This is a genomic window from Sphingomonas sp. GC_Shp_6 (genome assembly GCF_026540835.1).
Lineage (GTDB): Bacteria > Pseudomonadota > Alphaproteobacteria > Sphingomonadales > Sphingomonadaceae > Sphingomonas.
In genome coordinates, this window is sequence record NZ_JALNUO010000003.1 from 1 (window position 1) to 113,418 (window position 113,418).

Consider the following 113,418-nt stretch of genomic DNA (forward strand, 5'->3'; position numbering starts at 1 on the left):
GAACGACGCTCTGCCGCACTGGCGGAGTGGCAGGTCCTCGCAAGCTAGGCCGATGCGTACAAAGCGCGACGTGCATCGTGTGGAGACCGGTTCGCGTTAGACTGACAGCACCACGATGGCTTGCCGTAGCACGCGAGCGCCGTCTGCAATCATGGTGGGTGTCCGGTGGTTACATCGCTCGCGCATGAAGCTGTCCGCCTGAGTGCCTACACTCAGAAAAGCGCGGTTTTCTGCCGGTGAGGGTGGTGGACGCACTTGGGCTCGAACCAAGGACCCGCTGATTAAGAGTCAGCTGCTCTACCAACTGAGCTATGCGTCCACACCGTCTGCGCTGGCGGCCGTCGGGGCCGGCTGCGTTTCGGAAGCGCGCGGTTAGCATCATGGGGCGCGGATGCAAACCCTTTTTTGCCTACCAGCGGACCTGCTTGCGATTCTGGCGGTCGATCGACATCAGGATGCCCAGGCACAGCAGCACGGTCATCTGCGCCGAGCCGCCGTTGCTCACCAGCGGCAGCGGAATGCCCACCACGGGCGCCAGGCCCATCACCATCGCCAGATTGATCGCGACGTAGAAGAAGATCGTCGTGGCGAGCCCGGCGGCGGTCAGGCGGGCGAAGCGGCTCTGCGCGCGCTGGCCGACGTTGATGCCCCAGCGGATCACGAGCATGAACGCGAGGATCAGCCCGCATCCGCCGACCAGCCCCCATTCCTCGGCCATGGTCGCGAAGACGAAATCGGTGTGGCCCTCGGGCAGATATTGGAGGTGGCTCTGCGTGCCTTGCAGGAAGCCCTTGCCGAAGATGCCGCCCGAGCCGATCGCGATCTTCGACTGGGTGATGTGATAGCCGGTGCGTAGCGGATCGCTTTCCGGATCGAGGAAGATCAGGATGCGGTTGCGCTGATAATCGTGGAGGACGAAATTGACCGCGAGCGGCGCGGCGATCGCCAGCGCCGTCGCGCCGCCGACGAACAGGCGCAGGGGCACGCCGGCCAGGAACATCACCGTGGCGCCGCCGGCGCAGATCATCAGCGCGGTGCCGAGATCGGGCTGGAGCATCACGAGGGCCGCGGGCACGCCGATCAGCGCGGCGGCCGGCCACACGCCCGCGAAGCGCCGCGTCTCGGTGGCGGGCAGGATTTCGTAGAAGCGCGCGCAGGCGAGCACGATCGCTGGCTTCATCAGCTCGGAAGGCTGCAGGTTGACGATGCCGATGTTGATCCAGCGCTGGCTGCCGCCGCTGATCTTGCCGAGCAGCTCGACCCCGACGAGCGCCACGACGAGCAGGCCGTAGGCGGGCAGCGCGCCGTTCCGCCACACATTCTCGGGCACGCGCGACAACAGGATCGCGCCGCCGACGAACACCGCGAAGCGGATGCCCTGCGACAACGCCCAGGGGTGAAGCGATCCGCCCGCTGCGGAATAGAGCACGACCAGCCCGAAGCCGCCGATGGCGAGCACGAGCAGGATGACACCCCAGGGAAGCTGCGCCAGCGGCTCGGGAACGATCCGCGCGCGGCTCATGGTACGCGCTCGGTGCTGCCGTCCTCGGCGACGGTGTTGCCGGCCGGGCCGTCGTGCGCCAGCGCGGCCTGAGTGGCGTTCGCCTGGTCGGTCGCGGCTTCCACCGCGGGCGCGTCGCTCGGCACGACGGCGTCGGTCTTGGTGGCTTCCACCGCGGCGGTGGGCATGCGCGCCGCGCGATAGGCGGCGGCCTCGGCATCCATGCGCGTGCGGATGTCGCCGCCCCAGGTGGGTTCGGCCTCGGCCAGGCTCTTCATCGCGCGGTCGCGGTCGAACAGATAGGTCATGATGTCGCGGCCGATCTCGGGCGTGTCGAGGTTGCGAACGGTGTGCCCGCCATGTTCGAGCACGACCGCAGCGGCATAGCGCGGATTGTCGGCGGGCGCGAAGCAGACGAACAGCGCATGGTCGCGCAGCTTGAAGGGAAGCTGGCCGTTCTTGAGCACGCCGCCCGCGCGCTCCGCCATGGTGATGCGACGCACCTGCGCGGTGCCGGTCTTGGCGGCGATGCTGACGCCCGGCACCAGCAGCCGTGCCGCGCCGCCGGTGCCGCCCTGGTTGACCACGCCGTACATCGCGTCGCGGACGATCGCGAGATGCTCGGGCTGGACGGGAAGGGCGGGCATGCCGTGGTGGACGTGGTCGGCCAGGATGCTCGGCCGCAATGCGCGGCCCGAGGCGAGCCGGGCGGCCATCACCGCGAGTTGCAGCGGGTTGGCGAGCACATAACCCTGGCCGATCGAGGCGTTGAGCGAATCGGCGACCGTCCAGGGCGTCTTGTACTTGCGGCGCTTCCAGGCCGGATCGGGTACGGTGCCGTAACGCTGCGTGGTGAAGGGCAGCTCGAACTTCTCGCCCAGCCCGACCAGCCGGGCCATCGGCGCGATCCGGTCATAGCCCACGCGCCGCGCCATTTCGTAGAAATAGATGTCGCAGCTCTGCATCACCGCGTTCTTCATATCGAGCGCGCCGTGGCCGCTTTTCTTGTGGCAGTGGAAGATGCTGGTGCCGAGCCGCATCGCGCCGGTGCAGTTCACCCGGTCGTGCGGCGACACGCCCGCTTCGAGCAGCGCGAGCGCGTTCATCGGCTTGACGGTCGATCCCGGCGGATAAAGCCCCTGGGTCACCTTGTTCATCAAGGGGACGTGGTCGTTCTCGCTCAGCATCTGCCATTCGAGATGGCTGATCCCGTCCGAAAAGCTGTTCGGATCATAGGCCGGCATCGACACCATCGCGAGCATCTCGCCGGTGCGGCAGTCGAGCACGACCGCCGAGCCCGAATTGGTGCCGAGCCGGCGCGCGGCATAATCCTGCAGCCCGGCATCGATGGTGAGCCGCGCGGTCTTGCCCGGAATGTCGGGCCGGGTGGCGAGTTCGGCGACGAGACGCCCGCGCGCGGTTACCTCGAGCCGCTTGGCGCCCGCGGTGCCGCGCAATTGCGGCTCGAGCGCCTTTTCGAGCCCGTCCTTGCCGAGCTTGAAGCCGGGCGTGACGAGCAGCGGGTCGTGCGTCTTCTTATATTGTTCGGCGGTGGGCGTGCCGACGTAACCGGTCAGATGCGCGACCGCCGCGCCGCCGGGATAATGGCGCGCAAAGCCGCGGCTGGGAGCGACACCGGGCAATTCGGGCTGGCGCACGCTCACCGCGGCGAACCGCTCCCAATCGAGATTTTCAGCCACCTGCACGGGCTGGAATCCCGCGGCATTCTCCAGATCTATGCGGATACGCTCCACCTCGGCGGGGGGCAGCGCCAGCAACGTGCCGAGCAGCGCCAGCACGCGGTCCTTGTCCTCAAGCCGATCGGGGATGATGTCGACGCGGAAATCGGTGCGGTTGTTGGCGATCGGCACGCCGCTGCGATCGACGATCCAGCCGCGCCGGGGCGGCATCAGCGTCATGTTCACGCGGTTCTTCTCGGAGAGCAGGTTGTAGCGCCCGTTCTCCGCGATCGCGAGCCAGCCCATCCGCCCGGCGAGCGCCACGCCGACCGCCCCCTGCGCCGCGCCCAGCAGCCAGGCGCGGCGCGAGAAGCTATAGGCTTGCGACGCCTCGGTGACGACGCGTGGCGGCCGCCTCATGACGCATGGCCCCGCTTGCGGTCGATCCAGGCGACGAACCGTGCGGCGAGGGGGAACATCAGCACCGCCATCGCGATCTGCGCCAGGATCAATAGGTCGACATGCGCGCCGATCGGCACCGCGATCAGCCGCCCCATGACGATGCAGAAGGCCAGCGCGCCGCTCGCGATCAGCCAGTCCTGCCAGAAGTCGCGGAACACCAGCCGTGCCTCGACCAGATCGATGAAGAGGAAACACAGCGACCACAAAAGCACCGAACTGCCCAGCGGCTGGCCGCTGGCCAGATCGTCGAACAGCCCCAACGGTGCTGCGGCCCAGCGCCGCAGCGCGAAGCGGGCGAGCAGCCGCCAGGCGAGCAGCATGAGCAATCCGAGCGGCGGCAGCAGCGGGATCGTCGCGATTACGGGCACGATCGTGACGAGCGATGCCGCCATCACGCTCGCCCAGGGCAGCGCCCGCGCACGGCCCGGCGGCAGGACGGGCGCGAAATCGGCGTGGTCGATGTCGTTCACTTGGGCGCACCGGCGGGCTTGATCGGCGAGACGGGCGGCGGCAACGGCAGGAAGGCGCGTTCGACGATCGCGAAATCGAACGTGTCGGGCGTGGCGAAGGTATGCGCTCGCACGGTGTCGCTGCCGCGTTCGAGGATCCGCGCGACGGGGATGCCGGGCGGATAGATCCCGCCGACGCCCGACGAGACGAACAGGTCGCCCCGCTGGAAATGCACGTTGGTGCTCTCGACCGAACGGATGTCGACCAGGCCGTCGCCGCGCCCCGCCGCGATCGCGGGCAGGCCGTCGCGCGTGCGGCGGACGGGTACGATGCTTTCGGGATCGCTCAGCAGCAGCACGCGGGCGGCATTGGGGCCGGTTTCGAGAACGCGGCCGATCAGCCCGTCGGGTCCACGCACCGGCATGCCGGGCAACACGCCCGACCAGCGCCCGGCGTTCAGCAAGGCGAAGCGGCGGCCGCTTTGCGGCGTGGAGCTGACGAGCCGCGCGGCCACCACCACGTCCTCGGTCCGATCGCGCAGCGTCAGCAGGGCGCGCAACCGGCGGTTGTCATAGGCGATCGTCCGCGCGCGCAGCAGCAGCGCGCGATTGCGGTCCCGCTCGCCGCGAAGCACGCGGTTTTCCTGCTCGACGAAGAAATAATGGCTGACGATGTCGGGCACCGCGCCGATCCCGCGCGTGGCCGTCGCCAGCCCCGTGGACACCGGCGTCGTCAGGCTCGCCAGCGCCATGCGCAGCGCGGAAAATGCGGGGGGATTGAAGGTCGACAGGGCGAGCAAGGCCGCGCCCACCACCGCGCCCGCGACGGCAAGCACATAGCCCAGGAACACACCATATTGCCGCCGCCTGGAAAATCCCGTGCGACGGTCGCGGGTGGGCGCCATGCGCCGTCCCCCCTTCCCGGAATCAGCCGTTCATCAACACGCCGCGGAACATCGGATCCTCGAGCGCGCGCCCCGTGCCGAGCGCGACGCAGATGAGGGGATCCTCGGCCACCGTCACCGGCAGGCCGGTCTCGTCGCGCAGCACCTCGTCCAGCCCCTCGAGCAGCGCACCGCCGCCGGTCAGCACGATGCCCTGATCGACGATGTCCGCCGCCAGTTCGGGCGCGGTGTTCTCGAGCGCCACGCGCACGCCCTCGACGATCGTTGCGACCGGCTCGCTCAACGCCTCGGCGATTTGCGCCTGGCTGATCTGGATCTCCTTGGGCACGCCGTTCACCAGATCGCGACCCTTCACGAAGATGATCTTGCCGACCCCGTCCGCGGGCGGGCGGGCGATGCCGACCTCCTGCTTGATCCGCTCGGCGGTGGCTTCGCCGATCAGCAGATTGTGGTTGCGGCGGACATAGCTGACGATCGCTTCGTCCATCTTGTCGCCGCCGACGCGCACGCTGGTGGTGTAGGCGAGCCCGCGAAGGCTCAGCACCGCGACTTCGGTGGTGCCGCCGCCGATATCGACCACCATGCTGCCGATCGGCTCGGTCACGGGCATGTCGGCGCCGATCGCGGCGGCCATCGGCTCCTCGATCAGCCACACGCTCGACGCGCCGGCGTTCGACGCCGCGTCGCGGATCGCGCGGCGCTCCACCTTGGTGGAGCCCGACGGCACGCAGACCACGATCTCGGGCCAGCGCGCGAACTTGCGGGGGCCGTGCACCTTCATGATGAAGTGCTTGATCATCTGCTCGGCGACGTCGATGTCGGCGATCACGCCGTCACGCAGCGGGCGGATCGCCTCGATGTTGCCCGGCGTCTTGCCCATCATCAGCTTGGCGTCGTCGCCGACCGCCTTCACCCGCTTGACGCCGTTGATCGTCTCGACGGCCACCACCGACGGCTCGTTGAGCACGATGCCGCGGCCGCGCACATAGACGACCGTGTTCGCAGTGCCGAGATCGATCGCCATATCGTGCGACATGAATTTGAAGAAGCGCGAGAAGAAGGACATGCGGCCGGAGTCTCTCGTTTTGCCGCCGGGTTTGCAGGCCCGGATACGGCGCGTCGCCAATCATCTTGCGCGGCCCGCCGCCGGCCCCTCGGGACGACGCCAAGGGTACGACGGCTATATGCGTTTGCGGGTCGCGGGATGCCGTCGCTTGGTCTAGACGTTCACCCATGTCAATACGGCGTCTCCCCGAGCAGTTGGTCAATCGCATCGCCGCCGGTGAAGTGGTGGAAAGGCCCGCCAGCGCGTTGAAGGAGCTGGTCGAGAACGCGATCGATTCCGGCGCCACGCGAATCGCCGTGGTGCTGGCGGAAGGCGGCCTCGCGCGGATCGAGGTGGCCGACGACGGCTGCGGCATGAGCCCGCCCGACATCGCGCTCGCCCTGGAACGCCACGCGACCAGCAAGCTGCCCGAGAGCCTGTTGGTGGAGGGCGCGATCGAAGCGGTTGTCACGCTCGGCTTCCGCGGCGAGGCGCTGCCCTCGATCGCCAGCGTCGCCACGCTGACCATCGAAAGCCGGGTGCGCGGCGCCGAGGGCTGGGCGCGCAGCGTCGACAACGGACAGGTGGTGCGCGAGGGGCCGGCCGCGCTGCCCCCCGGCACGCGCGTCGTGGTCGAGGGGCTGTTCGCGCGGGTGCCCGCGCGGCGCAAGTTCCTGCGCTCGGCGCGCGCCGAATATGCCGCCAGCCTCGACGTGGTGAAGCGGCTCGCGATGGCGCGGCCCGATCTGGGCTTCTCGGTCGAGCATGACGGTCGCCGCGTTCTGTCGGTCGCACCCGCCGAGGATCGCCCGGCGCGCGTGGCGGCGCTCACCGATCGCGAGCTGGCCGACAATGCGGTGACGATCGATCTGGAGCGCGACGGCCATGTGCTGGGTGGCGTGGCCGGGCTGCCGACATTCCACCGCGGCGTTGCGGATCACCAATATCTCTTCGTCAACGGCCGCCCCGTGAAGGACCGGCTGCTGATCGGCGCGATCCGCGGCGCCTATGCCGAGATGATGCCGCGCGACCGGCATGCGGTGGTCGCGCTGTTCCTCGACGTGCCGCCCGACGCGGTGGACGTGAACGTCCACCCCGCCAAGACCGAGGTGCGCTTCCGCGATCCGGCGATGGTGCGCGGGATGATCGTCTCGGGGTTGCGCCGCGCGCTCGACGCGAACGGCTTTCGCAGCGTTCAGCGCACCGATGCGGATGCGCTTGCGATGTGGCGGCCAGAGCCCGTCGTGCCCGGCGGATGGGCGCCGCCGCCGGCGGGCGGCACCGGGCTGCTCGATCGGGTGCACGAACCGCGCGCCACCTTCATGGCGCCGCCGCCGCTGGCGCGCGCCGAGCCCGCCTGGGCGCCGCCGCCGGCCACTGCCAGCTTCCCGCTCGGCGTCGCGCGCGGTCAGGTCGCCAAGACCTATATCGTCGCGGAGGCCGAGGACGGCCTCGTGCTGGTCGACCAGCATGCCGCGCACGAACGGCTGGTGCTCGAACGGATGCGGGCGAGCCTGGCGGGTGGTCGCGTCGCGTCGCAGGCGCTGCTGTTGCCCGAGGTGGTGGAGCTGGACGAACCCGCCTGCGACCGGCTGGAGGCGCGCGCCGGCGAACTCGCCGAATTCGGGCTGGAGATCGAACGCTTCGGCCCGCGCGCGATGCTGGTGCGCGCGACGCCCGCTCTGCTCGGCAACGGCGACCCGCGCGGGCTGGTGGTCGATCTGGCGGACGAACTCGCCGCCTATGACGAGGCGCTGTCGCTGCGCGAACGGCTCGATGCGGTGGCCGGAACGATGGCGTGCCACGGATCAGTGCGCGCGGGGCGCATCCTGTCGGTCGCCGAAATGAACGCGCTGCTCCGCGAGATGGAGGCGACGCCGCATTCGGGCCAGTGCAACCATGGCCGCCCCACCTGGGTGAAACTCGCGCACGGCGATATCGAGCGGCTGTTCGGGCGGCGATGAGGCCGACGACGGATGCTGGACACAAACCGCCCTGGACCGAGGACCGACGGCTGCGATAACGCAGTTCAAGCCGATCGAGCTGACCTGACCGGCTCGACCGCCCCGCCGCCCGCATGGGTCCGCGCGCTCGTGCTGCTTCTGGCGTCGGCCGCACTCGCGGCGGTGCTGGAGCTGGCCGGTCTGCCCGCCGGGCTGTTGCTCGGGCCGATGGTGGTGGGCATCGTGCTGGGGGTGCGGGGGTGGGCCGTCGCGATCCCCGACCTTGCGTTTCGCGCGGCGCAGGCGCTGGTCGGGTGCCTGATCGCGGGCGCGATCGATGCCGGGATCGTGCGGGACGTCGCCGCGCATGGCTGGCTGTTCGCGGGCACGACCTCGGCGACGCTGGCGGCGAGCGTGGCGATCGGGTGGCTGGGCGCGCGCTGGCAGGTCCTCCCGGGCACGGTCGCGATCTGGGGATCGATGCCGGGTGCCGCCACCGCGATGGTGCTGATGGCGCGCAGCTTCGGCGCCGATCCCCGGCTCGTCGCGGTGATGACCTATAGCCGGGTGGTGTGCGTTGCCGCGATCGCCTCGCTGCTGGCGGCCATGGTGAGCGGCCATCATGGCGGCGCCCACGGCGGTGCGGTGCCCTGGTTCCCGGCGATCGATCCGCTGCGCTTCGGCGTGACGCTGGCGGTGGCGGGCGTCGGCGCGGCGCTCGGCACGTGGCTGCGCATCCCCGCAGGCGCACTGCTGGGGCCGATCCTGCTCGGCGCTGGGCTGTCGATCGCGGGGCTGGTACGATTCGAGCTGCCGGGCTGGTTGCTCGCCATCGCCTATGCCGTGGTCGGCTGGCGGATCGGGCTGGGCTTCACGCGCGAGATCGTCGCCGCGGCGGCACGCGCGCTGCCGCGGATCCTGGCCTCCATCGCGGTGCTGATCCTGTTCTGCGGCGGCTTGGCGCTTTTGCTGGCGAAGCTGGCGCATGTCGATCCGGTCACCGCCTATCTGGCGACGAGCCCTGGCGGCATGGACTCGGTGGCGATCATCGCCGCCTCCACGCCCGTCGACGTGCCGTTCGTGATGGCGCTGCAACTGCTCCGCTTCGTTGCGGTGCTGCTGGTGGGGCCGGTCCTCGCCCGGCTTCTCGCGCGGCGCCACGGCGGCGATCGATGAGCGACGATAGGGCAGCAGGTGATCGGCTTCCGTCATTCGCGGAAAATTCACCGTCCCTGAACAATCGTTCATCTTGGAACCCGCCCACGACCACGATCGTAGACGGAATGGCGTTCGCAGCCGCGGACGGTTTCGAGAAGGATGCCGAATGGCCACCACGTTGCCCCCGTCCACCGCGCGGACCGGCCGTCACCCGCTCCATGCGGCGCTGGCGCAATTCCCCTTCGTCTGCTTCACCGCGGCTTTGGTCACCGACATCGCCTATATGAACACCGCGTCGATGCAGTGGGAGACGATGTCCGTGTGGCTCATCACCGGTGGCCTCGTCGTGGCGGCGTTCGCTGTGCTGGCGGGGATCGTGGATGCCTTCGCGAGCCGCGGCATGCGCCGCGCGCGTTCGGGCTGGCTCCACGCGATCGGCACGATCGTCGCGCTGGTGCTCGCGATCGTGAACGCCTTCGTCCACAGCCGCGACGGCTATACCTCGGTGGTGCCGACCGGGCTGACGCTTTCGATCCTCGTCGTCGCGATCCTCGCGATCAGCAACTGGTGGGGCGCCGAATTCAGCGTGCGCCAAACCGTGGGAGACCGGCGTTGAGCATGATCCGCACCCTGCTCGCCACCGCCGGCCTCGCCGCCGCGCTGGCGGCCTGCAGCGACAAGCCGGCCGATCCCTCCACCCAGATCGGCGCGAACCCGCAACTGCCCGCGCCGCACCAGTATCTTGTGCCGCCGATGCACGTGGCGAAGGCCAAGCCCTGGACGAACGGCGACAAACCCGTCGTGTCGGCGGACCTCAAGATCGAGGCGCTCGCCACCGGCTTCGAACATCCGCGAACCGTCTATGCGCTGCCCGATGGCGACGTGCTGGTGGTGGAGAGCAGCGGTCCGCCTGCGCCGATCAACCGCCCCAAGGATCTCATCATGGGGATCGTGCAGAATTACGGTGGCGCGGGCGCGAAGGGCGCACAGCGGATCACGCTGCTGCGCGACACCAATGGCGATGGCAAGCCGGACGTGCGCACCGTTTTCCTCGACCACCTCGTCTCGCCCTTCGGCGTGGCGCTCGTCGGCAACGATCTCTACGTCGCCAACACCGATGCGCTGGTCCGCTACCCCTATCGGACCGGTCAGACGCGGATCACCGCGCCCGGCACGATCCTGACCGAACTGCCCGGCGGCCCGATCGACCATCACTGGACCAAGAGCCTGCGGGCCAGCCCCGATGGCAGCAAACTCTATGTCGGCGTCGGATCGAACAGCAACATCACCGAAAACGGCATGGCGGCCGAACGCGGTCGCGCGGCGGTGTGGGAGATCGACCGCGCGACCGGCGCGCACCGCATCTATGCGAGCGGCATCCGCAACCCGACCGGCCTCGATTTCGAGCCGCAGACCCGGCAGCTCTGGGCGGTGGCGAACGAGCGCGACGAGCTGGGGCCGAACCTCGTGCCCGATTATCTCACCTCGGTGAAGCAGGGTGCGTTCTACGGCTGGCCCTACAGCTATTACGGCCAGCACGTCGATCCGCGCGTGATGCCGCAGCGCCCCGACCTCGTGGCGAAGGCGATCCCGCCCGATTACGCGCTCAGCTCGCACGTCGCGCCGCTCGGCGTCGCCTTCTCGACCGGCACCAGCCTGCCCGCGCGCTACCGCGGCGGCGTGTTCGTCGGCGAACATGGCAGCTGGGATCGCAGCCCGATGAACGGCTACAAGGTCGTCTATGTGCCGTTCGCCAATGGCCGTCCGGCCGGGATGGCGCAGGACGTGGTGACGGGGTTCCTGGCCGCCGATCACAAGACCGCACAGGGCCGCCCGGTGGGGCTCGCGATCGACCGGAGCGGCGCGTTGCTGATCGCGGACGATCTGGGCGACACGGTGTGGCGGGTGAGCGCGGCGCGCTAGCGAAGAGGGGGCTGGTCTTCCGCGTCACGAAACCGCAACGTGCGCGGGCCACCGTCGGGTGGCATTTCAGGAGACCACACCCCCATGCGTTCGATCCGGCTCGCGCTGTCCGCCTTTCTCGCTTGTGCGGCACAGGGCGCCATCGCCGCCCCGCCGCCCGTCCGCCCCAAATTGGTCGTCGTGATCTCGGTCGATCAATATTCGTCCGAACTCTTCGAACGTTATCGTGGCGGTTATGACGGCGGGCTGAAGACGCTGTCGGACGGGATCGCCTTTCCGGTCGGCTATCAGAGCCATGCCGCCACCGAGACATGCCCCGGCCATTCGACGCTGATGACCGGGCGCCATCCCGCCGCGACCGGGATCGTCGCCAACAGCTGGTTCGACGTGAAGACCGGATCGTCGGTTTATTGCGTGTCGGTGCCGGGCGTGGCCGATCCGATTGCGCGCGGCCCGCAGAACATGCACGTCACGACGCTCGGCGATTGGGTGAAGGCCGCCGAGCCCGGTGCGCGCTCCTACGCCGTATCGGGCAAGGACCGCGCCGCGATCACGATGGGCGGCAAACATGCCGATGGCGTGTGGTGGTGGGTCGACGGTGTGGGCTTCGTGACGTCCTCCTATGCCGGGCCCGCGACACCCGCGACGCAGGTGCCGGCCAAGGCGTTCGACACCGCGCGCTTCGCCGCATGGGCGAAGACGCCGCCGCCGCTCTGGCCCGCACCGTCGGCCACCTGCGCCGCGTTCGAAAAGCCGCACCGGTTCGGCCGGATCGACCTGTCGGGCAAGGTGCCGCCCGACGCCGCGGTGCATGTCGAGGACGGCCCCGATTTCCTCCAGACCGACGATTTCCAAGCCAATTTCCGCGCCTCGCCGCTGTTCGATTCGACCGTCGTCGATTTTGCGCAGGCGCTGATCGCGCGCGCGCATCTGGGCCACGGCCCGGCGACCGACGTGCTCGCGGTCAGCCTGTCGGCCAACGACTATATCGGCCATCGCTACGGCAATGGCGGCGCCGAGATGTGCGTCCAGCAGGCGGCGCTCGACGCGACGATCGGGCGGCTGATGGCGACGATCCGCGCGCTCGACGTGCCGGTGATGGTGGTGCTCACCGCCGACCACGGCGCGACCGACGCCGCCGAACGCGAGCATGAGCACGACCCCGCCGCCGCCCGGCTCGACAGCGGCGCGTTCGTCGCCCGCCTCAACGCGGCGGTCGAGAAGCAGACGGGGATCGGCTTCGAGCCGATCGTCGGCGACGATCCGCAACAGCTCTATATCAACACCGGCAACGACGCGGCGTTGCGCGCGCGGGTGAACGACGCCGCGATCGCCTGGCTGAAGCAGCAGCCCGAGGTGAAGGACGTGTTCTCGCGCGCCGAGATCGCGGCCGCCACCGTGCCACCGGGAACCACGCCCGACCGGCTGACGATCGCGCAGCGCTATCACGAAAGCTACGACCCCACGCGGTCGGGCGACATCGCGGTGGCCTATGCGCCGCGCACCAGCTTCGGCGTGCCGCGCGGGCCGGGCGACGTGGTGGCGGGCCATGGCTCGCCCTGGGATCACGATCGCCAGGTGCCGATCCTGTTCTGGTGGAACGGTGCTACGCCCGCCACGCGCGCGACGCCGATCGAGACGGTCGACATCGCGCCGACGCTGGCCGCGATCGTCGGGGTGAAGACGCCCGTGGTCGACGGCCGGTGCATCGATTTGGCGAACGGAATGTGCGGTCGGTAAGCCGTTCCCCGGCGGAGGCCGGGGCCCGGTTAGATAGGCCGTGGTCATCGAGCGCCGCGTTCTATTAAACGCGTTCCGGAACTGGGCCCCGGCCTCCGCCGGGGAACAGAGCTTTACTGATGCGCGCGGAACGTGATGCCATAGGTGCGCGGATCGCCAGGGGTGCCGAGGATCAGGCCCGAATTGCCCGCCTGGATCGTCACGTTCTGCAGATAGTCCTTGTTCGTCAGGTTGCGCACGAAGAACGCGATCTCATAGCCCTGCCGCGCGCGGAAGCCGATGCTGCCGTTCACCAACGTATACCCGTGGATGACGGTATAGGCGGAATCGGACGGGTCGCCGAACTGCTTGGAGCGCCCCACCGCATCGACATGGACGAAGCCATCGCCCGCCGCGGTGATCGGGTGCGCGTAATCGCCGCCCAGGGTCACCGCCCATTTGGGCAGGCTGGATAGCGGCCGGCCGGACAGATCGCAGATCGCCGTCGCGGTGCCGATCCGCTCGATCGGGCAGGGGCCGTTGGGATAGCGGTCGTAGCGGCCATCGCTATAGGCGACGTTCGCGCGCAGCGAGAATTCACGCGTCAGCAGCGCCGTGCTGTCGATCTCGAACCCGCGCACCGTCACCTTGGGGATGTTGGCCAGATAGGTGCGCAGCGCGACCGCGGCGCCGGTGTCGGTGACGTTCGCCTGGAAATCGGTCACCTTGGTGTAGAAGCCGTCGATGTTGAAGATCAGGTGCCGGTCGAACAGCCGCGTCTTCACGCCCACCTCGTAAGCGGTGTTCTCCTCGGGCCGCACGACCGCGGTGTTGAGCGCGGGGTTGTTGGCGTTGTCGAGCGGCAGCCCGGACATGTTGATCCCGCCCGACTTCGCCCCGCGCGCGAAGCTCGCATAGCCGAGCACCGCATCGGTGAAGGCATAGGTGGCGTTGACGCGCCCGGTGAGCGCACCGTCGTTCACCCGCGCCGAATAGGTCTGCGGCCGCAGGATCGAGAGCTTGGCGTTGGCGAGCGCGGTGTTCGTGGTCGCCAGGCCGCCGAAGACGTAGGTCGAATAATAGCCTGTCTTGTGCTCGTAGGTGTAGCGCACGCCACCGGTCAGCGTCAGCCGGTCGATCGGCTTCCAGTTGAGTTCGGTGAAGCCGGCATAGCTGTTCGACTGGAAATCGGTGCGCCCCGCGGTGCCGTATCCGTCGAGCAGGTTCGCGGGAACGGCGGTCGTCCCCGTAATCGGGCCGATCAGCCAATAGGCCGCTTGCGGGCCATAGATGGAGATCGGATTGCCGAGGATCCGCTGGCGGAAGAAATAGAGGCCGCCGACATAGCTGAGCCGGTGGTCGCCGTTGGAGGCGAGGCGCAGCTCCTGGCTATACTGATCCTGGCGCGAAGGGATGTGCTGCGTGATCTGGATCGGGATGCCGGTATAGTCGCGGTCGTTCGCCGCATCCCAGTTCCAGAAGCGCCACGCGGTGACCGAGGTGAGCGTCGCGAAGCCGACATCATAATCGCCGATGCCCGACACGCCGCCCTCGTTGGTCTTCACGCCCAGATCGGCGTCGATATCGGTGACTCGGTCATAGGGATCGGTACTGGGCGGCGCATAGCCGAGCCCGCGGGCAAGCGCTGGATATTGGCGCGCGGCGGATTTCAGCGTCGGCGCCACCGCCAGATACACCTGGGTGCAGCATTCGCTTTCGAAATTGGTGAAGTCGGCCGACAGCTTGTATTGGAACCGGTCGTTCGGCTTGAAGAGCAATTGGCCGCGCACCGCCTGATTGCCGATCTGGTTCTCGTCCTGCCCGGTGCGGACATTGGCGATCGTGCCGTCGCGCCGCGTGCTGACGACGGAGATGCGCGCCGCCAGCGTATCGGTGAGCGGGCCGGACGCCGAACCCTTGGCCTGGACGAACCGGTAATTGCCGAACGAGATCTCCTCAGACGCCTCGGGCTCGAACGTCGGCGCGCGCGTGGTGATGTTGATCGCGCCCGCGGTGGAATTCTTGCCAAACAGCGTGCCCTGGGGCCCGCGCAGCACCTCGATCTGCTGGATGTCGCTGAAATCGAACGCGGCGGTCGCAGGGCGGGCGTGATAGACCTGATCGACATAGAAGCCGACGCCCGGCTCCAATCCGTCGTTCGACTGGCTGACCGCGACCACGCTGGAGCCGAGGCCCCGGATCGTGAACGCGGTGTTGCGCGGGTTCGCCGAGCTGTAGTTGAGGCTCGGCACCAGTTGCGAAAGCTGCTGCGTGTTCACCGTATAGGATCGGTCGAGCAGGGCGCCGCCGACGACGGTCAGCGAGCCAGGAATGGTCTGTGCATCCTCGGCGCGGCGGCGGGCGGTGACGATCACGTCCAGATCGTCATGGCCGGCGGCGGGGACGCTGGCACCGTCCGGCGCACGGCGCGGCTGGTCGGGCTGGTCCTGGGCGGCGGCTGGCGTCGTCATGGCGGCAGCCAGCGCGCAAAGCGCGGCGCCGACGAAAGTCCTGGTCATGATTCCCCCTTTGACGATATCCGTCCGTATATAGTCGGCGCTCATACGCGATCCGGCGTGGCGGGGAAGGGCTTTCCCGCTAAGACCCGGAAAAAGCGCGAGGGAAGCAAGATGCGGATCGGATCGACACTCTTTGCGGTGCTGCTTGCGGGGGCGGGTGCGGCCGCCACGGCCAAGCCGCCCCTGGTGCTGGCGGCTGCCAGCCTGCAGGAATCGCTCACCGCGGCGGGGGATGCCTGGGCGGCGCGGGGCCATGCCAAGCCGGTGATCTCGTTCGCCGCCTCGTCCGCGCTCGCGCGGCAGATCGATGCCGGGGCGCCCGCCGACCTGTTCGTCTCCGCGGACGAGCCGTGGATGGACGATGTGCAACGCCACGGCCTCGTCCGGCCCGACACGCGCGTGTCGTTCCTGGCGAACCGGCTGGTGCTGATCGCGCCGGCGGGGAAGGGCGCGGCGTTGCGGATCGCGCCCGGCTTCCCGCTGGCGCGCGCGCTCGGCAATGGGCGGCTGGCGATGGCAGACCCGGAGTCGGTGCCGGCGGGGCTTTACGGCAAGGCGGCGCTGACCACGCTCGGCATCTGGCCGGCGGTCGCCGCCAAGGTGGCGCGCGGTGACAGCGTGCGCGCGGCGCTCGCGCTGGTGGAACGCGGCGAGGCGCCGTACGGCATCGTCTACGAAACCGATGCGCGTGCGTCGCGCGCGGTGCGGATCGTCGGGGTCTTTCCGCGTGCGTCGCATCCGCCGATCACCTATCCGGTGGCGGTGCTGAAGAATGCGACGAGCGGCGATGCGGAGGGCTTCCGGCGGTTCCTGATCTCGGCGCCGGGCAAGGCGATCTTCGCGCGCTACGGCTTCACGCCGCGTTAGGCCCGGCACGATGCTGACCGCCGAGGATTGGGGCATCGTCGCGCTGTCGCTGAAGGTCAGCCTGGTGGCGATGGCGGTGACGCTGCCGATCGCGTTCGCGCTCGCCTACCTGCTCGCGCGGGGGCGGTTCCGTGGGCGGGCGCTGCTCGACGCGGCGGTGCATCTGCCGCTGGTGCTGCCGCCCGTCGTGATCGGCTGGCTGCTGCTGCTCGCTTTCGGCGTGAATGGGCCGGTGGGCGGCTGGCTGATGCGCGCGTTCGGCGTCAGCGTCATGTTTCGCTGGACGGGCGCCGCGATCGCGGCCGGCGTCATGGCGCTGCCGCTGATCGTGCGCGCCATCCGGCTGTCGATCGAGGGGGTCGACCGGCGGCTGGAGGGCGCCGCCCGCACGCTCGGCGCGGGGCCGTGGCGCACCTTCGCGACGGTCACGCTGCCGCTCAGCATGCCGGGCGTGCTGGCCGGGCTGGTGCTCGGCTTTGCGCGCTCGATCGGCGAATTCGGCGCCACCATCACCTTCGTGTCGAACATCCCGGGCGAGACGCGCACGCTGCCGATCGCGATCTATTCCGCGCTCCAGATGCCGGACGGCGATGCCGCGGTGGTGAAGCTCGCCTGCGTCTCGGTCGCGCTGTCACTGGGCGCGCTGCTGCTGTCGGAATGGCTGGCGCGGCGGCAAGCAGGGGCGCTGTCGCATGGCCTTTGACATCGACGTGGCGCTCGCCCGCGCCGGGCGCACCGTGGGGGTGCGGTTCGTGGTGGGCGAGGGGCTGACGGTGCTGGTCGGCCCGTCGGGTGCCGGCAAAACGAGCGTGCTCGACATGATCGCCGGGCTGGTGCGGCCCGATCGCGGCCATGTCCGCATCGCCGGCACGACGCTGTTCGATGCTGCCGCGGGGATCGACTTGAAGCCCGAGGCGCGGCGGATCGGCTATGTGTTCCAGGACGCGCGGCTGTTCCCGCATCTCCGCGTCCGCGCGAACCTTCTCTACGGGCACCGGCTGGCGCCGGTCGAGGCACGCTGGATCGATCTGCCGACCGTCACCGGCTTTCTCGGCATCGGCGGCCTGCTCGACCGGTTCCCGCGCACGCTGTCGGGCGGCGAGGCGCAGCGCGTGGCGATCGGGCGGGCGCTGCTTTCGGGCGCGCGCTGCCTGCTCATGGACGAGCCGCTCGCCGCGCTCGACGCGAGCCGCCGCGCCGGGATCATGACGGTGATCGAGCGGATTCGCGACGAACTGCGTCTGCCGATCCTCTATGTCACGCACGATGCCGCCGAGGCGGACCGCCTCGCCACGCACCGGATCGCGATCGGCGACGACCGACACGAAACCGTCGTGTTCACGTAACGAAGCCGTCGCACGACGCACCTAGCGGCTGCTCCCGAGGACGCGCGATCGGCGCGACCATGCGGGGACGAAGCAATGACGAAGACGAAGACGGCGCGCGCATTCTGGCTGTGCGGCGCAGGGCTTGCCGGCATGATCGCGAACCCCGCCTGGGCGCAGACCGCACCCGCGACGACGCTTGCCGCCGATCCGGCGGGCGGCGCCGCGCCCCAGGGCGAGCAGCCCGCGCCCGACAGCGACGACATCGTCGTCACCGGCAACACCACGCGCTCGGTCAGCCAGGTGACGGGCGTCGAGATCCAGAAGATCCTGCCCGGCATCAGCCCGCTGAAGGCGCTCCAGACGCTGCCCGGCGTCACCTTCCTGACGGCGGATCCCTGGGGCAACAACGAACAGAATATCTCGCTGTTCATCCACGGCTTCAACGCGCAGCAGCTCGGCTATACGCTCGACGGCGTGCCGCTCGGCGACCAGAATTACGGCAATTTCAACGGCCTCTCGCCACAACGTGCGATCATCTCGGAGGATGTCGGCCGCGTGACGCTGGCCAGCGGCGCGGGCGATCTCGGCACCGCCTCGACCAGCAATCTGGGCGGCACGATCGATACCTTCTCCAGCGACCCGCATGCGACGCGCGGCGTCACGCTGTCGCAGACCTTCGGCAGCTATTCGACGTTTCGCACCTATGCGCGGATCGACAGCGGCGATCTGGGCGACGGCACGCGCTTCTACGTCTCGGGCGTGCGCCAGGACGCGCATGCCTGGGACTTCAACGCGCGGCAGGGTGGCTATCAGGCGGACGGCAAGATCGTGCATGAGGATTCGACCGGCAAGCTCACCGTCTACATGGCCTATTCCGACAAGGCCGAGCCCAACGAGGACGCCACCGTCGTGTCCGCGGCACAGACGTTCCAGCCCTATGTGCGGCCGATGCTCTTCCCCGATTTCGCGACGACGCGCGCCTATTACGGCAACACGACGCCCTATAACGGCTCGACCTATGCCGCCTCGGGCTCCAACTACAGCAACTATTACGGCGATGCGCAGCGCACCGACTATATCGGCTATGCGAAATACGACTGGAAGGTCTCGGATCGCATAACCTGGTCCAACACCGCCTATTTCCATCACGACGACGGCGTCGGCGTCATCGGCGGCCCGATCACCGCGGCGGGGCTGCCGCTGCTGTTCTCCTATTATTTCCCGGGACAGCAGGGCCCCGGCGTCAACACGACCTCGGCGGCGAACATCGCGCGGCTCTCGACGATCTTCGGCGGATCGGGGCTGGCGACGCGCACCACCGAATACCGGATCGACCGCGAGGGCGGCATCTCGACGCTGAAGCTCGAACTGGGCGATCACCAGATCGAACTCGGCGGCTGGTACGAGCATCAGAGCTCGTCGGCGTTTCGCCGCTGGTATGCGTTCGACGTGAACAACCCCTCGACGCCCTATACCCGCCCGCATGATTACGAGCAGCCGCTCATCACCCAATATGGCAGCGAGATCAGCGTCGACGAGGTGCAGACGCATATCCAGGATGCCTGGAAGATCGTGCCCCGCGTCACCGTGCTCGCCGGGTTCAAGAGCACGTTCCAGATGGCGTCGCAGGCGGTGCCGGTGCAGCCGATCCCGGGTTCGTTCACGGGTTCGCTCTCGCTGCCCGTCGGCCATATCAACACGACCAAGCCGTTCCTGCCGCAGGTGGGCGCGCTGTGGGACGCCACCGATCACGAGCAATTCTTCGCCAACGCGCAGAACAATGTCCGCCAGTTCCAGACGAGCGCCGCGGCGGGGCTGTCGCCCTTCGCGCTCGGCAGCCAGACGCTGTTCGACTATTTCAAGGCCAACACCAAGCCCGAGACGAGCTGGACCTATGAGGCGGGCGTGCGCACGCATCATGCGCTCTCGCTGGGGCCGATCACCGGCTTCGAGGGGCAGCTCAGCTATTATCACGTCGATTTCAGCAACCGTCTGCTGGCGATCAGCCCGACGACGACGATCTCGGCCACCGCGAGCGGCGCCACGATCCTGCAGAATGTCGGCAGCGTCCGGACCGACGGGTTCGATGCCGCGGGCACGCTGCGCTTCGGCAGCCATTTCTCGATCTACGACGCGCTGTCCTACAACGATTCGCGCTATGCCGATAACTACACGACGGGCACCACCCTGGTGGCGACCGCGGGCAAGAAGGTGCCGGGCAGCCCCGATTGGCTCAACAAGACGGTCGTCTCCGCCAATGCCGGAATCTTCGACGTCCAGCTCGTCGGGGACTATCTCGGACGGCGCTATGCGACCTATACCAACGATCTGTCGGTATCGCCCTATTTCACGCTCGCCGGGCGGATCGGGGCGGACGTGCCGATCGGCGACGGCCGCATCGTGAGGAGCCTGCATGTGAGCCTGAACGTCACCAACATCACCGACAAACAGGCGACCTCGACGCTCAGCATCGGCGCGGCGTCGGGCACGTACAATTTCTTCCCCGTGGCGCCGCGTCAGGTGTTCGGCACCATCGGCGTGGGGTTCTGATCGTGACACGACGCGAGACGCTGATCGGGGCCGGGGCCGCACTGGTGGCGGGCGCCGCGGCGGGCGTGGGGGCGGGGGCGGGGGCGCCCCCTCCCAAGCCGCCGGTGTTCGGCCATCGCGGCTGTTCGGCGCTCCGGCCCGAACACACGCTCGGCTCCTATGCCAAGGCGATCGCCGACGGCGCCGATTATATCGAGCCCGATCTGGTCGTGACGAAGGACGGCGTGCTGATCGCGCGGCACGAGAACAACATCGCCGAGACGACGGACATCGCCGCGCATCCCGAATTCGCCGCGCGCAAGACGACCAAGACGGTGGACGGGCAAGCGCAGACCGGCTGGTTCGCCGAGGATTTCACGCTGGGCGAACTCAAGACGCTGCGCGCGATCGAGCGGCTGGGCGCGATGCGGCCCGAAAGCCGCCGCTATGACGGCCAGTTCCAGATCCTCACCTGGGACGAGATCATCGATTTCACCGCCGCCGAAAGCGCCGCGCGCGGCCGGATCGTCGGGCTGGTGCCCGAGCTGAAACACTCGACCTATTTCGCCGGAATCGGGCTGCCGCTGGAGGATCGGTTTCTCGCCGTCACCGCCGCGCATGATTACACGCGCCGGCACCCGCTCGAGATCCAGTCGTTCGAGACGGCGAACCTGCGCTATCTGCGCCGCAAGCTCGGGCGCCCCGCGAACGTGCGGCTGATGCAGCTGGTGGTCGAGGAGGCGGTCCGCCCCGCCGACGTGGTCGCCGCCGGCGGCACGCTCACCTATGCCGCGATGACGACGCCCGCCGGCCTGCGCGAGATCGCTACCTATGCCGATGTCGTCGCCCCCTCCACACGGGGGATCATTCCGCTCGGGGCGGACGGCAAGCTCGGGCAGCCGCTGCCGCTGGTGCGCGATGCGCATGCGGTAGGTTTGCTGGTGCGGCCCTGGACGTTCCGCCCCGAGAACCGCTTTCTGGCTGCCGACTTTCGGAACGGCGACGGCGAGAGTGCGCGCAACCCGGCGGGTTCGGTCGCGGAAATACGCCGCTATCTGGCGACAGGGATCGACGGATTCTTCACCGACGATCCCGCGCTCGGCCGGATCGCGGTGGACGGGGGCTGAGCCAATTTTCTTCCGTTGGAAACGGAATTAACGGCTGTCGTCGCGTCGAGCGTCAGCGCTCCGTCAGGCGCGGCATGAGCTCCACGAAGTTGCAGGGCTTGTGCCGGCTGTCGAGCTGGTCCTTCAGGATGCCGTCCCAGCCATCCTTCACCGCGCCCGTCGATCCCGGCAGCGCGAAGACATAGGTGCCGCGCGCCACGCAGGCGCAGGCGCGCGACTGGACGGTGGAGGTGCCGATCGTCCGATAGCTGAGCATTCGGAACAGCTCGCCAAAGCCGGGGATCATCTTTTCCGCCACGCGCTCCACCGCTTCGGGGGTTACGTCGCGGCCGGTGACGCCGGTACCGCCGGTGGTCACGATGCAATCCACCTGGGCGTCGGCGATCCAGCCGTTCAGCCGGGCGACGATCGCGTCGGCATCGTCGCGCTCGATCGCGCGATCGGCGAGCACATGGCCCGCTTCGGTCAGCCGCGCGACCAGCGTGTCGCCCGATCGGTCCTCCGCCAGGCCGCGCGTGTCGGATATGGTGAGCACGGCGATGCGGACGGGCAGGAAGGTCGCGTCGGGATCAATCGGCACGGGAAACCGTGGCCGAGGCGGGGCTGACACTGGCGTTCACCGCGATCGCGCTGGCGGTCGCGCTGCGGCTCGGCGTGGCGTTCAGCCGCACCGCAGTCGCGCCTGACAGGCCGGGGAAGCGCGGCCACATGCCTTGGGCGAGCGCGGTGCGGCTGGTCGACGCGCGCTTGCCCGCCTGGCCCTCGTACATCCAATAGTTGCGCAGCACCGTGGTGACATAGCCGCGCGTCTCCCAATAGGGGATGCTCTCGATATAGAGCAGCGGATCGCCGCCGTCGCGGATTTGCACGTTCCAGTCCGATACGGGCTTCGGCCCCGCATTATACGCCGCGATCACCTTGGGCAGCAGGCCGCCGGTGATCCCGGAATCGCGCAGCCGTTCCAGATGGCGCTGGCCGATATCCATGTTGGTGGACGGTTTCGTGAGCGCCGCCTTGTCGACCGCGAAGCCGCGTTCGCGGGCGTAATCGACCGCGGCGGCTGGCATGATCTGCATGAGGCCATAGGCGCCGGCCTGGCTCAACGCCTTGGTGCGGAAGCGCGATTCCTCGAGCGCGTGAGCATAGACCAGCGCCTTGTCGACGCGCCATCCGCTGTCGGGCGTCCAGTTGGGCGTCGGGTAGCGCGCCTCCGTCGCCGCGGTGACGCCCGCCGGGCAATTGTGCGCGAGCCATACGGAGGTGGCGGGCAGGTCGAGCGATTGCGCCATCCGGACGAGGCCGGCGAATTCGCGCGGGCTGCCGATCCGCGCCTGCTGGCGCATCACCGTGTCGGCCAAGTCGGTCTCGCCGACCTCGACTAGCGCTGCGGCGACGCGCACATTGGGCCGCTTGTCGAGCGTGATCCAGTCGGCGCCGACGAGCCCCGGGATGCGCGGCTTGTCGCTGATGCCCAGCGCCTGGTGCGCGATCTGGCCGTAGAAGCTCTCGCCATATTGCGCCGCCGCCTTCAGCCGCGCCTCGATCCGGTCGGGCCGGCCGCACACCATGTCGGCGCGCGCCGCCCAATAAAGGCCGGCAGCGCGCAGATCGACGTCGTTCGCCCGTGCCGCGACGCCCTCGAAGCCGGTGGTGGCCGCGGCGCAGTCGTTCTGGCGCCATGCCGACAGCGCCGCCACCCAGCGGCCCTGCACCGCCCAGTCGCCGGTGCCGTCCGCCGCCTTCGCGCCCATCGCGCGCGCATTCGCGTCATCGCCGGCGAGGAAATACATCCACGATACCCGCTGCTGCCATTCGGTGGTCGCATCCGACGACAGGCCGGTGGTGGATTCGAGCAGCGCCTGCGCCTCCGCACCCCGGTCCGCCTTCACCAGCGGCTGCATGCGATTGGCGAGATCGGCGGCGATCTGGTCGCTCTTGACGGTCTTGGCGCGCACGCGGCGCGGCGCGCCGTCCTGCCAGACGAGCGTCTGGGCTACGGGCAGGGGCGGCAGCTCGGTCGCGCCGCGCGCCCTGGCGAGGCGGGCGAGCGCCTCGGCCTCGGGCAGTTCGGGTGCTTCGTTCAGCAGCGCGACGATCGGCTCTGCGGCGACCTTGGGCGATCCCTTGGCGGTGTAGAGCTCGGCATGCGCGATCGCGTGGAGGGGGCCCGGCTTCATCGTGTCGAGCTGGATCTGCGCGTCCTGGAAACGGCCTTCGCGGATCGCAAGGAACGCCGCGCGATAACCGTCGCGCTGCGCCGCATCGAGCAGCCCCGGCGCCGGTTCGGCCACCGCCACCAGCCGCGTGTCGGCCGGTGTCCCCGTATCAGCGGGTGCGGCTGCCAGCGCAGGCGCGGCGACGCCGGCCAGCAACACCGCGAAACCCAGGCTGCGGATCATTCCGTCATTCCCCCGATCAGCATCTGCAAATCCTTCCAGGCTTCGGCCTTGGCGGCGGGCTTCTCGATCAGGAAGCGCGGATGGTAGCTCGCCACCACCTGCGTTTCCGGCGAGGCCAACACTCCATCCTTATGGTTAAAGGGGTGTAAACGTCCCTGCGCCTCGCGGACGGTGGTCCCGAGAAGCGCACGGCTCGCCGCATCGCCCAGCAGCAACAGTCTTTTGGGCGCGACCAGCGCGACATGGTGGCGCGCCAGATCGGCCAGCCGCGCCTCGGTATCGCGCGCCGCACGGCCGGTGGCGGGCCGGCGCGCGCAGACCGCGGCGAGGTGGACCGATTCGCGGGCGAGGCCGATCGCCGCCAGCATCCGGTCGAACAACCGCCCCGGCAGCCCGGACAGCAGCGCGCCCGCATCGCCGTCGTCGCGATCGGGGCAATCGACCAGCACCATCACCGCGGGATAAGCCGGTCCGCTCGCGGCAAGGGAAATGCCGCTCCATCCCGCCTCGGGCACGTCCGCGCCCAAACGCCATGTCAGGAACTCGGCGAGCGCCATCGGCATCGCCGGGGCTGGCGCGAGGGCGGCCGCCGTTACGGCAGGCGTGGCTGCGACAGCGGCCGCCGCGAGCGGCACCGGCGTCTCGGCCGCCAGCCAGTCGCGCGGCAGATCGTCGACGAGGCAATCGACGCCCGCGTCGCTCCACCATGCGAGCGCGCTCGCCGCCAGTGCCCGCCAGTCGCTGTTCTGATCTGCCCCCATCGGTTGCTTCTAGCTATGCGGTTGACGCCGCGGTCAATTCGCGGGCACGGCGGAACGGACAGGACGTTGCGGGCATAAGCCCGAACGACGTGAGGCGAGAGGCGCTGCGGAGACGAACATGACGACACGCGAGTCGATGCCCTATGACGTGGTGATCGTGGGAGCGGGGCCGGCCGGCCTGTCCGCCGCGATCCGGCTGAAACAACGCGCCGCCGAGACGGGCGCGGACATCGCCGTCTGCGTGCTGGAAAAGGGCTCCGAAGTGGGCGCGCACATCCTGTCGGGTGCGGTGATCGATCCGCGCAGCCTCGACGAGCTGCTGCCCGATTGGCGCACCGATGGCTGCCCGCTGGCCGAGGTGCCGGTCACCGAGAACCACCATTGGGTCCTGTCCGAGAAGGGCAAGACGGTGCTGCCCGAGTTCCTGACGCCGCCGTTCATGCACAACAAGGGCACCTATACCGGCAGCCTCGGCAATCTGTGCCGCTGGCTGGCGGGCAAGGCCGAGGAACTGGGCGTCGAGATCTTCCCCGGCTTCGCCGCCGCCGAGATCCTGTTCGACGAGGCGGGCCATGTGATGGGCGTCGCCACCGGCGACATGGGCGTGGCGCGCGACGGCACGCACAAGGGCGACTATACGCCGGGCCTCGAACTCCACGCCAAATACACCTTCTTCGCAGAGGGCGTTCGCGGGCATCTCTCCAAGGAGATCATCCGCCAGTTCGATCTGGCGAAAGACAGCCAGCCCCAGGTCTACGGCCTCGGCATCAAGGAATTGTGGGACATCGATCCCGCGCTCCACAGCCCCGGCCGCGTGATCCACACCCAGGGCTGGCCGCTCGGCGACGATGCGAACGGCGGCAGCTGGCTCTATCACCAGGCGAACGGCCAGGTGTCGCTCGGTTTCGTCACGTGGCTCAACTATTCCAACCCGTATCTCTCGCCCTTCCAGGAAATGCAGAAGTGGAAGACGCATCCCGAGATCGCGGCGATCCTGAAGGGCGGCAAGCGCGTGTCCTATGGTGCGCGCGCGATCAATGATGGCGGGTTGCAGTCGATCCCGAAGCTCGTCTTTCCGGGCGGCGCGCTGATCGGCTGTTCGGCGGGCTTCCTCAACGTGCCGCGGCTGAAGGGCACGCATGGCGCGATGAAATCGGGCATGATGGCCGCCGACGCCGCGGTCGACGCGATCCTGTCGCAGCGCAGCCATGACGAGCTGGCCGCCTATCCCGAGGCGTTCGACGCGTCCTGGCTGAAGAAGGAGCTGTCGGTCGTCCGCAACGTCGTGCCGCTGGTCAAGAAGTTCGGTGATTTCGTCGGCTCGGGCCTGTCGGGCGTCACGATGTGGCTCGAGCATTTCGGGCTGAAGATGCCCTTCACGCTGGGCCACAAGCCCGATCACGAAAGCCTGTGGCGCAAGGATCTGGTCAAGCCGCCGGTCTATCCCAAGCCCGACGGCGTCCTGACGTTCGATCGCCTCTCCTCGGTGTTCCTGTCGAACACCAATCACGAGGAGGATCAGCCCGTCCACCTGACGCTGCGCGATCCCGACGTGCCGGTCGACTATAATCTGCCGATGTTCGACGGTCCGTCGCAGCGTTACTGCCCGGCGGGCGTGTACGAGTTCGTCGGCGTCGAGACGGGCGATCCGAAGTTCGTCATCAACGCGCAGAACTGTGTCCACTGCAAGACGTGCGACATCAAGGATCCCACGCAGAACATCAACTGGGTGGTGCCCGAAGGCGGCGGAGGCCCGAACTATCCCAATATGTAGGCGCGTCCTCCTGATGCTGGGCCTGGTCGCCGGCCCCGCGATGGCGGATAGCGGTGGCCTTTCCGCCTATCTGCGCGCGCGTGCCGCGGATGCGGACGGGCATGCGATGCGCGCCGCGGGCGACTATGCGCAGGCGCTGTCCGCCGCCCCCGCCAATCCGCTGGTGGCGATCCGCGCGTTTCGCGAGGCGCTGGTCGCGGGCGACACGCCGCTCGCGCTGCGGGCGCTTGCGGTGCTGGATCGGGCGAAGGTGGCGCCCGCGGACGGTGCGCTGCTGCCCATCGCGGTCGCCGCACGGGCCGACGATGCGGTCGCGGCCGAGGCGGCGATCGCGAAGCTGGCCGGCACGCCGCTCGCCGCGCTCGCGCCCGCGCTCCGGCTGTGGGCGGCGTTCGCGCGCACCGGCGCCGTTCCCCCAGTTCCGCCCGCCAAGGACGCGGTCACCCGCCGGTTCGCCGCCGAAGCGCATGCGCTGCTGACGATCGCGAGCGGGCGCGCGGCCGATGGCGTGGCCGAGATCGCGGCGCTGGGCGGCGCGCAGGCACCGCTCGACCTGCGCATCGCCGCGGCGCAATTGCTCGCCCATGCGGATCACGCCGACATGGCGCAGACGCTGCTGCCCGGGCTTCGGCCGGATCCGGCGGCGCCCACATTGGGCTTCGGGGTGTCGCGGCTGTTCGTGCGGATCGCGTCGGATCTTGCCGCCGCCCCCACGCCGTCGCCGCTGACGATCACGTTGGTGCGCGCGGCGCTCATCGCCGATCCCTCGAGCGACCGCGCACGGCTGTTGCTAGCCGCCGCGCTCGATCAGGCCGGTGCCAAGCCCCGCGCGCTCGCCGCGCTGGACGGGATCGCACCGGGCAGCGCGTTCGCCGTCGATGCGGCGGCCACGCGCGTGGCGATCCTCGCCACCGACCAGCCCGATGCCGCCATCGCCGCCGCACGGACGCTCGCCGAACGCACCGAGGCGGGGCCGGCGGACTGGCAGCGTTATGCCGATCTGCTGATGAACGCCGATCGCCCGGCCGATGCCGCGCCCTTCTATGCGCGCATCGTCGCGAAGGATGCCGGCGGCTGGACGGGGTGGCTGCAATATGGCGCCGCGCTCGACCAGGCCGGCCAGTGGCGCGCGGCCGAGCCGGTGCTGGTGAAGGCGGTGGCGCTGGCGCCCGACCAGCCGCTCGCGCTCAACTATCTCGGCTATGCGCGGATCGAGCATCGCACACAGGTGCCCGCCGCCACCGCGATGCTGGCGCGCGCCGCGCAGTTGAAGCCCGACGACGCCTCGATCACCGATTCGCTCGGCTGGGCCTATTACCGCGGCGGCGATGCCGCGCGCGCGCTGCCGCTGCTGGAACGCGCCGCGGCGGGGCAGCCCGCCAATGCCGAGATCGGCGAGCATCTGGGCGACACCTATTGGACGCTCGGCCGCCGGTTCGAGGCGCGCTATGCGTGGCGCGCCGCGGCGCTCACCGCGCCGGCCGACGTGACCCCGCGGATCGCCGCCAAGATCGCCGACGGCCTGCCGCCCCACCGATGACGACCGAAACCGCCCCGGCGAAGATCAACCTCGCCCTCCACATCCGCCACCGCCGCGCCGATGGCTATCACGAGCTGGAAACGCTGTTCGCCTTTTGCCGCGACGGCGATGAGGTGCGCGTGGAGCCCGCCGCGGCGAACCGCTTCGCGATCACCGGCCCGTTCGCCCAGGGGCTGGCGGGCGAGGGGGACTGGGCCGACAATCTCGTCACCCGCGCCGCGGACGCCTTCGCCGCCACGTTCGGGATTGCGGGGAATCATGCGATCACGCTCGACAAGCGGCTGCCGATCGCGTCGGGGATCGGCGGCGGATCGGCGGATGCCGCCGCTGCGCTGCGCGCGCTCGCGCGGCTGCACGGTCTGGCGTCGGACGATCCCCGGCTGGTGGCGGTCGCGGGCGCGCTCGGTGCCGACGTACCCGCCTGCCTGCTGGGGCGCACCGCCTTCGGCACCGGCAAGGGCGAGGCGCTGGCCGAACTGGAGGGGCTGGCGGGGGTGCCCGTGCTGCTCGTCAATCCCGGCGTCGGCGTATCCACCGCGGCGGTGTTCGCGCGGTGGGACGGGATCGACCGCGGCGCGATCCCCGACGGCCCCGTGATCGCGCGCGCGGTGGCCGGTCGCAACGATCTGGAGCCGCCCGCGCTGGCGCTCGCCCCCATCATCGCCGAGGTGCGCGCGCGGCTCGGCGCGATGCCGGGCGTTCGCCTGGCCCGCATGTCTGGATCGGGTGCGACCTGTTTTGCGCTGTTCGACACCGTCGAGGATCGTGGCGAAGCGGCGCGGGCATTGGCGGGGCAGGGCTGGTGGATGCTCGAATCCACTTTGGCGTGAGGGGTTCGGCCTTCGCGGGATTATTCACGCAAAGACGCAAGACGCAAGACGCAAGACGCAAGACGCGAAGACGTTTCGCCTTCGACGACGATCGCCGTTCCCGGAGCGGAATGGCATCGGCTTGATCCGATCGTGGATCCGTTCGTGCCGAGCTTGTCGAAGCACGCTCTCTACAGTCATGCCTTCAAAGGCGGCACCGGCCCCTTCGGCGGAGCTCAGGACAGGCTTCGCCAAGCTCGCGGCGAACGGATCGAGGGATCGTCGTCAAACTCCAGCAGACATCAGCGCCGCAGGCCTTCCATCACCTCATGATCGCGGGGCGCTCCGCGCCGATCCCGACCTCCGTCGCGTCTTGGGGTCTTGGCGCGAAATTCTACCGTTCCCCACTTGTTCCGTGAGAACGAATGCGGTACATGAGCCTCAGGCGTTGAATGGCGTTCATACCTGCTCTAGCGAGGGAACATCCGATGGCGGCAAATCTCAAGGTGATCGATAGCGGCATGGCAGCGACCGACAAGGCAGCCGGGGATCGGCAAAAGGCACTCGACGCGGCGCTCGCGCAGATCGACCGCGCGTTCGGCAAGGGCTCGGCGATGAAGCTGGGTTCGAAGGAGACGATGCAGGTCGAGGCGATCTCGACGGGCTCGCTCGGGCTCGACATCGCGCTCGGTGTGGGCGGCCTGCCGCGCGGCCGCGTGATCGAGATCTACGGCCCCGAATCCTCGGGCAAGACGACGCTCGCGCTGCACGTCATCGCCGAGGCGCAGAAGGGTGGCGGCACCGCGGCGTTCGTCGATGCCGAACACGCGCTCGATCCGGTCTATGCCAAGAAGCTGGGCGTCGACATCGACGAATTGATCGTGTCGCAGCCCGACACCGGCGAGCAGGCGCTCGAAATCGTCGACACGCTGGTCCGTTCGAACGCGATCGACGTGCTGGTGGTCGATTCGGTCGCGGCGCTCGTCCCTCGCGCGGAAATCGAGGGCGAGATGGGCGACAGCCATGTCGGCCTTCAGGCGCGCCTGATGTCGCAGAGCCTGCGCAAGCTGACCGGCTCGATCAGCCGCTCGCGCTGCATGGTGATCTTCATCAACCAGCTCCGCATGAAGATCGGCGTGATGTACGGCAATCCCGAGACGACGACGGGCGGCAACGCGCTGAAATTCTACGCGTCGGTCCGCCTCGACATCCGTCGCACCGGGCAGATCAAGGATCGCGAGGAGATCATCGGCAACACCACCCGCGTGAAGGTGGTGAAGAACAAGGTGGCGCCGCCGTTCAAGCAGGTCGAATTCGACATCATGTACGGGCAGGGCGTCTCCAAGATCGGCGAGATCCTTGATCTCGGCGTGAAGGCCGGGATCGTCGAGAAGTCGGGCGCGTGGTTCAGCTATGACAGCGTGCGTCTCGGCCAGGGTCGCGAGAATTCGAAGACCTATCTGAAGGACAATCCCGAAACCGCCGATCGCCTGGAAAAGGCGATCCGGGCGCGGACGGACAAGGTGGCCGAGGAGATGATGGCGGGTCCGGAAGCGGACGACGACCTCTGATTTCTTTCGCCGCCGGATGAAGCGACCGAACGGCCCGGCAGCGATGTCGGGCCGTTTCGCGTGGAAGGCGGTCGCGTGAAGGGCAAAGTGGAGAATCGTCGCCACACACCTCCTCTTCCTCCACTTCCTCCACTTCGCCGGCGGGTGGGGAGAAACGATGGTGCCGCCGCTCCCGGACGGGATATGCTGAAACGATCGCAGCGAAGGACTTGCCCATGACCATCATCGTCCATCATCTCGAGAACAGCCGATCGCAGCGCGTGCTGTGGATGCTCGACGAACTCGGCCTGCCGCACGAGATCCAGCGCTACGAACGCGATCCCAAGACGATGCTCGCGCCGCCCGCGCTGAAGCGCGTCCATCCGCTGGGCAAGTCGCCCGTGATCGTCGACACCGACGATCATGACCGGGTGATCGCCGAAACCGGCGCGATCGTCGAATATCTGGTGGACAAGGCCGATGGCCGGCTCGGCGCGCCCGCGAACCGCGAGGACGCGCTGCGCTATCGGTTCTGGCTCCATTATGCCGAGGGTTCGATGATGCCGCCTTTGCTGCTGAAGCTGGTGCTCGCGCGCATCCCGCTGATGGGCAAGCCCGCGATCAAGCGCATCCAGCCGATGATCGACGTCCATCTCGATTATGTCGAATCGGAGCTGGCGACTCGGCCCTGGTTCGCGGGCGATGCGATGACCGCCGCGGACGTGATGATGAGCTTTCCACTCGAGGCCGCGCGCAGCCGCGCCGGTCTCGACGAATCGCGCCCGGCGACGATCGCGTGGCTGGACAAGGTCCATGCGCGGCCGGCCTATCGGTCCGCGCTCGCCAAGGGTGGGCCCTATGCCTATGCCTGAGGGCTCAGATCAGCGCGAAGCCGACCGCTTTGTTCACGATGCCCGACACGGCGGCGATGATCGCGTTGATCGCCTCCTGCACCGCCAGCATCACCAGGCTCGTCATCGCCACGATCACCGCGACCGCGGCATTGACCTGCATGGCCAGCAGGATCTTCGCGCCTTCGGGCGTATAGTCGGGCAGGTGATCGGCGATGGCCTCGATCTGCACCGCGATCTTCTTCAGCTCGGGCGCGGCATAATGGTCCATCGCCGACCATATGCCGCTCGCCAGGCCCTTGCCCGCCGTGACCATCGTATCGGTCAGCGCATCGATATCCATGAACGGTCCTCCCTCTATCTGGCGCGTTTGGCGATCTCGACCGTGATCCCAGCGCGCAACTGCGCGCCCACGCCGCCGTCGATCAGTGGCCCGCGCGCGGAGGGCGGCAGGCCGCGGGCTCCCTGCGCCTCGTGGAAGCGGCGCATCGATTCGAAGCCGCCATGGATCAGCCGGAGCAGCACGACCTCGCAATCGTCCCTAGGCAAGGTGCCGATCGCGCCGCGCACGTCGGCGGGGATCCGCGCGGCGTCGAGCGCATGGGCCACCACCCTGGTGGTAGGGCAGTTCTTCAGCACGCGGTTCGCCTCGGCGCGCACGATCAGCGTCTCGACGCGGGCATCGGCGCCGTCATAGAAGCCGCGATTGTGCGCGTAATCGCCCTCCGGCGTTCCCGCGAGCGCAGTGGTGCGGTCCACGAACGCGATCGTATCGGTGTAGAGCGCGCTCAGCCCGTCGTCGATCTGCGCGTCATAGGCGGGAACGAGCGTCACCGCACAGCCCGCCAGCGCGGCGGCCATCAGCGCGCCCGCCAGCGCGCGTCCCGTCCGCCCGATCCATCCCGTCGCCATGGTGCCCCCCGCTTGTCGACAACCGGTATCGATCGGCAAAGGTCGGCCTGCAACCGGAGATGCCACCATTTCGGGCGCTAGTGGAGCACCCCGTGCGTCGGTGCCGGCGGCAGCGCGGGATCGACGGGTCCCGGCGGCGCGAAGCCGCCCTCCCATTTGGCGATCACGCTCGCCGCCACCGCGTTGCCGATCACGTTGGTGGCGGAACGGCCCATGTCGAGGAAGTGATCGACCGCCAAGATCAGCAGCAGCCCCGCCTCGGGAATGTGGAACATCGACAGTGTCGCCGCGATCACCACCAGCGATGCGCGCGGCACGCCGGCGATCCCCTTGGACGTGACCATCAGCACCAGCAGCATCGTGATCTGTTCGGCCAAACTCAGATGGATGCCGTATGCCTGCGCGATGAACAGCGAGGCGAACGTCATGTAGAGCATCGATCCATCCAGATTGAACGAATAGCCGAGCGGCAGCACGAAGCTCGCGATCCGGTTGGGCACGCCGAACCGCTCCAGCGCCTCCAGCGTGCGCGGATAGGCCGCCTCGGACGAGGCGGTGGTAAAGGCGAGGATCAGCGGATCGCGGATGTAGCGCACCAGCAGCCGGGTGCGCGGCCCGATGATGACGAAGGCGATCGCGATCAGCAGCCCCCAGAGGATCAGCATGCCGAGATAGAAGCTGCCCATGAACCAGGCGAGATCGCCGAGCACGCCGGGCCCCCGCTCGGCCAGCGTCGCGGCGACCGCCGCGAACACCGCGACCGGCGCGAACCGCATCACATAGCCGGTGATCTGCAGCATCACCGCGACGAGCGCCTCGATCGCGCGCACCAGCGGCGCGGCGACGTCGCCGACCGCGGTGATCGCCACGCCGACGAACACCGAGAAGACCACGATCTGGAGGATCTCGTTCTCCGCCATCGCCTGAATCATCGAGGCGGGCACGATATGCGAGACGAAGTCCTTGAGGTTGAACGCCGTCTTCACCACGCCGCTCGCCGCGCTGACGGGCGGCACAGGCAGATGAAGTCCGACACCCGGTTGGAGCAGGTTCACGAGGATCAGGCCGAGCGTAAGCGACAAGAGGCTCGCCGCGACGAACCAGGCGAGGCTGCGCAGCCCCACCCGGCCCAGCGCACCCGTGTCGCCCATATGCGCGATGCCGACGACCAGCGTCGAGAAGACGAGCGGCGCGATGATCATCTTGATGAGCCGCAGGAACACGGTGGTGGCGATCGAGAGATAGCCGGCGATCTCGCCCAGCCGATCGGCCGCGGCGGGCGTGCCGTCGTCGATCGCGGCATGCAGCGCCCAGCCGACCAGCAGTCCCGCGACCAACGCCGCCATGATCCAATAGGTGAGGCGCTTGGCCATCCGATGCTCCCTTGATGCGCGCCCGAGCGAAGGGGATTGCGGGCGCGGGGTCAAGAACCCTATCGTCCGTGACTATGACGAAGACCGCCACGATCGATCGCCGCGCCGTCCTTCTGGGCGCCGCCGCGCTGCCGCTTTTGGCGCGATCCGGCGTGTTGCGCGCGGCTTCGCCCGACCTGACCGGCCTGCGTCCTCTCACCGCCGATGTGGTGCCGATCGCGCCCGCCGAGCGCGCGGCGCGGCTGGCCCGCGCACAGGCGCTGATGCGCGTGAACGGGATCGGCGCGGTGATGATCGAGCCGGGCGCATCGATGGTCTATTTCACCGGCGTCGCGTGGCATCGCAGCGAGCGGCTCACCGCCGCGATCCTGCCGGCCGAAGGCACGCCGTGCATCGTCACCCCATTCTTCGAGGAGCCCTCGGTGCGCCAGACGCTCGACATCCCCGCCGAAGTGCGCGTGTGGCAGGAGGATGAGAGCCCGCTTGCAGTCGTCGCCGGGTTCCTGCGCGACCGCAAGCTCGATCGCCGTCCGGTAGGTATCGAGGAGACGGTGCGCTTCTTCGCCGCCGACGGCATCGCCCGCGCGCTGCCCTCGGCGCGGATCGTGCCCGCCGCCCCCGTGATCCGCGGCTGCCGGATGGTGAAATCGGCGGCCGAAATCGCGCTGATGCGCAAGGCGACCGACGTGACGATCGCGGCCTATCGCTTCGTCCATCCGCGCGTGGAGCGCGGCATGACCAACCATGACGTGGCCGCGCTGATGGATGCGGCGACGCGCGCGCTGGGCGGGGAGCCCGAGTTCAGTCTCGTGCTGATCGGCGAGGCCGCCGCCTATCCGCATGGCAGCCGCGCGCCACAAATCGTCGGCGATGGCCAGGTGGTGCTGATGGATTGCGGCTGCACGGTGCAGGGCTATCAATCCGACGTGTCGCGCACCTTCGTCTTCGGCGCGGCCACGCGCGCGCAGCGTAGCGTGTGGGATCAGGTCGCGCGCGGTCAGCAGGTGGCGTTCGCCGCGGCGCGGATCGGTGCGCCGGCCGGCAGCATCGACGATGCGGTGCGGCGGCTATATGCGGGCTATGGCTATGGCCCGGGCTATGCGCTGCCCGGCCTGTCGCACCGCACGGGGCACGGCATCGGCCTTGACGGGCATGAACCGGTGAACCTCGTTCACGGCGAGACGACGCCGCTCGCGGCCGGCATGTGCTTTTCGAACGAACCCGGCCTCTATCTGCCCGGCCGGTTCGGCGTGCGGCTGGAGGATTGCTTCCACATGACCGATGCGGGCCCGGTCTGGTTCAGCGAGCCGCCCCGGTCGATCGATGCACCGGTCTGACCCGCTTGAGCGCGCCCGCCTCCTCGCCTAAGCCGGGTGGCATGACCTCTACCAACGATATCCGCCGCGGCTTTCTCGATTATTTCGGCCGCAACGGCCACCGCATCGTCGCATCGGCGCCGCTGGTGCCGCAGAACGATCCGACGCTGATGTTCGTGAACGCGGGCATGGTGCCGTTCAAGAACGTGTTCACCGGCCTCGAAAGCCGGCCCTATTCCACCGCGACGTCGAGCCAGAAATGCGTTCGTGCGGGCGGCAAGCATAACGATCTCGACAATGTGGGCTATACCGCGCGGCACCACACCTTCTTCGAAATGCTCGGCAATTTCTCGTTCGGCGATTATTTCAAGGAACAGGCGATCACGCATGCGTGGACGCTGCTGACGAAGGAATGGGGCCTGCCGGCGGACAAGCTGACGGCCACCGTCTACCACACCGACGACGAGGCGTTCGACCTGTGGCGTAAAATCGCCGGCTTGCCCGAACACCGTATCATCCGCATCCCGACCAAGGACAATTTCTGGACGATGGGCGACAACGGGCCCTGCGGCCCGTGTTCCGAGATCTTCTACGACCATGGCGACCATATCGCCGGCGGCCCGCCGGGCAGCCCGGACGAGGATGGCGATCGCTTCGTCGAGATCTGGAACCTCGTCTTCATGCAATATGAGCAGGAAGCGGGCGAGATCGTCGGCGAGCTGCCGCGCAAGTCGATCGACACCGGCATGGGGCTGGAGCGGATCGCCGCGGTGCTGCAGGGCGTCCACGACAATTACGACACCGACACGTTCCGCGCGCTGATCGCGGAAAGCGGCGCGCTCACCCGCACCGCCACCGATGGGGCGAACACCGCCAGCCACCGCGTGATCGCGGACCATCTGCGTACCAGCGGCTTTCTGGTCGCGGACGGCGTGCTGCCCGCGAACGAGGGCCGCGGCTATGTGCTGCGCCGGATCATGCGCCGCGCGATGCGGCATGCGCATCTGCTGGGCGCCAAGGAGCCGCTGATGGCGCGGCTGGTGCCGGCGCTGGTCGCCGAGATGGGCGGCGCCTATCCCGAGCTGCTCCGCGCGCAGCCGCTGATCGAGGCGACGCTGCAGCAGGAGGAGACGCGCTTCCGACAGACGCTCGACAAGGGGCTGAAGCTGCTCGACGAGGCGACCGCGGGCATGGCGCCGGGCGCGACGCTGCCGGGCGAGACCGCGTTCAAGCTCTACGACACGTTCGGCTTTCCCTATGATCTCACCGAGGACGCGCTGCGCGCTCAGGGGCTGGGCGTCGACCGGAGCGGGTTCGAGACGGCGATGGCCGAGCAGAAGCGTGCCGCCCGCGCCGCCTGGAAGGGATCCGGCGCCAAGGCGTCGGACGAGCTGTGGTTCGACATCGCCGAGGAAAGCGGATCGACCGAATTCACCGGCTACACCGGCGAAACCGGCGAAGCGCAGGTCGTCGCGCTGATAAAGGACGGCATGCGCGTCGAGCGGGCGGGAACCGGCGATACGGTCGCGATCGTCGTCAACCAGACGCCCTTTTACGGCGAAAGCGGCGGCCAGGTCGGCGACGCGGGCGCGATCACGGGCGACGCGGGATTGCACGCGATGGTCACCGAGACATCGAAGCAACTCGGCCGCGTCTTCGTCCATCATGCGATCGTGCAGGCGGGGGCGATCGCAGTCGGCGACACGGTGAAGCTCGCGATCGACGCGGACCGCCGCGACCGGATCCGCGCCAACCATTCGGCGACGCATCTGCTGCACGAGGCGCTGCGCCAGCGGCTGGGCGCGCATGTCGCGCAAAAGGGCTCGCTGGTGGCGCCCGAGCGGCTGCGCTTCGATTTTTCGCAGCCGCTCGCGATGAGCGCGGCCGATATCGCCGAGGTGGAAGCGCGGGTGAACGCGCAGGTGCGCGGCAACGGTGCCGTCGTCACCCGGCTGATGACGCCCGAGGACGCGATCGCGACGGGCGCGATGGCGCTGTTCGGCGAAAAATATGGCGACGAGGTCCGCGTCGTTGCGATGGGCGACGATGCGCCCGACAATGGCCGCGGCGGCGCCTATTCGATCGAGCTGTGCGGCGGCACGCATGTGAACGCGCTCGGCGATATCGGGCTGTTCAAGGTGGTGGGCGAGGGCGCGGTGTCGAGCGGCATCCGCCGCGTCGAGGCGCTGACCGGCGAGGCGGCGCGGACGTGGCTCACCGGCCGCGACGACCTGCTGCGCGAGGCGGCGACGACCCTGAAGGCCGCGCCCGACGAGGTGCCGGCTCGCGTGGCGGCGCTGGTCGAGGACCGCCGGCGGCTGGAACGCGAACTGGCCGAGGCGAAGAAGGCGCTGGCGCTCGGCGGCGGGGCCGGCAACGCGCCCGCCGGGCCCGAGCAGGTCGGCGGCGTCGCGTTCCTGGGTCAGGTGCTCGACGGGTTCGAGGCCAAGGGGCTGCGCGGCGCGGTGGACGAGGCCAAGCAGCGTATCGGCTCGGGCGTGGCGGCGATGGTGGCGGTGAACGACGGCCGCGCCTCGATCGCGGTCGGCGTGACCGCCGACCTGGCCGGTACGCACGACGCGGTTGCGCTGCTTCGCACCGCGGTGGCCGTGCTCGGCGGGCAGGGCGGCGGCGGACGCCCCGACATGGCGCAGGGCGGTGGCCCGGACGGCACGAAGGCGGCGGACGCGATCGCCGCGATCCGTGATGTGCTCGCCGCCATGCTATGAACTCGTAAGTCACGGATATCGTGAAGGATCTGGCGAATATCCGAACGCTTCGCTACGCTGATGCCGGGCGTGCCGCGTCGGCCGCGATCGAGGGCGTAGCGTCATGATGAAGCGGATCGGCTGGACGATGGTGGCGATGGCGGTGGCGTCGCCTGCGATCGCGGCCGCCGTGCAGACCCCGCGCGACCTGCTCGTGGAGGCGGCCTTCAACGACCGCGACAAGGCGGTGGCGCTGGCCCGGATCGAGCGCGCCGGCGCGGGCGCGCGGGCGATCCTCGCGCAGAAACCCGACGATCAGGACGCTGCCATCGTCCAAGCGACCGCGACCGGCTATCGCGCGAAGCTGACCGGCGACCGATCCGGCGCGATCGCCTCGCGCAAGCTGTTCGAGGGGCTGACGCAGCGCTATCCGCGCAATCCGGAGGCCTGGATCGGGCTCGGCGCCTGGCATTTCGGGGTCATCAACACCTATGGCCGGATCGCCGGACGGATGGCCGCGGGCGCGCAAAAGAGCGTGGGGCTCGCGGCGCTGACGCGCGCGGCCGCGCTCGGCGGCGATCGCGTGATGTTCCTGGGGCTGGCCGGGCTGCTCCGGATCGAACTCGATCCCGACGATGCCGAAGGCGTGCGTCTCACCGAAGCCGCCACGCACGGCACCACGCCCACCCAGATCGACCGCTATATGCAGCGCGCCGCGGTGGCGGTGCTGGTGCCGCTGCGGGCGGGCGACCGGAAGGCGGCACAGCGGCTGGCCGACCGGCTGCTGCCGTTGGGGCAGGTGTCCTAGGCGGGCGAGACGTTCGATGTGACGGCGGTACGTCGCCGCCATGAGTGTAATGCGCACTAACGGAACGACCTTTGTAGGATCTGGCAACACGCAGGGCTTGTCTGGCCGTCGGGGAATGGCGGCTTAGCGAGGGGCCGATGCTGGCGGCCGGACTAGCATTTGGCGGACGGTGTCCGCTAACGCCCACAAGCGCACATTGCCGATCTGCTCTGGTATGCTCGCACTATGAGCGAACAGGTAGCTTTCGACGCCCTGATGCATGAGGTCTGTGTGGAGAGGGGTTGGTGTGGTTCGGTTGTCGGAGGTGAGCCGAGCCACGTCACCGACTTTCTGCCAGAGAGCGGAGAAGTGACGGCGCATCAGCTCGTCATGTGGCTATTCGCCGCAGATGGCGTCGACCCGAGCGACGATCCGGCGAAGTGGCAGACCCACTATGACGGACTGCGGGAAGCGTTCGTTCGCCACATGGGAGGCGACAGAGCCGAAGTGGAGCGGCTCAAATGGAACGGCAGCTAACCACCCAAGACCGGTCGTTCGGAGTTCACTCCACCTGCACAGGAGCCATCGCGTCGTTTCCCTTTTCTTTCATGCTCCGCCGCAATTAATGGTCCGCGTTGAAGCGCTGAGGCGCTGAGAACAATCCGGCCGCCTTGAGCGCGTTCATCATCCAATATGCCATGATCGCTGCCGCACCCAAGACTTCTCCGCGGCTCCGCGTGAACAACCCCGGTCTAGGATCCCGGAGTCAGTCGTCTGAAGCCGATCACGTTGCGCCACCCCGTCAAACGCTCACTTCCCCCCGGCCACGCACCCGGCGGATGCGCGGATCGCGCTCCAGCTCCGCGTCGCGACGGATCCTCTGGCGCAGCTCGTCGCGTTTTTCGTGGATCGAGGCGATCACCGGCCCCATCGCGACACCCAGATCCACCAGCACCGCTTCCGACAATTGCAGCGAACTCTCCAGCGTCTCGGGCACCGCATCGGTCGCGCCCGCGCGGTAGAGCGCCGTCGCGTGGACGGCATCTCGCGCGCGTGCCACGATCGTCAGCTCGGGCGCCAGCGCGCGCACCTGCCGCACCAGCCGGATGCAGAGCACCGGATCGTCCATCGTCAGGATCAGCGCGCGCCGGGCCGGCAGGTCGAGCCGGTCGAGCATCTCGCCACGCGCGACATCGCCGAAAAGCACCGGATAGCCCGCCTCGCGCGCGGCGTGGACGGCGTCGATATCCGCCTCCACCGCGAGGTGGCGCTGGCCGTGCGCCGCCAGCATGTCGGACACCATGCGCCCGACGCGCCCCAGGCCGATCACTACCGTTCCCGCTTCCGCCGCGGGGGCGGCCTCGTCGTCCGGACGCTGCTCGATCTGCCGCGAGAGACGGCGCCCGATGGTCGCGAGCAGCGGGGTGATCGTCAGGCCGATCGCCGTCGCGGTCTGCCAGAAGGTGGCGGTGGAAGGGAGGATCAGTTGCGCCTGGGTGGCGGTCGCCAGCACGATCAGCGTCGTCTCGGACGGGCTGCCCATCAGCAGCCCGGTTTCCGCTGCGGTGCCGCGCCGGACCTGCCCGACGCGCAGGAACAGGAAGGTGACGATCGCCTTTATCGCCACCACGCCGATGACGGCCGCTGCCAGCGCCGCGCCGTTCGCGAGGATCAGGCGAAGGTCGATGCTCATGCCGACGGTGATGAGGAACACGCCGAGCGCCAGCCCCTTGAACGGCGCGGTCATTACCTCGACCTCGCCATGATATTCGGTTTCCGCGATCAGCAGGCCCGCGAGCAGCGCGCCGACGATCGGCGACAGGCCGGCCGCGCTGGTGGCGACACTGGCGACGATCACCACCAGCAGCGAGGCCGCGAGGAACAGCTCGGGGCTTTTCGTCCGCGCCGCCTGCGCGAACAGACGGGGGAGAAAGACGCGGCCGCCGGCGTAGAGCGCCAGGACCGTCAGGCCACCGCGCAGGATCGTGGTGCCGATCGCGCTCCAGCCACCCGCGGTGCCGGGGGCCATCGCGCCAAGCACGAAGATGATCGGCACCAGCGCCAGATCCTCGAACAGCAGCATCGCGAACGCCGATCGCCCCACCGCACCCGTGGTGCCGACCAGCGGCAGTACCAATGCGGTGGAGGAGAGCGCGAGCGCGAAGCCGAGGCCGAGCGCGCCCGCCCAGGGCTGGCCGAGCAGGTGGAGCGCGGTGCCGATCAGCAAGGCGGAGCCTGCAAGTTCTGCCGCGCCGATGCCGAACACCTGCACCCGCATCGTCCACAACCGCCGGAACGACAGTTCGAGGCCGATCGAGAACAGCAGCAGCACGATGCCGAACTCCGCGAACGGCTCGATCGCGTGCGCGTCGGTAATCGTTACGTAATAGAGCCACGGCGCGCGCGCGGTCAGCGCGCCGAGTCCGGCAGGCCCGACCAGCACGCCGACGAGGATGAAGCCGATGACCGGGCTGATCCGGAACCGTGCGAAGGCGGGGATGACGAGCCCAGCCGCGCCGAGGATGACCAGCGCGTCGCTGAAGCCCGTATTGTCGAGACCGGTCGCCATGCCCGCGATCCTAGTCGCGGGCATGGCGCCTGTCATCGCCGGATCAGGCCCAGGCGGCCATTTCCGTCTCGAGATTCGCGCGCACCTGCTCGAAGAACTGCTCGGTCGTCATCCAGGGCTGGTCCGGGCCAATCAGGATCGCGAGATCCTTGGTCATATGGCCGTTCTCGACCGTCTCGATGCAGACGCGCTCCAGCGTCTCGGCGAACTTGGTCACCTCGGGCGTGTCGTCGAACTTGCCGCGATATTTCAGGCCGCCGGTCCAGGCGAAGATCGACGCGATCGGGTTGGTCGAGGTCGCCTTACCCTGCTCGTGCATGCGATAGTGGCGCGTGACGGTGCCGTGCGCGGCCTCGGCCTCGACGGTCTTGCCGTCGGGCGTCAGCAGAACCGAAGTCATGAGGCCCAGCGAGCCGAAGCCTTGCGCGACCTGATCCGACTGCACGTCGCCGTCGTAATTCTTGCAGGCCCACACGAATTCGCCGTTCCATTTCAGCGCGCTGGCGACCATATCGTCGATCAAGCGATGCTCGTAGACGATGCCGGCCGCCTGGAACTTGTCCTTGAACTCGGCCTCGAACACCTCGGCGAACAGATCCTTGAAGCGGCCGTCATAGGCCTTGAGGATCGTGTTCTTGGTGCTGAGATACACCGGCCATTTCAGGTTGAGGCCGTAATGCATCGAGGCGCGGGCGAAATCGCGGATCGAATCGTCGAGATTGTACATCGCCAGCGCGACGCCCGCGCTTTCGAACTGGAACACCTCGCGGTCGATCGTCTGGCCGTCGTCGCCGTCGAAGACGAGGCGCAGCTTGCCGGGGCCCGGCACGCGGAAGTCGGTCGCGCGATACTGGTCGCCGAATGCATGGCGGCCGACGACGATCGGGTGAGTCCAGCCGGGGATCAGGCGGGGCACGTTCTTGATGACGATCGGCTCACGGAAGATCGTGCCACCCAGGATGTTGCGGATCGTGCCGTTGGGCGATTTCCACATCTTCTTGAGGCCGAATTCGGCGACCCGCGCCTCGTCGGGCGTGATCGTCGCGCACTTCACCGCAACGCCATATTTCTGCGTCGCCTTGGCGGAGTCGATCGTCACCTGGTCGTCCGTGGCGTCGCGATGCTCGATACCGAGATCGTAATAATCGAGCTCGATATCGAGATAGGGCTTGATGAGCCGCTCGCGGATCCACTCCCAGATGATCCGCGTCATCTCGTCGCCGTCGATCTCCACGATCGGTGTCTTGACCTTGATCTTCGCCATGCATCGCATCCTTGGGGCAGGGGTTTGGCCCAGCGTCTAGGCATATGGGCGATGGGGATCAACCACGGGGCGCGGTTGTCATGCGCGCCCGGCACCGATAGACCGAAACCATGCCATCGCTCGAAAAGCCGCCGCTCGCTACCAGCACCATCAAATGGCGTTTCCCCGCCGTCCATCCGGAGGGGCATAAATATGTCCTGATCTCGGCCGGGCTCACGCTGCTGCTGACGATCGCGTCGCACATCCTGTTCTGGCCGATGGTCGGGCTCACGATCTGGGTCGCGGCGTTCTTCCGTGATCCGGTGCGCACCACGCCGCAGGGCGAGGGGCTGGTGGTCGCGCCCGCCGACGGGCTGGTCACCATGATCCAGCGCGTGCCGGTGCCGCGCGAGCTGGTGGGTACGCTCGGCGAGGTATCGCTGGTACGCGTCTCGATCTTCATGTCGGTGTTCGACGTGCACATCAACCGCGCGCCGATTGCGGGCACGATCCGTCAGGTGGTGTATATCTCCGGCAAGTTCCTCAACGCCGATCTCGACAAGGCGAGCGACGAAAACGAGCGCCAGCATTTCGTCGTGGAAGGCCGCGACGGGCAGATGATCGGTTTCACCCAGATCGCCGGGCTGGTCGCGCGGCGCATTCTGGGCTTCGTCAAGATCGGCGACATGGTTGCGGTCGGCCAGCGGATCGGGCTCATCCGGTTCGGCAGCCGCGTCGACGTGTTCCTGCCCGACGACGTAGCGCCGCAGGTGGCGCTCGGCCAGCGCAGCATCGCGGGTGAGACGGTGATCGGGCGGCGTCACGCCACGCCCGCGATCGGCGTCGCGCAGTGAGCGTCGCGCCAGCCCGCGGACCGATGCGCGGCATCGCGCGATGATGGCGCCGCGTCTCGGTCGCGCCCGGCGGATGCGTCGCGCATCGCAGGGGCTGCCGCTGCGTGCGGTCGCGCCCAACGCGGTCACCGCGCTCGCTTTGTGCTCGGGCCTGACCGGCGTGCGCTTCGCGATCGCCGGCGAATGGCAGAGCGCGGTCGCGATGATCATGGTGGCCGGCGTGCTAGACGGCATCGACGGGCGGATCGCGCGGATGCTTCACGGCGAGAGCCGGTTCGGTGCCGAACTCGATTCGCTCTCCGATGCGATCTCGTTTGGCGTGGCGCCGGCGCTGATCCTCTACCTCTGGTCGTTGTCCGAACTGCCGCGCGTCGGTTGGATCTGCTCGCTGATCCTGGCGGTGTTCTGCGCGCTCCGGCTTGCCCGGTTCAATGCCAAGATCGACGAAGCCGAACAGCCGCACAAATCGGCCGGCTTCCTCACCGGGGTTCCCGCGCCGGTGGGCGCGGGGCTCGCGATGCTGCCGATGTTCCTGTGGTTCTGGACCGACCAACCGCTCTTCGCTTCGCCCTGGCTCGTCGCACCATGGACGGCATTCGTGGCGACGCTGATGGTGTCGAGCGTGGCGACCTATTCCTGGTCGTCGATGCGCCTGCGCCGGAATATCCGGTTCGAGGCGCTCGCCGTTGTCGTGCTGCTCGGTGCGGCGCTGGTGTCCGCACCATGGCATACGCTCAGCATCGTGAGCCTATGCTATCTGGCGACGATACCGTTCAGCATCGCCGCCTATCGGCGGTTCAGGCGGCTGCGCGCATCCGGTTCACCGGTGTCGACAGCGGTGCCGTCGCCCAACGCCTGATCGCGATCCGGCGCTCGGCCGCGGCCAGCGTCTGGAGCGGCGCGAAAGCGGGTTCGACCCGGCCGGACGCGAGACGCAGGATACGGCGCCATTGCGGCGCGATGCTCGATGCGATCACCATGACAGCGACCGCGAAGGAACCCGAAAACAACAGCGCACTCAGAACCGAAACCATGTCCGCCTCCCTGGACGTAATTCGAAAACGAACGCGTTAACCAACCGAGATCAAACACCTATTCCAGGATTAAGTTCCCGGCTCCCTAGTGAGGCTATGAAAAAGCCCGAATAACTGGGGATAGGTTGCTGGCGGCGATCGGCAATCACGTTGCGAGCCCTTTATGTTCCTATTACGTTCCAGCTGTCAAGCGGTTGCATCGAGCGACGTAATCGGTTAAGGCGCGCGTCTCAAACCCGCATGGGAGGCATCATAGCCCGGTGCGCATCGGTTCGCCGACGCGTCATCCGCTTCCCAGAGGCACAACCGGAAGGAGTTATCCCTATGGCGGCACCTGTCGTCTCCATGCAGCAGCTCATCGAAACGGGCGCGCATTTCGGCCACCAGACGCATCGGTGGAATCCCAAGATGAAGCCGTACATCTTCGGCGATCGTAACGGCGTCCACATCCTCGACCTGTCGCAGACCGTGCCGCTGTTCGCGCGCGCGCTCGAATTCGTCAGCCAGTCGGTCGCCGGCGGCGGCAAGGTGCTGTTCGTCGGCACCAAGCGCCAGGCCCAGGAGCCCGTCGCCGATGCGGCGCGTCGCGCCGGCCAGCATTTCGTCAACCATCGTTGGCTGGGCGGCATGCTCACCAACTGGAAGACGATCAGCAATTCGATCAAGCGCATGAAGACGCTTGAGGAAATGCTGTCGGGCGACACCGTCGGCCTGACCAAGAAGGAAGTGCTCCAGCTCACGCGCGAGCGCGACAAGCTGGAACTGAGCCTCGGCGGCATCCGCGACATGGGCGGCGTACCCGACGTGATGTTCGTGATCGACGCGAACAAGGAAGAGCTGGCGATCAAGGAAGCCAACACGCTCGGCATCCCGGTCGTCGCGATCCTCGATTCGAACGTCAGCCCGGACGGCATCGCCTTCCCGGTTCCCGCCAACGACGACGCCAGCCGCGCCATCCGTCTGTATTGCGAGGCGATCGCGATCGCCGCGACGCGTGGCGGCCAGGAGCAGCAGCGCCGCAGCGGCGCCGATATCGGTGCGATGGACGCCCCGCCCACCGAGGCGGCGCTGAGCACAGATCCGATCGTGGAGCAGCCGCCTGTCGAGCCGGCGCAGGCCGAGCCGGCCCAGGCCGAGATGGCTGCCGAGGCCGAGCGCCAGATCGACGCCTGAGCCTTCGCATAAACGTCATGCGGGCGGGGTAGGGTAAGCGCCTTGCCTCGCCCGCAACCATATTCAGACCAATGAGGATGACAGACATGGCCGATATCACGGCAGCGATGGTCAAAGACCTGCGCGAGAAGAGCGGCGCGGGCATGATGGATTGCAAGAAGGCGCTGAACGAGGCCGGTGGCGACATGGATGCCGCCATGGACTGGCTGCGCACCAAGGGCCTGGCGGCCGCACAGAAGAAGTCCAGCCGCACCGCGGCCGAGGGGCTCGTCGGCGTCGCGGTGAGCGGCACCAGGGGTGCTGCGGTCGAGGTGAACTCGGAGACCGATTTCGTAGCCAAGAACGACCAGTTCCAGCAGTTCGTCCGCGAGGTCACCCAGATCGCGCTGGCGACCGGGGACAATATCGAGGCGCTTAAGGCCGAGGCGATGCCCTCGGGCACGACGGTCGCCGAGGTGCTGACCAACAACGTCGCCACGATCGGCGAGAACCAGTCGCTGCGCCGGGCCAAGCGCCTCGAAGTGAGCAAGGGCGCGGTCGTTCCTTACGTTCACAACCAGCAGTCGCCCGGCCTCGGCAAGATCGGCGTGCTCGTGGCGCTCGAATCGGATGCCTCGGACGAGGTGCTCCAGGCGCTCGGCAAGCAGCTCGCGATGCACATCGCGGCGGCTTTCCCGAAGGCGCTGAACGAAGCCGATCTGGACGAGGCCGAGATCGAGCGCGAGCGGGCGATCGCGACCGAGAAGGCCAGCGAATCGGGCAAGCCCGCCGACATCATCGCCAAGATGGTCGAGGGCGGCATCGCCAAATACCGCAAGGAGCATGCGCTGGTCAGTCAGCTGTTCGTCATGGACGGCAAGACCAAGATCAGCGACGTGGTGGCCAAGGCGGGCAAGGATGCCGGCACGACGATCGTGTTGAAGGACTATGTCCGCTTCCAGCTCGGCGAAGGCATCGAGAAGGAAGCCTCCGACTTCGCTGCCGAAGTCGCGGCGGTGAGCGGCGTGCCGCAGCCGACCGCCTGAGCCTCGTTCCCTCTTCGCGCGAGCGCGGAGAGGGTCCGTGCCGGCGGATGATCGGAAAGGGCATGGTGCGGACGCCGCGGCGCGCGCCATGTCCCTTTTGCGTCGGCGCGCCCGCCCGTTCGTCGCTCGGGGCGGGAATGCGTCGCGCCCGGTTGCTCCGGTGCATCGCCGCCCCTAAGGTCCGCGCGCGTCCCTGACCGAGTGCCTGCATGCCCCACAAGCGTATCCTGTTGAAACTTTCGGGCGAGGTCCTGATGGGCGAGAACGGTCTCGCGATCGATCCCGCCGTCACCGCGCGCGTCGCGAACGAAATCGCCGATGCCAAGGCCAAGGGCTATGAACTGTGCATCGTGGTCGGCGGGGGCAACATCTTCCGCGGGATCGCCGCCGCGGCCAAGGGCTTCGAGCGCGCCACCGCCGATTATATGGGCATGCTCGCCACCGTCATGAACGCGCTCGCGGTGCAGAACGCGCTGGAGCAGATCGGCGTCGATACCCGCGTCCAGTCCGCCATTCCGATGGCGAGCGTGTGCGAACCCTTCATCCGTCGCCGCGCCGAGCGGCATCTGGAAAAAGGCCGGGTGGTGATCTTCGCCGCCGGCGTCGGCAGCCCCTATTTCACCACCGATTCGGGCGCTGCGCTGCGCGCCGCCGAGATGAAGTGCGACGCGCTCTTCAAGGGCACCAGCGTGGACGGCGTCTATGATGCCGATCCCAAGAAGGTGCCGGGCGCGACCCGCTACGAAACCGTTACCTATGATGCGGTGCTCTCGCAGAACCTGCAGGTGATGGACGCGAGCGCCGTGGCGCTCTGCCGCGACAACCATATTCCGATCGTCGTGTTCAACATCCGCGAAGCCGGCAATCTGGCCGCCGTGCTCGCGGGCGATGGCGTGTCGACGACCGTGCAAAGCCAGGAGATGACCAATGCCCGCCTATGACAAGGCCGATATCGAACGCCGCATGGCCGGGAGCGTCGAGGCGCTGCGCCACGATCTGGGCGGCCTGCGCACCGGGCGTGCGGCGACCAGCCTGCTCGATCCGGTGACGGTCACCGTCTATGGATCGTCGATGCCGCTCAACCAGGTCGCGTCCGTCTCCGCGCCCGAGCCGCGGATGCTGTCGGTGCAGGTGTGGGACAAGACGAATGTCGGCCCGGTGGACAAGGCGATCCGCTCGGCGGGGCTGGGGCTCAACCCGATCGTCGACGGCCAGACGCTGCGCCTCCCGATCCCCGACCTGACCGAGGAGCGCCGCAAGGAGCTGGCGAAGCTGGCCGGCCAATATGCCGAAAAGGCACGGATCGCCGCGCGCAACGTGCGCCGCGACGGCATGGACTCGCTCAAGACCGACGAGAAGAAGGGCGTCTTCGGCGAGGACGAGCGCAAGCGCCACGAGACCGAGGTGCAGAAGATCACCGACGCCACGATCGCCGATATCGACGCGGTGTTCGCCACCAAGGAAAAGGAAATCCTCGGCAAGTGAACGCCGCGGCGCGTTCCGGTCGAACGGCGGGGCGGGGGCTTTGAGCTCCGCCGTCAAGCTGACGCCCGTTCCCGCGGGTGGTACGGTGCCGCGCCATGTCGCGATCATCATGGACGGCAACGGCCGCTGGGCGAAGAAGCGGATGCTGCCGCGGCTGGCCGGGCACCGGGCCGGGGTGGAGGCGGTGCGCCGCGTTACCCGCGCCGCGCGCGAGATGGGGATCGAGGCGCTGACGCTCTACGCCTTTTCCTCGGAGAACTGGCGCCGGCCCGAGGCCGAGGTAAGCGACCTGATGGGGCTGCTGCGGCTGTTCATCCGCAGCGACATCGACGAGATGGTCCGCGAGAATGTCCGGCTGCGGATCATCGGCGACTATCGGCGCTTCTCGCCCGATCTTGTCGCGTTGGTCGATGATGCGGTCGAACGGACGTCGCGCAACAGCGGGCCGATCCTGGCGATCGCGCTCAACTACGGGTCGCAGGCCGAGCTGGCCGGGATCGCCCGGCGCCTGGCCGAACGCGCGCGCGACGGCGAACTCGATCCGGCCGCGATCGATGCGGGCATGATCGAGGCCGCGCTCGACACCCATGCGCTGCCGCCGCTCGATCTCGTGATCCGCACCTCGGGCGAGCAGCGGCTGTCCAATTTCCTGCTGTGGCAGGCGGCCTATGCCGAATTGCTGTTCGTCGATACGCTCTGGCCCGATTTCGATGCCGAAGCGCTGGTCGCCGCGGTGGCCGCGTTCGGGCGGCGGCAACGCCGTTACGGCGGCCTGTGAGCACCGGGCCGTCCGACCTGCCGGTGCGTGCCGCGGCGGGGCTGGCGATGATCGCGGTGGCGATGCTCGCGCTCGTCGCCGGCGGGCTCCTCTTCTGGCTGCTCGCGGTGGTCGCCGGGCTGTTCATGATGGCGGAGTGGTGCGATCTCCACGCCATCCCGGCCAAGACGAAGCGGCTGGCGCTGTTCAGCCTGTCGGTGCCGCTGGCGATCATGGCGCCAATCGCGGCGGGGCCCGATTTCTTCGCGCTGGGGCTGCTCGCGGGGGCCGCGTTCTTCACCGTGATCGTCACGCGCCGCCCGGCGCTGGCGCTCGGCACCATCTATGTCGGGCTGCCGATCCTGGCGCTGCTGCTGCTGCGCCGCCAGCATGAGGGGATCGTCTGGACGCTGTGGGCGCTGGCGCTCGTCTGGGCGACCGATATCGGCGCCTATTTCGCCGGCCGCGCGATCGGCGGGCCGAAGCTCGCGCCGCGGATCAGCCCGGCCAAGACCTGGGCGGGGCTGGGTGGCGGCGTGCTGCTCGCTACACTGCTTGGCGCCGCGCTGCACGTGGCCTATGGCCTGCCGCTGCGCTTCACGCTCGCGACGCCGTTCCTTGCCGTGCTGGCGCAGGGCGGCGATCTCTACGAAAGCTGGCTGAAACGCCGCGCGGGCGTGAAGGACAGCGGCACGCTGATCCCCGGCCATGGCGGCGTGCTCGACCGGCTCGACGGCATCGTCCCGGTGGCGCCGGTTGCCGCCTTTCTGGCCGTCCTTCCCACGATACTCATCTGGCTGACATGAAGACCATCACCATTCTCGGCGCGACCGGCTCGGTCGGCACCTCGACGCTCGACCTGGTGGAGCGCGAGCCCGATGCGTTCCGCGTCGTCGCGCTCACCGCCAATACCGATGTGGCGAAACTCGCCGCCGCCGCGATCCGCACCCGCGCCGAACTGGCTGTGGTCGCCGACGCGGCGTGCCTGCCGGCCTTGCGCGAGGCGCTGGCGGGCACCGGGATCCAAACGGCGGGCGGTGCGGAGGCGGTGTGCGACGCCGCGCGCAGCGGCGCGGACTGGACGATGGGCGCGATCGTCGGCTGTGCGGGGCTGAAGCCCGTCATGGCGGCGATCGAGGGCGGCCGCACCGTGGTGCTGGCCAACAAGGAGCCGCTGGTGTCGGCCGGCGACGTGATCCTCGCCGCCGCCGCGCGATCGGGCGCGACGCTGCTGCCCGCCGACTCCGAGCACAACGCGATCTACCAGTGTTTCGATTTTGCCCGGCCCGAGCGCGTGCGGCGGATCATCCTGACCGCGAGCGGCGGCCCGTTTCGCGACTGGACGCTCGACGCGATGCGCGGCGTGTCGGTCGAACAGGCGGTGGCGCACCCCAATTGGTCGATGGGCGCCAAGATCTCGGTCGATTCGGCCACGATGATGAACAAGGGGCTCGAGCTGATCGAGGCTGCCCGGCTGTTCCCGGTGGATGACGACCGGATCGAGGTGGTGATGCACCGGCAGTCCGTGATCCATTCGATGGTCGATTATGTCGACGGATCGATGCTGGCGCAGCTTGGCCCCTCGGACATGCGCGTGCCGATCGCGCACACGCTCGCCTGGCCCGACCGGATGGCGACCCCGATGGCGCCATTGGACCTGGTGGCGATCGGGCGGCTCGATTTCGAGAGCGTCGATCCGTTGCGCTTTCCCGCGATCCGGCTGGCGCGCGAGGCGCTGGCGACCGGCGGCGCGCGGCCCGCGATCCTGAACGCGGCGAACGAGGTGGCGGTGGCGGCGTTTCTCCGCCGCCGGATCGGCTTCCTCGAAATTGCCGCAATCGTCGAGCATATCCTCGATCGTTACGACCCGGCCGCGCCGGAGACGCTCGACGCGGTGCTCGCGATCGACGCGCACGCGCGGGTCCTGGCGGGCGAGCGTGTCGAGGATGGCGTGATTTGATCCAGACTCCGGGAATTCTGCTGACCATTGTCGCGTTCGTGTGCGTCATCGGGCCGCTCGTGTTTGTCCACGAGATGGGCCATTATCTCGCCGGCCGGATGTTCGGCATCAAGGCGGACGCGTTCGCGATCGGCTTCGGCCGCGAGGTGGCGGGCTTCACCGACCGGCGCGGCACGCGGTGGAAGTTCGGCTGGCTGCCGCTCGGCGGCTATGTGAAGTTCGCGGGCGACATGAACGCGGGCAGCCAGCCCAGCGCCGACTGGCTCGCGCTTCCCGCCCTCGAACGCCAGCGGACGTTCCAGGCCAAATCCGTATGGCAGCGCGCGATCGTCGTGGCGGCGGGGCCGGTCGTCAATTTCATCGTCGCGCTGCTGATTCTCGCCGGCTTCGCGCTCGCTTATGGCGATGTGCGCATGCCGCCGGTCGTAGGCGCGGCAGTCGCCGGCAGCCCCGCCGCGACGGCGGGGCTGATGCCCGGCGACCGGGTCATCGCGATCGGCGGCCGGCCCGTCGACACGTTTGACGACATCGCACGCTATGTCCGCATCCGTGCAGGCGAAACGGTCGCGATCGATCTCGATCGGCGCGGCGCGCGGCTGACGCGCAGCGTCACCGTCGCCATCGATCACGAACGCGACCGGTTCGGCAATGATTACCGGATCGGCCGGTTGGGGATCGAAGGACCGCGCCCGGTGATCGTGCCGGTAAGCGTGGTCGAGGCGCCGATCGTCGCGGTGCGGCGCACCGGGCAGATCGTATCGATGATGGTCGAGACGCTGGGGCAGGTGGTAACCGGCCGCCGATCGGTGAAGGAACTCGGCGGCCCCTTGAGCATCGCCAAGGTGTCGGGCGAACAGTTGAGCCTGGGTGTCGGCGCGTTCGTGTTCCTGATCGCACTCGTCTCGATCAATCTGGGGTTCATCAACCTGCTGCCAATACCCATGCTCGATGGCGGCCATCTGTTCTTCTATGCGATCGAAGCGGTGCGTCGGCGCCCCGTCGAGCCGCATGTTCAGGAATGGGCCTATCGTGGCGGCCTTGCCGCGATCCTTGCGCTGATGCTGCTCGTGACGTTCAACGATCTGGGCAGCTTCGGACTCTGGAAAGGGCTTGCCGGGTTGATTGGTTGACGCTGTTGGGGCAGGGCGGCGAACGCAGGGGTCGGTGCGGCTTATCTTGGGTGGGTTTTCAGTGACAGCGATGAACGGTTCCTCTTTCGGCGTGCGCGCTGTTGCCCTGCTTCTCACGGGAAGCATGCTGGCAGGCCTGTCCGTCCCCGCCGAGGCCCAGCGCGGCGGTGGCGGCGGTCGTGGTCGCGGCGGACCGCCGAGTGCCGGGCGCCCCGCTGCGGGCCCCGTTCGCGCGCTGCCGGCGGCCGGACCTACGGGTCCCGCCATCACCGTCACCGATCCCAACGCGCTCACCATCAAATCGTTGCGCGTCGAAGGATCGCAGCGCATCGAACCGGAAACGGTGTTGTCCTACACCCGCCTTCACGTGGGCGCGAAATACAATGCGGAATCGCTCGATCAGGCGCTGAAGGACCTGCAGGCGAGCGAACTGTTCGCCGATTACTCGATCAGCGGCGTCGAGACCGGCGACATCGTCCTGAAGGTGCGCGAGAACCCGATCATCAACCGGGTGATCCTGGAGGGCAACAAGCGCATCAAGGAAGACAAGATCAAGAAGGAGATCAAGCTCGCGCCGCGGCAGATCTTCACGCGCACCGCCGTCCGCCAGGATATCGCGCGCATCATCGAACTGTATCGCCGTCAGGGCCGTTTCGCTGCCTCGGTCGATCCCAAGATGGTCAATCTCGACCAGAACCGCGTCGACGTGGTGTTCGAGATCACCGAGGGGCCGAAATCCAAGGTCGAGCAGATCAACATCATCGGCAACCATGTGTTTTCCGACGACAAGATCCGCCAGCAGATGGCGACCAAACAGTCGCGCTTCTTCCGCCTCCTGTCCTCGAACACGTCCTACGATCAGGATCGGCTGGCCTATGACCAGCAGAAGCTGCGCCAATTCTACCTGACCGAAGGCTATGCCGATTTCCGCGTGACCTCCGCGGTGGCCGAGCTGACGCCGGACAAGAAGGACTTCATCATCACTTACGTGTTGGAGGAGGGGCCGCGCTACAAGTTCGGCGACGTGACCGTCGACAGCGACATCCGCGATTTCGACAACAAGAAGCTCGCCGCCTCGCTGCCGATGAAGAAGGGCGACTGGTACAACGCCAAGCAAGTCGAGGATTCGGTCGATCAGCTGAACCAGGCGACCGGCTTGTTCGGCTATGCCTTCACCGATACCAATCCCGAGTTCCAGCGTGACAAGGACACGCTGACGATGGGGATCAACTTCCACATCGCGCAGGCGCAGCGTTCGTATATCGAGCGCATCGTCATCAACGGCAACACGCAGACGCAGGACAAGGTGATCCGCCGCGAGATCCGTCTGGCGGAGGGCGATGCGTTCAACAGCTTTCAGGTGAAGCGCTCGCAGGACCGGATCAACTCGCTCGGCTATTTCCAAGACAAGTTTGAGATCAAGCAGAACCCGGGCTCGTCGCCCGACCGCGTTCAACTCGAGGCGAATGTCGAGGAGAAGTCGACGGGCGAGCTGCAGCTTTCGGCGGGCTATTCGAGCCTGGAGCGTTTCATCATCCAGGCGAACATCACCCAGCGCAATTTCCGCGGCAAGGGCGAGGAGCTGCGCGCCGGCGTCAACTATTCGAGCTATTCAAAGTCGATCGAGCTGGGCTTCACCGAGCCCTATCTGTTCGACAAAAACATCGCGGTCGGCGGCGACATCTTCCGCCGGGACTATAACTCGTTCAACTATGCCGGCGACACGCGCCAGACGACCTATAGCCAGGTGTCGACGGGCTTCCAGCTTCGCGCCGGCCTGCCGCTCACCGAATATTGGTCGCTCGCGGGCCGCTATGGCCTGTCCTACGATCAGGTCAGCCTCGACAAGGACACCTATTACACCAATGGCGTCTGCGATCCGGCGATCGCAGGCCGCTATCTCTGCGAAGCGCTCGGCAACCGCATCACCTCGTCGGTCGGCGCGTCGTTGATCTACGACAGCCTCAACAGCCGCCTGCGCCCGACCGCGGGCAAGCGCTTCTCGATCAGCGAGGATCTCGCGGGGCTCGGCGGCGACGTGCATTATGCGCGCACCCGGATCGAGGCGTCCAAGTACAAGAATATCGGCAGCGGCTTCATTCTGTCGGCGGTGGGCGAGGCGGGCTATATCCACTCGTTCGATGGCCCCGATGCGCGGATCACCGATCGTTTCTATCTCGGCGAGCCGCAGTTCCGCGGCTTCGACATCCGCGGCGTCGGACCGCGCGTGCAGCGCGTACAATATACCGGATCGGTGGCGACGGGCGATCAGCTTCTGACCACGTCGAAAGACAGTCGCGTCGACGACGCGCTGGGCGGCAACAAATATTATCTCGGCCGGATCGAACTCGAACTGCCGCTCGGCTCGGGCGCGCGCGAACTCGGGTTGCGGCCGTCGATCTACGTGCAGGCCGGCTCGCTCTGGGGTCTGCGGACGCCCGCAGTGAACGGCACGTTCCCGCAGGCACTCAATCCCGATGGCAGCCTGGCGTACAACAAGGACGGGTCGCCCTCGCTGCTGCCGCTCACGCGCAACGTCACGTCGAACGGGCAACAGGTCTATACCAATTCCGATCCGCTCACCAACGGCACGACCAGCGGGACGATCGTCTACACGACCTGCGCGGTGGGATCGTCCTCGACCTATGGCGGCACCTGCGTCGGGACGATGGCCAACACCCCATATACGACCACCACGACGCCGGTGTACGAACGCTATTACGGCAGCAACGCCACGCCGCGCATCTCGATCGGCATCGGCGTCAACTGGAACTCGCCGTTCGGCCCGCTGCGCATTGATCTCGCCAAGGCGATCCTCACCCAGCCGGGCGACGATCCCAAGCTCATTACCTTCAACGTAGGGACACAGTTCTGATGACCATCAAGACGCTTCTTCTCGCCGCCGCTCTCGCTACGCCCGGCCTCGTCGTCGCCAGCCAGGCGAGCGCGCAGGTCAACGGCGTCGGCGTTGCCGATTTCCAGGCCGCCGTTGCCAACACCAAGGCCTGGGCCGCCGCGCGCACCCAGATCGAGACGACCTACAAGGCGCAGATCGATCAGTCGAATGCACGCCGCGCCGCACTGCAGGCCGAGCTTCAGCCGATGGTGACCAAGTTCCAGGCCGCGCAGGCCGCGCCGGGCGCGACCCAGGCGTCGCTCCAGCCGCAATATCAGGCGATCCAGGCGCGCGAGGCGTCGGCCCAGCAGGAACTGAACCGCATCACCGCGCCGGTCCAGCGTGCGCAGGCCTATGCCATCGAGCAGATCTCGGGCCATATGAACGAGGCCGTTCAGGCCGCTGTGCGCGCCAAGAACGTCAGCCTGCTGCTCCGTCCGGAAGCCGCCTCGTTCGCCCAGCCGGCGGCAGACGTGACCCCGGCGATCACCGCCGAGCTCGACCGCGTCGTGCCGAGCGTCGGCATCACGCCGCCGGCCGGCTGGCAGCCCGGCCAGAACGGTGCCGCCGGTGCGGCGCCCGCCGCCACGGCGCCGGCGGCGCGCGCCACCCCCGCAGGCCGCGCGACGGGCCGGTGAGCGAAGCCGCCGAGGGCCGCGCCGCCATCGGTCCGCTCGATATCGGGCGGGTGATGGCGGCGCTGCCGCACCGTTATCCGATGCTGCTGGTCGATCGGGTCGAGACGCTCGTCCCCGATCGGTCGATCGTCGCGATCAAGGCGGTGACGATCAACGAGGGCTTCTTCCAGGGCCATTTCCCGGGGCGGCCGATCATGCCCGGCGTGCTGATCGTCGAGGCGATGGCGCAAGCCGCGGGGATCCTGGCGGTGGAATCACTCGGGCTCGCCGGCTCGGGCAAGCTCGTCTATTTCATGGCGATCGATGGCGCGAAGTTCCGCAAGCCGGTCGAACCGGGCGTGCTGCTCTCGCTCGAGGTGGCGTTCGTGCAAAAGCGCGCCACGGTCTGCAAGTTCGCCGGCGTTGCGAAGATCGCGGGCCAAGTGGTTGCGGAAGCGAACTTCACCGCCATGATCGCCGATCCGCCGGCCAGCGCCTAGGCGCCAACTTCGCCAACTTTGACTAAGGCGCCGCGCTCGGCTAAGGGCGCGCCTCCTTTCAGGCTGGTCGGAACCAGCCATAGCCGGAGCGTTCCCCATGAAGACCGATACCCATCCCGACTACCACATGATCAAGGTCCAGATGACCGACGGCACCGTGTTCGAGACGCGCTCGACCTGGGGCAAGGAGGGCGACACGATGCAGCTCGACATCGATCCGCTGGCGCATCCGGCCTGGACCGGTGGTCGCGGTACGATGCTCGATGCCGGTGGCCAGGTCGCGCGCTTCAACAAGCGCTTCGGTGGCGGTCTCACGCTCCGCAAGTGACCGACCGCGCGTCGTTAACGGCGCGTTAGGGTGGCGGACGTACACGTCTCTCCTGTCACATGAGAGGACGCGATGTTCGCCGCCGAATTCCAGCCAGTCCAGGATCAAGGCCGCCGCCGCTCCGCCCGCGCCCCGGTCGCGCTGGAGGCCAAGGTGGGCGGCGACGGTCTTGAGCGCACGCTGTGCAAGGTCATCGACGTGTCGATCCATGGCGCGCGGATCCAGACCTATTCGGCTCTCAAGCGCGGCGCGATGATCTGGCTGACCTTGCCCTTGATCGGTGCGGTGGCGGCCGACGTGATGTGGGCCGACGACTTCAACGCCGGCTGCCAGTTCCGCGCGCCGCTGGATCTCGCCGCGTTCGAAACGCTGACCGAGAGGCACCCGGTATCGTGATCCGATCGGCGGAACGGGTGGGATTCGAACCCACGGTGGGCTTGCACCCACGGCGGTTTTCAAGACCGCTGCCTTAAACCACTCGGCCACCGTTCCTCGGCTGCTCCGATAGGCGCCTCGCGCCGGTCTGTGCAAGCGCTGCGACGATGCGGGGTTCCGGCATCCGTGCCACTGTGCCACTCTCGTTCGCATGGGTGGGATGAAACGGATCGATATGGCGTTGCGGGCATTCGGCACGGCCTTGGCGCTGATGCTGGCGGGGCCGGCCTGCGCACAGGAACCGGCTACCAGCCAGGACAACGGCTTCCAGGATTATCTCTCGGTGCTCCGCACCCAGGCGCTTGCGCAAGGCGTGTCGCGCCAGACCGCCGATGCCGTGTTTCCGACGCTGACGCTCAACCAGCGGGTGGTCGATCTCGATCGCCAGCAACCGGGTAGCGACGTGAACGGCCCGGTATCGATGTTCGCGCCCTATCGGACGCAGCATGTCGACGCTGCCCGCATCGCGCGCGGCCAGAGCGTCTATCGCGCGCAGCGATGGCGGCTCCAGACGATCGAGCGCGAGACGGGCGTTCCCGAATCGATCATGGTCGCGATCTGGGGGCATGAGACGAACTACGGCGCCTATACGGGCAATTTCGACCTCCTCCGGTCGCTCGCCAGCCTGGCCTATGACGGACGGCGCCGGCCTTTGTTCGCCGGCGAGTTCATCGCCGCGCTCAAGATGATCGATCGCGGCGTACCGCGCGAACGGCTGAAGGGCAGTTGGGCGGGTGCGACCGGCAATCCGCAGTTCCTGCCTTCGGTGTATTTGCGCGTCGGCCGCGACGGCGATGGCGATGGCCGGGTCGACATCTGGAACAGCGAGGCGGACACGCTGGCATCGATCGGCAATTACTTCGTCGATGCCGGTTGGCGCACGGGGCAGCCCTGGGGCATCGCCGTGACGGTGCCGGGCGGGTTCGATCGGTCTCAGGTCGCCAATCGGCTGGTCTCGCCGCGCTGCCCACGCGTGTTCGCGCGCGCCAGCGGCTGGCGGACGATGGCCGAATGGCGGGCGCTCGGGATCGCGCCTCAATCGGGTATCTGGCCCGGCGACCATGTGATGGCGACCCTATTCGAGCCCGATGGCCCGGGTGCCACGGCCTATCTGCTCACCAGCAACTACCGCGTGATCCTCGATTACAACTGCTCGAATTTCTACGCGCTGTCGGTGGGGCTGCTCGCCGACGCCGTCGCGCGCTAACGCGTGACGGCGGGTTCTTCGAAGGTTATGGCGGCCTTGGCCATTCGCCGCCAATCCCATCGCTTCTCCAAACGCCACGGACCCGACCCCATGAACAAGCTGATCGCCGCCCCCGTTATCGCCGCGTTGCTGGCCGTGCCCACGATGGCGGCGGCACCGCAGTTTCAGACGCCGGCGCCGATCGCCTATCTGCAGGACCTGTCGTCGGGCGCGGTGCTCTACAGCCGCGATGCGGACAAGCGCATGCCGCCCGCCTCGATGGCCAAGATGATGACGGTCTATGTCGCGTTCGACATGATCCGCAAAGGCGAACTGAAGCTCGACCAGACTTTCCCGGTCCGCCCGGAGACATGGGCGAAGTGGCATGGGCCCAAAGCCGGATCGACGATGTTCCTGGCGACCGGCGAGAATGTCAGCGTCGAGAATCTTCTGAAGGGCATCGTCACGCTGTCGGGCAACGACGCCTGCGTCGTGCTCGCCGAGGGGATTTCGGGCACCGAGGAAGGTTTTGTCAGCCGCATGAACGACAGCGCGAAGCAGCTCGGTCTGACGAACAGCCATTTCGGCACCGCCAATGGCTGGCCCGACAATGGCGTGACCTATGTGACGGCGCGCGACCTCGCCAAGCTGGCATCCGCGACGATCACGAACTTTCCCGACCTCTACAAGAAGTTCTACTCCCTTCCCAATTTCACTTGGGGCAAGACGCTCGGCGCCGGCACGGACATCACGCAGGCCAATCGTGATCCGCTGCTCGGCCGCGTCGCCGGGGCCGACGGCCTGAAGACCGGGCATACCGACGAAGCGGGCTATGGCTTCACCGGCTCCGCCCAGCAAAACGGTCGCCGCCTCGTGATGGTGATGGCCGGGCTGTCGAGCTTCAACCAGCGAATCGAGGAGTCGGTTCGCTTCATGGAGTGGGGGTTCCGCGCCTGGCAGGCCAAGCCGCTGGTCGCCAAGGGCCGAAAGGTCGAAACCGCCGAGGTTCAACTCGGCGACTCCGCCACGGTGGGGCTCGTTGCGGCGAACGCCTTGACGGTCACGCTGCCCGCCGGCGCGGTGCCGGTGATGCAGGCCAAGGTCGTGTACGAAGGTCCGATCAAGGCGCCGATCAAGGCCGGGCAGCACATCGCGGATCTGGTCGTGTCGTCGCCAGACGTGCCCGAACAGCGGCTGCCGCTCGTCGCCGACAAGGATGTCGCGGCCGCCGGGTTCTTCGGCCGTGCGTGGGCGGGGCTGAAGTCGTTCCTGTGACGCCGTGACGCCGATCTACGGCAATGCCCCGGCGCACGCGGCCTTTGCGGCGGCGTCACGGGGCGGAACGCTCCATCACGCATGGTTGTTCGCCGGCTCCGAGGGCGTCGGCAAGGCGCGATACGCGCGCGAGGCGGCGATCCGGATGCTCGGCGAGGCGGCGGGCGAGGGGGCGCCGATGCCGCGTACCCGCGCCTTGGTCGATGCAGGATCGCACCCCGATTTCCGCGTCCTTTCCCGGCTTCCCAAAGATGCGGAAAAGCCGGATCAGGATCTCGCGCGGAGCGTCACGATCGCGCAGGTGCGCACGTTGCAGCCGCTGTTCGCGACCGCACCATCGATGAGTTCGCGGCGTGTGGTGTTGATCGATTCGATCGACGATCTCGAACGCGGCGGTGCCAACGCGCTGCTCAAGAATCTGGAGGAGCCGCCCGCCGGAACGATCTTCCTGCTCGTCAGCCATGCGCCCGGTCGCTTGTTGCCGACGATCCGCTCGCGCTGCCGGCTGCTCCGCTTCGAACGGCTGTCGGACGAGGATGTCGCCGCGGCGATTCGTGAGCTCCGCCCCGAGGCGGAGGACGCCGAGGTGGAGGCGCTGGTGCGGGCGGCGGACGGCGCGCCGGGCAAGGCGCTGCGCTATGCTGGGCTGGATATCGCCGGCCTGGACGCCGCGATCGCCGGTCTCGCGGAGGGAGATCCGAACAACGCGCGCCGGGCGGCGCTGGCCAAGGCGCTGGCCGGGAAAGCGGCCGCGCCACGTTATGCCGCCTTCCTCGAACGCGTTCCGAGCTTCATCGCCCGAACCGCAAGGCAGCGCACCGGGCCCGCGCTCGCCGATGCCATCGCCGCGCATGCCAAGGTGCGCGAGATCGCCGGCGCCGCGATCGGGCTGTCGCTCGATCCGCAAGCCACCATATTCGAAATCGGCGGCATCGTCGCCGGGCTTCACCTGAAGGATCCGATTGGTTAGGGCATCGGCATGGCCGAACCCTATTACATCACCACCGCGATCAGCTATCCCAACGGCCGCCCGCATATTGGCCACGCCTATGAGGCGATCGCCGCCGATGCCATCGCCCGCTTCCAGCGCCAGGCCGGGCGCGACGTCCGCTTCCAGACCGGCACCGACGAACACGGCCTCAAGATGGTTCAGGCCGCGCGGGGCGCGGGCGTGGAAGTCCGTGCTTTGGCGGACGAAATGTCTTCGCATTTCAAGGCGATGTGCGACGCGCTGGATATCTCCTATGACCGGTTCCTGCGCACCACCGAGCCCGGCCATCACCGCGCGAGCCAAGCGCTTTGGAGCGCGATGGCGGAGAAGGGCGATCTTTATCCCAGCCGCTACGAAGGCTGGTATTCGGTGCGCGACGAGGCGTTCTACGACGAAAAGGAGCTGATCGGCGAGGGGGACGCGCGCCTGTCGCCACAGGGCACGCCGGTCGAATGGACGAAGGAAGAAAGCTGGTTCTTCCGCCTCTCCGCCTATCAACAGCCGCTGCTCGACCATTTCGCCGCGAACCCCGATTTCATCCGGCCGGAGAGCCGCCGCAACGAGGTGATCCGCTTCGTGGAAGGGGGCCTGTCCGATCTGTCCATCTCGCGCACCAGCTTCGACTGGGGCGTGCCGGTTCCCGGTGCCGACGGCCATGTGATGTATGTGTGGGTCGATGCGCTCACCAATTATCTGTCCGGGCTGGGCTATCCCGATGCGGCTGCGGAATGGCGCTATTGGCCCGCCGACCTCCATCTGATCGGCAAGGACATCGTGCGCTTCCATGCCGTCTATTGGCCGGCATTTCTGATGTCGGCCGGCATCGCCTTGCCCAAGCAGGTCTTCGGCCATGGTTTCCTGCTTCATCGCGGCGAGAAGATGTCGAAGTCGCTCGGCAATGTGGTGGCTCCCGGCGAGCTGGCCGAGGCATTCGGCGTCGATGCGCTGCGATACTTCCTGCTGCGCGATGTGAGCTTCGGGCAGGACGGATCCTATTCGGCCGAGGCGATCGTCACGCGCGTGAATGCCGAGCTGGCCAACAGCTTCGGTAATCTGGCGCAGCGAACGCTGTCGTTCGTCGCCAAGAATCTGGACGGCGCGTTCCCCGCGCCGGGGCGCAGCGATCCGGCCGATGCGATGCTGATCGAGGAGGTCGTCGTGGCATGTGCGGCGCTCCAATCCGCGTTCGAGGATCTCGCGCTCGCGCAAGGCATCGAGGCCTGGATGCGCGGCGTGTTCGCCTGCAACCAATATATCGATGCGCAGGCGCCCTGGGCGTTGCGCAAGACCGATCCCGAGCGGATGCACGCCGTGCTCGGCACGCTGATCCGGGCGATCCGCATGCTCGCGATCGCGATCCTGCCGGTGGTACCCGGATCGGCCGCGCGGATGCTCGATCAGATCGGCGCCGACCAGCGCGACCATGCCGCGATCGACGATGACCGCTGGTACGATCGGGTGGCCGCGACCCACCGGATCGCCCCGCCGAGCCCGATCTTCCCCCGGCTCGAACTTCCGGTGGAGGCCGGCTGATGCTCGCCGACAGCCACTGCCACCTCAATTACGAGGGTGTCTTCGAACAGCAGCAGGCGGTGCTCGAACGCGCGCGCGCGCGCGGCGTGACCGCCATGCTCAACATCGCCACCCGGGAGAGCGAATGGGATGCGGTGCTCGCCACTGCCATGCGCGAGCCGGACGTCTGGGCGACGATCGGCATCCATCCCAATGAGGCCGACGCGCACCCGGATGTGGGCGTCGCACGGTTGATCGAACGCGCACGGCAGCCCCGCGTGGTGGGGCTGGGCGAAACGGGCCTCGACTATCATTACGAACGGTCCGACCGCGTACGCCAGCAGGCGAGCTTTCGCGCGCACATCGCGGCCGCCCGCGAGACGGGGCTGCCGATCGTCGTGCACACCCGCGATGCCGAGGAGGATACCGCCGCGATCCTGACCGAGGAAATGGGGAAGGGGCGCTTCGGCGGGGTGATCCATTGCTTCACCGCGAGCGGCGCATTCGCCGATCACGCCCTGGCGCTGGGCTTCTACATTTCGATCTCGGGGATCGTGACGTTCAAGAACGCGCGCGATATTCAGGACACCGCCGCACGGTTGCCGATCGACCGGCTGCTGATCGAAACCGACGCGCCGTTTCTCGCGCCCGTGCCGCATCGCGGGAAGCCGGGCGAGCCGGGCTTCGTCGCCGATACCGCGGCCTTCCTCGCAAAGCTGCGGGGGGAAGATGCTGAAACGTTAGCCACGCGCACGGCGGAGAATTTCCACACGCTCTTCGCCCGGACGCGCGCATGAAGGTCCGCATCCTCGGCTCGGGCACATCGTCCGGTGTGCCGCGGATCGGCAATGATTGGGGTGAATGCGATCCGGCCGAGCCGCGCAATCGCCGGACGCGGGCGTCGCTGCTGGTGGAGCATGACGGCACGACGATCCTCGTCGACACCGGGCCCGACATGCGCGAGCAGCTGCTGGCGGCCGATGTGGCGCGGATCGACGCGGTGATCTGGACACACGATCACGCCGATCACTGCCATGGCATCGATGATCTGCGGCAGGTCTATCACGCGATGGGCCATCCGGTGCGCGGCTATGCGCGGGCCGAGGTGCTGGATGCGATCACGGCACGCTTCGCCTATGCGTTTGCCGGGCGCGCGGGCTATCCGCCGACGATCGCGGCGGCGATCTTGCCGGACATGCTGACGATCGGCGGGATCACGGTGCGTGTGGTGGATCAGCCACATGGCAATATCCGCTCGGCAGGATTGCGCTTCGAGGCCGGTGGCGCGGCCGTCGGATATGCGACCGATTTCAGCCACGTGACGCCCGAGATGGCGACGCTGTATGAAGGGCTTGACGTCTGGATCGCCGATGCGCTCCGCCGCCGGCCCCATCCGACGCATGCGAACCTCAAAACGGTGCTCGAATGGGTCGAGCGGCTGCGCCCGGATCGAACCGCGCTGATCCATATGGATCAGACGATGGATAATGCGACGCTGGCGGTGGAACTGCCGGGGGGGATCGAACCGGGCTATGACGGACTGACGTTCGACCTCGATCGATAGACCCGTAACTTACATAATGTATATTATCGGTTTTGGAGATGCGACATGATCGAGCGGCTCGTGGATATCATGTCGCGTCTGCGTGACCCCCTGAATGGTTGCGAATGGGATCGCGTGCAGACCTGGGCGACGATCGCGCCTTACACGATCGAGGAAGCCTATGAAGTCGCGGATGCGATCGCGCGTGACGATGCCGCCGATCTGAAGGACGAACTCGGCGACCTCCTGCTCCAGGTGGTGTTCCACAGTCGCATCGCCGAAGAAGCCGAGCTGTTTTCCCTCGCCGACGTCGCCGCTGCGATCAGCGACAAGATGGAGCGCCGCCACCCGCATATCTTCGGCGGCGCGACCACATCGCCCGGTTGGGAGACGATCAAAGCCACCGAACGGGCCGGTAAGGCCGATGCCAGCGCGCTGGCGGGCGTGGCGATCGGCCTGCCTGCCTTGTCTCGCGCCGAAAAGTTGCAAAAGCGTGCCGCACGGGTCGGTTTCGATTGGCCCGAAGCCGACGGCCCGCGCGGCAAGGTGATCGAGGAAATCGCCGAGATCGACGAAGCACCGGCGGAAACGATCGAGGAAGAGTTCGGCGATCTGCTCTTCGCGGTCGTGAACTGGGCGCGGCATCGCGGCATCGATCCCGAAGCGGCACTGCGCGCGGGCAACGCGAAGTTCGAGCGCCGCTTCCGCGCGATCGAGGCCGATGGCGGCAAGGATTTCGCCGCGCTCGACCTCGATGCGAAGGAAGCACTCTGGCAGGCCGTCAAGCGCCGCGGCGGCTGAAGCGATCGAAATCGGCGTCCGACATCCGCACGGTGTACGTCGCCTTCAGGTCATCGGCGCTCTGATCGATCACCTTGCCATGCGCGTGCAGCCACGCCGCCGCGGCACCGTCGCCAGCGTCGAGTTCGATCGTGTAACGTCGGTGCGCACCCGTCAGCTTGGCCGCGACGCGCTCGATCAGCGCGGGCACCCCTTCCCCGCTCAACGCCGAGATCGCGATGAGATCGGGATCGCGGTCGGCCTTGGCGACCGCGGCCTGATGCTCCTCGGGCGGCAGCAGGTCGAGCTTGTTCCACACTTCGAAGCGCGGCGTCTGTTCGTCGACACCGAGTTCGGTCAGCACCGTCTCGACATCGGCCCGCTGCGCCTCCGTGTCGGGATGCGCGATGTCGCGGACATGGATCAGCAGGTCGGCCGACACCACCTCTTCGAGCGTCGCCTTGAACGCGGCGACGAGTTGGGTCGGCAGGTCGGATACGAAGCCCACCGTGTCGGACAGGATCGCCTTGTCGATCCCCGGCAAATGGATCTGGCGCAGCGTCGGGTCGAGCGTGGCGAACAGCAGGTTTTCGGCCATGACGTCGGCGCCCGTCAGCCGGTTGAACAGCGTCGACTTTCCGGCATTGGTATAGCCCACGAGCGCGATCACCGGCCAGGGCGCGCGCTGGCGCCGGTCGCGATGAAGGCCGCGCGTGCGGCTCACCTGATCGAGTTCGCGGCGCAATTTGGCCATGCGATCTCGGATCAGGCGACGATCGGCCTCGATCTGGGTCTCACCGGGGCCGCCGAGGAAGCCGAAGCCGCCGCGCTGGCGCTCGAGATGGGTCCAGCTGCGCACCAGCCGCCCCGCCTGATAATCCAGATGCGCCAGCTCGACCTGCAGTCGCCCCTCGGCCGTGGCCGCGCGTTCGCCGAAGATTTCGAGGATCAACCCGGTTCGGTCGATCACCTTGGTCTTCAGGATGGTCTCGAGATTGCGCTGCTGGATCGGCGACAGGCTGGCATCGAAGACGACGAGCCCCGCTTCTTCCTGCTGGACCTCGACGGCGAGCAGGTCGGCCTGACCGCTGCCGATCAGCGTCGCCGCACGCGGCGCACGGACGCGATAGGCGATCTTTTCGGTGACCTCGACCCCGATCGCGGCCGCCAGCCCCGCGGTTTCCTCAAGCCGTGCGCCCGCGTCGCGCAGTGGATCGCCCTGATCGGGCAACACGACGATGGCGCGCGTACCCCGCGCAAACTCGTCCCGATCGCGTTCGAAACCCGTACTCAATCCTCGTCCGAACCGGTCGCTTCTTCGGCCAGGTTCAACGGCTGCGAAGGCTGGATGGTCGAAACCGCATGCTTGTAGACGAGCTGCGCGAGCCCCTCGCGCTGCAACAGCATACAGAACAGGTCGAAGCCCGCGATATAGCCCTGGAGCATCACGCCGTTGACGAGGAACATCGTCACGCTCGCATCGGACTTTCGCACCGCGTTCAGGAAGATTTCCTGAAGCAGCGGGTTCTTCTTCTGCCCCTCCGCAGCGCTCTCGACGATGGCGGCGATATCCATCGCGCCGGACGGCATGATGGTGGAGATGGCGTGCTTGTAGATGAGTTGCGACTGCCCGTCGCGGCGCAGCAGCACGGAAAAATTATCGAACCAGGTCACGATCCCCTGGAGCTTCACGCCCTTCACGAGGAACATCGTGACGGGGCTCTTGGATCGGCGGAGCGCGTTGAGGAATTGATCCTGAAGCGATCCCGGTTTCTCGGCCATGCTTAGCCCTTTGTTCTTGGCGGGATGTTTCCCGCGATAGCGCCGTTCCTCGGCGTCGGAGTTGCGCCCGTTACGGGCGACGCGCGGTATTTATGGTCGGCGAGGCGCTTCGTCCACCCCGACGCCCTCAATCGTCACGCGTTTCGGTGATGCCGAGCAGCTTCAGTTTGCGGTGAAGCGCGGATCGCTCCATCCCGATGAAGCTCGCAGTTCGGGAGATATTGCCCGAGAAGCGCCGGATCTGCACCCGCAGATATTCGCGTTCGAACGTCTCGCGGGCTTCGCGCAGCGGCGTGCCCATGATCGCGCCCGAGCCGCCGCCGCCGCCACTCGCCTGTTCTCCCAGAACCTCGGCGGGCAGCATGTCGAGGTCGATCCGGCCGACCCGGTCGCCCGGCGCGAGGATGATCGTCCGCTCCACCACGTTGCGCAACTGGCGGACATTGCCCGGCCAATCATAGGATTGCATCGCCACCACCGCATCGGGCGCGATCTCCGGCGTCGGCACGCGACGTTCCGAGGCGTAATGCGCGAGAAAATGCGCGACGAGCGCGGGGATGTCTTCGCGCCGGTCGGCCAGCGGCGGGATGACGACGGGCACGACGTTGAGCCGGTAATAGAGATCTTCGCGAAACCGCCCGGCGGCGATTTCTTCGACCAGATCGCGCGCGGTGGCAGAGACGACGCGCACATCGACCTTCACCGTGCGCGTACCCCCGACCCGGCTGAAGCTCTGGTCGGTCAACACGCGCAGGATCCGCGCCTGCGTCGCGATGGGCATGTCGGCGATCTCGTCGAGGAACAGCGTGCCGCCATGCGCCTGCTCGAAAAGGCCGGGGCGCACGAGATCGCCGCTTTCCTCGACGCCGAACAGCTCCTCGTCGACCCGTTCGGGCGTCATCCGCGCCGCGCTGACGATCACGAACGGCGCGCTCACGCGCTGGCTCCAGCCGTGGAGCAGGCGGGCGGCGACCTCCTTGCCGACGCCGGCGCCGCCCATCAGCAGCACGCGGCTGCCCGTTCCCGCCACCCGCTTCAACGTCGCGCGAACGCCGTTGATGGCGCCCGAACTGCCGGTCAGATCATCCTCGCGGCCCACACTGGCGCGCAACGACGCGACTTCGCGTTTCAGTCGCTCGGTCTCGGTGGCGCGTTCCACCATCAGCAGCAGGCGTTCGGCCTCGAACGGCTTTTCGATGAAATCGACCGCGCCGCGCCGGATCGCGGCCACCGCCGTGTCGATGCTGCCATGGCCCGAGATCACCAGCACCGGGATCGAGGGATCGCGCCGCTTGATCTCCTCCAGCAGTTCGAGCCCGTCGAGCCGCGATCCCTGAAGCCACACATCCAGCAGCACGAGCGAGGGCCGCCGTACGGCGATGGCTTCCAGCGCGGAGTCGCTGTCGCCGGCGGAACGCGTGCCATAGCCCTCGTCCTCCAGCACGCCGGCGACGAGCTCGCGGATGTCGCGTTCGTCATCCACGACGAGAATATCGAGTGCCATCAGCCCATCATCCGGTTTCGAGTAAGTGCAGCGAGCTGGCCCTCCCCTGCCAGCTCGGGCGTCGACGCCCCCTGATCGAGCGCAGCGAGTGCGGCCACGTCGAACATCATCGTGACGACCGTGCCGCCGCCGGGGCGGTCCGAAAACTGGATCGTCCCATGATGTTCCTCGATGATCTTCTTGACGATCGCGAGCCCCAGCCCGGTGCCGCGCGCGCGCGTCGTCATATAGGGTTCGATGATCCGATCCCGCTCGGCAGGAAGGCCGACGCCCGAGTCCGCGACCGCGATCCCGATGCCGTGCCCGGGCTCTTCGGTGAGCGTCATCGTCACCGTGCCGCCGTCGCCGCCTTTCGCTTCGATCGCCTCGACCGCGTTCTTGACGATATTGGTCAGCGCCTGGCCGATCTGGCGCCGATCGCAAACGAGATTGGGACCGGGATCGTCGTGCACCAGCGCGAAACGGATACCGGGGTGCGCGACCTCGTGCAGGAACAGCGCCTGGCGTGCCGCATCGACCAGCGATTCCTCGCGGAATACGGGCTTGGGCATGCGCGCGAACGACGAGAATTCGTCGACCATCCGCCGCAAATCGCCCACCTGCCGAACGATCGTGTCCGTCAACCGCGTGAACGTGCCATCGTCGCCCTCGATCTTGGCGCCATAGCGGCGCTGGAGGCGTTCGGCCGCCAGCTGGATCGGCGTCAGCGGATTCTTGATCTCGTGCGCGATCCGCCGGGCGACGTCGGACCAGGCGGCCCGCCGCTGATCGAGCAATTGCTGCGTGATATCGTCGAAGGTGAGGATCGGCCCGGCGTCCGTCCGGGCGATCCGCACTGCAAGCGTTCGGGCCTCGGCACCCTCCCCCACCTGGACGATTGCTTCGCGCGCACCTTCCACGATCAGCGCGCCGAGTTCGGGTGCGCGTGCCGCCAGCGGCTGTCCGGCAAGCCCGTCATCGCCGGCGTGGAGCAAGGCCGCGGCCGAACTGTTCGCGATCCTCACGATTCCATCGGGCGTCGTGGCGATCACCCCCGCCGACACGCCGCTCATCACGGCTTCGATCAGCGCGCGACGGCTGTCGAGCTGATCATTGGCGGTCACGAGCGCGGTGTTCTGCTCCTGAAGTCGCCCCGTCATCTGGTTGAACGCCTTGGCGAGCGTGCCGACTTCATCACGCGTGCGGGGATCGGGCACGCGCGCGGTAAGGTCCCCGCCTTCCACACGCCGCGCGGCGTCGACCAGTTCGCCGACGGGACGGACGAGTCGATCCGCCACGGTAAGCGCGACCCACACGGCAATCCCTACGATCAGCAGCGATCCCAGCAACAGCGCGCCGTTGAACTGAAGCTGCAGGCTCCGCGACCGTGACTGGAGCGAATCATAATCCGCGAGGATCGCGTTGCCCCGCCGCAATTGCGAGGCGAGCTGCTCGTCGAATACCCGCGCCGCATAGAGATAGGTCCGCGTGCCATAGGCTAGCGGCACCAGCACGCCGATCCGCCCGGAAGGCTGTACTACCAGGAAGGGCGCACCATGATCGACCAGATCCATCATTTCCGGCGTCACGATGTTGCTGAGCGGCCTTCCATACGGGTTGAGCACGGCAAGCGGATTGCGTTCGCCGCGCTTGAGGATCATCGCCTCTGACAGATTGCGCTGGAACGTCTGCAAGAACAGATGCTGCTGAAATTTCAGGCTGTCGATCGGCAGGTCACGCAGATCGAGCGCGACATCGTTGCCCATCGCTCGGGTCTCGCTCGTCACGCGCGCGACCTCTGCGCGGTAATTTTCGCGCACGAGCGTCGAGGCGTTCTGAAGCATACCCCGCGCGCGATCCGACGACCAGAATTCCACCCCATATTGGAAGAGCAGCGACGCAAAGATCGTCACTAGGATCATCGGTACGGCGGCGAGCGTCGAAAACAGCACCACCAGACGAACATGAAGCTGACCGCGCCCCCCCACTTGCGAGGCGATCGCGCGCCGATGAGCGACACGCCGGCCAAACAGCATCAGCAGCGCAACGCCGGGCACCAGATTGGCCACGAGCAACAACGCGACTAAGGGCGGCGCAAGGAGTTTCTGCGAACTGCCCGAGATGACGAAATAGCTCGCCACCGCGATCGCGCCGGCCACGCCCAGCACGATCAGCTCCAAGGCAGGCGTGATCGAGAAGCGTGCGGGCTGCTCGTCGTCGTCGATGTAGGGCGTCGCGTCGGCGATCATCGTTGCTGCGATACAACGTCGACCGTTGCCGCGAAACCACAATCTGTCGCAATCGATGCAGGGATGGGCCCTTTCATCCCGGTTCGGTGCTGATGCCCAGCGTATCCAGCCGCTTGCGCAACGTGTTGCGATTGATCCCGAGCGCGCGCGCCGCACGAAGCTGGTTGCGGCCATGGCGCGCGAGCATCGCCTCGATCAAGGGCCGCTCGACCTCGCCGATCACCCGGTCGTAAAGGCTGCCATCGTCGAGCGCACCGGGGCGCTCGCGCGCGATCCGCTCGATCAGGGCGCGAACCGCGTCGGCGATCCCCGTATCGGCCGTCTCGATCGCCGGCGCGCTGCCGCCGATCATGCCGCGCACCGCTTCCGCATCGATCCGCTCGTCCCGGGCCAGCACGGCCAGGCGCCGCATCAGATTTTCGAGCTCGCGCACATTGCCCGGCCAGTCATACGCCTCGAGCGCCGCGATCGCCTCTGCGGCCAATTGGCGGCGCGGCAGACCTTCGTTCGCGGCGTGATCGAGGAAATGCCGGGCCAGCAGCGCGATGTCGTGATGGCGTTCGCGCAAGGGCGGCAACGCGATCGGCACGACGTTCAGCCGGTAGAACAGGTCCTCGCGAAACTGCCCGTCTGCCACGGCCTGCGCCAGCGCCCGGTTGGTCGCCGCGACGATCCGCACATCGGCGCGGATCGACCGCGCGCCACCGACGCTGGTGAACTCTCCCGATTGCAGCACGCGCAGCAGACGCGTTTGGGCGTCCATCGGCATGTCGCCGATCTCGTCGAGGAACAGCGTGCCCCCGGCGGCTTGCTCGAAGCGGCCCGCGCTGCGCGCTGCGGCGCCGGTGAACGCCCCGCGCTCATGGCCGAACAGCTCCGCCTCGATCAATTCGCGCGGGATCGCGGCCATGTTGATCGCGACGAACGGGCCGCCGCGGCGCTGCCCCAGATCGTGGATGGCGCGCGCCACCAGCTCCTTGCCCGTCCCCGACTCGCCGGACACGAGCACGGTCAGGTCGTTCGACACGACACGCGCGATGGTGCGATACACGTCCTGCATCGCCGGCGACCGGCCGATCAGCGGCAGCGCGCGATCGTCCGCGCCGAGCCCTTCGTCCGCGGCCAGAGCGCCGCGCGCCAGCGCGCCGCGCACGGCACGCGCGAGCACGTCCAGATCGAACGGCTTGGGCAGATAGTCGTACGCGCCGACCTCCGCCGCACGCACCGCGGTGGTCAGCGTGTTCTGGGCCGATAGGATGATGATCGGCAACTGAGGATAGCGGATCGCCACGTCCCGGGCACGTTCGAGGCCGTCGCCGTCGGGCAGAACGACATCGGTGACGAGCACGTCGGGAAGCGCCTGCGACAGTGCCTGCTCCATCCGCGCGAGACTTTCGACGGGCACCACCTCATGGCCCTCGCGGCGCAGCGCCTGCGCCACGACGGTGCGGATCGCCGCGTCGTCGTCCACCACCAGCACGCGCGTCATGCCGCCGCCCTGGGCAGTAGCAGGCGGAACACGGTCATCGGCGTCTCGCCTTCTCGCGCATATTGCACGATGCCTTCCATGTCGTGGGTCAACTTGTCGACCAGAGCCAGCCCGAGACCCCGGCCTTCCGGGCGGCCCGAGATGAACGGATCGAAGAGGTGTTCGGCGATGTCGGCGGGTGCGCCTGGCCCGTTGTCCATCACGCAGATCTCGATCGGCAAGGGGCGGCGCGGCTTGCCGGGTGCGAGACTGAGCGCGAGCCCATGGCGATAGGCGGTGGTCACCACGATCCGGGGATGACGTTCGTTGCGAACGGCTTCGCGCGCGTTCTTCAGAAGGTTGATGAGGATCTGCAAGAGCGCGTCGCGGTTGATCCGTGCGGGCGGCAGCGACGGATCGAATCGTTCCTCCACGCTGATCCCGCGCGCGAACCCCGCCAGTGCCAGCGCGCGGGCGTGGCTGAGCAGCGGATAGATGTTCTCGCCCGCCAGCGGCAGCGGACGCGTGTCGCTGAAATCCTGCATGCGATCGATCAACGCGGCGATCCGATCGACTTCGGTGGTGATGAGCGTGGTGAGTTCGCCGGCGCCCAACAACTGCGCAGCACCGCGGATGCCCGAAAGCGGGTTCTTGATCTCGTGCGCGAGCATGGCGGCTGCGCCGACCGCCGCGCGGGCACCGCCGGCCCGGTCGGCCGAATGGCCGAGCCGGCGCGCGCTGGCCGCATGGTGAAGCACTATGGCGCGCCACCCGGGATGATCGGCGATCTCGGCTTCGGCGAAATCGACGCGCAGCTTCACCCCGCGCACGGTCGCGATCTCCACGTCGAACACGGCCAGCGCTTGGCGATCGAGACCCTGGGCGGCGGGCGGCGACGGCATGATCGCGCTGAGCGGTTGCCCCAGCATCAGCCGTTCGGACAAGTTGAGCAGTTGTTCGGCCTGCGCATTGGCATGGGCGATGCGGTCGTCCGGATCGATCACGATCACGGCCACGGGAAGCGCGGCCATGAGTTCGCCGAACCCCGGGCGCCCCCGCCCCGTCCCCACCCGGGCTGCTTCAGGCGGCAGCAAGCTGGCGCCAGGGCGCGTAGAATTCCGCGAGCATGGCCTTCACCACCTTCGGGTCGGCGATCTGGTTCACGCGGTTGCGGAACTCGGCCGATCCGTGCAGCCCGCGCGTGTACCAGCCGATATGCTTGCGGGCCATGTTGACGCCGGTTTCGTCGCCATAATGATCGAGCATCGCATCATAATGCTCGGCGATGACGCGATATTGTTCGTCGAGCGACGGATCGGGCACGCGCCGGCCGGTCGCCAGATACGCCATCACCTGCCCCAGCAGCCACGGCCGGCCATAGGCGCCGCGGCCGATCATCACACCGTCGGCGCCCGACTGATCGAGGGCCGCTTCGGCATCCTCGACCGTGCAGATGTCGCCGTTGGCGATAACCGGCACGGACACGGCATCCTTGACGCGGCGGATGAACGCCCAGTCCGCGGTGCCCTTGTACATCTGGTTGCGTGTGCGGCCGTGCACGGTGATGAGCTTCACGCCCAGATCCTCGGCGATGCGTGCCAATTCGGGCGCGTTCAGGCTATCGTGGCACCAACCCATCCGCATCTTGAGCGTGACCGGCACGTTCACGGCCCGAACGGTCGCGTCGATGATCGCCGCGGCGAGCGGAATGTCGCGCATCAGCGCCGATCCGGCATCGCCATTGACGATCTTGCGCACGGGGCAGCCCATGTTGATGTCGATGATCGCCGCGCCGCGATCGGCGTTCAGCTTGGCCGCCTCCGCCATCTCGCGCGGAGTGCAGCCTGCGAGCTGCATCGAGACCGGCTCCTCGGTCGCGTGCCACGCCGCCTTTTGCAGCGACTGCCGCGTCTCGCGGATCATCGCCTGGCTCGCGATCATCTCGGTGACGTTCAGCCCCGAGCCATAGCGGCGGACGAGCGTGCGAAACGGCATGTCGGTCACGCCCGTCATCGGCGCGAGCACGACGGGGCTTTCGATCCGGACGGGGCCGATCTGGAGAGGAGCGAGATTGCGCATCGATACTGCCTGAAAAATGGGCAGATACGCGAAGATGGCGGTGCTGGCAAGGCGCCGCCGGGATGGCTAAAGACGGCGCATGACCGACCAACCGCGCACCATCGCGCTGATCGTCGCGGCCGGCTCGGGCAGCCGAGCCGGCGGCGATGTTCCCAAACAATATGCCGCCGTGGCGGGCCGGCCAATGATCGCGCATGCCCATGCCACGTTCGCCGGCCATGCCGGGATCGACGGCGTGCTCGTGGTGATCGCCCGTGGCGACGAACCGCGCCTCCGTGCGGCGCTTGGCAATGTGGATTTCGTCCTGGGTGGCGCCACGCGCCAGGAGTCGGCGGCGAACGGACTGGCGGAGGCGACGCGAATGGGTGCGGATCATGTGCTGATCCATGATGCCGCCCGACCCTTCGTCCCGGCTGCGGTCATCGATGGCGTGCTGGCCGCGCTGGACACGCACGACGGCGCCACGCCGGTGCTGGAGGTGGCCGACACCTTGGCGCGGGGCGATGCGCTGCTCGGCGCGGTGGTGGATCGTACCGGTCTCGTCCGTATACAGACGCCACAGGGTTTCCGTCTGGAGACGCTGCGGCGCGCCCATGCCGCGTGGCCGGCGGACGAAGCCGCGACCGACGACGCGCAGATGGTGCGCCGGCTTGGCGGCAGCGTCGCTTTGGTGCAGGGCGATCCGATGCTCGACAAGGTCACATACCCGCAGGATTTCGCCGCAGCCGAGGCGCGGATCGCCTGGGAATTCCGCACCGCCACCGGCTTCGACGTGCACCGGCTCGAAACCGGCGAAGAGCTTTGGCTCGGCGGCGTGCTGATCCCGCACGACAAGGGGCTGTCCGGCCATAGCGACGCCGACGTCGCGCTTCACGCGATCACCGACGCACTGCTCGGCACGATCGCGGCGGGGGACATCGGCACGCATTTCCCGCCCAGCGACCCGCAGTGGAAGGGCGCCGACTCCGCCCGGTTTCTGCGCCACGCCGCCAAGCTCGTCACGGACAAGGGCGGCCGAATCGATTTCGTGGACCTGACGCTGATGTGCGAGGCGCCGAAGATCGGCCCACACCGTGCCGCGATGGTCTCGCGCATCGCGGCGTTGCTGGAAATCTCGCCCGAACGCGTGAGCGTGAAGGCGACCACTACGGAACGCCTCGGCTTTACGGGCCGCGGCGAGGGCATCGCCGCGCAGGCTGCCGCGTCGGTTCGGCTGCCGGAACAGCCGCGATGAAGCGCCTCGTCGCGTTGATCGCGGCGCTGGCGCTCGCGGCTCCTGCGACCGCGCAGACGAAGTGCCTGACCGAAGGCGATGCGGAGGCAATGGCGCTCGTCGCGCTGCCCGATATCCTGCGCGAGACGGGCCGGGTCTGTGCGGCGCAATTGCCGCCTTCCAGCCTGATCCGCCAGCCTGAGGGCGCGATGATCGGCCGCTATCAGGCCGAGGCCGACCGGGCATGGCCGGCGGCACGCGGTGCGATCGTCAAGCTCAGCGATCCGATGGTCGAGATCCTGCTCCAGTCGGAATATGCCCGGCCGCTGATCGTCACCACGATCGTGCCGCTGATCGTCGGAAGGATCGCGGTGCAGGATTGCGGCACGATCGACCGGCTAGTGACGCTGCTCGATCCGCTCCCGCCGCGCAACACCGCCGGGATCGTCGTCGCGACGCTTCGCTATCTCAAGACGCAGAAGGCGCGCGGCAAGAACGTCGCGGTGCCTGACCTGCCGCTGTGCACGGACGGACGATGACGATGGATACGATCCTGCCACCCGAGCTCGTCGACGCCGCGCGGCGCGTCATCGAGGCCAATCGCGCGCTTGGCCGCACGGTCGCCGTAGCCGAGAGCTGCACCGGCGGGCTCGTCTCGGCGGCGCTTACCGAATTGCCGGGATCGTCCGACGTGTTCGAGGCGGGGATCGTCACCTATTCGAACGACGCCAAAATGGCGCTGCTGGGGGTGAGCGCGGATGTGCTCGACACGTTCGGCGCGGTTTCGATCGCGGTGGCGTGGCGGATGGCGCAGGGCGCGCTGGCGCAATCCGGGGCCGATGTCGCGGTCGCGATCACCGGAGTCGCCGGCCCCGGCGGCGGCAGCGCGAAGAAGCCGGTCGGCACGGTGGTGTTCGCGCGCGCCGAGCGCGGCGGCGATCCGTCCGACGTCCATGCCGATCGCCGCGACTTCGGCGAGATCGGCCGCGGCGGCATCCGCCTTCAAGCGGCGCTGTGCGCGCTCGAACTGCTGTTGCCGACGCCGTAGAGGACGGCGGCCCGTTCTTCGAACGCCCCGATCATCCGCCGCAGGGCGGCACCGAACACCTGGCCGGCCAGCATCTCGAACATGCGGTTCTTGAACGCGAAATCCACGCTGAACTCCACCGCGCAGCCGCCCGGCTCGTTGCGGAACCGCCATTCGTTGCGCAGATATTTGAGCGGCCCGTCGACATAATCCACCATGATCGTGTCGGGACGGACCTTCTCGACGCGTGACGTGAAGGTTTCTCGCAAGCCCTTGAAGCCGACGACCATGTCCGCCAGCGTATCGGTCGGCGTGTCGCTGCGGACGCGCATCGCGATGACCCAGGGCAGGAATTCGGCGTAGCGGCCGACATCGGCGACCAGATCGAACATCTGTTCGGCGGTGTAGGGCAGATGCCGCGTCTCGTGGTGCTTGGGCATCAGGCCGCGCGCGAACGGCCGAGCTTGGCGTCGCGCGCGGCGCGCAGGCGCGCGAAGTCGTCGCCGGCATGATAGCTCGAACGGGTGAGAGGCGACGATGCCACCAGCAGAAAGCCTTTGGCGCGTGCAATTCCGGCATAGGCGTCGAACGCCTTGGGCGTCACGAACTCGGCGACCTTCGCATGGCGCGGGGTGGGTTGCAGATATTGGCCCATCGTCAGGAAGTCGATGTCGGCCGAGCGCATGTCGTCCATCACCTGATGGATCTCCAGCCGTTCCTCGCCCAGCCCCAGCATCACGCCCGATTTGGTGAAGATCGACGGATCATGACGCTTCACGCTCTCCAGCAGGCGCAGCGACGCGTAATAGCGCGCGCCGGGGCGGATGGTGGGATAGAGCCGCGGCACCGTCTCCAGATTGTGGTTATAGACGTCGGGCCGCGCGGCGATGATCGACTCCACCGCGGCCTGCGCCTTGTTGCGGAAATCGGGTGTCAGGATCTCGATCGTGGTGTGGGGCGTCGTGCGGCGCAGCGCGTCGATCACCTTCACGAACTGCGATGCGCCGCCGTCGGGCAGATCGTCGCGATCGACCGAGGTGATGACGATGTGCTGCAGCCCCATCTGCAGCGCGGCATCGGCCACATTCTGCGGCTCCATCGGATCCACCGCGCGCGGCATGCCGGTCTTGACGTTGCAGAAGGCACAGGCGCGGGTGCACGTGTCCCCCAGGATCATCACCGTGGCGTGCTTCTTCGACCAGCATTCGCCGATATTCGGGCAAGCCGCCTCTTCGCATACCGTCGTCAGGCTTTTCGACCGCATCAGCTCGCGCGTCTTGGCGAAACCGGCGGAGGTGGGTGCCTTGACGCGGATCCAGTCGGGCTTGCGTTGCCGGGTGGGAGCCGGAAGAGGGGGCATGGCGTTCATGCATGGGCAGATAGCGCCTGTGACGCGCCGAAACAACGAAGGGCTTTTGTGGGATGAGAAAGTTCAAGGATCTGATCGACGGCTATTATCGCTTTCGCGGTAACGAGTGGATCGACGAGCGTGAACGGTGGAACGAGCTGGCGGGCGGGCAGACGCCGCGGATCATGGTGATCGCCTGTTCCGACAGCCGCGTCGATCCCGCCACCATCTTCGGCACGCGGCCGGGCGAGGTGTTCGTCGTCCGCAACGTCGCCAATCTCGTGCCGCCGTTCGATCCGAGCGGCGGTCTGCACGGCGTTTCCGCCGCGCTCGAATTCGCCGTCACCAGCCTGGAGGTCGAGGAGATCCTCGTTCTCGGTCATGGCCAATGCGGCGGCGTGAAGGCGTCGCTCTCGGGCGCCCTCACCGATGCACGCCCAGGCGAAGGCGGTTTCGTGGCCGCATGGATCAAGCTGCTGGACGAGGCGCGCGAGCGCGTCGTCGCGGAGCATGGCACCGGCGCCGAAGGTCAGGAAGCGCTGGAGCAGGAGGGCGTGAAGGTGTCGATCGCCAACCTCCAGACGTTCCCGTTCGTCAAGGAACGGATCGAGGCCGGCACGCTGACGCTGCACGGCGCGGTGTTCGCGATCGCCGATGGCAAGTTGCGCATCCTGGGCGACGACGGCGCGTTCGAGGCCGCCTGAGGCAGCGCCGCTGCGTCGCATCCAAGGCGACGCAGCGGCGCCGTTCGATCAGTTCGCCGCGTTCGGCGCCACCAGCTTGTCGACCGGCTTGCCCACTTCCGCCGTCGAGCGCAGGTTCAGTTCGCGCAACTGCTTGGCGCTCACGAAGCTCGGCGCGCCCATCATCAGATCCTCGGCGCGCTGGTTGAGCGGGAACAGCGTCACCTCGCGAATATTGGGCTCGTTCGCCAGCAACATCACGATCCGATCGACGCCCGGTGCGGCACCGCCATGCGGCGGGGCGCCATATTTGAACGCGTTGATCATGCCTGCGAAATTGGTGTCGACATCGGTCTGGCTATAGCCGGCGATCGCGAACGCCTTGTACATGATCTCGGGCTTGTGGTTGCGGATCGCGCCCGAGCAGAGTTCCACGCCGTTGCAGACGATGTCATATTGGTAAGCAAGAATGTCGAGCGGATCCTGGCTTTCCAGCGCCGCGATCTCGCCTTGCGGCATCGAGAACGGGTTGTGGCTGAAGTCGACCTTCTTGGCGTCTTCGTCATATTCGAACATCGGAAAATCGACGATCCAGCAGAATTCGAAGCGATTTTCGTCGATCAGTTCCAGTTGCTGACCGATCCGGGTGCGCGCCGCGCCCGCGAGCTTGGCCGCGGCGAGTTCCTTGCCCGCGGCGAAGACGATGCCGTCATCGGGGCCGAGTCCCAGGTCCGCGATCAGCTTGCGCGTCGCCTCCTCGCCATGGTTCTTGGCGATGGGGCCGCCCAGTTCGCCGTTCTTCTGCGTGATGTAGCCGAGGCCGGCATGGCCCTCGCTGCGCGCCCATTCGTTCAGATCGTCGAAGAATTTGCGGCTCTTGCCCGCCGTGCCCGGCGCGGGGATCGCGCGCACCACGTCACCGCCCGAAACGATCCGGTCGAACAGGCCGAAGCCGCTGCCGCGGAAATGCTCCGACACGTCGGTGATGACGATCGGGTTGCGCAGATCGGGCTTGTCGCTGCCATATTTCAGCATCGATTCGCGATAGGGGATGCGAACGAACGGGCTCGGCGACACCGAGCGTTCGCCGGCGAATTCCTCGAACACGCCGTGCAGGACGGGTTCGATCGCCTGGAACACATCCTCCTGCGTCACGAAGCTCATCTCGAAATCGAGCTGGTAGAATTCGCCCGGGCTGCGGTCGGCGCGGCCGTCCTCGTCGCGAAAACAGGGCGCGATCTGGAAATAGCGGTCGAAGCCCGCCACCATCAGCAATTGTTTGAACATCTGGGGCGCCTGGGGCAGCGCGTAGAAGCGGCCGGGATGGACGCGGCTCGGCACCAGATAATCGCGTGCGCCCTCGGGGCTCGACGCGGTGAGAATGGGCGTCTGGAACTCGGTGAAGCCCTGCCCTTCCATCCGCCGGCGCAGCGAGGTGATGACCTTGGAGCGCAGCATGATATTGGCATGGACCCGCTCGCGGCGAAGATCGAGATAGCGGTAGCGGAGCCGGATATCCTCGGGATATTCGGCGTCGCCCGCCACCGGCATCGGCAGTTCCTGCGCGGCGGACTGGACGACGGCCTCGGCGGCGCGCACTTCGATTGCGCCGGTCGGAAGATTGGGGTTCACCACGTCCGCGGCGCGTGCCGTCACCATGCCGGTGATCGTCACGACGCTTTCGTTCTTCAGCTTCTCGATCACGGCGAAGGCGGGGCCGCTCACATCGGTGACGATCTGGGTGATGCCGTAATGATCGCGCAGATCGATGAAGACGAGATCGCCATGATCGCGCTTCTTGTGGACCCAGCCGGAGAGGCGGACCGTCTGGCCGACCTGTTCGGGGCGGAGATCGGCGCAGGTGTGCGTGCGGTAGGCGTGCAGGGTGGTGCTCATGGGCGCCGCGCTTCCTCGCCCGACCCGCCTTTGTCAACCCGAACGACCCTCGCTATGGACGGGCGATGCATATCCATCCGCTCATCACCGACAGCGCGACGCTCGCGAACCTGTGTACCCGCCTGGCCGAAGCCGACTTCGTGTGCGTCGACACCGAATTCATGCGCGAGAGCACTTATTACCCTGAACTCTGCCTGATCCAGATCGCCGATACGAACGAGGCCGCGGCGATCGACCCCATGGCGCCGGGCATCGATCTGAAGCCATTGCTCGACCTGCTGGTCGACAATGAGGACGTGCTGAAGGTCGTGCATGCGGGCGGTCAGGATCTGGAGATCGTCTACAATCTGACCGGCAAGACGCCGCACCCGCTGTTCGACACGCAGGTGGCGGCGATGGCGCTGGGGCAAGGCGAGCAGATCGGCTATTCGAACCTGGTCGACAGTTGGCTGGGCATCGCGGTCGACAAGGGAGCGCGCTTCACGGACTGGTCGCGGCGGCCCCTCGACGCGCGGCAGATCGAATATGCGATCGGCGACGTGACGCATCTGGCCAAGATCTTCCCAAAGATGCTGGAACGCTTGAAGAAGACCGGTCGCGGTGCCTGGCTCGATCAGGAGATGGAGCGGCTGGGCGATCCCGCCAATTACGCGAACGATCCCGAGCTCGCATGGAAGCGCGTGCGCGTCTCGGGGCGGAAGCCCGATCTGCTCGGGCGGCTGCGCGCGATCGCCCGGTGGCGCGAGCTGGAGGCGCAGGGCAAGGATCTGCCGCGCGGCCGCATCGTCAAGGACGAGACGATCGCTGACATCGCCGGCCATCCGCCCAAACGTCAGGCCGATTTGGCGAAGGTGCGCGGGCTTTCGGCGAGTTGGGCGGCCAACGAGATCGGCGCGCGGCTGATGGCGGCCATCGAGGGCGCGGTGCCGATGACGGCGGACGAGATGCCGCCGCGCGACGATCGCAAGCCCGGCATGGGCAAGGAAGGTTCGCTCGTCGCCGATCTGCTGAAGCTGCTGCTGAAGATCCGGTCGCGCGACATCGACGTCGCCTCCAAGCTGCTGGCGCGGACGGAGGAACTGGAGGCGCTGGCGGCGGGCGTGCGCACGGGGCTGCCCATGCTGGAGGGCTGGCGGTTCGATCAGTTCGGCCGCGATGCGCTCGATCTGGTGGAGGGGCGCCTCGCCTTCGCCGTGATCGGCGGCAAGTTGAAGATGACGCGAACCGAAGACGGCTGAGCGGGCGCCTCAGAGATCGCGGACGACGGCCTTGACCTGCCACAAGGCCGCCAGCGCCTGATGGCGTTTTTCGACGGCCTCGCCGTAAAGCGCGCCATCCTTGAGCGCGAGTGTCAGAATGCCGTTTTCCAGCGTGAGGCGCGAGCATTGGAGCGGGCCAGCAAGGCCGCCGCTCAGTCGCTGGCCGAGTCGCATCGCGAGGCCCCAGGCGGACGCCATCCGCAATTCCGCCGCGCTCGCGAGTTGCCCCACCGGGTCGGGCGCGGTCATCCCGCCATCCAGGCTGGTGTAGAGGGCCTGGGCCAGCATCGCGCGACCGCTCGCCTCGATCGCCACCCAATTGCCGTGAAGCGCGACCTCGACGCCGCGTTCGGCGCGGAATTCGGGATTGGCGCGCCAGCCCACATCCGCCAGCAGGCAAGCGGTGTGGCGGAGCCGCGCGACGGCGAGCGGCTGGCCCGCGAATAGGGGCGCGATCCACGCATCCAGCAGATCGCCATGTTCGGGGAAGCGGCCGATGATCCGCCCCTCCTCGCGCGCCGCCACGATCAACGGGTCGAGCCGCTTCGTCTCCTCATCGAGCGCGCCATAGAGCAGCCCCTCGCGCAGGCCGAACGCCGAGGTGATGGTCGTGCTGCTGCCGATCTGGCGGAGCAGCACGCCGAGCAATGCGGTGGCGTCGCCGAGCGTTCCCGCGCGCCCCGACGACAGCCCCGCCACCGATTTCAACCGCGCCTTGCTCAAATGCGCCACGCGCCGGCCGAGCTGTGCGATGGTCGTCGGCGTCATCACATATTGGTGGATCACGGGCAGCGGATAGCCCGAGAGCGTCATGTCGAGTCGCGCCAGCGCGCGCCATGAGCCGCCGACGAGATACAGCGGCAACCCCTTGCCCTTTCCGGTCCATCCCGCCTCGCGCACCATCCGCGCGACGAGCCGTTCGAGCACCTTGCCGCGCTTGGCACGCGCCCCCGCGATACGCAGCACGCCGAGCGGGAAGGACACGCGGTCCTCCACCTTGCCGGCGCGAACGCGGACCAGCTCCAGGCTGCCGCCACCGAGATCGCCGACGATGCCGTCGGCCTGCGGAATGGCGGAGAGCACGCCCTCGCCCGCCGCGCGCGCCTCCTGCTTGCCCGACAGCATCTCGACCGTAAGCCCCAAGGCCTGGGCCGCGGCGATCAGTTCGCCGCCATTCTTCGCGTCGCGCACCGCGGCGGTCGCCACCGTGCGCAGATTCGTGACCTCCATCGCGCGTGCCACCGCAGCGAAGCGCGCGAGCGCCACATGCGCCGCCGCCATCGCCTGCGAATCGATGCTGCCGCTGACCGCGAGGCTGCGCCCGAGCCCCGCCAGCACCTTTTCGTTGAAGAGGATCGCGGGCAGCCGCGCATGGCCCTGATACACGACCAGACGGATCGAGTTGGACCCGATGTCGATGATCGCGGTGCGCGGCTGCACGTCCGAAGGCGGTGCGGCGACGACCGGCTTGCGGAGCGGGAGGATGCTCAACGTTGCCGCCTGAGCGACAGCGTCGGCACCGAGCCGGCCGTCGCGAGCGACGCGCCCCGGCCCGAGAGCGAGGGATTGGTCATGAAATAACGGTGAAGATTGAACGGTTTGTCGCCGGGGACCTCACGCGTATAGCTCCCGTCCGGTTCCAGCTCCCAGCTTTGCTCGTTGTCGATCAGATTGGCCACCATCACTTGGTCCAGGATCTGGTCGTGAACGGTGGGGTTCTCGATCGGCAGCATATATTCGACGCGCCGGTCGAAATTGCGCGGCATCCAGTCGGCCGACGAAATGAAGATCCGCGCGCCGTCGTTCGGCAGCGCCTTGCCGTTGCCGAACACCCAGATGCGGCTGTGTTCGAGGAACCGCCCGACGATCGATTTCACCCGGATATTCTCCGACATGCCCTCGACGCCCGGCCGCAGGCAGCAGATGCCGCGGATGATGAGCTCGATCTCGACGCCGGCGTTGCTGGCTTCGTACAGCTTCTCGATGATCGCGGGGTCGACCAGGCTGTTCATCTTGGCCCACATCGCGGCCGGTCTGCCGGCATGCGCGTTGGCGATCTCGGCGTCGATCAGGCCGACGAGCCGCGGACGCAGGTCGCGCGGCGACAGGCTCATGACGTTCATGTCCACCGGCTCGACATAGCCGGTGATGTAGTTGAACATCTGCGCCGCATCGCGCCCGATCCGCGCATCGGCGGTGAAGAAGCTGAGATCGGTGTAGATCCGCGCGGTGATCGGGTGATAGTTGCCGGTGCCGAAATGGCAGTAGGTGCGAAACGCACCGCCCTCCCGCCGCACGACCATCGACACCTTCGCGTGCGTCTTCCAGTCGATGAAGCCATAGACGACCTGGACGCCCGCCCGCTCCAGCGCCGAGGCCCAGAGCATGTTCTGCTCCTCGTCGAAGCGCGCCTTCAGCTCCACGACAGCAGTGACAGACTTGCCCGCTTCGGCCGCGGCGATCAGCGCGTTGATGACCGCGGATTGCTTGCCCGCGCGGTAGAGCGTCTGCTTGATCGCGACCACGTCGGAATCGTTCGCCGCCTGTTTCAGGAAGGCGAGCACCACCTCGAACGTCTCGTACGGATGATGGACGACGATGTCCTTCGACTGGATCGCTGCGAAACAGTCACCGCCGAATTCCCGGATCCGCTCGGGAAAGCGCGGCGAGAAGGGCGGAAATTTGAGGTCCGGCCGATCCTCGTCCACGATCCCGTCCAGATCGCCGATGCCGAGCAGATCGCCGCTTTCGGTGATGATCGCGTCCGCCCCGCCCAGTTCGTCCTTGAGCACCGCGGCCAGCGCATCGGCGGTGCCCGTCTCCAGCTCCAGCCGGATCACGCGGCCGCGGCGGCGGCGCTTGATGGCATTGGCGAAATAGCGGACGAGATCCTCCGCCTCTTCCTCAATCTCGATATCGCTGTCGCGCAGCACGCGGAACGTCGCGGCGCCGTGGACCTCATAGCCGGGGAACAGCAACGGTGCGAACCGCTTCAGGATCGATTCGATCGCGACATAGCGCGCGACCTCGCCCGGAATGCGGACGAACCGCGCCATCGTCGCGGGCAGCATCACGAGCTCGCGGATCGGCTCCTTGTCCGACCGGCGGACGAGATCGAAGATGACCGACAGTCCCTTGTTCGGGATGAACGGAAACGGGTGCGCCGGGTCGAGCGCCTGCGGCGTCAGGATCGGGAAGATCTGTTCGCGGAAATGCGTCTCGAGCCAGTCCGACGCCTCTTCGTCGATCTCGTCGCGGCGGAGCACGAACAACTGCGCCTCGTCGAGCAGCAGGCGCAGATCGCTCCAGACCTGCTGCTGGCTCAGCATCAACGCATCGGCGGCGGCGGTGATGCCACTGAGCTGCTGCGACGGCGTCAGCCCGTCGGCGGAGCGCTTCTCCACGTCCTGCAACTGCTGCCCCTTCAGCCCCGCGACGCGGACCATGAAGAACTCGTCGAGATTGGAACCCGAGATCGAGAGGAAGCGCAGCCGCTCCAGCAGCGGATGCGCGGCATTGCATGCCTCCTCGAGCACGCGGCGATTGAACGCGAGCCAGGAGAGTTCGCGGTTGAAATAGCGATCGGTGGCGTCGGTGGCGAAGGGTTCGTCATCGTCGGCGATGCGCGCGATGTGAGCGGGACGGGTCATCGTACCTCGACAGGGTTGGGCACGGCGATCAGGCCGGCCTCGGCAAGCGTGCTTCGTGCAAAGGGAATGGACAGACGCTTGCGTCGTTCCATCACCTCCTGATCGAGTATATCCACCGTCCGCATGACGGCGATGTGACTCCGTTCGATCCGGCTGGCCAGCCACTCGATCAGATCGGCACGCGCGTCCAGCCCGCGGCGGTGGAACAGATGCGCGAGCAGCGCGACGACCAGTTCGTCGTCGGGCGCGCCGATTGCGGCGATCGGGCTGGCGGCTAGGCGCGAGCGGAGATCGGGCAGCCTGACCGACCAGGAGGGGGGCGCGGCGTCGGCGACGATCACCAGCGGCCGGTGCGCCTCCTGCGCCCGGTTCCAGGCATGGAAGAGCTGCGCCTCGGGCAGGCGCTCGGCATCGTCGACGATCGTCCCGCCGCTCTTGGCGGCGAAGATTCGCGCGAGCAGGCTGCGGCCGGATTTGCGCGGGCCGGTCAGCACCGCCGTCATCACCGGCCAGGTGGCCCAATGTTCGAGCGTATGCGCCGCGCGCGCGTTGGACGGTGTCACGAGAAAGGCGTCGTCGCGCGGATCCGCTGGCCAGTCCAGCGGAAGCGCCATCTGGGTCCCGGCGGGGCTCATCGCGTGGTCGCGTCGTCCGTCGGGAGGTCCGGCGGCAGCAATTGCGGCGCGCGGCGGATGCGCAGGGTCTGCCCCTCGCCGAAGACCTGATAGCCACGGCCCTCGATCGCGGCCTTCAGCGCGGCGGGATCGCCGTCATAGACGATGCGCAGCAACGACACGCCGCCAAGCGCAAGGCTGGTGGTGGTGGCCGATCGCACCCCCGGCAAGCCACGCAACGCGGCTTCGGTTGCGGAGACCGTGCCCGCATTGGGCGTATCGAACTGTACCACGACCGCGATCCCGGGGCCGGCGGGTGTGGTGCCGTCGATCAGCGCGCCGACGCTGTCTTCGGCTGCCGCGATCGTGGCGGGATCCGGCTCCGTCCGCAGCGGGAGGAGGCTGACGTCGGGGCGGAGCGCACCGCTGCGCAGCGCCTGCTGATACAGATCGTCGAGCCGCTTCACGCCCGTGTCGAGCAGTTGCGCCACCCCGTCCGCGCTGCCGACGCGCAGGGTGAAGCCGCCGATCAGCCGGTTGTCCGGGCCGTAGCGCGCCTGGAACACCCCGATGACCGGGCCGCCGGGCCATTGCCGGTATAGCCGCACGACCGGGATCAGGACGTCGGTCGCGCCATATTGGTCGATGATGGTGCGCCACCAGCCGCGGCCGGGCCGGCCGATCTGCCCGGTGTTCAGCAGCAGCGAATCGGGTCCGGTGCCGGATGGGCGGACATAGTCGATCGTGCTGTTGCCGGTGCGGAACCGGGCCCAAGCCTCTTGCCAGGGGTTGCGCTGTTCGAAGACGGTGCCCACGCCCGCCGACCAGATGACGGGGATGACGAGCATCGGCGGCGAGCGCGTGGCGTAGGTCGAGATGCCGAGGATCGACGCGGCGCGCGTGCGATCGAACAACACGCCGAGCTTCGCGATGTAACGCTGCGGCCCGATCTGCTCGTTCTCGACCACGATGCCCGACACGATCGAATCGAGTGCGCCATCCGAGATCAACCCCCCGCCCCCGCCGAGCCGATTGGAAAGCTGCACCCAGGCCCTGCGCTGTGCGAGGCGCCAGCCGCCCAGCCGCGCGGCATCGGCGGTCTTGGCCGCGACATCCACCGCGACGCCGCTCACCTCGTAGGCGCCGCCGCTGTCCACCGGGGCCACCCCGCGCGTGCCGTCGATCTGGGCGACCGCACCGCCCGCGAGCAGCAGCAGCGTTGCGGCCGCGAACGGCTTTAGGGTCGGTCGGGCGCGCATCCGATGCCTTTTGGCGAAGCAGGCGTGGAAATCCAAGCGCGATATGTCTAGCAGCATGGGGCATGACCGATCCCACGCCCTCCGCCGCATCCTATACCTATGCCGATGCGGGGGTTTCGATCGCCGCCGGCAACGCGCTGGTCCGGGCGATTGCGCCGCTCGCCAAGTCCACCCGCCGTGCCGGCGCCGATGCGGAACTGGGCGGCTTCGGCGGCCTGTTCGACCTGAAGGCGGCGGGCTTTGTCGATCCGCTGCTGGTGGCGGCGAACGACGGTGTCGGCACCAAGCTGAAGCTCGCGATCGAGTGGGACCGGCACGCCGGCGTCGGCATCGATCTCGTCGCGATGTGCGCGAACGACCTGATCGTGCAGGGTGCCGAGCCGTTGTTCTTCCTCGACTATTACGCCACCGGGAAGCTCGATGCCGCCGTCGCCGAGCAGGTAGTGGCTTCGATCACCCAAGGCTGCAAACAGGCTGGGTGCGCGCTGATCGGCGGCGAAACCGCCGAGATGCCCGGCATGTATGCCGCGGGCGATTACGATCTGGCGGGCTTCTGCGTCGGCGCGGTGGAGCGGGACCGCGTGCTCGACGGCCGCGGCATCGCAGCCGGGGACGTGTTGCTGGGGCTCGCCTCGACCGGCGTGCACTCGAACGGCTTTTCGCTGGTGCGCCGTCTGGCAGCCGATCGCGGCTGGAAGCTCGATCGCCCCGCCTTGTTCGACCAGGATCGGTTGCTGATCGACTTGCTGATGGCACCGACGCGAATCTATGTGAAGAGCCTGTTGCCGCTGCTGGCCGAGAAGCGGATCAAGGGGCTGGCGCACATCACCGGTGGCGGCTTGCTCGAAAACATCCCGCGCGTGCTGCCCCAGGGCGTGCATGCGATGGTCGATGCCGATGGCTGGACGCAGACGCGGCTGATGGCGTTCCTTCAGGCGCAGGGCGCGATCGAACCGGGCGAGATGGCGCGCACGTTCAACTGCGGGGTCGGCATGGTCGCCGTCGTCGCGCCGGACGAGGCCGCACCCGTCACCGCCGCGCTGGAAGCCGCTGGCGAAACGGTGGTCACCATCGGCCGGGTCGAGGCGGGGCAGCGCGGCTGCACCGTCCGCGGATCGACCGACACGTGGAGCGCGCGCGAAGACTGGAGCGCGACGCATCATGGCTGAGGCGGACGCCCGCTCGGTCGCCATCCTGATCTCCGGCCGTGGATCGAACATGACGGCGCTGGTCGAGGCAGCGGACGCGCCGGATGCCGCCTACAAGGTCTCCCTCGTCGCCTCCGACAAGCCCGACGCACCGGGTCTGGCCTGGGCGCGTGCGCGCGGCATCGCCATCTTCGCGCTCTCGCCCAAGGGGCTTGGCAAGCCCGCCTATGAGGCGGCGCTCGACGCGGCGCTCCGCGCGGCGGAGGTGGGTACGATCGCGTTGGCCGGCTATATGCGTCTCTTGTCGGACGGCTTCGTCGCGAAGTGGCGGGGCCGGATCGTGAACATCCATCCGTCGCTGCTGCCCCGCTACAAGGGGCTCGATACGCATGCGCGCGCGATCGCCGCGGGCGATGCGGTAGCGGGCTGTTCGGTGCATATCGTCACCGAGGAACTCGATGGCGGCGCGGTGCTCGGCCAAGCGGAGGTGCCGATCCTGCCGGGCGACGATGCCGACCGGCTTGCCGAGCGCGTGCTCGCCGCCGAACACCGCCTCTATCCGGCAACGCTTGCGGAGTTCGTCGCACGATGAGTCCCGATCCCGAGATCCCACTGGCCAGGGTGCGCGCCCTCTGCCTCGCCATGCCGGAGGCCGCCGAGCGTGTCTCGCACGGCGCACCCGGCTTCCACATCGAAGACGGCAAGTTCTTCGCCTATTTCTGGCACGACCATCATGGCGACGGCGAGACGGTCGTGATCGTCAAGACGAGCGGCGCCGACGAGCAGGCGATGCTGATCGAAGCGGATCCCGCCTGCTATTACAGCCCGCCCTATCTCGGGCCGTCGGGATGGGTCGCGATGCGGCTCGATCGGGCCGATGTGGATTGGGACCGGGTGGGCGATCGGATCGCGATCAGCTGGGAACTGGCCGCGCCGCGCCGTTTGCTGGAGGCTGGCGGACGATGAGCGGCGAAACCCCGAACGAACGCCGCGAGGCGGCGGCCACGCGGCGGCGCTGGGTGACGCTGGCGGAGATCGTCGCGCTGGCCGGCGTCGTCATCGCAGCGTTGACGCTATGGAATAGCTGGCAGGAGCGGCGCGCGCAGGAAGCGGAGCACACCGAGGCGGTCGCGTCCGCCACGCAGGCGCACGGGCGCGTCCAGTTTCGCGGCACGGTGAGCGACGGCGGTCGGCGGCTGGTGCTGGCCGATCCCGCGCATGACGTGACGGATCTGACCATCGCCTTCCCCACGTCGCTCGGCCTGTCCGCACAGACGCCGGCGGACAACGCGATCGGAGTCGACATGTTTTCCGGGCCGCTGACCGAAGCGGTGGGCGACGCGCATCAGGGGCGTCTTCCCGTGTTGGTCACCGCGCGCTTTCTCGACGGCGACGCGACGCGCACCACGAGCGGGATTTACGATATCGTGTGGCGCACCGATGCGCGCCTGCTGCGCGGCCGGGTCGCACGGATCATCGGCTTTCGTCTGCGCGAACGCGGCGGCAGCGTCGCCCGTGTGGATGCGCTCTGGAAGCCGGCGCACCAGTAGAATGGGCGGCGGCGCTCCGGAGGACGCCGCCGCCCGCCGGAGTCAGCCGACGATTTCGCTCGGCTGGAAGAAATAGGCGATCTCGATCTCGGCATTCTCGTCCGAGTCCGAACCGTGGACGGTGTTCGCCTCGATCGATTCCGCCAGCTCCTTGCGGATCGTGCCGGGCTCGGCGTTCGCCGGGTTGGTCGCGCCCATGATGTCGCGGTTGCGCTGCATGGCGTTCTCGCCCTCGAGCACCTGAACGACGACCGGGCCGGAGATCATGAATTCGACCAGATCGTTGAAGAAGGGGCGTTCGCGGTGAACGTCGTAAAACCCCTCGGCCTGTTCGCGGGTCATCTGGATACGCTTCGATGCGACGATGCGCAGGCCGGCATCTTCCAGCATCTTGGTGACAGCGCCAGTCAGGTTGCGGCGGGTGGCATCGGGCTTGATGATCGAAAAGGTACGGTTCGCGGCCATGATGGTCACGGGCTCCCAAGTTGGACGGTGGCGGAAAAGTCGCGGTTCCCTAGTCGTGCGCCTTCGGCGATGCAAGCCGAAGCCCCTGCCTCAGGCCGCCTGTTCCCAGCGCCCGGCCTCGTTCTGCTTCCAATAGCGCCGCTCCACGCCGTCGCGATCCGCCAGTGCCTTCCAGGCAAGCCGCGCCTCGCGGATCGCATCGTCGTCGAACATGTGGAACACGCGGTCGAAATCCAGCGCGGCGTCGCGCCAGACGCCATCGACCAGCGCGATGTTGCGGGCATGGTTGGTCCCGACCGCGTCACCCGCGATCAACACCGGCTGCGCCGCATCATCGGCCGCACCCGCCTGGGCATGCGGCAGGAAACTGTCGGGCGCATAGGCCCAGAGCAGGCGGTCTAACGCGGCACGGCGCTCCGCATCGTCGGCGACCACCACCAACCGGCCGCCGCTTCCCAGCACCTTTTCCGCGATCGGCGGCAGGATCCGGTCGATCGGCGTTCCGGTCAGGTGGTAGAAATCGACCTGCATCAGCCCTCGAAATGCTCCGCCACGAACCGGTCGAGCAGCCTGACGCCGTAACCGGTCGCGCCCTTGTCGTACGTGCTGCCGGCCTTGTCCGCCCACACCATGCCGGCGATATCGAGATGCGCCCATTTCACGCCCTCGTCCACGAAACGCTGGATGAACTGCGCCGCGGTGATCGAACCCGCGCCGCGCGGCCCCACATTCTTCATGTCGGCGATCGGGCTGTCGATCAGCTTGTCGTAAGCGGGCGCGAGCGGGAAACGCCACAACAGGTCGCCGGTCGCCTTTCCGGCCGCCAGCAGCGTGTCGGCGAGCGCATCGTCATTGGCGAACAGGCCGCCATGCTCGCTGCCCAACGCGACGATCATCGCGCCGGTCAGCGTGGCGAGATCGACGATCGTGGTCGGCGCGAACGTCTTCTGCACCCAGGTGATGCAGTCGCACAGCACCAGCCGGCCCTCGGCATCGGTGTTGATGACCTCGATCGTCTGGCCCGACATCGACGTGACCACGTCGCCCGGGCGCTGGGCGTTGCCGTCGGGCATGTTCTCCACGAGACCCATGACGCCCACGACATTGGCCTTGGCGCCGCGCAGCGCCAGCGCCTTCATCGCGCCCGCCACGGCGCCCGCACCGCCCATGTCCCACTTCATGTCTTCCATGCCCGCGGCAGGCTTGATCGAGATGCCGCCGGTGTCGAACGTCACGCCTTTGCCCACCAACGCGAGCGTCGGTGCGCCCTCCCCAGCGCCGTTCCACTTCAGCGCGAGGATGCGCGCGTCGCGGCGCGATCCCTGGCTGACGCCGAGCAGCGCGCCCATGCCGTGGGCCGTCATATCGGCTTCGTCGAGCACGGTGATGTCGAGACCCAGCCCTTCCACCTCGGCGCGGACCTTCTCCACGAAGCTTTCGGGATAGAGGATGTTGGGCGGCGTCGCGACGAGCCAGCGGGTGAGGTCCATTCCCTGCGTCGCGGCGTCCGCTTCGGGCCATACCGCATCCGTGCCCGTCGGGGCTCCCACGATCGTCACCCGTGCGAGCGTCGGCTTGGAACGCTCGGCGAGCTTGGTGCGATAGACGTCGTAACGCCAGGCACGCTGGACGATCGCGGCGGCCAGACGGGCCGCGGCGCTCGGCGCGGGAGCGGCTGCCAGCGCGGAGAGATCGACGCTCGCCTCGGTCGCGCCGGACGTGAGCAGCCGTGCCGTCAGCGCCCCGCCCGCCTTTTCGAAATCGGCCTCGGTGCCGGCGCCGGTGCCGAGAAGCATGATGTGGCGGACACGTTCACCATCGGCGACGAACGCATCGACCACGCCGCCCACTTCGCCGGCAAAGCGCGCGGCCGTGGCCGCGGCGGTCGCGATCGTCGAGACGTTCGCGCCGCCGCTGCTCCAGTTCACCGCGCCCAGCCCATCCTTGGCGACGGGCAGTACGAGGATCGCCGCATCGGCGGAAACGGAGGGCGCGAAGTCGATCTTCATGAAAATCCTCGAACAAATTCTATATAGCCTACCTCTTAGGCCGATGCGGTGGCGCTGGCAAAGCGGCGATGCTTCCGAGCGGCGATTGCAGCGGCGTCGGCGGTGCGATAGGCGGTAGGGGCAGCATCGCGGTTCGGGGCCCGATGCGCACCGGTTGGATGGGGTGGTTACGAACATCGTGTTGCGTCTTGCCCTGTTGGCCGGTTGTGCCTTGCCCCTTGCGCTGGCGGCATCGCCGCTGGCCGCCCAGGATCTCCAGAACCGCACGGTCCAGCCACCGCCCCCGTCGGACGCCGCTCCGCCGCCACCCGCGGCGAACGGCGAGGATCAGGTCCAGTTCTCGGCCGGCGGCCTGGAATATGACAGCAAGGCGGACATCGTCACTGCCACGGGCGACGTCCGCATGTTTCGCGCGGGACAAAGGCTGCGCGCGGACAAGGTCGTCTGGAACCGCAAGACCGGCAAGGTGCTCGCCACCGGCAATGTCGCGGTCACCAACCCCCAGGGTGACATCGCCTATGGCGACTCGATCGACCTGACCGATTCGCTGAAGGACGGCGTGGTCGACAACATGCTCGTCGTGCTCGAACAGGGCGGCCGGATCGCAGCGGAGCGCGGTACGCGGCAGGCCGACGGCACGCTCGATCTGCAGCAGGCGGCCTATACCCCCTGCGCGGTGACCAACGCCTCGGGCTGTCCGAAATCGCCGACGTGGAAGATCACCGCGGTTCGCGTGACCTACCGCCCCGATCGGGGCCGCGTGTATTTCGGCGGCCCGCGCATGAACCTGTTCGGTCTGCCGCCGCTCCCGCTGCCCAACTTCTCCGCACCGGTCGCCGGCACGGCCGGCAGCGGGCTGCTCAGCCCCGATATCCGGCTGATGCGCGTCAACGGGCTTCAGGTGGCGATACCCTATTATTGGCGCATGGGGACGGACCGCGGGCTCACGATCACGCCGCGCATCTTCAGCGCGGTCGCGCCGATGCTTCAGATGGATTATCAGGAGCTCGATCCGACGGGCGCGTTCCATCTCACCGGCTATCTCACCTCGAGTCGCCGCAGCGACGACCTGGACACGCAGAACCCCACCGATACGTCGCAGGCGGTGCGCGGCTATATCGACGGCATCGCCCGCTATCAGCTATCGCCCTATTGGAGCATCAGTTCCTCCATCCGCCTGGCGTCCGACCGCACCTTCCTGCGCCGGTACGACATCTCGCGCGATGACCGGCTGCGCAGCACCGCCAGCATCCAGCGGATCGACGACGACAGCTATTTTGCGATCGACGGCTGGTTCGTGCAGACTCTCCGCGTGGGCGACTCGCAGGGGCAGCAGCCGATCGCCCTGCCCGAGATCGATTATCGCCGCCGGATCGCCGACCCGCTGCTGGGTGGCCGTTTCGAACTCCAGCTCAACACGCTCGCGCTGACCCGCACCGGCGGCCAGGATACGCAGCGCGCCTTTGCCAGTCTCGAATGGGATCTGCGCAAGATCACCCGCTGGGGCCAGGAAGTGACCTTCACCGCCTTTGCGCGCGGAGACGTGTACAACACGAGCGACACGCTGGCGACCGACATCGTCGGCTATCGCGGGCTGGAGGGTTTCCACGGCCGCGCGATCGGCGCGCTGGCGGTGGACGTGAAATGGCCGTTCGTCGGCACCTTCCTGAGCGGCACGCAGCGGTTCACGCCGCGCTTTCAGATCGTCGCCTCGCCGCACATCGCGAATTACGAGGTGCCGAACGAGGATTCGCGATCGATCGACCTGGACGATACCAACCTGTTCGCGCTCAACCGCTTTCCCGGCTATGATCGGTTCGAGGATTCGAGCCGCGCCACCTATGGCGTCGAATGGGCGGCCGATCTGCCGGGTCTGAGCATCGACGCGCAGGTGGGGCAAAGCTACCGCCTCGATGACCGGCCGACGATCCTCTATCCCGGAACCGGGCTGTCGGATCGGCTCTCCGATATCGTCGGGCGCACCGAAGTGCGGTTTCGCGACTTCGTATCGCTGGTCCATCGTTACCGGCTGGACAAGGACGATCTCGCCGTCCGGCGCAACGAAGTCGACGCGACAATCGGCAGCCGGGCGACCTATCTGCTGCTGGGTTATCTGCGGCTCAACCGCAACATCGTGCCGGTTACCGAGGATCTCTTGAACAGCGAGGAGGCGCGTGTCGCCGGTCGCGTGCAGATCTCGCGCTTCTGGTCTGCGTTCGGATCCACCGTGATCGATCTGACCGACCGCAAGGAAGATCCCACCTCGCTCGCCGATGGTTTCGAGCCGGTGCGGACCCGCGCGGGCGTGCAATATGAGGATGATTGTCTGCGGCTCGGCTTTACGTGGCGGCGCGACTATCAGGCGACCGGCGATGCCAAGGCCGGCAACAGCTATCTGTTGACGCTGGCCTTCACCAGCCTCGGTCGCTAAGCCGCGGTTCAGGCATGATGCGGCAGCCGCGATCTGGTGCTTCAACCGCGATGGGCCGGGCTGGCGACACGGCGGGGCTATGATGGGATATGAAACGACCGTGAAGAATTTCTTTCGATCGACGGCCGTCCGCCGCGTGGCGCTCGGCAGCGCAATGTTGGCGGTCGTTGCCGGGGGTGCCCTCGCGCAGACCGTCCCCGACGCCAGCGTGCCGTCGACCGGCCTCGACATCCCGGCCAACCTCCAGATTTTCGGCAAGCTCGATCCCAACGTCCGCAAGCCCACAGCGGTGGTGAACGATTCCGTCATCACCGGCACCGATGTCGACCAGCGGGTCGGCCTGATCGCGGCGGCCAATGGCGGCCAGACGCTGTCGCCCGAGGATCGCGAGCGGCTGAAGCTTCAGGTGCTGCGCCAGATCATCGACGAGACGCTCCAGATCCAGGAAGCCAAGTCGAGCGATATCACGATCACGCAGGACGAGATCACCCAGAGCTACAACGCGGTGGCCAAACGCTTCGGCCACACGCCCGCCGAGATGCGGGCGTTTCTCCGCCAGTCGGGATCCTCCGAACGGTCGCTGAAGCGGCAGATCGAGGGCGAGCTGGCATGGCAACGCTATCTGCGTCGGAAGGTGGAGCCGTTCGTCAATGTGGGTGACGAGGAGGTCAAGTCGATCCTCGCCCGGCTGGAGGCTGCCAAGGGCACCGAAGAGTATAACGTCAAGGAAATCTACCTGAGCGCGACGCCCGCCACGGGGCAGCAGGTCTATGCGAATGCGCGTCAGCTCATTCAGGAGATCCGCAAGGGGCAGCAGCCGTTCGATGCGTTCGCCCGCCAATATTCGGAAGCCTCGACGCGCGGCGTCGGCGGCGATCTGGGCTGGGTGCGCGTGGCCGCGCTGCCTGGGCCTCTTGCCGACGCCGTGACGCAGATGCAGGTCGGGCAGGTCGCGGGGCCGATCGAGATCCCCGGTGGCTATTCGATCCTGTATCTGACCGACAAGCGCCAGGTGCTCACCGCCGATCCGCGCGATGCACGGCTGAACCTGAAGCAGCTCACGATCCGCTTCCCGCCGCACACCAGCCAGGCCGATGCGACCGCCCGAGCGGGAGTGTTCGCCAAGGCGACGCAGGCGATCGCCGGCTGCGGCACGGTGGAAAAGGTCGCCGCCTCGATCGGCGCCGAAGTGGTCGACAATGACACGGTCCGGATCCGCGACCTTCCGCCGCAGCTTCAGGAAATCCTGCTGAAGATGCAGATCGGTCAGTCGACGCCGCCCTTCGGCTCGCCCGAGGAAGGCGTCCGCGCGCTGGTGCTGTGCGGTCGCGATGATCCCAAGAGCGGCACCCTGCCCCGCGCCGACCAGGTGCAGGACCAGCTTCAGGAGGCGCGCGTGAACCTGCGCGCGCAACAGAAACTCCGCGATCTGCGGCGTGACGCGGTGATCGAATATCGCTGAGGACCGACCGAAGGTGACCTTGCCGCTCGCCGTATCGATGGGCGATCCCGCCGGGATCGGCCCCGAGATCATCGCCAAGGCCTGGGCGGCGCGGCACGCGCATCGGTTGCCGCCGTTCGTCGCGGTGGGCGACGTTCGCGCGATCACGCGGGTCTGGGCGGGTCCGGTGCGGCCGATCACCGATCTGGCCGAGGTTTCCACGGTGTTCGATCAGGCGCTCCCCGTGCTGACGATCGAGGATGCGGGCGACATCGTGCCCGGCGTTCCCGATGCGGAGGGCGCCCGCTGCGCGCTTCATTCGCTCGAGATGGCGGCGGGGCTCGTGAAGTCGGGCGCCGCGCAGGCGCTGGTCACGGGCCCTGTGTCCAAGGCCCAACTCTACGCAATCGGCTTTACGCATCCCGGCCAGACCGAATTCGTCGCGGAGCGCTGCGGCATTGCGCGCGAGAATGCGGTGATGATGCTGGCAGGGCCGAGCCTGCGCGTCGTGCCGATCACGACGCATGTGCCGCTCGCCGAGGTGTCGGCGCTGCTGGATATCGAATTGATCGTCGCCAAGGCGCGTGCGACCGCGCGGGGGCTCACGCGCAATTTCGGGATCGATGCCCCGCGGCTCGCCTTTGCCGGCTTCAATCCGCACGCGGGCGAGGGCGGCGCGATCGGCCGCGAGGAGATCGATATCCTCGAACCCGCCATCGCCATGCTGCGCGACGAGGGGATCGACGCGACGGGGCCGTTCGCGGCCGACACGATGTTCCATCCGCGAGCACGGGCAGGCTATGATGTGGCGCTGTGCTGCTATCACGACCAGGCGCTGATCCCGATCAAGACGCTGCATTTCGACGAGGGCGTCAACATGACGCTCGGGCTGCCGATCGTGCGCACTTCGCCCGATCATGGCACGGCGTTCGGGATCGCGGGTCGAGATCAGGCCGAACCGGGTGCGATGATCGCGGCGATCGCAATGGCGGGTGAAGCGGCCGAACGCCGGTCACGGGACGCGCAGGCAGGGTGAGCGATCCGGTGCCGTCGGCAAGCGCGCTGCCGCCGCTGCGCGAGGTGATCGCGCGCCATGGCCTCACCGCCAGCAAGGCACTGGGGCAGAATTTTCTGTTCGACGGGCAGTTGCTGGCGCGCATCGCTGCGGTGCCGGGCGATCTCGCCGATGCCGAAGTGCTGGAGGTGGGCCCCGGTCCCGGTGGCCTGACGCGCGCGCTGCTCGGTGCGGGCGCGCGCGTCACCGCGATCGAACGCGATCGCCGCTGCATTCCGGCGCTGGCCGAGCTGGGCGCGCATTTCCCGGGCCGGTTGCGCGTGATCGAGGAAGATGCGCTGAAGGTCGATGCGCCGTCGCTGTTCGCGGGAAAGCCGCACATCGTCTCCAATCTTCCCTACAATGTCGGCACCGCGCTGCTCGTCGGCTGGCTGTCCGCGGCCTGGGCGCCGTGGTGGGCCTCCTGCACGCTGATGTTCCAGAAAGAGGTCGCCGAGCGGATCGTGGCGGCGCCGGGCAGCGACGCCTATGGCCGCCTCGCCGTGCTGGCGCAGTGGCGGTCGACCGCCCGGATCGCGATGCCCGTCCACCGTTCGGCGTTCACCCCGCCGCCCAAGGTGATGTCGGCGGTGGTGCACATCGTGCCGGGCGAGGCCCCGGCGGGCGTCGCGTTTCCGATGCTGGAGCGGATCACCGGGGCAGCGTTCGGACAGCGCCGCAAGATGCTGCGGCAGAGCCTGAAGAGCGTTCCCGGTGCGCTCGACGCGCTGGAGCGGATCGGGATCGACGCCACCCGCCGCGCCGAGACGCTGAGCGTCGCCGACTTCGTCGACCTGGCGCGCGCTATTCGGCCGACTTGACCGCCGGCTTGTCGATCTGCGCGGTCGTCACCGGCGGACCCTTGGCGATCGTCGCGGCCAATTCGGTGGCGGGGGCACAGCCCGTCTTGCAGAGCGTCCGGATGCGCGCGAGGTTCGCCTGGGCGCGAATGATCGCGCCCTTGGCGACCAGCGCATCGCCCTGCCCTTGCAGCGCGGCCACGTCGTTGGGTTCGAGCAGCAGCGCCTCGCGATAGAGGCGGATAGCCTTGCCAGGCAGGCCACGCGCCTGCGCCACCTCGGCGAGCGTCACAAAGGCGCCCCGGTTGCGCGGATCGACCACGGCGGCGGTTTCCAGCAGGTCCGTCGCGCCGTCGAGATTGCCCGCAGCCCGCGCAGCACGGCCCTGCGCCAGCAAGGCCATCGAACGCGGATCGACCCGGTCGTCCGGCTTCTGCCCGCTGAGCGAGGTTCCCATACACACCGCGGCGAGCGCGGCGGCCAGGGCTACGGACGAATAACGCATGATCGGCTCCGCTCGAAACACGGCATAACCGCTAGCATGGTGCCCGCAGCCGCGCGACGAAAAAACCGTCCGTGCCGTCGCGCGCGGGGTCGAGCCGGATGCCCGGCCCATGAGCGCGCCCCGCGCCGAGTGCCAGCGGCTCCGCACGCCAGCCGGGATGGCCGTCGAGGAACATCGCCACCTGCCCCGCCCCCTCGGCATCCAGCAGCGAACAGACGATATAGACGAGCGCGCCGTCCGGCTTCACGAGCGTGGCACCCACGCCGAGGATGTGCCGCTGCGTATCGCGCAACCGCGCGATACGATCGGGCGAGAGCCGCCAGCGCGCCTCGGGGTTGCGTCGCCAGGTGCCCGTGCCGGAACAGGGCGCATCGATCAGCACGCCGTCCGCCCGCGCCTGCCAGTCCGTCAGCGCCTCGCGTTCGCGCTGCGGGTTCAGCAGCCGCGTTTCGACGATGGTCGCCTGCGCCCGCTCGGCGCGCGGCGCGAGCCGTTGCAGGCGGTTGCGGTCGACGTCGCAGGCGAGCAGCTTGCCCCGGTTCGCCATCGCCGCGGCGAGCGCCAGCGTCTTGCCGCCCGCGCCGGCACAGAGATCGACGACGCGCTCACCGGGCTTGGCATCCAGCGCCGCGGTCACGATCTGGCTGCCCTCGTCCTGCACCTCGATCGCGCCCTCGGCGAACAGCGGCAGCGCCTCGACATTGGTGCCCGACGACAGCCGCAGCCCGTCGGGCGCGTGCGGCGTGGCCACCGCGTCGGCCAGTCCGGCCATCACGGCCTCGCGCGTGGTGACGAGCCGGTTGACGCGGATGTCGAGCGGTGCGCGATCGACTAGCGCGGGCATCGCGTCGCGCGGCAGCCCCGATGCGGTCAGCGCCTTCAGCAACCAGAGCGGCGCGACGCCGGCCTTGGCGCGCGGTTCCTCCGCGGCGATCGGCGCGGGGCAATGCGGCGCGCCGTCGAAGGCGGCGGCAAGACCGGGATCGCGATCAGCGAGCGCGACCAAAGCGGCACGGCCGCTCGCCGGCCGTTCGCCGGCATGGCGGACGGCGGCATAGACGAGTTCGCGCACCGCCCTGCGATCCTTCGACCCGGCATAGCGTCGCGTCGCGAAATAGCGCGCGATCAGCGTGTCCGCGGCCGCGCCGCCCTCGCGCGCGGCCGCGACGATGTCTTCGAGCAGGTCGATCGCGGCCTGCGCCCGTGCGCCGGGAGTCATGCGCGCGCGCGGGCGAAGTGGAGGAAGTGGAGGTGCTGGCGCGGTGTCTGGTTCGGCTCGATCATCGGCGCTTCCTCGCACATCGGGCCGGCATAGGACAGCCGTAAGGCGGCAGGCCTAGCGCGTCGGATAGTTCGGCGCCTCGCGCGTGATCGTCACGTCGTGGACATGGCTTTCCTTCAGCCCGGCGCCGGTAATCCGCACGAACTGCGCGCGTTCCTGGAGCGCGGCGATCGTTTGCGATCCAGTATAGCCCATCGCCGCCTTGATCCCGCCGACGAGCTGGTGGATCACGTCGCGCGCCGGGCCCTTGAACGCCACCTGGCCTTCGATCCCCTCCGGCACCAGCTTCATCTGATCCTTGATGTCGCCCTGGAAATAACGGTCGGCCGAGCCCCGGCCCATCGCGCCGACGGAGCCCATGCCGCGATAGGATTTGTACGCGCGGCCCTGATAGAGGAACGTCTCGCCCGGCGCTTCCTCGGTGCCGGCCAGCAGCGAGCCGACCATGCAGGTCGATGCGCCCGCCGCCAGCGCCTTGGCGAGATCGCCCGAGGTGCGAAGGCCGCCATCGGCGATCACCGGAACGCCCGCCTTCTGCCCGGCCTCGGCACAATCCATCACCGCGGTGAGCTGCGGCACGCCCACGCCCGCCACCACGCGCGTGGTGCAGATCGAGCCCGGCCCGATCCCCACCTTGATCCCGTCGGCCCCCGCGCCGATCAGCGCGCGCGTCGCCTCGGCGGTGGCGACGTTGCCGGCGACGACCTGAACCGAGTTGGACAGCTTCTTCACGCGCTCCACCGCGCGCGCGACGTCGCGGTTATGGCCGTGCGCGGTGTCGATCACGATCAGGTCGCATTCGGCATCGACCAATGCCTCGGTGCGCGCAAAGCCCTTGTCGCCCACCGTCGTCGCGGCGGCCACGCGCAGCCGACCCGCGGCATCCTTGGTGGCGTCGGGATAGGTGACCGCCTTTTCCATGTCCTTCACGGTGACGAGCCCGACGCAGCGATAGGCATCGTCCACCACCAGCAGCTTTTCGATCCGGCGCTGGTGGAGCAAGCGCTTGGCCTCGTCCTGCCCGACGCCCACGCCGACCGTGACGAGATTGTCGTGAGTCATCAGCTCGCTGACCGGCTGCTTCGGGTTTTCGGCGAAGCGCACGTCGCGGTTGGTCAGGATGCCGACGAGGCGCCCCCCCGCTTCCACCACGGGAATGCCGCTGATCCGGTGACGCGCCATCAGCGCCTGCGCATCGGCCAAAGTCGCGGTCGGCAGGATGGTGATCGGGTTGACCACCATGCCGCTTTCGAACCGCTTCACCGCGCGCACCGCATCGACCTGTTCGGGAACTTCGAGATTGCGGTGCAACACGCCGATACCGCCCAGCTGCGCCATGACGATCGCCATGTCGGCTTCGGTCACCGTATCCATCGCCGACGACAGCACGGGGATGTTGAGCGCGATCCCGCGCGTCAGCATGGTCCGCGTGTCCGCCTGGCTCGGCAACACCTCGCTTTCCGCGGGCACCAGCAGGACGTCGTCGAAGGTGAGGCCGAGCCGAATGTCCATGGGTGCCGATTCTCTCGCGTGGGGGGAGCAAGTGGCGGGCCATGTAACCAGTGTGGCCGGCCGCGGCTAGTGGCGGGAGGCCGTTCCTGCTCGTGTTCCCCGCCTAAGGCCGGGGCCCAGGTGGGAAGCCACTCATTGGCGGGGGGAGGCGCCCATCGCATGGTCTACCCAACCGGGCCCCGGCCTTCGCCGGGAACGGTGCGCTTAAACAAGCCCAACCGCCGTTGGCCCTCGCTTTCGCCACCTGCTATATCGGCGCGACAATCACGGGGGAGTGCGCGATGACGTTCCTGATCTTCATGGCCGCCTTGGTCGTGCTGGTGCTGTTCTACCTGATGACCAGCATCAAGATCGTCAATCAGGGCTATCAATATACCATCGAGCATTTCGGCCGCTTCACCACGGTCGCGCGCCCCGGCTTCAATTTCTATCCCGCCTTTTTCTACCGCGTGGGGCGGCGGGTGAACATGATGGAGCAGGTGATCGACATTCCGGGGCAGGAGATCATCACCAAGGACAATGCGATGATCTCGACCGACGGCGTCGTGTTCTTCCAAGTGCTTGACGCCGCCAAGGCCGCATACGAGGTGTCGGACCTGTATCTCGCGCTGCTCCAGCTCACCACGACCAATCTGCGCACGGTGATGGGCTCGATGGACCTCGACGAGACGCTCTCGAAACGCGACGAGATCAACGCTCGGCTGCTGAACGTGGTCGACCACGCGACGACGCCCTGGGGCGTGAAGATCACCCGCGTCGAGATCAAGGATATCCGCCCGCCCGCGGACATCGTGAACGCGATGGGCCGGCAGATGAAAGCGGAGCGCGAGAAGCGCGCCAACATCCTCGACGCCGAGGGCACGCGCGCCTCCGAGATCCTGCGCGCCGAGGGCCAGAAACAGGCACGTATCCTGGAGGCGGAGGGCCGCAAGGAATCCGCCTTCCGCGATGCCGAGGCGCGCGAGCGCGCGGCGGAAGCCGAGGCGAGCGCCACGCGTGCCGTTTCCGACGCGATCGAGGGCGGCAACACCCAGGCGATCAACTATTTCATCGCGCAGAAATATGTCGAGGCGATCGGCAAGTTCGCCACCAGCCCCAATGCCAAGACGATCCTCTTCCCCGTCGAGGCAACGCAATTGATGGGCACGCTGGGCGGCATCGGCGAGCTGGCGCGCGACGCGCTGAAGGTGACGCCGCCCGCCCCCGCCCCTGCTCCGTCGGCACCCGCCATTCGCCGGGGGCCGTTCGAGCAGAACCAATGACGCTCTGGGGCGTGGCGATCGGCGCGGCGGGCGTCTGGCTGACCGCCGCCATCCTGCTCGGCATCGCCGAGCTGGCGATACCGGGCGTGTTCCTCGTGTTTCTCGCCATCGCCGCGGCGATCACGGGGTTGGCGCTGCTGGCGCTCCCTGCCCTGCCCATCGCCGCGCAGATCGCCTCGTTCGCGGTGTGGAGCGCGGTGGCGGTGCTGATCGGCAAACGCTGGTATCGCGATTACCCGGTCGATGCGTCCGATCCGCTGCTGAACGATCGCGCGGCGCGGTTGATCGGGCAGGTGGTGAGCGTGGAGCGCGCGATCGCCGCGGATGGCGGGCGCGTGCGGGTCGGCGACGGATCGTGGCCGGCGCGCGGCGCGGCCGCGGCGACGGGCGCGCGGGTGCGGGTCGTGGGCATCGATGGTGGCACGCTGCTGGTCGAGTTGCTGCCCGAGATGGTTGAAGCGCCGCCCGCTTTGCCCTAGTCGCGGCGCACCGGTCCCGAGCAAGGCGCATCCATGACGGCCTCGATCGCGCTCGTCGACGACGATCGCAACATCCTCACCTCGGTATCGATCGCGCTCCAGACCGAGGGGTTCCTGACGCGCGTCTATTCGGACGGCGAGACGGCGCTGAAGGCATTGATCGACAACCCGCCCGATCTCGCCATCTTCGACGTGAAGATGCCGCGGATGGACGGGCTGGAACTGCTACGCCGCTTTCGCGAGAAGAGCCGCGTGCCCGTGATCTTCCTCACCAGCAAGGACGACGAGCTGGACGAGGCACTGGGGCTCGCGATGGGCGCGGACGATTATATCGCCAAGCCGTTTTCGCAGCGCCTGCTGATCGCACGGATCCGCGCCATCCTGCGCCGCGCGGAGCCCGTGCAGGCGGACGGCGCGGAGGGCGGCGGCGAGCCCGCCGGTCCGCTCATCCGTGGCCGACTCACGATGGACCCGGCCCGGCACCGCACCACCTGGGGCGATGTGCCGGTCACGTTGACGGTCACCGAATTCATGATCCTCGAGACGCTCGCGCAGCGGCCGGGCATCGTCAAGACGCGCAACCAGTTGATGGACGCGGCGTATCAGGACGACATCTATGTCGACGATCGCACCATCGACAGCCACATCAAGCGCCTGCGCCGCAAGTTCCGGCAGATCGACGGCGAATTCGACGCTATCGAGACACTCTATGGCGCGGGATACCGATTCTCCGAAGAGTGACGACCCGCTGAGCGAGGCGGCCGACCTCACGCTGCGCTGGTCGGGGCAGATCTCGCTCACCCGGCGCATCCTCGCGGTCAACATCCTGGCACTGCTGCTGCTGGCGGGCGGGTTCTTCTATCTCGATTCCTACCGCAGCCGGATCGTGGACAGCCGGCTCGAACAGAGCGCGCGCGAGGCGCGGCTGATCGGCGAGGCGATCGCCTCGGTCGATCGCGACGAGCGCGACGCGCTGATCCTGCGGCTGGCGCGCGATACGGGCACGCGGATCCGGCTGTTCGATCCGGCCGGCAACGTCGTGGCGGACAGCCGCCTGCTCGGCATCCGCAACTTCGTGCTGCGCGATCCGGACCGTCAGCACTGGAACCAGGTCGCCGCGCGCTTTCTCGATGCGGCGATCGACACGATCGTCATCGCCCCGCGCCCACCCCTCTACCGCGAGCGCGCGGGCGGGCTGGACTGGCCCGACGTGCGAACGGCGCGGCAGCGCGGCAGCGTGGCGGCGACGGTGTGGCGCGCGCCCGATCGCACCCCCGTCATCACCGCCGCCGCGCCGCTGCCGCAGGGCGGCGTGGTGATGACGGCGGTGAACGCGCGCGACATCACCGAAACCGTGCGGATCGAACGCTTCCGCCTCAGCCTCGTGCTCGCGGTGGTGACCGTGCTCTCGATCCTCTTGTCGCTGTTCCTCGCGCGCACGATCGTCCGTCCGCTCCGCCGGCTGGCACGCGCCGCGGTCCGCGTGCGGCTGGGGCGCGCGCGCGAGGTGGTGGTGCCGCGCCTGCCCTCCCGCCGCGACGAACTCGGCATGCTTGCGCGGGCGCTGTCGGACATGAGCCTGGCGCTGCGGGCGCGGATCGATGCGACCGAAGCCTTCGCCGCCGACGTCACGCACGAGATGAAGAACCCGCTCGCCTCGCTCCGCTCCGCGGTCGAGGGGCTGGCGCATGTCAAGGATCCGGCGCTCCAGGAGCAATTGTTCGCCGTGGTCCGCGACGATGTCCGCCGGCTGGACCGGCTCATCACCGACATTTCGGAGGCGTCGCGGCTCGACGCGCAGCTCAGCCGCGCGAAGTTCGAGCCGGTGGATTTGGGCGCGCTGATCGCCGGGCTCGTGGCGCAACGCCATGCCCGCGGGGTGGAGCGCGGCATCCGCCTGCTGTTCGATCATCCCGTCGACGTCCCGCTCGTGACGATGGGCGAAGGCGCGCGGCTCGAACGCGTGTTCGAGAATCTGATCGACAACGCGCTGTCCTTTTCGCCCGACGGTGCGGTCGTCGCGATCCTCGGCACGCGCGAGCGCGGCGAGCTGGTGGTTCGGATCGACGACGAAGGGCCGGGCGTTCCCGAAGACGCGCGCGAGGCGATCTTCCGCCGCTTCCAGTCGATCCGGCCCGAAAGCGAGGCGTTCGGCCAGCATTCGGGCCTGGGCCTCGCCATTGCGCGCACGATCGTCGACGGGCATCAGGGCTCGATCACCGTCGAATCGCGCGAGGATCGGCTGAGTGGCGCCCGCTTCGTCGTCAGGCTGGCGCTCGCGGCCCCACGCTGATCCCGAACGGAGCTTGCCCTTGGCCGCCATCTCCTCCGAAACGCTCCATGTCTCGACGGTCGCGATCGATGGCCGTGCCGTGCTGATCGAAGGACCGTCGGGATCGGGGAAATCCGATCTCGCGCTGCGCCTGATCGATCGGGGTGCGGTGCTCGTCAGCGACGATTATACGCTGCTGCTGCAGAGCGGCGCGCGGCTGGTGGCGCGCCCGCCCGAGACGATCGCGGGCAAACTGGAAATCCGCGGCCTGGGTATCGTCGCCGAGCCCTATGCCTCCGACGTTCCCGTGGCGTTGCTCGTCCGCCTCGAAACTCCGGTGCCGCGCATGCCCGAGCAGCGGGTGCGGCGGATCGCGGGGATCGACGTGCGGCAGATCGCGATCGACCCCCATCCCGCCTCCGCCCCGATCCTCGTCGAGCGTGCGCTGCTGCAGGAGCCCGCCACATGATCGCCGAACGCAAGGACATCCTGCTCGTCACCGGCATGTCGGGCGCGGGCAAATCCACCGTGCTGAAGACGCTGGAGGATATCGGCTGGGAAGTGGTCGACAATCTGCCGCTCGAATTGCTCGACCGGCTGCTCGACGCCCCTCTGCCCGCCACCGCGGCCGACGCCGCGCAGCCGCTGGCGCTGGGGATCGGCGCGCGCACCCGCGATTTCGATCCCGCCCGGATCGTGCAGCGCATCCGCAACCTGCGCGAGCGCCATGGGCTGGAGGTCGGCACGCTGTTCCTCGATTGCGCGGGCAGCGAGCTGGAGCGCCGCTATTCCGAGACTCGCCGCCGCCATCCGCTCGCGCCCGATCGCCCGGCAAGCGACGGGATCGCGCGCGAACGCGAATTGCTGAGCCCGCTGCGCGATTTCGCCAACCGGCTGATCGACACCACCAGCCTGGCCGCCAACGAACTGGCGCAGCAGGTCCGCGCCACCTTCGCCGGCGAGGAACGGGGCGCGCCGACGCTGTCGGTCATGTCGTTCGGCTTCGCCCGCGGCGTGCCGCGCAACGCCGATCTGGTGTTCGACATGCGCTTCCTGCGCAATCCGCATTGGGATCCCGTGCTGCGACCCGGCACCGGGCTCGACGCCGATGTCGCCGCCTATGTCGCGGCCGATCCCGCCTATGAGGCGGCGGTCGGGCGGATCGAGGAGCTGCTGCTGCTGCTGCTCCCGCGCTACCGCGCCGAGGGAAAATCCTATGTGACGGTGGCGTTCGGCTGTACCGGGGGGAGACACCGCTCGGTCCATGTGACCGACCGCGTCGCGCGGCGGTTGCACGACGCGGGATTTTCGCCCACGGTTGCGCATCGCGACCTGGGGGCGGCGCCGCAGGACTCGCTGGAAGGATCGCCGGTCGAGCCAAGATGAGGGATATGCGTTCGCGATGATCGGCCTGGTGCTGGTGACCCATGGGCGGCTCGCCGAGGAATTCGTGACCGCGATGGTGCACGTCGTCGGCCCGCAGGAGCGGATCGCGACGATCGCCATCGGCCCCGATGACGATATGGAGAGCCGCCGTGCGGATATCGCCGCCGCGATCGAGGCGGTGGATATCGGCCGCGGTGTGATCGTGCTGACGGATCTGTTCGGCGGGACGCCGTCCAATCTGGCCATTTCGCTGATGGAGCGCGGCCGGGTCGAGGTGATCGCGGGCATGAACCTGCCGATGCTGATCCGGCTCGGCTCCGCGCGCAAGGCGATGAAGGTGGTCGATGCGGTCGCCGCCGCGCGCGAGGCGGGGCGGAAATATATCTCCGTCGCCTCCGAGGTGCTGGGCGAGGCGGCGGCGTGAGCGACGTCGCGCGTGCGGTCCGCATCACCAACCGCCGCGGCCTGCACGCCCGCGCCAGCGCCAAGTTCGTCACGCTTGCCGCCACCCAGCCCTGCGAGATCACCGTCGTGAAGGACGGCTCGGGCCATGTCACCGGCACGTCGATCATGGGGCTGATGATGCTGGGCGCGGCGATGGGCGACACGATCACGATCAGCGCGAACGGCGATGGCGCCGAGGGCGCGGTGACCGCACTGTGCGATCTGGTGGAAGCCAAGTTCGGCGAGGATTGAGCGCCGATGCCGCGGGAGATCACCGCCTATTCCAACCCGCTCGTCAAGCGCGTGCGGGCGCTGCGCGACAAGAAGGGCCGGCGCGAACAGGGCCAGTTCCTGGCCGAGGGGCTGCGCATCCTGACCGAGGCGCGCGAGGCCGGGCGCGTCCCGCGCGTGCTGTTCTATGCCGCCGCCAGCGCGGGCCATGCGCTGGTGTGGGAATTGGTGAAGGCCGTCGAGGCGAGCGACGGCGAGGCGATCGAGACGACGCCCGCGATCCTCGCCCAGCTCTCGGGCAAGGACAATCCACAGGCGGTGGTCGGCGTGTTCGACGAATTCGCCTGTACGTTGGACGATCTCGACCGGTCGCGCGCGGCGATCTGGCTGGTGGCGGAGCGGCTGCGCGATCCGGGCAATCTCGGCACGATCCTGCGCACCGGCGATGCGGTCGGCGCGGGCGCGCTGATCCTGATCGGCGAATGCGCCGACCCGTTCGGCGTGGAAGCGGTGCGCGCCAGCATGGGCGCACTGTTCACCGTGCCCGTGGTGCGCTGTGGCTGGGAGGACTTCCTCGTGTGGCTGCGCCGTGGCGCGGGGCAGCTCGTCGGGCTGAGCCTGCAGACCAACACCGATTATCGCGCTGCGCGTTACGCCGCCCCCACCTTTCTGCTGACGGGCAACGAGGCCCAGGGCATGCCGGCGGACTATGCCGACGCCTGCGACCTGCTCGTCAAGCTGCCCATGCACGGCAAGGCCGACAGCCTGAACGCCGCCGTCGCGACGGCGGTGATGGCCTATGAGGTGCTGGCGCGGGATCTGGTTTAGGGCGCGATGACATTGGCTTGATCGGAGCACGAATCCGTTCGTGCCGAGCTTGTCGAAGCAGGCTTTTCGCAGTCACGCCGTCGCATTCGGAATAGGCCCTTCGGTAAGCTCAGGGCGAACGGGTCAAAGTAACGTCATCGGACTGCAATTCGACATGGGGCCCCCATCGGCGCGTTGCCCGCTGGCGCCGTCCATGGTCACTCCCGCTAGCTCTCCCCCTCACCCGCCGCGATCAGCGCCGGTGCGTCGCCATAGCGCGCCAGCGCCTCCACCGGGGCGACGTCGTCGATCTCGCGCGCGCCGGTGTCGATGTTGAGGTCGCGGAACTTGCGCGCGGTCACCAGGGTGCGGCTTTCGAAGCTGCTGACGAAGCTGTTGTAATTGTTGACCGCGCTCGTCAGGCCACCGCCCACCTTGCGCAGGTCGCCCGCCGCCTTGGCCAGCCGCTCGTAGAGCTCCTTGCCGAGCGCGCCGATATCCTGCGCCTGTTTCGCCATCTTCTCCTGACGCCATACCGCATCGACGGTGCGCGCGATCGCGATCAGGTTGGTGGGGGTGGCGAGCAGCACGCGCTTTTCGAAGGCGAAATCCCACAGGGTGGGATCATGTTCGAGTGCGGCGGAGAGGAAATGTTCGCCCGGCACGAACATGATGACGTAGTCGGGCGCATCCTTGAACTGGTTCCAATAGGCCTTGTTGCCGAGGCCGTTGACGTGTGCGCGCATCGAGGCGGCGTGCGCGGTCAGGCCGCGTGCGCGCTCCTCCTCGTCGACTGCGCCGAACGCGTCCTGATAGGCGTTGAGCGACACCTTGGCATCGATCACCAGGCTGCGGCCGCCGGGCACGCGGACGATCGCGTCGGGGCGCAGCCGCTGGCCGTCCTCCACCGCGACGCTCACCTCGGTCTGGAAATCAGTATGTTCGGATAGGCCGCAGGTCTCGAGCACGTTCTTCAACTGCTGCTCGCCCCAGCGCCCGCGCGACTTGGGGGCGTTGCGCAGCGAGTTGACGAGCTTGGCGGCCTCGCTCGACACCTTCTCCTGGCCGATACGCATCTGCTCGATCTGGCCCTTCAGATCGCCGAACGCGTCGCGGCGATCCGCCTCGACCTTGCCGACCGCCTCCTCGTAGCGCTGAAGCCGGTCGCTGACCGGCTGGAGCATCGATTTGAGGTTCTGGCCCGACACCTCTTCGGACTGGCGGAAGCGGGCTTCGGCGCGTTCGAGGAACTGCGCCTGCGCGGTTTCGAGCGCGCGGGCGGCGGCGGCGCCGAACTGCGCGGTCATGGCGTCGCGCGCTTCCTTCAGTTCGGCGAGCGTGGCTTGGTGCGCGGCGTGGCGCGCCTCGCCCTGCGCGCGCAGGCTCGCCAGCTCCTGCAAGGCAGCGTTGCGTTCGCGCTCGACGGCGTCGCGGGCGGTGCGCATCAGTTCGGCATCGCCCGCCCGGGCGCGTGCGACGGCGAGTTCGCTCGCGAGCGCGGTGCCGCGGCGCGAGGCCAGCAGCCAGCCGGCGAGCAGGCCGATCGCAAGCGCGAGAAGCGCGACGAGGATCAGTTCCACCGACCGGCTCCGGCGAAGTGGGCGAAGGTGATACGCACGAGGAAAAGCCAGGACATGGGCGGAACATAGATCGAACGATCGGGATAGAACAGCGCCATTTTCATGAGGCCCTGCCGATCGCCCGCCATCACCCCAGGCGGCGGGCCTTCGCCAGCTTTTTCAACAACATGTCGCGTTTCAGCTTCGAGACATGGTCGATGAACAGCACGCCGTCGCAATGATCGATCTCGTGCTGCATGCAGGTGGCGAGCAGCCCGTCCATCTCCTCCTCGCGGGACTCGCCCGTGCCGTCCAGCCAGCGGACGCGGCAGCGCGCCGGGCGCGCCACCTCGGCATATTGTTCGGGGATGGACAGGCAGCCCTCGTTATAGGTCGACAGCTCCTCGCTCACCTCGAGGATCTCGGGGTTCACATAGGCGCGCGGATCGCGGACGGGCTTGCCCTCCTCGTCCTCGCGCTCCTGCAGATCGATGACGACGACGCGCTTGGCGACGCCCACCTGGATCGCGGCGAGGCCGATCCCCTTGGCGTCGTACATCGTGTCGGTCATGTCGGCGATCAGCCGGCGGACATCGTCGTCCACCGTCTCGACGGGGAGGGAGAGCGCACGCAAGCGCGGATCGGGGATCTCGACGATGGGAAGAACGGCCATGCGCGCGCTGCTAGGGGAAGCGCGGCGTCGGCGTCAAGCAGAGGGAGGACGTCAAGCGAGCGGGGCTCACGCCACCGGGCGCCGGGCGCGGAGCGCCTGCGCCAGCGTGCCCTCGTCGAGATAATCGAGCTCGCCGCCGACGGGCAGGCCGTGCGCGAGCTGGGTGACACGGATGGGGAAACGCTCGATCCGGTCGGCGATGTAATGCGCCGTCGTCTGCCCTTCCAGCGTGGCGTTCATGGCGAGCACCACCTCGTCGATCCCGCCCGCCTCGATCCGGCGGACGAGCGCGTCGATCGCGAGATCCTCGGGCCGGATGCCCTCCAGCGCGGAAAGCCGGCCGCCCAGCACATGATAACGCCCCGGGAACAGCCGCGAACGGTCGAGCGCCCACAGGTCCGCCACCTCCTCCACCACGCAGAGCGACCGCTGGTCGCGGCGCGGATCGGCGCACACCGCACACGGGTTTGCGGTATCGACATTGCCGCAGGTGGTGCAGGTGACGAGCCGTTCGTCGACTGCGGCGAGCGCGGCGAGCAACGGCCCCAAGGCACCCTCGCGCTTCTTGAGCAGATGGAGCACCGCGCGCCGCGCCGAACGCGGGCCGAGCCCGGGAAGACGCGCGAGCGCCTGGGTCAATGTCTCGATCTCGGGGGAGGCCATCGGAGAACAGATAGGGGGTTGCGCGGCTGCCCGCCAGCGTGTTCGAGGGGGCGATGCGCATCATCTTCATGGGAACGCCCGACTTCGCGGTGCCGACGCTCGACGCGCTCGTCGCGGCCGGGCATTCGGTGGTGGCCGCCTATAGCCAGCCGCCGCGGCCGGGCGGGCGGCGCGGGCGCGAGCTGGTGGCCTCCCCGGTGCAGCGCCGCGCCGAGGCGCTGGGCATCCCGGTGCGAACGCCGGAGCGGCTGCGTTCGCCCGACGAGCAGGCCGCGTTCGCGGCGCTGGATGCCGATGTCGCCGTGGTGGCCGCCTATGGGCTGATCCTGCCGCGCGCGGTGCTGGAGGCGCCGCGGCTCGGCTGCCTCAACGTCCATGGCTCGCTGCTGCCGCGCTGGCGCGGGGCGGCGCCGGTGCAGCGCGCGATCCTGGCGGCCGATGCGGAGACGGGCGTGGGGATCATGCAGATGGAGGCCGGGCTCGACACCGGCCCGGTGCGGCTGGAGCGGCGCACGACCGTGGCGGGGAAGACCGCGGGCGCGCTGACCGACGAACTCGCGCGGCTGGGCGCCGAGGCGATGGTCGCGGTGCTGGCAAATCCCGATGCCTATCCGCCGATCGCGCAACCAGAGGACGGCGTCACCTATGCCGCCAAGATCGACAAGGCGGAGGCGCGGCTGGACTTCACCGCGGACGCCGTAACGGTGGAGCGGCAGGTCCGCGCCTTCGCGCCAGTGCCGGGAGCGTTTTTCGAATTCGGCGGGGAACGGGTGAAGGTGCTGGCGGCGGAGATCGTCGGGGTACAGCCTGACCGTTCCCCGGCGGAGGCCGGCGCCCCGTTGGGCGGAGGTGGCGCTTCATCCCCACTGGACCCCGGCCTTAGCCGGGGAACGGAAGATGGGGGTGCGGCGGGCATTGTGCTCGACGACCGGCTCACCATCGCCTGCGGCTCGGGCGCGATCCGGCCGGTGACGGTGCAGCGCGCGGGCCGCGGCATCGCCAGCGCGGCGGACCTGCTGCGCGGCTTCGCCATTCCGGCGGGCACCCGGCTTTGACGCGCTATGCGCTGACGATCGAATATGACGGCCGCCCCTTTGCCGGGTGGCAACGCCAGGCCAGCGCGCCCAGCGTGCAGCAGGCGCTGGAGGAGGCGGCATTCGCGATGACCGGCGAGCGGATCGCCGTGCACGCCGCCGGGCGCACCGATGCGGGCGTCCACGCGCTGGCGATGCGCGCGCATCTGGATCTGACGGCGGAGGTGGCACCGTTCCGGCTGATGGAGGCGCTGAACGCGCTCGTCCGGCCCGCCCCCGTCGCGGTCACCGATTGCGTGGTGGTGGCCGACGACTGGCATGCGCGCTTCTCGTGCGTCGGCCGCGCCTATGAATACAGAATCGCGAACCGCCGCGCGCCGCTCGCGATCGATGCGGGCTTCGCGTGGCGCGTGCCGCAGCCGCTCGACGCGGCGGCGATGGCGCAGGCCGCGACCGCGCTGATCGGGCGCCACGACTTCACCACGTTCCGCGCCGCGCATTGCCAGGCGGACAGCCCGGTGCGCACGCTCGACCGGCTGGCGGTGACTCGCGACGGCGACCGCGTGATCGTGCGCGCGGCGGCGCGGTCGTTCCTCCATCATCAGGTGCGATCGATGGTCGGCTGCCTCGCGCTCGTCGGCATGGGGCGCTGGGCGGTGGGCGACATGGCCGCGGCGCTGCAGGCGCGCGACCGGGCGCGGCTGGGGCTGAACGCGCCGCCCGACGGGCTGTTCTTCGTGGACGCTATCTACTGAACCGCGCCGCCAGCTCCACATGGGTGGACCAGCGGAACTGGCCGACCGGCCGGATCCAGTCGATCCGCCAGCCGCCCTCGACCAGCATCCGGGCATCGCGCGCGAAGCTCGCCGGGTTGCACGAGACATAGGCGATCGCCCCGGTGGCGGACGCGGCCAGTGCCGGCATCTGCTCGCGCGCACCCGCGCGCGGCGGATCGAGCACCACCGCACCGAACCGATCGAGCTCGGCGACGGTCAGCGGGCGGCGGTAGAGGTCGCGATATTCGGGGAAGACTAGCCGCCCGGCGCGCGCGGCGGCGGCCTTCAGCGCCATCGTCGCTTCGCGGCCGCCCTCCGCCGCATAGATCTTGCCCGGCAGCGCGAGCGCGAACGTGCCGAGGCCGGCGAACAGATCCGCGACGACGGTGGCGCCCCCCACCGCCTCGCGCACCGCGGCGACCAGCGCCGCCTCGCCCTCTTCGGTGGCCTGAAGAAACGCGGCGTGCGGCAACGGAACGGCCACGCCGCTCAGCGTGATCGTCACCGCCTCGGGCTCCCAGCGCGTCTCGGGCCCCTGCCCGTCGTCCACCGCGAAGCGCGCGACCGCGTGGCGCTCGCAAAAGGCGATGATCGCTTCGGCCGCGTCGAGCCCTTCGGCGGCAAGGCCGGTGACGAGGATGTCCGGCCCCTGATCCGCGCGCGTCAGATGGACCTCGCCGCGCCGGCGGAAGCGCAGCCGCTTCAGCAGCCCGCGCAACGGCGCGACCAGCGCGAAGAGATCGGCCGCGAGGACATGGCATTCGGCGAGATCGACGATCGCGTGGCTGCGCGCCTCGGCGAACCCGATCCGCACCTGCCCGCCCTTGCCCTCCGCATGGAGCGTCGCGCGGCGGCGGGTACGCGGGGGCGAGAGCTGCGCGGGCGCGATCGGCGCGGCCAGCCCCTGCCCGTCCAGCGCGCTCGCGATCCGGTCGACGACGAAGGCGGCATAGGCGGTGTCGTCCAGATGCTGCAACTGGCACCCGCCACAGGTCGGAAAGTGGCGGCAGGGGGGCGCCTGGTGGTGCGGGCCGGCGATCACCACGCCGTCGACGGTCAGCGTGTCCCCGGGCGCGGCGAGGATGGCGTGGCGGCCGTCATCGGCCACCCCTTCGCCGCGTTCGGAAACGCGCAGGATCGTCGCAGTCATGCTCGGGTCTCTTCGGGGGCGAGGGCGGCGCGCGCGGGGGTCAGCGCGGCGGCGAGGTCGTCCGCGACGAACGCCCGGCCGCAGCGGCGCGCGGCGGCACCATGGAGCCACACCGCGGCCCCGGCGGCCTCGAACGGCGCCATGCCGCTCGCCAGCATCGCCGCGACGATCCCGACGAGCACGTCGCCGCTGCCCGCGGTGGAGAGCCAGTCGTTGGCGTCGCGCGCCGCTGTCACGCGGCCGTCGGGCGCGGCGATCACGGTGTCGGCGCCCTTGAAGACCACGACCGCGTCCGACCGGCGCGCGGCATCGCGGGCGCGGGCGATCTTGTCGGCGTGCGCCGGGCCGAACAGTGCGGCGAACTCGCCGGCGTGCGGGGTGAGGATCACGGGGGCGCCGTGACGGGCGAGCGTCGCGGGATCGGTGAGGTGGAGCGCATCGCCGTCCACCACGATCGGCCGGCCCGCCCCGAGCGCCTGTGCGAGCTTCGCGCGCGCTCTCTCGTCGCGGCCGAGGCCGGGGCCGACCGCGATCGCGCCGACGCGGGGATCGGTCAGCGCCCGGTCGGTCAGCGGTTTGCGGACGATCGCGTGGGGCGATCCGTGTGTTTCGCCCAGCAGCGCGACATAGCCCGCGCCGCTGCGCATCGCGGCCATGCTCGCGAGTTCGGCCGCACCCGCCATCGTGCCCGCCACCACCGCGACCATGCCGCGGGTGTATTTGTGCGAATCGGGACCGGGCTCTGGCAGCGTGGGCGCCGCAAGCACGGCGGCGTCGCTCGCGGTGGCCACGCCGATGTCGAGGATGCGGACGTGCCGCGAATAGCGTGCGGCGGGCTGGAGGACATGCGACGGCTTGGCCGCGCCGAGCGCGAGCGTCACGTCGAACAGCGGCGGTTCGGTGAGGACCGCGCCGCTGTCGGTATCGACGCCGCTCGGCAGGTCGACCGCGATGGTGAGCGTCGCGGCGGCGGCGAGCGCGTGGAGGATCTGGCCCACCGGGCGCTCCCCGGCGGAGGCCGGGGCCCAGTCGGGAAGGTCGTGGTGAGAGCCATCAACATCCCCCACCTGGGCTCCGGCCTTTGCCGGGGAGCGGCAATTCCCCAACGGCCGCGTCAGCCCCGTGCCGAACAGCGCATCCACCAGCACCGGCGCGGGCATGGCGTCGGCCAGCGGCTCGACCGGTCCGTCCCACCCCGCCCGCGCGCGGATCGCCGCATCGCTCCTGGGCGCCGCGAGCGCCGCCACG

At 68.3% G+C, this 113,418-nt stretch carries 105 protein-coding genes and 2 tRNA genes (1 of these 107 only partly in view); 65 read left to right on the forward strand and 42 right to left on the reverse strand.

The window, feature by feature from the left end; all coding sequences use genetic code 11:
- Positions 1-243: 243 nt before the first annotated feature.
- The 6 genes from OXQ95_RS04385 to OXQ95_RS04410 all read right to left on the reverse strand — a co-directional run bounded on the left by OXQ95_RS04385 (position 244) and on the right by OXQ95_RS04410 (position 6,062).
- A tRNA-Lys gene (locus OXQ95_RS04385) sits at positions 244-319 on the reverse strand.
- 90 nt (positions 320-409) lie between these two features.
- Entirely contained in the window at positions 410-1,522 is a 1,113-nt protein-coding gene (rodA, locus tag OXQ95_RS04390) for a rod shape-determining protein RodA (protein ID WP_267380110.1), read from the reverse strand.
- Positions 1,519-3,600: a penicillin-binding protein 2 gene (gene mrdA, locus OXQ95_RS04395; protein ID WP_267380139.1), complete on the reverse strand. Its 2,082-nt coding sequence runs from the start codon at positions 3,598-3,600 to the stop codon at positions 1,519-1,521. Before mrdA ends, rodA begins: the two co-directional genes overlap by 4 nt.
- Positions 3,597-4,112, reverse strand: a complete 516-nt coding sequence (locus OXQ95_RS04400; RefSeq protein ID WP_242095731.1) for a rod shape-determining protein MreD — start codon at positions 4,110-4,112, stop codon at positions 3,597-3,599. The genes mrdA and OXQ95_RS04400 overlap by 4 nt, the downstream gene beginning before the upstream one ends.
- Positions 4,109-4,996, reverse strand: coding sequence for a rod shape-determining protein MreC (mreC, locus tag OXQ95_RS04405; protein WP_267380144.1), 888 nt, complete (start codon positions 4,994-4,996; stop codon positions 4,109-4,111). The genes OXQ95_RS04400 and mreC overlap by 4 nt, the downstream gene beginning before the upstream one ends.
- Before the next feature lie 22 nt (positions 4,997-5,018).
- The gene (locus tag OXQ95_RS04410; protein WP_242095729.1) at positions 5,019-6,062 is read right to left on the reverse strand and encodes a rod shape-determining protein; all 1,044 of its coding nucleotides are present in this window, start codon (positions 6,060-6,062) and stop codon (positions 5,019-5,021) included.
- 167 nt (positions 6,063-6,229) lie between these two features.
- On the opposite strand from OXQ95_RS04410, the gene mutL reads away from it, so the two are divergent.
- The 5 genes from mutL (at position 6,230) to OXQ95_RS04435 (ending at position 12,805) form a co-directional block, all read left to right on the forward strand.
- The gene (gene mutL, locus OXQ95_RS04415) at positions 6,230-8,005 is read left to right on the forward strand and encodes a DNA mismatch repair endonuclease MutL (RefSeq protein ID WP_267380148.1); all 1,776 of its coding nucleotides are present in this window, start codon (positions 6,230-6,232) and stop codon (positions 8,003-8,005) included.
- Between the two features lie 129 nt (positions 8,006-8,134).
- Positions 8,135-9,160, forward strand: a complete 1,026-nt coding sequence (locus tag OXQ95_RS04420) for an AbrB family transcriptional regulator (RefSeq protein ID WP_267380159.1) — start codon at positions 8,135-8,137, stop codon at positions 9,158-9,160.
- A gap of 148 nt (positions 9,161-9,308) precedes the next feature.
- Positions 9,309-9,758: a DUF2231 domain-containing protein gene (locus OXQ95_RS04425; RefSeq protein ID WP_267380161.1), complete on the forward strand. Its 450-nt coding sequence runs from the start codon at positions 9,309-9,311 to the stop codon at positions 9,756-9,758.
- Between the two features lie 2 nt (positions 9,759-9,760).
- Positions 9,761-11,065, forward strand: a complete 1,305-nt coding sequence (locus OXQ95_RS04430; RefSeq protein ID WP_267380162.1) for a sorbosone dehydrogenase family protein — start codon at positions 9,761-9,763, stop codon at positions 11,063-11,065.
- Positions 11,066-11,149: 84 nt separating this feature from the next.
- Positions 11,150-12,805 (forward strand): alkaline phosphatase family protein, encoded by a 1,656-nt coding sequence (locus OXQ95_RS04435; RefSeq protein WP_267380163.1) that lies wholly within the window; start codon positions 11,150-11,152, stop codon positions 12,803-12,805.
- A 113-nt stretch (positions 12,806-12,918) separates the two neighbouring features.
- Here OXQ95_RS04435 and OXQ95_RS04440 read toward each other — a convergent pair whose 3' ends face one another.
- Positions 12,919-15,303 carry a TonB-dependent receptor gene (locus tag OXQ95_RS04440; protein ID WP_267380165.1) on the reverse strand — a complete coding sequence of 795 codons (2,385 nt, stop codon included), beginning with the start codon at positions 15,301-15,303 and terminating at the stop codon, positions 12,919-12,921.
- Positions 15,304-15,414: 111 nt separating this feature from the next.
- On the opposite strand from OXQ95_RS04440, the gene modA reads away from it, so the two are divergent.
- The 5 genes from modA to OXQ95_RS04465 all read left to right on the forward strand — a co-directional run bounded on the left by modA (position 15,415) and on the right by OXQ95_RS04465 (position 21,154).
- Positions 15,415-16,170 (forward strand): molybdate ABC transporter substrate-binding protein, encoded by a 756-nt coding sequence (gene modA, locus OXQ95_RS04445; protein WP_242095722.1) that lies wholly within the window; start codon positions 15,415-15,417, stop codon positions 16,168-16,170.
- Between the two features lie 10 nt (positions 16,171-16,180).
- On the forward strand, positions 16,181-16,873 hold the full coding sequence (gene modB, locus OXQ95_RS04450) for a molybdate ABC transporter permease subunit (RefSeq protein WP_267380168.1): 693 nt from the start codon (positions 16,181-16,183) through the stop codon (positions 16,871-16,873).
- Positions 16,863-17,516: an ATP-binding cassette domain-containing protein gene (locus OXQ95_RS04455; protein WP_267380170.1), complete on the forward strand. Its 654-nt coding sequence runs from the start codon at positions 16,863-16,865 to the stop codon at positions 17,514-17,516. Before modB ends, OXQ95_RS04455 begins: the two co-directional genes overlap by 11 nt.
- Positions 17,517-17,591: 75 nt before the next feature.
- Positions 17,592-20,048 carry a TonB-dependent receptor gene (locus OXQ95_RS04460; RefSeq protein ID WP_267380172.1) on the forward strand — a complete coding sequence of 819 codons (2,457 nt, stop codon included), beginning with the start codon at positions 17,592-17,594 and terminating at the stop codon, positions 20,046-20,048.
- Positions 20,048-21,154, forward strand: a complete 1,107-nt coding sequence (locus tag OXQ95_RS04465; RefSeq protein ID WP_267380655.1) for a glycerophosphodiester phosphodiesterase — start codon at positions 20,048-20,050, stop codon at positions 21,152-21,154. The genes OXQ95_RS04460 and OXQ95_RS04465 overlap by 1 nt, the downstream gene beginning before the upstream one ends.
- Before the next feature lie 52 nt (positions 21,155-21,206).
- Here the strand turns inward: OXQ95_RS04465 and moaB are convergent, their stop codons facing one another.
- Genes moaB through OXQ95_RS04480 form a run of 3 tightly spaced genes read right to left on the reverse strand, consistent with a single transcriptional unit; the run spans position 21,207 to position 24,314 of the window.
- Entirely contained in the window at positions 21,207-21,734 is a 528-nt protein-coding gene (moaB, locus tag OXQ95_RS04470) for a molybdenum cofactor biosynthesis protein B (RefSeq protein WP_267380174.1), read from the reverse strand.
- A complete protein-coding gene (locus OXQ95_RS04475; RefSeq protein WP_267380176.1) occupies positions 21,724-23,553 on the reverse strand; it encodes a lytic transglycosylase domain-containing protein in 1,830 nt (609 codons plus the stop codon). Before OXQ95_RS04475 ends, moaB begins: the two co-directional genes overlap by 11 nt.
- A complete protein-coding gene (locus OXQ95_RS04480; RefSeq protein WP_267380178.1) occupies positions 23,550-24,314 on the reverse strand; it encodes a uracil-DNA glycosylase family protein in 765 nt (254 codons plus the stop codon). Before OXQ95_RS04480 ends, OXQ95_RS04475 begins: the two co-directional genes overlap by 4 nt.
- A gap of 118 nt (positions 24,315-24,432) precedes the next feature.
- Here OXQ95_RS04480 and OXQ95_RS04485 point away from each other — a divergent pair, with 118 nt between their 5' ends.
- From OXQ95_RS04485 to OXQ95_RS04505, 5 genes are all read left to right on the forward strand, one after another.
- Complete coding sequence (locus OXQ95_RS04485) at positions 24,433-26,088, forward strand: electron transfer flavoprotein-ubiquinone oxidoreductase (protein WP_242095715.1); 1,656 nt, start codon at positions 24,433-24,435, stop codon at positions 26,086-26,088.
- A gap of 13 nt (positions 26,089-26,101) precedes the next feature.
- On the forward strand, positions 26,102-27,628 hold the full coding sequence (locus tag OXQ95_RS04490) for a hypothetical protein (protein WP_267380180.1): 1,527 nt from the start codon (positions 26,102-26,104) through the stop codon (positions 27,626-27,628).
- Positions 27,625-28,458, forward strand: coding sequence for a 4-(cytidine 5'-diphospho)-2-C-methyl-D-erythritol kinase (locus OXQ95_RS04495; RefSeq protein WP_267380182.1), 834 nt, complete (start codon positions 27,625-27,627; stop codon positions 28,456-28,458). Before OXQ95_RS04490 ends, OXQ95_RS04495 begins: the two co-directional genes overlap by 4 nt.
- A 467-nt stretch (positions 28,459-28,925) precedes the next feature.
- A complete protein-coding gene (gene recA / locus OXQ95_RS04500) occupies positions 28,926-30,008 on the forward strand; it encodes a recombinase RecA (RefSeq protein WP_276588882.1) in 1,083 nt (360 codons plus the stop codon).
- 215 nt (positions 30,009-30,223) lie between these two features.
- Positions 30,224-30,859, forward strand: a complete 636-nt coding sequence (locus tag OXQ95_RS04505) for a glutathione S-transferase (protein ID WP_267380184.1) — start codon at positions 30,224-30,226, stop codon at positions 30,857-30,859.
- A 4-nt stretch (positions 30,860-30,863) separates the two neighbouring features.
- Here OXQ95_RS04505 and OXQ95_RS04510 read toward each other — a convergent pair whose 3' ends face one another.
- The 3 genes from OXQ95_RS04510 to OXQ95_RS04520 all read right to left on the reverse strand — a co-directional run bounded on the left by OXQ95_RS04510 (position 30,864) and on the right by OXQ95_RS04520 (position 33,123).
- Positions 30,864-31,181: a hypothetical protein gene (locus OXQ95_RS04510; protein ID WP_267380186.1), complete on the reverse strand. Its 318-nt coding sequence runs from the start codon at positions 31,179-31,181 to the stop codon at positions 30,864-30,866.
- Between the two features lie 14 nt (positions 31,182-31,195).
- Positions 31,196-31,750: a hypothetical protein gene (locus OXQ95_RS04515; RefSeq protein WP_267380187.1), complete on the reverse strand. Its 555-nt coding sequence runs from the start codon at positions 31,748-31,750 to the stop codon at positions 31,196-31,198.
- Between the two features lie 77 nt (positions 31,751-31,827).
- The gene (locus tag OXQ95_RS04520) at positions 31,828-33,123 is read right to left on the reverse strand and encodes a dicarboxylate/amino acid:cation symporter (RefSeq protein WP_267380189.1); all 1,296 of its coding nucleotides are present in this window, start codon (positions 33,121-33,123) and stop codon (positions 31,828-31,830) included.
- Positions 33,124-33,197: 74 nt separating this feature from the next.
- Here OXQ95_RS04520 and OXQ95_RS04525 point away from each other — a divergent pair, with 74 nt between their 5' ends.
- The 4 genes from OXQ95_RS04525 (at position 33,198) to OXQ95_RS04540 (ending at position 38,471) form a co-directional block, all read left to right on the forward strand.
- Positions 33,198-34,460 carry a Xaa-Pro peptidase family protein gene (locus OXQ95_RS04525; RefSeq protein ID WP_267380658.1) on the forward strand — a complete coding sequence of 421 codons (1,263 nt, stop codon included), beginning with the start codon at positions 33,198-33,200 and terminating at the stop codon, positions 34,458-34,460.
- Positions 34,461-34,501: 41 nt separating this feature from the next.
- Positions 34,502-37,168, forward strand: coding sequence for an alanine--tRNA ligase (gene alaS, locus OXQ95_RS04530; RefSeq protein WP_267380190.1), 2,667 nt, complete (start codon positions 34,502-34,504; stop codon positions 37,166-37,168).
- Positions 37,169-37,271: 103 nt separating this feature from the next.
- Complete coding sequence (locus OXQ95_RS04535) at positions 37,272-37,955, forward strand: hypothetical protein (protein ID WP_267380192.1); 684 nt, start codon at positions 37,272-37,274, stop codon at positions 37,953-37,955.
- Between the two features lie 225 nt (positions 37,956-38,180).
- On the forward strand, positions 38,181-38,471 hold the full coding sequence (locus tag OXQ95_RS04540) for a hypothetical protein (RefSeq protein WP_267380194.1): 291 nt from the start codon (positions 38,181-38,183) through the stop codon (positions 38,469-38,471).
- Positions 38,472-38,736: 265 nt separating this feature from the next.
- On the opposite strand, the gene OXQ95_RS04545 is transcribed toward OXQ95_RS04540, so the two are convergent.
- Together OXQ95_RS04545 and OXQ95_RS04550 are read right to left on the reverse strand one after the other, a co-directional pair.
- Positions 38,737-40,503 (reverse strand): cation:proton antiporter, encoded by a 1,767-nt coding sequence (locus OXQ95_RS04545; protein ID WP_242095705.1) that lies wholly within the window; start codon positions 40,501-40,503, stop codon positions 38,737-38,739.
- Positions 40,504-40,546: 43 nt separating this feature from the next.
- Entirely contained in the window at positions 40,547-41,767 is a 1,221-nt protein-coding gene (locus OXQ95_RS04550) for an NADP-dependent isocitrate dehydrogenase (RefSeq protein ID WP_267380197.1), read from the reverse strand.
- A gap of 110 nt (positions 41,768-41,877) precedes the next feature.
- On the opposite strand from OXQ95_RS04550, the gene OXQ95_RS04555 reads away from it, so the two are divergent.
- Positions 41,878-42,600: a phosphatidylserine decarboxylase gene (locus tag OXQ95_RS04555; RefSeq protein WP_267380199.1), complete on the forward strand. Its 723-nt coding sequence runs from the start codon at positions 41,878-41,880 to the stop codon at positions 42,598-42,600.
- A gap of 40 nt (positions 42,601-42,640) precedes the next feature.
- On the forward strand, positions 42,641-43,459 hold the full coding sequence (locus OXQ95_RS04560) for a phosphatidylcholine/phosphatidylserine synthase (protein WP_267380201.1): 819 nt from the start codon (positions 42,641-42,643) through the stop codon (positions 43,457-43,459).
- Here OXQ95_RS04560 and OXQ95_RS04565 read toward each other — a convergent pair.
- Positions 43,398-43,634, reverse strand: coding sequence for a hypothetical protein (locus OXQ95_RS04565; RefSeq protein WP_267380203.1), 237 nt, complete (start codon positions 43,632-43,634; stop codon positions 43,398-43,400). The genes OXQ95_RS04560 and OXQ95_RS04565 overlap by 62 nt on opposite strands.
- A gap of 324 nt (positions 43,635-43,958) precedes the next feature.
- Here OXQ95_RS04565 and rpsB point away from each other — a divergent pair, with 324 nt between their 5' ends.
- The 13 genes from rpsB (at position 43,959) to OXQ95_RS04630 (ending at position 55,901) form a co-directional block, all read left to right on the forward strand.
- Complete coding sequence (rpsB, locus tag OXQ95_RS04570) at positions 43,959-44,807, forward strand: 30S ribosomal protein S2 (RefSeq protein ID WP_267380204.1); 849 nt, start codon at positions 43,959-43,961, stop codon at positions 44,805-44,807.
- 86 nt (positions 44,808-44,893) lie between these two features.
- Positions 44,894-45,832 carry a translation elongation factor Ts gene (tsf, locus tag OXQ95_RS04575; RefSeq protein WP_267380206.1) on the forward strand — a complete coding sequence of 313 codons (939 nt, stop codon included), beginning with the start codon at positions 44,894-44,896 and terminating at the stop codon, positions 45,830-45,832.
- 209 nt (positions 45,833-46,041) lie between these two features.
- Positions 46,042-46,773: a UMP kinase gene (gene pyrH / locus OXQ95_RS04580; RefSeq protein ID WP_242095698.1), complete on the forward strand. Its 732-nt coding sequence runs from the start codon at positions 46,042-46,044 to the stop codon at positions 46,771-46,773.
- The gene (gene frr, locus OXQ95_RS04585; RefSeq protein WP_242095697.1) at positions 46,760-47,317 is read left to right on the forward strand and encodes a ribosome recycling factor; all 558 of its coding nucleotides are present in this window, start codon (positions 46,760-46,762) and stop codon (positions 47,315-47,317) included. Before pyrH ends, frr begins: the two co-directional genes overlap by 14 nt.
- A 109-nt stretch (positions 47,318-47,426) precedes the next feature.
- Positions 47,427-48,095: an isoprenyl transferase gene (locus OXQ95_RS04590; RefSeq protein WP_242095925.1), complete on the forward strand. Its 669-nt coding sequence runs from the start codon at positions 47,427-47,429 to the stop codon at positions 48,093-48,095.
- A complete protein-coding gene (locus OXQ95_RS04595) occupies positions 48,092-48,880 on the forward strand; it encodes a phosphatidate cytidylyltransferase (protein ID WP_267380209.1) in 789 nt (262 codons plus the stop codon). The genes OXQ95_RS04590 and OXQ95_RS04595 overlap by 4 nt, the downstream gene beginning before the upstream one ends.
- Positions 48,877-50,034, forward strand: coding sequence for a 1-deoxy-D-xylulose-5-phosphate reductoisomerase (gene dxr / locus OXQ95_RS04600; RefSeq protein WP_267380210.1), 1,158 nt, complete (start codon positions 48,877-48,879; stop codon positions 50,032-50,034). The genes OXQ95_RS04595 and dxr overlap by 4 nt, the downstream gene beginning before the upstream one ends.
- Positions 50,031-51,164 carry an RIP metalloprotease RseP gene (gene rseP, locus OXQ95_RS04605; RefSeq protein WP_267380212.1) on the forward strand — a complete coding sequence of 378 codons (1,134 nt, stop codon included), beginning with the start codon at positions 50,031-50,033 and terminating at the stop codon, positions 51,162-51,164. Before dxr ends, rseP begins: the two co-directional genes overlap by 4 nt.
- A gap of 70 nt (positions 51,165-51,234) precedes the next feature.
- Positions 51,235-54,039, forward strand: a complete 2,805-nt coding sequence (gene bamA, locus OXQ95_RS04610) for an outer membrane protein assembly factor BamA (protein ID WP_267380214.1) — start codon at positions 51,235-51,237, stop codon at positions 54,037-54,039.
- Complete coding sequence (locus OXQ95_RS04615; RefSeq protein ID WP_242095693.1) at positions 54,039-54,698, forward strand: OmpH family outer membrane protein; 660 nt, start codon at positions 54,039-54,041, stop codon at positions 54,696-54,698. The genes bamA and OXQ95_RS04615 overlap by 1 nt, the downstream gene beginning before the upstream one ends.
- Positions 54,695-55,177: a 3-hydroxyacyl-ACP dehydratase FabZ gene (gene fabZ / locus OXQ95_RS04620; RefSeq protein ID WP_267380216.1), complete on the forward strand. Its 483-nt coding sequence runs from the start codon at positions 54,695-54,697 to the stop codon at positions 55,175-55,177. Before OXQ95_RS04615 ends, fabZ begins: the two co-directional genes overlap by 4 nt.
- Before the next feature lie 97 nt (positions 55,178-55,274).
- Positions 55,275-55,505, forward strand: a complete 231-nt coding sequence (rpmE, locus tag OXQ95_RS04625) for a 50S ribosomal protein L31 (protein WP_242095692.1) — start codon at positions 55,275-55,277, stop codon at positions 55,503-55,505.
- A 72-nt stretch (positions 55,506-55,577) separates the two neighbouring features.
- Entirely contained in the window at positions 55,578-55,901 is a 324-nt protein-coding gene (locus tag OXQ95_RS04630; protein WP_267380217.1) for a PilZ domain-containing protein, read from the forward strand.
- Positions 55,902-55,910: 9 nt separating this feature from the next.
- Here the strand turns inward: OXQ95_RS04630 and OXQ95_RS04635 are convergent.
- A tRNA-Ser gene (locus tag OXQ95_RS04635) sits at positions 55,911-55,997 on the reverse strand.
- 103 nt (positions 55,998-56,100) lie between these two features.
- Here OXQ95_RS04635 and OXQ95_RS04640 point away from each other — a divergent pair.
- The 7 genes from OXQ95_RS04640 (at position 56,101) to mazG (ending at position 63,248) form a co-directional block, all read left to right on the forward strand.
- Positions 56,101-57,147: a lytic murein transglycosylase gene (locus OXQ95_RS04640; protein WP_267380218.1), complete on the forward strand. Its 1,047-nt coding sequence runs from the start codon at positions 56,101-56,103 to the stop codon at positions 57,145-57,147.
- 90 nt (positions 57,148-57,237) lie between these two features.
- Positions 57,238-58,401, forward strand: a complete 1,164-nt coding sequence (locus OXQ95_RS04645; protein WP_242095688.1) for a D-alanyl-D-alanine carboxypeptidase family protein — start codon at positions 57,238-57,240, stop codon at positions 58,399-58,401.
- A gap of 4 nt (positions 58,402-58,405) precedes the next feature.
- Positions 58,406-59,371 (forward strand): DNA polymerase III subunit delta', encoded by a 966-nt coding sequence (locus tag OXQ95_RS04650; RefSeq protein WP_267380219.1) that lies wholly within the window; start codon positions 58,406-58,408, stop codon positions 59,369-59,371.
- Positions 59,372-59,380: 9 nt separating this feature from the next.
- Positions 59,381-60,925 (forward strand): methionine--tRNA ligase, encoded by a 1,545-nt coding sequence (gene metG / locus OXQ95_RS04655; RefSeq protein ID WP_267380220.1) that lies wholly within the window; start codon positions 59,381-59,383, stop codon positions 60,923-60,925.
- Positions 60,925-61,701: a TatD family hydrolase gene (locus tag OXQ95_RS04660; protein ID WP_267380221.1), complete on the forward strand. Its 777-nt coding sequence runs from the start codon at positions 60,925-60,927 to the stop codon at positions 61,699-61,701. Before metG ends, OXQ95_RS04660 begins: the two co-directional genes overlap by 1 nt.
- The gene (locus OXQ95_RS04665; protein ID WP_267380222.1) at positions 61,698-62,468 is read left to right on the forward strand and encodes an MBL fold metallo-hydrolase; all 771 of its coding nucleotides are present in this window, start codon (positions 61,698-61,700) and stop codon (positions 62,466-62,468) included. Before OXQ95_RS04660 ends, OXQ95_RS04665 begins: the two co-directional genes overlap by 4 nt.
- A 45-nt stretch (positions 62,469-62,513) precedes the next feature.
- A complete protein-coding gene (mazG, locus tag OXQ95_RS04670; protein WP_267380223.1) occupies positions 62,514-63,248 on the forward strand; it encodes a nucleoside triphosphate pyrophosphohydrolase in 735 nt (244 codons plus the stop codon).
- Here mazG and hflX read toward each other — a convergent pair.
- The 7 genes from hflX to dusB all read right to left on the reverse strand — a co-directional run bounded on the left by hflX (position 63,229) and on the right by dusB (position 72,288).
- Positions 63,229-64,521, reverse strand: coding sequence for a GTPase HflX (gene hflX / locus OXQ95_RS04675; RefSeq protein ID WP_267380224.1), 1,293 nt, complete (start codon positions 64,519-64,521; stop codon positions 63,229-63,231). The two genes, mazG and hflX, sit on opposite strands and share 20 nt — an antisense overlap.
- Entirely contained in the window at positions 64,518-65,099 is a 582-nt protein-coding gene (gene hfq / locus OXQ95_RS04680) for an RNA chaperone Hfq (RefSeq protein WP_267380660.1), read from the reverse strand. The genes hflX and hfq overlap by 4 nt, the downstream gene beginning before the upstream one ends.
- Before the next feature lie 37 nt (positions 65,100-65,136).
- Positions 65,137-66,513 carry a sigma-54 dependent transcriptional regulator gene (locus tag OXQ95_RS04685; RefSeq protein ID WP_242095680.1) on the reverse strand — a complete coding sequence of 459 codons (1,377 nt, stop codon included), beginning with the start codon at positions 66,511-66,513 and terminating at the stop codon, positions 65,137-65,139.
- Positions 66,513-68,741 (reverse strand): ATP-binding protein, encoded by a 2,229-nt coding sequence (locus OXQ95_RS04690; RefSeq protein ID WP_267380225.1) that lies wholly within the window; start codon positions 68,739-68,741, stop codon positions 66,513-66,515. The genes OXQ95_RS04685 and OXQ95_RS04690 overlap by 1 nt, the downstream gene beginning before the upstream one ends.
- A 73-nt stretch (positions 68,742-68,814) precedes the next feature.
- The gene (gene ntrC, locus OXQ95_RS04695; protein WP_267380226.1) at positions 68,815-70,230 is read right to left on the reverse strand and encodes a nitrogen regulation protein NR(I); all 1,416 of its coding nucleotides are present in this window, start codon (positions 70,228-70,230) and stop codon (positions 68,815-68,817) included.
- Positions 70,227-71,240: an ATP-binding protein gene (locus OXQ95_RS04700; protein WP_267380227.1), complete on the reverse strand. Its 1,014-nt coding sequence runs from the start codon at positions 71,238-71,240 to the stop codon at positions 70,227-70,229. Before OXQ95_RS04700 ends, ntrC begins: the two co-directional genes overlap by 4 nt.
- Before the next feature lie 49 nt (positions 71,241-71,289).
- Positions 71,290-72,288, reverse strand: a complete 999-nt coding sequence (gene dusB / locus OXQ95_RS04705) for a tRNA dihydrouridine synthase DusB (protein ID WP_267380228.1) — start codon at positions 72,286-72,288, stop codon at positions 71,290-71,292.
- Between the two features lie 79 nt (positions 72,289-72,367).
- Between dusB and OXQ95_RS04710 the strand changes: the two genes are divergently transcribed.
- The 3 genes from OXQ95_RS04710 to OXQ95_RS04720 are packed head-to-tail and all read left to right on the forward strand — an operon-like array spanning position 72,368 to position 74,549.
- Positions 72,368-73,522 carry a bifunctional 2-C-methyl-D-erythritol 4-phosphate cytidylyltransferase/2-C-methyl-D-erythritol 2,4-cyclodiphosphate synthase gene (locus OXQ95_RS04710; RefSeq protein ID WP_267380229.1) on the forward strand — a complete coding sequence of 385 codons (1,155 nt, stop codon included), beginning with the start codon at positions 72,368-72,370 and terminating at the stop codon, positions 73,520-73,522.
- Entirely contained in the window at positions 73,519-74,040 is a 522-nt protein-coding gene (locus OXQ95_RS04715; RefSeq protein WP_242095674.1) for a hypothetical protein, read from the forward strand. The genes OXQ95_RS04710 and OXQ95_RS04715 overlap by 4 nt, the downstream gene beginning before the upstream one ends.
- A complete protein-coding gene (locus tag OXQ95_RS04720) occupies positions 74,037-74,549 on the forward strand; it encodes a CinA family protein (protein WP_242095673.1) in 513 nt (170 codons plus the stop codon). Before OXQ95_RS04715 ends, OXQ95_RS04720 begins: the two co-directional genes overlap by 4 nt.
- Here the strand turns inward: OXQ95_RS04720 and OXQ95_RS04725 are convergent.
- Positions 74,504-74,968 (reverse strand): type II toxin-antitoxin system RatA family toxin, encoded by a 465-nt coding sequence (locus OXQ95_RS04725; RefSeq protein ID WP_242095672.1) that lies wholly within the window; start codon positions 74,966-74,968, stop codon positions 74,504-74,506. The genes OXQ95_RS04720 and OXQ95_RS04725 overlap by 46 nt on opposite strands.
- Positions 74,968-75,897, reverse strand: a complete 930-nt coding sequence (gene lipA, locus OXQ95_RS04730) for a lipoyl synthase (RefSeq protein WP_267380232.1) — start codon at positions 75,895-75,897, stop codon at positions 74,968-74,970. Before lipA ends, OXQ95_RS04725 begins: the two co-directional genes overlap by 1 nt.
- Positions 75,898-75,950: 53 nt before the next feature.
- Here lipA and OXQ95_RS04735 point away from each other — a divergent pair, with 53 nt between their 5' ends.
- On the forward strand, positions 75,951-76,580 hold the full coding sequence (locus tag OXQ95_RS04735) for a carbonic anhydrase (RefSeq protein WP_242095670.1): 630 nt from the start codon (positions 75,951-75,953) through the stop codon (positions 76,578-76,580).
- Positions 76,581-76,628: 48 nt separating this feature from the next.
- Here the strand turns inward: OXQ95_RS04735 and aspS are convergent, their stop codons facing one another.
- Positions 76,629-78,455 carry an aspartate--tRNA ligase gene (gene aspS / locus OXQ95_RS04740; protein WP_267380235.1) on the reverse strand — a complete coding sequence of 609 codons (1,827 nt, stop codon included), beginning with the start codon at positions 78,453-78,455 and terminating at the stop codon, positions 76,629-76,631.
- Positions 78,456-78,520: 65 nt separating this feature from the next.
- Between aspS and rnd the strand changes: the two genes are divergently transcribed.
- Positions 78,521-79,693, forward strand: a complete 1,173-nt coding sequence (gene rnd / locus OXQ95_RS04745; protein ID WP_267380236.1) for a ribonuclease D — start codon at positions 78,521-78,523, stop codon at positions 79,691-79,693.
- A 9-nt stretch (positions 79,694-79,702) separates the two neighbouring features.
- Here the strand turns inward: rnd and OXQ95_RS04750 are convergent, their stop codons facing one another.
- From OXQ95_RS04750 to OXQ95_RS04765, 4 genes are read right to left on the reverse strand one after another with little or no spacing between them, the layout of a single operon-like run.
- On the reverse strand, positions 79,703-81,205 hold the full coding sequence (locus OXQ95_RS04750) for a Ppx/GppA family phosphatase (RefSeq protein WP_267380238.1): 1,503 nt from the start codon (positions 81,203-81,205) through the stop codon (positions 79,703-79,705).
- Positions 81,202-83,364 carry an RNA degradosome polyphosphate kinase gene (locus OXQ95_RS04755; RefSeq protein ID WP_267380240.1) on the reverse strand — a complete coding sequence of 721 codons (2,163 nt, stop codon included), beginning with the start codon at positions 83,362-83,364 and terminating at the stop codon, positions 81,202-81,204. Before OXQ95_RS04755 ends, OXQ95_RS04750 begins: the two co-directional genes overlap by 4 nt.
- On the reverse strand, positions 83,361-83,978 hold the full coding sequence (locus OXQ95_RS04760) for a DnaA/Hda family protein (protein WP_242095665.1): 618 nt from the start codon (positions 83,976-83,978) through the stop codon (positions 83,361-83,363). Before OXQ95_RS04760 ends, OXQ95_RS04755 begins: the two co-directional genes overlap by 4 nt.
- A gap of 17 nt (positions 83,979-83,995) precedes the next feature.
- The gene (locus OXQ95_RS04765) at positions 83,996-85,237 is read right to left on the reverse strand and encodes a heavy metal-associated domain-containing protein (RefSeq protein ID WP_242095664.1); all 1,242 of its coding nucleotides are present in this window, start codon (positions 85,235-85,237) and stop codon (positions 83,996-83,998) included.
- 62 nt (positions 85,238-85,299) lie between these two features.
- On the opposite strand from OXQ95_RS04765, the gene purM reads away from it, so the two are divergent.
- From purM to OXQ95_RS04785, 4 genes are read left to right on the forward strand one after another with little or no spacing between them, the layout of a single operon-like run.
- Positions 85,300-86,406 carry a phosphoribosylformylglycinamidine cyclo-ligase gene (gene purM / locus OXQ95_RS04770; protein WP_267380242.1) on the forward strand — a complete coding sequence of 369 codons (1,107 nt, stop codon included), beginning with the start codon at positions 85,300-85,302 and terminating at the stop codon, positions 86,404-86,406.
- Positions 86,399-86,977 (forward strand): phosphoribosylglycinamide formyltransferase, encoded by a 579-nt coding sequence (gene purN / locus OXQ95_RS04775; protein ID WP_267380243.1) that lies wholly within the window; start codon positions 86,399-86,401, stop codon positions 86,975-86,977. Before purM ends, purN begins: the two co-directional genes overlap by 8 nt.
- Positions 86,974-87,351 (forward strand): MmcQ/YjbR family DNA-binding protein, encoded by a 378-nt coding sequence (locus OXQ95_RS04780; protein ID WP_267380245.1) that lies wholly within the window; start codon positions 86,974-86,976, stop codon positions 87,349-87,351. The genes purN and OXQ95_RS04780 overlap by 4 nt, the downstream gene beginning before the upstream one ends.
- Positions 87,348-87,935: a hypothetical protein gene (locus tag OXQ95_RS04785; protein ID WP_242095660.1), complete on the forward strand. Its 588-nt coding sequence runs from the start codon at positions 87,348-87,350 to the stop codon at positions 87,933-87,935. Before OXQ95_RS04780 ends, OXQ95_RS04785 begins: the two co-directional genes overlap by 4 nt.
- 42 nt (positions 87,936-87,977) lie before the next feature.
- On the opposite strand, the gene ndk is transcribed toward OXQ95_RS04785, so the two are convergent.
- The 3 genes from ndk to OXQ95_RS04800 form a co-directional block, all read right to left on the reverse strand.
- On the reverse strand, positions 87,978-88,400 hold the full coding sequence (gene ndk, locus OXQ95_RS04790) for a nucleoside-diphosphate kinase (protein WP_242095921.1): 423 nt from the start codon (positions 88,398-88,400) through the stop codon (positions 87,978-87,980).
- A 90-nt stretch (positions 88,401-88,490) separates the two neighbouring features.
- The gene (locus tag OXQ95_RS04795) at positions 88,491-88,931 is read right to left on the reverse strand and encodes a DNA polymerase III subunit chi (protein ID WP_267380248.1); all 441 of its coding nucleotides are present in this window, start codon (positions 88,929-88,931) and stop codon (positions 88,491-88,493) included.
- Positions 88,931-90,409: a leucyl aminopeptidase gene (locus tag OXQ95_RS04800; protein ID WP_267380250.1), complete on the reverse strand. Its 1,479-nt coding sequence runs from the start codon at positions 90,407-90,409 to the stop codon at positions 88,931-88,933. The genes OXQ95_RS04795 and OXQ95_RS04800 overlap by 1 nt, the downstream gene beginning before the upstream one ends.
- Positions 90,410-90,587: 178 nt before the next feature.
- On the opposite strand from OXQ95_RS04800, the gene lptD reads away from it, so the two are divergent.
- The 4 genes from lptD to rsmA all read left to right on the forward strand — a co-directional run bounded on the left by lptD (position 90,588) and on the right by rsmA (position 96,156).
- Positions 90,588-92,840 (forward strand): LPS assembly protein LptD, encoded by a 2,253-nt coding sequence (gene lptD / locus OXQ95_RS04805; RefSeq protein ID WP_267380252.1) that lies wholly within the window; start codon positions 90,588-90,590, stop codon positions 92,838-92,840.
- 100 nt (positions 92,841-92,940) lie between these two features.
- Positions 92,941-94,302: a peptidylprolyl isomerase gene (locus tag OXQ95_RS04810; RefSeq protein WP_346731929.1), complete on the forward strand. Its 1,362-nt coding sequence runs from the start codon at positions 92,941-92,943 to the stop codon at positions 94,300-94,302.
- A 13-nt stretch (positions 94,303-94,315) separates the two neighbouring features.
- Positions 94,316-95,317: a 4-hydroxythreonine-4-phosphate dehydrogenase PdxA gene (gene pdxA, locus OXQ95_RS04815; RefSeq protein WP_267380255.1), complete on the forward strand. Its 1,002-nt coding sequence runs from the start codon at positions 94,316-94,318 to the stop codon at positions 95,315-95,317.
- On the forward strand, positions 95,314-96,156 hold the full coding sequence (gene rsmA / locus OXQ95_RS04820) for a 16S rRNA (adenine(1518)-N(6)/adenine(1519)-N(6))-dimethyltransferase RsmA (protein WP_242095656.1): 843 nt from the start codon (positions 95,314-95,316) through the stop codon (positions 96,154-96,156). Before pdxA ends, rsmA begins: the two co-directional genes overlap by 4 nt.
- Here the strand turns inward: rsmA and OXQ95_RS04825 are convergent.
- From OXQ95_RS04825 to guaB, 3 genes are all read right to left on the reverse strand, one after another.
- Entirely contained in the window at positions 96,140-96,640 is a 501-nt protein-coding gene (locus tag OXQ95_RS04825; protein WP_242095655.1) for a hypothetical protein, read from the reverse strand. The two genes, rsmA and OXQ95_RS04825, sit on opposite strands and share 17 nt — an antisense overlap.
- Before the next feature lie 31 nt (positions 96,641-96,671).
- Positions 96,672-97,859: an RsmB/NOP family class I SAM-dependent RNA methyltransferase gene (locus tag OXQ95_RS04830; protein ID WP_267380259.1), complete on the reverse strand. Its 1,188-nt coding sequence runs from the start codon at positions 97,857-97,859 to the stop codon at positions 96,672-96,674.
- Between the two features lie 117 nt (positions 97,860-97,976).
- On the reverse strand, positions 97,977-99,434 hold the full coding sequence (guaB, locus tag OXQ95_RS04835; RefSeq protein ID WP_242095653.1) for an IMP dehydrogenase: 1,458 nt from the start codon (positions 99,432-99,434) through the stop codon (positions 97,977-97,979).
- A 281-nt stretch (positions 99,435-99,715) separates the two neighbouring features.
- Between guaB and OXQ95_RS04840 the strand changes: the two genes are divergently transcribed.
- From OXQ95_RS04840 to OXQ95_RS04880, 9 genes are read left to right on the forward strand one after another with little or no spacing between them, the layout of a single operon-like run.
- A complete protein-coding gene (locus OXQ95_RS04840) occupies positions 99,716-100,696 on the forward strand; it encodes an SPFH domain-containing protein (RefSeq protein ID WP_267380261.1) in 981 nt (326 codons plus the stop codon).
- Positions 100,693-101,175, forward strand: a complete 483-nt coding sequence (locus tag OXQ95_RS04845) for an NfeD family protein (RefSeq protein ID WP_242095651.1) — start codon at positions 100,693-100,695, stop codon at positions 101,173-101,175. The genes OXQ95_RS04840 and OXQ95_RS04845 overlap by 4 nt, the downstream gene beginning before the upstream one ends.
- Positions 101,176-101,208: 33 nt before the next feature.
- Positions 101,209-101,916, forward strand: coding sequence for a response regulator transcription factor (locus OXQ95_RS04850; RefSeq protein ID WP_242095650.1), 708 nt, complete (start codon positions 101,209-101,211; stop codon positions 101,914-101,916).
- Entirely contained in the window at positions 101,885-103,468 is a 1,584-nt protein-coding gene (locus OXQ95_RS04855; RefSeq protein WP_267380264.1) for a stimulus-sensing domain-containing protein, read from the forward strand. Before OXQ95_RS04850 ends, OXQ95_RS04855 begins: the two co-directional genes overlap by 32 nt.
- A gap of 13 nt (positions 103,469-103,481) precedes the next feature.
- Positions 103,482-103,916, forward strand: a complete 435-nt coding sequence (locus OXQ95_RS04860; protein WP_267380266.1) for an HPr kinase/phosphatase C-terminal domain-containing protein — start codon at positions 103,482-103,484, stop codon at positions 103,914-103,916.
- Positions 103,913-104,833, forward strand: a complete 921-nt coding sequence (rapZ, locus tag OXQ95_RS04865) for an RNase adapter RapZ (protein ID WP_267380268.1) — start codon at positions 103,913-103,915, stop codon at positions 104,831-104,833. Before OXQ95_RS04860 ends, rapZ begins: the two co-directional genes overlap by 4 nt.
- A gap of 16 nt (positions 104,834-104,849) precedes the next feature.
- Positions 104,850-105,257 (forward strand): PTS sugar transporter subunit IIA, encoded by a 408-nt coding sequence (locus OXQ95_RS04870; RefSeq protein WP_242095646.1) that lies wholly within the window; start codon positions 104,850-104,852, stop codon positions 105,255-105,257.
- Positions 105,254-105,529 carry an HPr family phosphocarrier protein gene (locus OXQ95_RS04875; protein WP_267380271.1) on the forward strand — a complete coding sequence of 92 codons (276 nt, stop codon included), beginning with the start codon at positions 105,254-105,256 and terminating at the stop codon, positions 105,527-105,529. The genes OXQ95_RS04870 and OXQ95_RS04875 overlap by 4 nt, the downstream gene beginning before the upstream one ends.
- 6 nt (positions 105,530-105,535) lie before the next feature.
- The gene (locus tag OXQ95_RS04880; protein ID WP_267380273.1) at positions 105,536-106,336 is read left to right on the forward strand and encodes an RNA methyltransferase; all 801 of its coding nucleotides are present in this window, start codon (positions 105,536-105,538) and stop codon (positions 106,334-106,336) included.
- A gap of 206 nt (positions 106,337-106,542) precedes the next feature.
- On the opposite strand, the gene rmuC is transcribed toward OXQ95_RS04880, so the two are convergent.
- The 3 genes from rmuC to recR form a co-directional block, all read right to left on the reverse strand.
- Positions 106,543-107,895: a DNA recombination protein RmuC gene (gene rmuC / locus OXQ95_RS04885; protein WP_267380274.1), complete on the reverse strand. Its 1,353-nt coding sequence runs from the start codon at positions 107,893-107,895 to the stop codon at positions 106,543-106,545.
- A gap of 127 nt (positions 107,896-108,022) precedes the next feature.
- On the reverse strand, positions 108,023-108,547 hold the full coding sequence (gene def / locus OXQ95_RS04890) for a peptide deformylase (RefSeq protein ID WP_242095642.1): 525 nt from the start codon (positions 108,545-108,547) through the stop codon (positions 108,023-108,025).
- A 66-nt stretch (positions 108,548-108,613) separates the two neighbouring features.
- Positions 108,614-109,210 (reverse strand): recombination mediator RecR, encoded by a 597-nt coding sequence (recR, locus tag OXQ95_RS04895; RefSeq protein WP_267380276.1) that lies wholly within the window; start codon positions 109,208-109,210, stop codon positions 108,614-108,616.
- Positions 109,211-109,263: 53 nt separating this feature from the next.
- Here recR and fmt point away from each other — a divergent pair, with 53 nt between their 5' ends.
- Positions 109,264-110,265, forward strand: coding sequence for a methionyl-tRNA formyltransferase (gene fmt, locus OXQ95_RS04900; protein ID WP_267380278.1), 1,002 nt, complete (start codon positions 109,264-109,266; stop codon positions 110,263-110,265).
- Positions 110,262-110,999, forward strand: a complete 738-nt coding sequence (gene truA / locus OXQ95_RS04905; protein ID WP_267380280.1) for a tRNA pseudouridine(38-40) synthase TruA — start codon at positions 110,262-110,264, stop codon at positions 110,997-110,999. The genes fmt and truA overlap by 4 nt, the downstream gene beginning before the upstream one ends.
- Here the strand turns inward: truA and OXQ95_RS04910 are convergent.
- Positions 110,989-112,170 carry a class I SAM-dependent RNA methyltransferase gene (locus tag OXQ95_RS04910; RefSeq protein WP_267380282.1) on the reverse strand — a complete coding sequence of 394 codons (1,182 nt, stop codon included), beginning with the start codon at positions 112,168-112,170 and terminating at the stop codon, positions 110,989-110,991. The two genes, truA and OXQ95_RS04910, sit on opposite strands and share 11 nt — an antisense overlap.
- Positions 112,167-113,418 carry the 3' portion of an NAD(P)H-hydrate dehydratase gene (locus tag OXQ95_RS04915; protein WP_267380284.1) on the reverse strand. Its footprint extends 248 nt past the window's final position, so the window shows 1,252 of its 1,500 coding nt (coding positions 249-1,500); its start codon lies off the right edge, out of view; the stop codon is at positions 112,167-112,169. Before OXQ95_RS04915 ends, OXQ95_RS04910 begins: the two co-directional genes overlap by 4 nt.

Excerpts from the sequence above, each read along its gene's own strand:
- rodA (WP_267380110.1), bottom strand. The coding sequence starts at position 1,522 with ATGAGCCGCGCGCGGATCGTTCCCGAGCCGCTGGCGCAGCTTCCCTGG.
- mrdA (WP_267380139.1), bottom strand. The coding sequence starts at position 3,600 with ATGAGGCGGCCGCCACGCGTCGTCACCGAGGCGTCGCAAGCCTATAGC.
- mreC (WP_267380144.1), bottom strand. The coding sequence starts at position 4,996 with ATGGCGCCCACCCGCGACCGTCGCACGGGATTTTCCAGGCGGCGGCAA.
- OXQ95_RS04410 (WP_242095729.1), bottom strand. The coding sequence starts at position 6,062 with ATGTCCTTCTTCTCGCGCTTCTTCAAATTCATGTCGCACGATATGGCG.
- mutL (WP_267380148.1), top strand. The coding sequence starts at position 6,230 with ATGTCAATACGGCGTCTCCCCGAGCAGTTGGTCAATCGCATCGCCGCC.
- OXQ95_RS04425 (WP_267380161.1), top strand. The coding sequence starts at position 9,309 with ATGGCCACCACGTTGCCCCCGTCCACCGCGCGGACCGGCCGTCACCCG.
- OXQ95_RS04430 (WP_267380162.1), top strand. The coding sequence starts at position 9,761 with ATGATCCGCACCCTGCTCGCCACCGCCGGCCTCGCCGCCGCGCTGGCG.
- OXQ95_RS04435 (WP_267380163.1), top strand. The coding sequence starts at position 11,150 with ATGCGTTCGATCCGGCTCGCGCTGTCCGCCTTTCTCGCTTGTGCGGCA.
- OXQ95_RS04440 (WP_267380165.1), bottom strand. The coding sequence starts at position 15,303 with ATGACCAGGACTTTCGTCGGCGCCGCGCTTTGCGCGCTGGCTGCCGCC.
- modA (WP_242095722.1), top strand. The coding sequence starts at position 15,415 with ATGCGGATCGGATCGACACTCTTTGCGGTGCTGCTTGCGGGGGCGGGT.
- modB (WP_267380168.1), top strand. The coding sequence starts at position 16,181 with ATGCTGACCGCCGAGGATTGGGGCATCGTCGCGCTGTCGCTGAAGGTC.
- OXQ95_RS04455 (WP_267380170.1), top strand. The coding sequence starts at position 16,863 with ATGGCCTTTGACATCGACGTGGCGCTCGCCCGCGCCGGGCGCACCGTG.
- OXQ95_RS04460 (WP_267380172.1), top strand. The coding sequence starts at position 17,592 with ATGACGAAGACGAAGACGGCGCGCGCATTCTGGCTGTGCGGCGCAGGG.
- OXQ95_RS04475 (WP_267380176.1), bottom strand. The coding sequence starts at position 23,553 with ATGATCCGCAGCCTGGGTTTCGCGGTGTTGCTGGCCGGCGTCGCCGCG.
- OXQ95_RS04480 (WP_267380178.1), bottom strand. The coding sequence starts at position 24,314 with ATGGGGGCAGATCAGAACAGCGACTGGCGGGCACTGGCGGCGAGCGCG.
- OXQ95_RS04485 (WP_242095715.1), top strand. The coding sequence starts at position 24,433 with ATGACGACACGCGAGTCGATGCCCTATGACGTGGTGATCGTGGGAGCG.
- OXQ95_RS04490 (WP_267380180.1), top strand. The coding sequence starts at position 26,102 with ATGCTGGGCCTGGTCGCCGGCCCCGCGATGGCGGATAGCGGTGGCCTT.
- OXQ95_RS04495 (WP_267380182.1), top strand. The coding sequence starts at position 27,625 with ATGACGACCGAAACCGCCCCGGCGAAGATCAACCTCGCCCTCCACATC.
- recA (WP_276588882.1), top strand. The coding sequence starts at position 28,926 with ATGGCGGCAAATCTCAAGGTGATCGATAGCGGCATGGCAGCGACCGAC.
- OXQ95_RS04505 (WP_267380184.1), top strand. The coding sequence starts at position 30,224 with ATGACCATCATCGTCCATCATCTCGAGAACAGCCGATCGCAGCGCGTG.
- OXQ95_RS04510 (WP_267380186.1), bottom strand. The coding sequence starts at position 31,181 with ATGGATATCGATGCGCTGACCGATACGATGGTCACGGCGGGCAAGGGC.
- OXQ95_RS04515 (WP_267380187.1), bottom strand. The coding sequence starts at position 31,750 with ATGGCGACGGGATGGATCGGGCGGACGGGACGCGCGCTGGCGGGCGCG.
- OXQ95_RS04520 (WP_267380189.1), bottom strand. The coding sequence starts at position 33,123 with ATGGCCAAGCGCCTCACCTATTGGATCATGGCGGCGTTGGTCGCGGGA.
- OXQ95_RS04525 (WP_267380658.1), top strand. The coding sequence starts at position 33,198 with ATGACGAAGACCGCCACGATCGATCGCCGCGCCGTCCTTCTGGGCGCC.
- alaS (WP_267380190.1), top strand. The coding sequence starts at position 34,502 with ATGACCTCTACCAACGATATCCGCCGCGGCTTTCTCGATTATTTCGGC.
- OXQ95_RS04535 (WP_267380192.1), top strand. The coding sequence starts at position 37,272 with ATGATGAAGCGGATCGGCTGGACGATGGTGGCGATGGCGGTGGCGTCG.
- OXQ95_RS04540 (WP_267380194.1), top strand. The coding sequence starts at position 38,181 with ATGAGCGAACAGGTAGCTTTCGACGCCCTGATGCATGAGGTCTGTGTG.
- OXQ95_RS04545 (WP_242095705.1), bottom strand. The coding sequence starts at position 40,503 with ATGGCGACCGGTCTCGACAATACGGGCTTCAGCGACGCGCTGGTCATC.
- OXQ95_RS04550 (WP_267380197.1), bottom strand. The coding sequence starts at position 41,767 with ATGGCGAAGATCAAGGTCAAGACACCGATCGTGGAGATCGACGGCGAC.
- OXQ95_RS04555 (WP_267380199.1), top strand. The coding sequence starts at position 41,878 with ATGCCATCGCTCGAAAAGCCGCCGCTCGCTACCAGCACCATCAAATGG.
- OXQ95_RS04560 (WP_267380201.1), top strand. The coding sequence starts at position 42,641 with ATGATGGCGCCGCGTCTCGGTCGCGCCCGGCGGATGCGTCGCGCATCG.
- OXQ95_RS04565 (WP_267380203.1), bottom strand. The coding sequence starts at position 43,634 with ATGGTTTCGGTTCTGAGTGCGCTGTTGTTTTCGGGTTCCTTCGCGGTC.
- rpsB (WP_267380204.1), top strand. The coding sequence starts at position 43,959 with ATGGCGGCACCTGTCGTCTCCATGCAGCAGCTCATCGAAACGGGCGCG.
- tsf (WP_267380206.1), top strand. The coding sequence starts at position 44,894 with ATGGCCGATATCACGGCAGCGATGGTCAAAGACCTGCGCGAGAAGAGC.
- pyrH (WP_242095698.1), top strand. The coding sequence starts at position 46,042 with ATGCCCCACAAGCGTATCCTGTTGAAACTTTCGGGCGAGGTCCTGATG.
- frr (WP_242095697.1), top strand. The coding sequence starts at position 46,760 with ATGCCCGCCTATGACAAGGCCGATATCGAACGCCGCATGGCCGGGAGC.
- OXQ95_RS04590 (WP_242095925.1), top strand. The coding sequence starts at position 47,427 with ATGGACGGCAACGGCCGCTGGGCGAAGAAGCGGATGCTGCCGCGGCTG.
- dxr (WP_267380210.1), top strand. The coding sequence starts at position 48,877 with ATGAAGACCATCACCATTCTCGGCGCGACCGGCTCGGTCGGCACCTCG.
- bamA (WP_267380214.1), top strand. The coding sequence starts at position 51,235 with ATGAACGGTTCCTCTTTCGGCGTGCGCGCTGTTGCCCTGCTTCTCACG.
- OXQ95_RS04615 (WP_242095693.1), top strand. The coding sequence starts at position 54,039 with ATGACCATCAAGACGCTTCTTCTCGCCGCCGCTCTCGCTACGCCCGGC.
- rpmE (WP_242095692.1), top strand. The coding sequence starts at position 55,275 with ATGAAGACCGATACCCATCCCGACTACCACATGATCAAGGTCCAGATG.
- OXQ95_RS04630 (WP_267380217.1), top strand. The coding sequence starts at position 55,578 with ATGTTCGCCGCCGAATTCCAGCCAGTCCAGGATCAAGGCCGCCGCCGC.
- OXQ95_RS04640 (WP_267380218.1), top strand. The coding sequence starts at position 56,101 with ATGAAACGGATCGATATGGCGTTGCGGGCATTCGGCACGGCCTTGGCG.
- OXQ95_RS04645 (WP_242095688.1), top strand. The coding sequence starts at position 57,238 with ATGAACAAGCTGATCGCCGCCCCCGTTATCGCCGCGTTGCTGGCCGTG.
- metG (WP_267380220.1), top strand. The coding sequence starts at position 59,381 with ATGGCCGAACCCTATTACATCACCACCGCGATCAGCTATCCCAACGGC.
- OXQ95_RS04660 (WP_267380221.1), top strand. The coding sequence starts at position 60,925 with ATGCTCGCCGACAGCCACTGCCACCTCAATTACGAGGGTGTCTTCGAA.
- OXQ95_RS04665 (WP_267380222.1), top strand. The coding sequence starts at position 61,698 with ATGAAGGTCCGCATCCTCGGCTCGGGCACATCGTCCGGTGTGCCGCGG.
- mazG (WP_267380223.1), top strand. The coding sequence starts at position 62,514 with ATGATCGAGCGGCTCGTGGATATCATGTCGCGTCTGCGTGACCCCCTG.
- OXQ95_RS04685 (WP_242095680.1), bottom strand. The coding sequence starts at position 66,513 with ATGGCACTCGATATTCTCGTCGTGGATGACGAACGCGACATCCGCGAG.
- OXQ95_RS04690 (WP_267380225.1), bottom strand. The coding sequence starts at position 68,741 with ATGATCGCCGACGCGACGCCCTACATCGACGACGACGAGCAGCCCGCA.
- ntrC (WP_267380226.1), bottom strand. The coding sequence starts at position 70,230 with ATGACGCGCGTGCTGGTGGTGGACGACGACGCGGCGATCCGCACCGTC.
- OXQ95_RS04700 (WP_267380227.1), bottom strand. The coding sequence starts at position 71,240 with ATGGCCGCGCTTCCCGTGGCCGTGATCGTGATCGATCCGGACGACCGC.
- dusB (WP_267380228.1), bottom strand. The coding sequence starts at position 72,288 with ATGCGCAATCTCGCTCCTCTCCAGATCGGCCCCGTCCGGATCGAAAGC.
- OXQ95_RS04710 (WP_267380229.1), top strand. The coding sequence starts at position 72,368 with ATGACCGACCAACCGCGCACCATCGCGCTGATCGTCGCGGCCGGCTCG.
- OXQ95_RS04715 (WP_242095674.1), top strand. The coding sequence starts at position 73,519 with ATGAAGCGCCTCGTCGCGTTGATCGCGGCGCTGGCGCTCGCGGCTCCT.
- OXQ95_RS04720 (WP_242095673.1), top strand. The coding sequence starts at position 74,037 with ATGACGATGGATACGATCCTGCCACCCGAGCTCGTCGACGCCGCGCGG.
- OXQ95_RS04725 (WP_242095672.1), bottom strand. The coding sequence starts at position 74,968 with ATGCCCAAGCACCACGAGACGCGGCATCTGCCCTACACCGCCGAACAG.
- lipA (WP_267380232.1), bottom strand. The coding sequence starts at position 75,897 with ATGAACGCCATGCCCCCTCTTCCGGCTCCCACCCGGCAACGCAAGCCC.
- OXQ95_RS04735 (WP_242095670.1), top strand. The coding sequence starts at position 75,951 with ATGAGAAAGTTCAAGGATCTGATCGACGGCTATTATCGCTTTCGCGGT.
- aspS (WP_267380235.1), bottom strand. The coding sequence starts at position 78,455 with ATGAGCACCACCCTGCACGCCTACCGCACGCACACCTGCGCCGATCTC.
- rnd (WP_267380236.1), top strand. The coding sequence starts at position 78,521 with ATGCATATCCATCCGCTCATCACCGACAGCGCGACGCTCGCGAACCTG.
- OXQ95_RS04755 (WP_267380240.1), bottom strand. The coding sequence starts at position 83,364 with ATGACCCGTCCCGCTCACATCGCGCGCATCGCCGACGATGACGAACCC.
- OXQ95_RS04760 (WP_242095665.1), bottom strand. The coding sequence starts at position 83,978 with ATGGCGCTTCCGCTGGACTGGCCAGCGGATCCGCGCGACGACGCCTTT.
- OXQ95_RS04765 (WP_242095664.1), bottom strand. The coding sequence starts at position 85,237 with ATGCGCGCCCGACCGACCCTAAAGCCGTTCGCGGCCGCAACGCTGCTG.
- purM (WP_267380242.1), top strand. The coding sequence starts at position 85,300 with ATGACCGATCCCACGCCCTCCGCCGCATCCTATACCTATGCCGATGCG.
- purN (WP_267380243.1), top strand. The coding sequence starts at position 86,399 with ATGGCTGAGGCGGACGCCCGCTCGGTCGCCATCCTGATCTCCGGCCGT.
- OXQ95_RS04780 (WP_267380245.1), top strand. The coding sequence starts at position 86,974 with ATGAGTCCCGATCCCGAGATCCCACTGGCCAGGGTGCGCGCCCTCTGC.
- OXQ95_RS04785 (WP_242095660.1), top strand. The coding sequence starts at position 87,348 with ATGAGCGGCGAAACCCCGAACGAACGCCGCGAGGCGGCGGCCACGCGG.
- ndk (WP_242095921.1), bottom strand. The coding sequence starts at position 88,400 with ATGGCCGCGAACCGTACCTTTTCGATCATCAAGCCCGATGCCACCCGC.
- OXQ95_RS04795 (WP_267380248.1), bottom strand. The coding sequence starts at position 88,931 with ATGCAGGTCGATTTCTACCACCTGACCGGAACGCCGATCGACCGGATC.
- OXQ95_RS04800 (WP_267380250.1), bottom strand. The coding sequence starts at position 90,409 with ATGAAGATCGACTTCGCGCCCTCCGTTTCCGCCGATGCGGCGATCCTC.
- OXQ95_RS04825 (WP_242095655.1), bottom strand. The coding sequence starts at position 96,640 with ATGCGTTATTCGTCCGTAGCCCTGGCCGCCGCGCTCGCCGCGGTGTGT.
- OXQ95_RS04830 (WP_267380259.1), bottom strand. The coding sequence starts at position 97,859 with ATGACTCCCGGCGCACGGGCGCAGGCCGCGATCGACCTGCTCGAAGAC.
- guaB (WP_242095653.1), bottom strand. The coding sequence starts at position 99,434 with ATGGACATTCGGCTCGGCCTCACCTTCGACGACGTCCTGCTGGTGCCC.
- OXQ95_RS04840 (WP_267380261.1), top strand. The coding sequence starts at position 99,716 with ATGACGTTCCTGATCTTCATGGCCGCCTTGGTCGTGCTGGTGCTGTTC.
- OXQ95_RS04845 (WP_242095651.1), top strand. The coding sequence starts at position 100,693 with ATGACGCTCTGGGGCGTGGCGATCGGCGCGGCGGGCGTCTGGCTGACC.
- OXQ95_RS04850 (WP_242095650.1), top strand. The coding sequence starts at position 101,209 with ATGACGGCCTCGATCGCGCTCGTCGACGACGATCGCAACATCCTCACC.
- OXQ95_RS04855 (WP_267380264.1), top strand. The coding sequence starts at position 101,885 with ATGGCGCGGGATACCGATTCTCCGAAGAGTGACGACCCGCTGAGCGAG.
- rapZ (WP_267380268.1), top strand. The coding sequence starts at position 103,913 with ATGATCGCCGAACGCAAGGACATCCTGCTCGTCACCGGCATGTCGGGC.
- OXQ95_RS04870 (WP_242095646.1), top strand. The coding sequence starts at position 104,850 with ATGATCGGCCTGGTGCTGGTGACCCATGGGCGGCTCGCCGAGGAATTC.
- OXQ95_RS04880 (WP_267380273.1), top strand. The coding sequence starts at position 105,536 with ATGCCGCGGGAGATCACCGCCTATTCCAACCCGCTCGTCAAGCGCGTG.
- def (WP_242095642.1), bottom strand. The coding sequence starts at position 108,547 with ATGGCCGTTCTTCCCATCGTCGAGATCCCCGATCCGCGCTTGCGTGCG.
- recR (WP_267380276.1), bottom strand. The coding sequence starts at position 109,210 with ATGGCCTCCCCCGAGATCGAGACATTGACCCAGGCGCTCGCGCGTCTT.
- fmt (WP_267380278.1), top strand. The coding sequence starts at position 109,264 with ATGCGCATCATCTTCATGGGAACGCCCGACTTCGCGGTGCCGACGCTC.
- OXQ95_RS04910 (WP_267380282.1), bottom strand. The coding sequence starts at position 112,170 with ATGACTGCGACGATCCTGCGCGTTTCCGAACGCGGCGAAGGGGTGGCC.